This is a genomic window from Pirellulales bacterium, assembly GCA_036490175.1.
Taxonomy (GTDB): Bacteria; Planctomycetota; Planctomycetia; order Pirellulales; family JACPPG01; genus JACPPG01.
This window is the reverse complement of record DASXEJ010000393.1, coordinates 1-87,166: the sequence shown is the minus strand read 5'-3', so window position 1 is coordinate 87,166 and position 87,166 is coordinate 1. Positions and strand designations below refer to the sequence as shown.

Below are 87,166 nucleotides of genomic sequence, written 5' to 3'. Positions count from 1 at the left end.
CCTTGTCGTAGCAGCAGCGCGTGTATTCTGGGTTGGGGGCCACGGTGCCCCAGTGCTTGCCGTGTCGTCGGCAGGCAGCCGCCACGTGGTCGAGCGCTTCGAGCATCCGCGGATGCGAGAATTGGCCCAGAATGCCCATGGCCTGCGAGAGGTCGCTGGGTCCGACGAACAATAAATCGACGGCGTCATTGGCGGCGATCGCGTCAACCTCGTCAAGCGCTCCCAACGTTTCGATTTGCATGGCCAGGAACTGGTCGCGATTGGCGTCCGTGGCAAATTGTTGCTGCGACTTGTGGGTGTAGTCGGCGTCGCGCCCCGAAGTGTTCAGTCCGCGCAATCCGCGCGGCGCGAACTTGGCCCAGGTGACAAATTGCTCGGCATGGGCGGCCGACTTGATTTGGGCGGCCATCACGCCACCCGCGCCCGCCTCGAGATTCTGTGTGACCAGGGCATAGTCGGTCGGAGCCATGCGCACAAAACAATCGAAGTTGTTGGCCCGTGCGCAGGCGGCGGCCAGCTGCACCTCTTGATAGCTGAGACCGCAATGCTCCTGATCGAGCCAGAACCCGTGAAAGCCGCCGGCCAGGCCGAACATGTCGATGGTGACCGGATGGGTAAGTCGACCCAAAGCGAATACCCGCACCAGTTTGTCAGCGGCCAATAGCTCACGAAAGCGACTCATCGTCTGGTCCTCAACGTCGGGGGGGGCGGGAAGGCTGCTTTGGCCGCCAGCCATCGGCCCATGGTCAGGCCGAGAAAACGAGCGGACTTCGATGAGGCAAAGTCTGACAGTGGTTGACCTTAGCGTCAAGCGGCCAGGGCCCATTGGTGGATCCTCAGTCGCCGACCAGAAATATTTTGCATTTTTGGGCGAACCTCTTTCCCGATGAACTGTCCATGAGGCATGCGGCGGGCAATTGGTTCGCTAGCTGCCGGTCGGGCTCTTGTTCCGCATTGACTTTGGGACAGGAGCGTGACAGGCTTACTTAACTAGCCGTCGGTTTTTTCGATGATGACAGGCCGCCGAGGGCGGCAGTCCTTTTCGATCCCGCGGGCCAGTGAAACGAGCAGATTAGTCCGGCGTCGATTGTCGTCGCCGGAGAAAGTTTCGTTCTTTCCGTTCTCTCCAAAAGCGCCCAGCGCACGGAGCCTAAGATGCGTACCAACATCATTCGCAACACGCAGATCGCCATCCTCGCAAATTGCCAGGATTGGATCGTCGTCGCCGCGGCTGATGTGGTGCGCACCGTGACGCATGCGCAGCCCACATCAGGGCATCTCTCGCAGGTGCTAGTCGGTTTTACGCGGGCGCTTAAGCGCGCCATGAAACCGGCAGCAGCCGCCGCAGCCCACGCCGTGGAAACGACGTTGTATCTCGTCGTTTCCAGTATGCGTGGGCTGTCGAGGTGCTGGCATACGCTCAGCGTTATGCCGCACCTTGCGGTCGTTAGGGTCGGTTCTTAAATCCGCCACAAGCGAATCTAAGAACCTGACAGTCTGACGACGCCGGACGGCAGCCCGAGCCGCGCTGGGAAGGATCGTTTTTCGTTCCTTTCCGCACGATCCGGATGCGTTACCTGATCCTTTGCACCGTGCGTGTGCACGGTTTTTCACGGAGAGAGCCATGATCGTTCTGACCGAAGCAACACGAGAAAAGGTCCTGTTAGCAGCCCAGGTACGCTCCGCGCAGCGCGGCAACCGCGAGGCGTTCGGCCAGTTGGTCGAGCGTTTCGAGCGGGCCGTGTACGGCATCGCCTTGCGTCGCTTGCGGAATCACGCCGAGGCGCAGGAACTGACGCAGGAGGTGTTCGTGCAGGCCATGCGCAAGATCAGCCAATTGCGCGAGCCCGAATGCTTCGGCGGCTGGCTGCGCCAGATCACCACGCGGATGGCGATCAACCGGTCGCTACGCGGTGGACCTGTGATACCCACTGATCGTGAGACGCTGGAAGCAACTTGTATCGAGCGGTGCACGCCGTTGTCCGTGGCGCTCGATAACGAGCGAGCCGGCCAGGTTCGCGCCGGATTGCGGCGACTGCGCGATCTGGATCGCGAGACGTTAGAGGCGTTCTACGTTCAGGGCCAGTCGTTGGTCGAGATGAGCGATGCGTTCCATTCGCCGATCGGCACCATCAAGCGCCGATTGCACGTGGCCCGCAAGCGGCTCGCCCGTGAGTTGGAGGAGTTGGCACCGGCGTAAGCGCCCTGCCGCACGGCCGGCAATGCCGGCAAGCAAGCAGTCGCGGGCGTGATTCAAGCCCGGATCGTTCGGCCGCAACGCCGCGCGGTCCGGGCTATTTTTTTGTCAGCATCAGGCCAGCCACTGCCAGGGCCACCCAGCCCGCGATAAAGGCCGTGCCTCCTAGCGGCACAATTGCGCCCAGGATCTTAGGTCCGCCGAGCGCCAAGGCATACAGCAGGCCCGAAAAGACCAAGATGCCCGCCACGAAGCACGCGCCTGCCACGTTCAAGCAGACAGACGAACTGTGCAGTGCCAACAGGCCGACCAGCACCAGCGCCAGTGCGTGATACATCTGGTAACGCGCGGCTGTCTCGTAAACCTCCCCACGCCCAGACGCAGCCAGGCGGTCCTTGAGGCCGTGAGCGCCAAAGGCGCCGGTGCCTACCGCCAGCGCGCCAAAGATCGCGCCGAGTATGATCCAAGTACGAGGGGACACGCGCACGCTCCAGGCCAGGTTCACAGGGACTGCCCGGCCGGCATTCTAGCCGCGCGCCGCTCTTAGCGGGAGCCGCAGGAATTTCCGCACTCTGGAGGTCGAGCCCCCCGTTTACGGATTCGGTGGGTTCTGGCCGGTCAGATTAAACTCTTCCTCTTCTTGGATGATGATTCGCGGCGTGACCATCATCATCAAACTTTCGGATTGCCGGCCGATCGCGGTGTTTTGGAACAAGCGGTTGATGTACGGAATCTTGTTGAGGATAGGTACGCCGAATTCGTTGCGGCCTTCGCTCAACCGCTTTACGCCGCCCAGCAAGACGGTACCGCCGTCAGGCACGCTGACCGTGGTACTCACGCTGACGAAGGAGAACGTCGGCAACTGGACCGTCGTACCCTCGGTCACCGTGGTTGTCGCGTTGGATCGGCCGGTCGTGTTGTCGGTGGCACCTTGCGAGGCACTGTTCGATGTCGAACTGCTGGAGCCCGTGAAGGTAAATGTATTCACGGCCCCGATGCTGCTGAAGAACGGCACCAAGGTCAATCGCACGAAGCGCCGGTCCTCGGACACGACCGCCTGCACGGTTAGCATCGTTCCTTCCGAGAGCACCACGATCACCGGTTGCTGTGCCGCGGCGAAATCGCCCACGACGGGGATCACGCTGATCACGAACGGGCTTTGCGAAGTATCCGATACGAAAGCCTGCTGGCCATTGAAGAGCGTTACTTTCGGGGCCTGCAGCACGTTGCTGCGGCGGTCGCCTTGCGAAGCTTCGATGAAGAAATAGGCTTCGATGTCGCTGAGGATGGCGAAGCCCAGCGTGGCACCGGTGCCGGCCGAGTAAGAGCCGAACTGCGGAACCGCGGCCGTAAAGCTTCCCTGGCTCAGGTCGATATTCAAATTGTCTGTGAACTGATTCAGCCCGGCACCCTGCGTACCGACCGTAGCCGACGTGGCCTGTGTCAGCTGCGGATCGTAGCTCTGCAGTGCGGGGCCTTGGCCCAGCGTGCCCACGTTTGACGACCCGACCAAGGTGGCCGGGGCAAAATCTTGCAAGCTCATCTGGAAGTCGACGCCGATACGCTCAAAGAAGTTGTCGTTGAGCGTGATAAAGCGAACTTCGATCGTCACCTGCAAGTCGTGCAGACGACGCAATTGTGACAACAGTTGCGCGATCTCCTCGTGTACGTCCTGTTTCTGGCTGATCACCAGGCTCAAGTTGTTCTGGAATCGCGTGATCGTGCCGGGGCCGCCGTTGGCATCCCAACTCTCCGGTTGGATCGTCTGCACGATCAAATCGATCAGGCTGTCGAAATCCGGCTGCGCGCCGCCGCTCAATCCGCCGGGGCCTCCACCGCCAGGCTGGCCCACGCTGGCCATGGGCGCCCCCATGCTGGCCATCTGCGCCAACACGCGCGGATCCATGACGGCGTTCGTATTGGCCCCGCTGGCGCTGGCGACCGCCAAGGGCACGTCGCCCGAGTAGACGCCCCCCACCATGCCGGCGCGGGCATTGGCCTGGGCACTGTTGAGGGCCCCGGTCAAACCCATGTTGCCATCGGGCGTGAAGTTGGGGATCGGCACGATCAGATCGCCCACGTTGTAAGTGTCGGTATAGACCTCGCCGTCCCGCATTTCCTCGCTGGTGATATTCAGCACCTCGTTCTTAACGATGTAGCTGAGGTGCAGCGGTTCCAGGATCAGGTTCAACGCGCTCTTCAAAGAAATGGGCTCGGTCAGATCGATATTCACCGGCGTGTCGCTCGTCATTCCCTCGGCCGCCAGCCCGCGCGGATCCAAATGAATGTTCACGCCCGCCAGGGTCTTCAGATGGTCCATCACCTCGCTCAGCGGAGCATCATGGAATTTGAGCGAGACGGGGGTCTTCAGGCTCTTGTCGATTTCGATTTCTTTCTCGCTGCGATGCGACCGGCCTTCGAGCTTCTTACGGTACGGGCTCTGGCTCAGCTTGTTCCATTTGTCGACGTCGGTGAAGCGGATCGGATTCCGATCGTCGAACGGCGTGGCTGCCGCGTCGATTGAGTTCATCGCTTCGACGAAGCCGTCTTCTTTGTCGGCTTGAATTCCCTTGGTGTTCGCCAGGCGGCGCAGGAACCGTGCTTGCAATTGGAGCTGCTGGACGACTGCCTCGTGCGGCGCCATCTCCATGGCCCGCTTGGCCACGACCTCGGCCTCGGCATACCGCTGCTCGTCCACGAGTTTGTTGAACTGGTCGACCTCGTAGGCCAACTTCTCCTGCACTTCGACTTTGACCTTCTGTTCGCGATCGATTTCGTCCTTGACGGCCCTGTTGCGATCTTCCAGCTCGATCCGCGGACGATTGGTCTCGATGTATTGTTCGGCGTCGGCAATGCCGCGATCGGCGCTGCGCAGCAAACGGTCGCGTGTTTCCTGGTCCAGACCGGATTTTTCGACCATTACGCGGGCTTGTTGCAGGATTTCCAGCGACCGCTTCGGATCGCCGGTCTGCAACCGCTTGGCTTCACTGCGCTGCGCGGCAAGGTCGGCGATGACCTTGCGCGCCAGCACTTGCTGGTCGACCGTCGTTTTCTTCAAAAGCGAGCCGACCGATGGTTCGAGAGGAACCGGGACCTTCTCGGGCACGATCTGCACGCTGCTTTGCGCGGGAGGAGCAGTCTCTTCATCGCTGATTTCGGCCGGCACCTCGCCGCTGACGCGCTTGGCGCCCACACTGGTATCGTCAGGGATGCGGAACAGATCTTCGGTCGCGCCTGCACGAGAATCGGTGGCGGTAACGGGAATGTTTTGCGTCGTATCGCGCGAGGAATCGTAAATGGCCCGCTGCGCGGCACCGGCGGGACGAGCGGCCGCTACACCGGGCATGCCTGGCGCGCGTGCGCCGGCTGCGGGTTGCTGAATGGTCGCTCTGCTCGGTGAGGCGGCAAAATTGCTCTCCGCGGGGACATCTAGTCCCGCGGGAGAGACCGCATTGTCCTTGAATCGTCCGCTACGTCGTCGTGCCGCGGCCACGCGGCCGAGCAGATCGTCCGGCTTGGCATCGAATGGTCCGTAAGCGACCGGCAGGCGCGAAGCGTCGTTCGCCAGTCGCTCCGCATCGTCATACTCACGCCACAACAGCAGGGTCTCGGCTTGCGACATCAGCAGCTCGGCATGTTTACGGCGATAGCCCTCAGACTCTTTATTGGCGGCCAGTTTCGCCAGCTCGGCTGCTTTCTGAATCGTTGCCTCGACTTTCGCCGGGTTGTCTTCGTGCAGGTCGTAGGCCACGCCCAACGCCTTGGCCTGCGCCACCAGGCGCGCGGCCTGCGTCGCATCTCCCACGGCCATGGCCTTGCGAGATGCTAACAGCAACCTGTCGCTCTGGGCCCGGCTGGGGTCGCCCCCCACGGCATTCTGCACACCCACACTGACCGCATTCTCCAGCCCCGCGGCGATCTCCGCAGGCACCGATTCGACGGGGGGCATCGCCACTGGCGGCGTCGTGGCCGGCAGACGTGTGACCATCGCCGCTTGGGCCTCGGCACGATCGACCGCCTCGAACGGATTGGTTGCACCCGCGGGGGACCGCTCGCCCATCGGCGGAAACGCTTGCTCGTTGCGCTGCGATGCCTGACCGCGCGCATTGTTCAACCGGGCGCGGCTCGATTTCTGCTCGGCCTGCGACTGCGCCACGGGCAGCTGAGCGGAAGCGCCACTTTTTCGGTTCGCGCCGAGCGCCTGCTCTGCGGGCGGAATCTGCGACAGCGCATCGGAACGCTTGTGCGACGACCCTTCCTTTTGTCCGGGGGCGCGGTCCAGGGGACGAAGATGTTCCAGCTCGCGACGGGCCTTCTCGGGCGTGTCTCCAAAGTACAGCTTGCCGAATTGCACGTGCTGGGCGTCGGCCTTCGAGATCAGCGTCTCGGCCGTCTCCCAGTCTGCTTCGGCCATCGCCTTGCGTGCCCGTGCCAACAGCGAGGCCACCTCGCGTTTCGGATCAGCATTGCGTGCGCCGCTTTGGCCAACCGCCGCCATGCCGGTCCACGCCACGACAGTGGCCGGATGACCGCTGGCAGTTTGACACAAGGCACTGAACGAGAGGGCCGCTAGCAGCATGCCCACGACGAATTGAGGCGTCGCTTTCAACACGCTCTCCTTCACAGGGAGTCGCTTGACCATAGAGGCCCAAGACTGAAAGCCGCGGACTTGCGGACGCGACTGAGGGGTAGCCATCAAGGTGCGATTACACATTGGATTCATTTTGAACGCCGAATGATCGGGAACGGGGGCGGCTAAGTTGCTGCGCCGATTTACAACATCGCTGGTTAGCTAAGGCCGACCAGCACCTTGGCCGGTGCATAACCAGCGTAATCGTATGCTCGGACAATGAGCCACCGCGGTGAGCCGTGGCTCGCAGACTGACATGGAACTTGAACTCGGAAGAAGAGAGGCGGTTAAGTACCCGCAGGCCGGTTGGCGGTCAATATCACTTGAATCAAAACAGGCCGTAACGCGGAATTTCGCGGACCCCGCTAGCGCCGCATGCTAGCAAAGCAAGCTGATGGTCCGGGCAAGACAGAGCCACCAGGAAGAGTGGCGAAGAATGAGAGGGACGCGGATGACAGTCCCCGCCCCCGAGCCGCCCTGATATTGCTGCTGCGAAGCGACCGCGGGCGCCTGCAGTAAGCGACAGCACAAGCGGGCGCCGCATTAGCGGCCCGAAAGCACGCTGCAGATTACCACCCGGTGGCGCGACACGCTTTCAAGAGAAACTTGCATTACTACGGATTCCGCCGGCCCTTGCCCGCCGCTTCGGCGGCGCCGCGCAAGCCGCCGCCACCGGCGGCCTCGGTCTTCTTTTTCTTCTTCGGCTTGTCATCCGCTTCTTCCGCGGAATCCGTGGACTTAGCGGCGTCCTGCTGGTCTTTCAACTCTTTCAATCGGACCTTGGTGCTCTCATACGTATCTAAATCCGCTAACTCGCTCTTCACGGCCAGCCGACCGCCAGGTTCCATCACCAACAATTGACCAGGCCCCTTGGTTCGCGTTGCGTTGGGAATGGAATCTCCCCCGGTCATGTCCAATACCAGCGTGTCGGTCTTGAATGTGATCGGCTTGACGAGGTTGAATTCGATGGGGGTGTCTTCGGTCGGAAAATTGGCGACCTGACCGCGAATCAGCTCGGCCACGCGCGAAGCGTCGACAGCTTCCTTCGGATCCCACATCCGTACCAGCACTTCAATCTTCTGCTCGGCTAGTCCACTCGCTTTTTTCACGCCACCGGCTAGCAAGCTGAATCCGCGCGGAATCGCCACTTCTGGCGAAATCTCACTCCAAGCAGCATCTCTCGTGGGCCCCTTGGTCGACTGGCCATTCGCCAAGTACTGCTGCGCGACTTTGTAGTTGGGATTGGCCAGCACCAGTTTGACACGATACCTGTACGATTTACCCGGATGTACGGTGTAATCGAAGAAGCGGAACAGCTTATATTCGACTTTTGGACCCGTCTGCACACTTTCTGCCCGAGCGCCGCCCAGGCTACCCATAAGACCATTACGCCCCGCAGCTCCAGCCGCCACCGCGCGCAGACCAACACCCGCAGCGGGCGCCGCGCGGGCTCCGACAACGTTGGCCTGCCCCGCTCCTAGATTCTGCGCGCCTACTGGAATCTTGGGATGCGCCACGGACTTGTCATGTTCTTTTCCGTTGATGTAGGGGAGCGGCCGGCAGATCGCCGGATCTTCAAACACCGGATCGACGGGATCGGTGCCCGTTTGAGTAAACGTCGCTTCCAGATCAGCGGTGCGTTTGCGATCGATGACCACCCATTTCATCTTCGCATCGTCAACCGCGGCGCTATCGGGCAAAACCTCGGCCCGCTCAATTTCGAACGAATCGTATTGGGGAAAATCCAGCTGATCATTGGCATAGCGCACGTCACGAAAAGCGCTCCGATACTCCTTCAACTGATTGGCAAATGGTACCAACCCCGTGATGACGGCCCATTGCATGCCCTTGAGCGTGCTGCCACTGGGTGCCGCGGCTGCAGGGGCGCCGCCTAAGCCGGGAGCGCCAAGGCCGCCGGGCCGGGCCCCCGCTCCTAAGCCACCACGTCCCGCGTTGCGCTTTAGTTCCTCAAGCCCGCCGCCGGGTGGCGGTGCCGCAGCAGCGCGCGGGGCGACGGCGGCAGCGGCAGCAGGATCGTCGTTGGCAACACGAATAGGAATCGCGCCGTAGCCTGTGGCCACGTGTACGTCTTGCAGGGCCAGATACTTAGGCTCGGGGCGGCGTTTTTTGCTGTCCGAGATCGGCCGGTTCCACGACTCGCGCGTATCCCACCTCGCCGCGACCTCCTCGGCCTTGGGCAGATCTTTGACGACCGGCACGTCGGTCGCAGGATCGAATGTCGAGCTATCGACCTTGCTGCTGACGCGTTGCGCATCACCGTTGAGTTGCAGGGGTGTCTTGGGATACGGGCTCTGTTTCAGGGCGCCCACGAAAAACATCAGGAAGCCGAGAATGAAGACCCCGAAGACCGCCTTCTCCACGTGCGCCGAAAGCAGTTCGACGGCCTGCGCTTTGTCGATCTTCTTAATTTTGAATTTCATAATCTGCTCTCACTCCTGCGCCGCGCCCGATCCCGTTGAACCCCGACAAGTCATTGCCTAGACTCGATCACATCACAGAGGCAGCTGGACTATCGCAGGCCTCCCGCACCACCAGTCGTCGAGCCAATAAAGTTTCTTGGTGTTTTTACCCCGGCTGTGGGCACGCCGTTGGGGCGTTTGCCCGGATCGGCTGCTGTGCCGGTGCCTAGCTTGGTCTCATCCGGAGGATTATAGAGTTGCACCAAGCCGCAGACCTCGAACGTCACATCCTGGGGGTTGGGCTCGATGTCGTCGTTCTTTCCTCCGCCGGCGTTCTGCTGGGCCGGCTGTGGCCCCGCCCCGCCGCCTCCCATACCGCGTAGTCCACCACCGGCCGCCGGGCTGGCACCGGGGGTTCCCCCCGAGGATACAAGTGGATCGAACATGGTGCAGCGGACGACTTCGATGGGAATGGGAGCGTTGGCGCAATTCACCAGCAATTGGGGAATTTTCCGCTGGTCAATGACGACGCGCATGCGGACAAACATCAGCCGGAATTCCGCATACGGTTGCTCGGCTGCCGTCAAAGGCACGCCGGTATCGCCGATGTAGCGACCGTTCAGCAGTTCTTCGTCCGAGGCTTTTTCCTTTTCCTCCTGCGAAGCGTCGGCTGCAACCTCTGGCCCCGCTGTCCCGCCGGCACTTAAACTGGCTGCTCCCATTCCGGCGGCAGACGTGCCCCCGCCATCCGTTTTTTCGACAAAAACTCTGGGACTACCGGCCACCGCGTCGTTAATTGCCCACTGTGCGATCTCGAGCGTGTCGATGCGCTTGATGGGCACCGCGATAATGTCCAAAGCTCCCTCGTTGGTCTGCCGAATGACTTTGGCAAGATTCTCCAGCATCCACACATCTTCCTGCGCCAAGCGGATGCTCATAGTTGTGGGAGTCGCTGGATTGGCTTTGAAGTTGTAACGCTGCTCGAGCGCCGCTCGATGCGCCGGGTTCCACACAACCAACCCTTCCATCTCGATCGTGGGGCCGCTGGTCGCAGCCGCAGCCAGCGATCTGCCGGGTGCCGCATCCGCGGCAGGTTTTGCCTCGCCTTCGGTCGCAGGCTCTTCCTCCGAGGGTACCTCGACCGGCCGTCGATAGTCGGCCGTAAGAAAAACTTTGTCGACCAGCACCTTGGGAAAAACCAAATTCTTGTAAAGTCGACGAACAGTGTCCCCAATCGGCGAGTCGGGCTTGAGTCTCGCCATATCTTCGGCGACATCCGCGGGCCAGCTGAACAGCTTTTGCTGCTCGTCATAGCGCTGCTTCCACTCGGCGAGCACCTTCTGCTTCAGCTCATCATCACGGGCGGCAACCCCCGCGGAAAAGCTGCCGTTGGGAGGGCGCGATTCTTTGTCGACGCCCGATAGCGCACTATCAGACCCTTTGACAATTCCTTCGTTGCTTTTGGTCTCATTCGCAACGCTGTTCGTTCCCGACCACCAGCAGAGGAAACCTATTATCGCAGCAATCGAGCACAGCACCCAGAAGTGATGCTTCTTAAGCAGGCGAAGATAGACTTTGACCTGATCCATAGTGGCGTGCCTGGACTAAGGGTTCGGTGGCGCAACTGCCGGCGGCGCGGGGGCCGTCGCCGGGGCGGCCGGGGCTGTGCCCGCTGGGGCTGCGTCGGTCGCAGGTGGAGGTGTCGTCGTGCCGTCCGGCGTTTCGGCGGCTGGCGGCGGGTTCTCCGCGGGGGGCATGGGCTGGTCGCTCGGTTCCGTCGCGGCCGCAGGCGCCTCGACAGCAGGTACGGCGCCCTCGACGGGGGGAACGGCATCTGCCGGCGGTGTTTCAGCCGGAGTCGCATCGGCGGGTGCAGCCGGCGCGACGGCGGGCGGTGCGCCTTCCGCAGTAGCCGCGGCGCCTTCTTCGGCTCCGGCCGCAGGCTCTTCTTTCGGCGGCTCGTCGAGCCATACCAACTCAACAAGGAAATCGCACCGCGGTGCAGGGCGGCGCTTGATCGGGTTTACGGCCTGGCCACCCTTGGTGGGCGCAACAGCCTCGGCCGCGCCGTCTCCTGCCTCGTCTTCTTTGTCGACTGAGTAATCCCAGTCCACGCGGTAGTATTGCCCCTCGGAAGGAAGCACGACGGGGAAGGCAAAGCCTAGCTTCGTCATGTCGATCTCTTCCGGTCCGCCTGCGACACGGTCTGTTGCGGGGAGCGGAATCTTGCCGGCCTTGAGATTCTTGATCAGCGTTTTCTTGACATAATTCTCGCTGCTATTGATGGGATCGCGCTGATCGTTGTGAAAGTGGTGGCCCCGCAGCTGAATGATCCAGCCGGCACCGGTCGGTCCTGTCGATGAAGCGCTCGCATCGGCCGCCGCGGCAGGCGCCGGCTCGGGCGTGGCCGCAGGAGCACTGGGATCGTTGGGGTCGGCTGCCACTGGTTCTGCCGGCGGCGGTGCGTCGACCGGCACTCCATGATCGAAACTCTGTACCGAGGTATACCAAGGAGCGACATCGTCCATGTGCTGGGCTTGGATCGACACGATGTTCAGCGTCTTGCGCTTGGTAACGTCGGCAGCCGGCTCTCCTTCGTCGACGGGCAGGCAGAGGTTTATTGCCTTCCATACTTCCAGCCATCGCTCGCGGCGATCGACCGAAGGGATAAGGCTTTGCCCCACGTCGCCCGTCTTGGTGTACTTCTGTTTCGCTTCGTTAAAGCTCGAATCGAATCCCTTGGCTTTCTTGACGACGCCATCGGCCATGCTGACGGCTGACTCAAAATAGTCTTTCAGGCGTACGCTATTCCAGACGCGCCAGTAGCCGAGATAACTGAGCGTGCAGCCTAACAACAGCGCGGCCGCGGCACCCACGGCCCACGGCTTCTTGGCGCGAATCATACGATCCTTCATGATCTCGCGCGGCAGCAAATTGGTTTTGATCTTGGCTTCTTTGAGCCCTTGCAGTGCAAGGCCGTAACAGACGCCGAAGCTGAGCAAGTTCTCCTTGAATGCCGGAGCGTCGACGACCGTCGGCCCGGTAAGACCGCGAAAATCCTCGACGCGCGAAAACTCGAAGCCCAAGTTCTGCGCCAGGTAACGCTGCAAGCCGGGCAGCTTCATAGCATTGCCCAGGGCCATCACGCGGCCGATCTTGGCGCGGCGATCAATGTTCGAGAAGTAGCCGATCGAGCGCTGCACCTCGGTCAACAGATCGTTGAAGACGGGACGCATGGCCTGAAACAGGGCCTTTGGGTCCTCGGCCTTGGCCGCGTTGCGTTTCAAATGCTCGGCCGTGGCAAAGGTGAGCTTTAATTCCTTGGTGAGCGCCTTGGTGAAATGATTGCCGCCGATCGGCACGCTGCGCTGCCAGACGCGGAACCCGTTGGTTACCACCAGATCGGTCGAGTCGGTTCCTAGCGACAACAGCACGACCGACGGGGGCGGATTGTCGGGATCGTAGTCGGCCGGCGCCGGCATATCCTGCATCTGGTCGAAGGCGACGTAGTTGTATAGCGCGAGCGGCGTCAACTGCACGACGTCGACTTCAATGCCCGCGTCCGTGAATGGCTTCAGAGCGCGAAACACCTGATCACGCTTCATGGCGAACAGACCGACCTCGGTCTCGAGTGCGAATCCTTCTTCCTCGCTGCCGCCGACCATCTTCTGATAGTCCCAGACGACGTCTTCCAAAGCGAAGGGGATCTGCTGCCGCGCCTCGTACTTGACGATGTCCGGGATCTTCTTCGACTCGACCGGCGGCAGCTTGATGAACCGTGCCAGACCGTTTTGACCTGGCACCGATACCGCCACGCGATCACCACGCACGCTGTTGCGCGACAGAAACTGCGTCAGTGCCTCCTGCACCAAGGCGACCGGATCGGACTCCGGCTGACTGAGAATCTTGGGATACTCGACGTAGTCGAACGCATCGGCCACGACATGCGCCGCGTCTTCACCCGGACGACAACGCAACGCCTTCAGCGCACATTGGCCGATATCGATACCCCAAACGGCATCACTTCTGGCCATTCCTGTAATCCCTTGCTCTGATCCGCCCGGCGGTAAAATATGGCGAAACCGACAGCCCTCGACCTGAAAAAGGTCTCGATGTGACGCGCGGGACTGCCGAGCTCTATTCCAAGTCCAATTATTGACTTACATCTCCTAGTGTCAACAAGATTAAAGGCCGGAGCAAGAGTCGGCTGCGAATTTTGTAATTGCTCGCGTCGGGCCCAACGCGGGTGACGGGTCGGCCGCCACCCACCCCGCGCCGGAGATGGCTTCGGCGACTCGACTTCCGACGCTGCCCGGGCTATCGTGGATTTCCCCGCACGTGCCCCTACGGATCGCCATTTCGGCTCGTCCTCCATCGCTGTCCGCCATGAAATTTGAAGAAGCTTGCGTCCTCTTGCCCTGCCACAGCCTGGAGGACTTCCCCACGCACTACGAGGGGGCGGCGGCCGAGGGGTTGCTGGCCGCCTGGTCGGCTCTCTGGCACCCCCAGCTATTGGCCGCCTGTGGTCGGCTGCCGACCTGGTATCGGGCCGACGGGCCGCCCGACGCGCTGTCCGGCCGGCTGATCGTTATCCCCTCGACCAGCGAGCCCTTGTTGCTGGCCGGCTGGGCATCGCGAGCCACGAGCGAAGGCGCGCATGTCGTCCGCAAATTACAACGCCGTGACGAAATCGTGGCCGCCGCCTTGGCTGGCTTGGACGACCGACAGGAGAATCTCGATCCCGAACTGACCGCCGATTTTCTGGCCCTGGGCTACGGCTATCTGGCGGTGGAATTGCTCACGCGCCAAATGCGCTATATGAGCAACATCGACGAAGTCCATTTGCAGAACGAGGCCCTCGCCGCGGCCCGGGCTTGCCTGACAGGGGATGTCGAAGCCACGCGGCGGCACCTGCAGAACAGCTTCGAGGTGCTCGTCGAAGCGCGCGAGCGTTTTTATCCCGTCGACGCGTTTTTAGTCGATTTGACGCTGGTGGCTCCGACTACAGTCGGCGAGTCGCTGCGCCGACAATTCGCCAGCGACGTTCCGCAGAACTTGCTGATCGCGGGGGATACGCTGGCACACCTGGCGCACGCTGCGCCCGAAACGCTCGCCGCGCTGCGCATGGCGCTCGATCATGGGACGGTCACACTCGTTGGTGGCGAACGCGCCGAGCGTGAATTGCCGCTGCTGCCGATCGAAGAGACGCTCGACGAATTCCATACCGGTGCCAAGATCTTTGAGGACCTGCTCGGGCAAGCGCCGCGCGTCTATGGCAGGCGGCGGTTCGGACTCTCACCGTTGCTGCCGCAAATCCTCTCGCGACTGGGCTTTATTGGCGCCGTACACGCCACGCTCGACGATGGACGCTTTGCCACGGCCGCGCAAAGCAAAGTGCGTTGGGAGGGGCTCGACTATTCCGCCATCGACGCGCTGGTGCGATTGCCGCTGGATGCCAGCCGCGCCGACACCTTCTTGGGTTTGCCGCGCACACTGGGCGAGTCGATGGATCGGGATCACGTCGCCACGATCGTCTTCGCGCATTGGCCGTCGCAGGCCGACACTTTCTATGGCGACCTGAGACGAATGGCCGCCTATGGCGCGGTGCTCGGCAAGTTCGTCACGCTGAATGATTACTTCGTCAACACGACCAGCCCCGGCGAACTTATCAAGTTCAAAGCCGACGGCTACCGCGCACCTTATCTGCGCCAGGCCGTGGCACATCACGAATCGTCCCCCATTTCCGGACTGGCAGGCAAACACCTTCAGCAAGCCCGGCAATGCGCGACGAACACCCTGCACATGCTGGCCGACATGGTGGGTGCCCCGGCGGGCGAAACGCACGAGGGGCCAAGCGCGTCGAGCGACGCCCCTTTGGATGAACTCGAGCGGCGGCAAATTGCAGCGGGTCGACGGTTGGCCGGCGCGCTCGCCCCGCGCGGTACCGACGCCACGGGCCTCTTGCTGGTGAACCCGCAAAGCTATGCGCAGCGCAGCCTGGTCGATGTGACGGCCTTGTCCGCGCTGCCGGCCGTCGAAGGTGCCGTGGTCGCAGCACAGGAATCGGCCGGCCGACGATTCGTGGTTGCCGACACGCCTGGCATGGGATTCTGCTGGCTTGCCCCAGGCGGGTCTGCTGCCGCGACGAAAAAAGGGACGAAAACAATCGTTCAGGAGAATACGCTCGCCAACGAGTTCCTACGCGTCGAGATCAGCCCCGCCTCGGGCGGCGTGCAAGCGATCTACGACCTCGGCCAGCGGGGAAACCGCCTGGCAAGCCAGTTGGCATTTCGCACGCCCGGTCCGAAGCCCAAGCCGGGCGATATCTGGCGCGATCCTGACGATGGGGCAGAATATGCCGAGATGAAAGCCGACGGGATCGAGACAACGCACAATGGGATGGCACTAGGAGAAATCAAAAGTCACGGCCAACTCATCGATCGCCAGGGAAAGGCGCTGGCCCGCTTCGTGCAACGTTATCAACTGGCGCGGGGGGCGCGCGTGCTGGTCGTCGATACCGAGTTGGAACTCGATCAGCCGGTCATGGGCGATCCTTGGGAATCGTACTATGCGGTAAGATTCGCTTGGCCTGACGTCGCGGCAGAGCTTTATCGCGACGTCGGCGGGGCGCGGCAACTCACCGAGGCCAAGCGCTTGGAAGCGCCCAATTACCTCGAGATCGGCACGGCGCGCAGCCGTACGACGATCTTGACGGGCGCCCTGCCCTATCATCGTCGCTCGGGGCCACGCATGCTCGATACTCTGCTGGCGGTGGAGGGCGAGACACAGCGACATTTTCGTTACGGCGTGGGCTTGGATATTGCGCACCCATTGCAACAGGCGTTGGATCTGCTGCAACCGGTTGTGTGCGTGGCACCGGCAGCGCGTCCGGCGGGACCCCACACAACGAATTGGCTGTTCCATGTCGATGCGAAGAACGTCGTGGCCACGCACTGGTCGAAATTGAGCACCGCTGAACAGACCGGAGGGTTTCGCGTGCGACTACTCGAAACCGAAGGTCTTGCCGGGCGAGTCCAACTGCGCGCCCCGCGCGATGTGGCGAACGCACGACATCTTAATTTTCGGGGCGAGACACTGGCCGAGTTGCCCGTCGCCGGAGATTGTGTCACGATCGACGTCGCGGCGTTTGAGTGGGTGGAAATCGAAGCACGATTGCGCAGTTAGTTGAGACTGCATAATCACCTAGGACTGGATCGGGTCCCTTGCAGCATCATCGGCCATGATTGTGACCATCGACGGACCCGCCGGAGCGGGTAAAAGCAGCGCGGCTCGCTCGCTGGCGACACGGCTCGAGTTCCGTTTTCTCGATACCGGCGCGATGTACCGCGCCGTGGCACTGGCGGCCCTGCGCCATGGCCTGGATTGGGAAGACCCGGCCGCCCTGGCCGAACTTGCCCGCGGCCTGAACATCGACGTTCAAGAAAATCGCACGTTGCTCGACGGCCAGGACGTGACCGCCGAAATCCGCACCCAGGCTGTCACCTCGGCCACGTACTACGCGGCCAACAACCCTGCCGTGCGCGAGCACCTGGTCCAATTGCAACGTCGCGCCGCTGGGCAAGACAATGTAGTGACCGACGGCCGTGATCAGGGGACCGTCGTCTTTCCTCGGGCCGAGTGCAAGGTCTTTCTGACCGCCTCGGCCGAAGAGCGAGCCCGCCGCCGACAGCGCGACTTGGAAGCTCGCGGCGAAAAGCTAAGCTTGGAAGAAGTGCTCGCCGACCAGAACCAGCGCGACCAGCGCGACGAGGGACGCGATGTCGGCCCGCTGGTGGCGGCCGTCGACGCGATCGTGGTCAACACCGATGGTCTGGCGGCGGACGAAGTCGTCGATCGCTTGGAGGCGCTCGTGCGGGCCCGGATGCCCAAATAGGGGACCCGAGTTGGCACTTTCGTGGCGGCGCTCAACGATTCAATAAAGACGGGCCGAGGCAAGGCTTGCGAGACAAACACCATCATGGCCGATCGATCGCTCGCCAAGCGGCTGTTATATGACACGATACAGTTCAGCGCCCGGCTGTCGGCGGCCGCATTGTTTCATGTTCGTTGCAGCGGGCGCGAGTATGAGCCTCGCGAGGGAGGCGCGCTGGTCCTGGCGAATCATCAGAGTCTCTTCGACCCCCTGATCGTGGGCCTGACATTGAATCGGCGGATGAGTCCCTTGGCCCGCGACACATTATTCAGGTTCGCCCCGTTTGCTTGGCTGATCCGCTCGCTCGACGCGATCCCGCTCGACCGCGAAGGACCGGGGCTGGCCGGATTGAAAGAAATGCTGCGCCGCCTGAAAGCCGGGCAAATCGTTTTAATCTTCCCGGAGGGGACCCGCACGCCGGATGGCGAAGTCGCGACGCTTAAGCCTGGTTTCTCGGCGCTCGCGAAACGGGCCAAGGTCCCTCTGCTGCCGATGGGCATCGACGGCGCCTATCAGGCGTGGCCGCGCACCCAATTATTGCCCGGCCTGGCGACGATCCATGTGAATATCGGCGAGCCGATAATGCCCGCAGAGGCGCAGGCCGCCGAAGATCGAGAACTCGTCGCCGAAGTCGAACGGCGGATCCGCCGCTGCCATCGGCTGGCTCGACAGAGTCGCTTGCGTGCCATGGGCTGCTATTCGGCAGAGCCGGTCGGGCTTGGCGTGGCCGAGCATACGACGTCGGCCACGCATGTGGCGTGATAGCACCCAGCCGCCTGCCGATGTGGCAAATACCTGGCCCGACCGAGCGAATCGCCGCGCCAACCACCGATTGTGACTACCGCCCAAGACTGATATATTTGGCGGCTTGCCCTCAGAGTCGATTGTTTAGGTCCCTGCGCAGGGATCGCGGCCTGTGGGGATACCTCTAACACCGGCGGACAGGCGATCTCAGTCGACCGCGCGAGCGCGCTCTCCACGAGCCATCCAGCGCCAGCGGCAAGGTGAGTTTTCCACAGCCCGTGATGCCGGAGATAGTGACAAGTCGTACATGGTTAATCGCAACTTGATAAGGGGCCTCGACCTCAGCGAGGCAGAGTGGGAGCAGGAATTAGCAGCCGCGATGGAGGGCACCTCGGCCGATGAGTTGGCCAGCGGCGGCAGCGATATCACACTCAATCAAATTGTCAATGGACGCGTCATTCGCGTCGAAGGGGACCTGGTTCTCGTCGACGTCGGCTACAAGAGCGAAGGGACGATTCCGCTCAACGAGTGGGAAGCTGACGAAGCCCCGCCCGAGCCGGGCCAGAACGTCAAGGTGCTGATCGAAGAGATCGAAGACGGCAACATGGCCCGCGTCGATGGCGGCATGATCTTGCTGTCGAAGAGGAAGGCCGAAAAGATCGAAGCGTGGTTGAAGGTCATGGAGACCGTCCACGAAGGCGATATCGTCACCGGCGCCGTCACGCGCAAGATCAAGGGTGGCTTGCTGGTCGACATCGGCGTCAACGTATTTCTGCCGGCTAGCCAGGTCGACATTCGTCGTCCGCCGGATATCGGCGATTACATCGGTCGCACCATTCAGTGCGTGGTGCTGAAGATCGACGAAGCCCGTCGCAACATCGTGGTTAGCCGCCGTGCACTGATCGAGACCGAACGGGCCGAGAAGAAATCCAAGCTCTTGGCCGAGTTGGAGACCGGACAGATCCGCAAGGGTACCGTCAAGAACATCGCCGAATTCGGCGCGTTCGTCGACCTGGGCGGCATCGACGGCCTGCTACATATCACCGACATGAGCTGGGGCCGCATCGGTCACCCGTCGGAACTGGTGTCGATCGATCAGGAAATCGAAGTGCAGATTCTGCACATCGATCGCGAGCGCGAAAAGATCGGCCTGGGCCTGAAGCAGAAGTCGGCCAGCCCCTGGGAAAAGGTCGAAGAGAAATACCCCGTCGGCAGCCGCGTGAAGGGAACCGTAGTAAACGTGATGAGCTACGGTGCCTTCGTCAAGCTGGAAGAGGGGATCGAGGGCCTGGTTCACATCAGCGAGATGTCCTGGACCAAGCGAATCAGCCATCCCAACGAGTTGGTCCATATCGACGACGAAATCGAAGTCGTGGTGCTGGGCATCAACAAGGAGAAGCAGGAAATCTCGCTGGGTATGAAGCAGACTCAGCCCAATCCTTGGGACAAGGTCGCCGAGCGCTATCCGCCTGGGTCGCTGGTTACCGGCACGGTTCGCAACTTGACCAACTACGGCGCCTTCATCGAGATCGAGGAAGGTATCGACGGCTTGTTGCATGTCAGCGATATGTCGTGGACGCGCAAGATCAGCCACCCCAGCGAAGCGGTCGAGAAGGGGCAAAAGATCGAGTGCAAGGTCCTCTCGGTCGATCAGCAACGGCGGCGCATCGCACTGGGACTCAAGCAAATGTCCGAGGACCCCTGGGCCACGGACATTCCCAACAAGTACCAGCCCGGCCAGATCGTGACCGGCACCGTGACCAAGCTCACCAACTTTGGCGTGTTCGTCGGCTTGGAAAACGGACTGGAAGGCTTGCTGCACATCTCGGAGTTGGCGGACCACAAGGTGGAAAACCCCGAAGAGATCGTCAAGGTTGGCGAGCCGATCGAGGTCAAGATCCTGCGAGTCGATACCGACGAACGCAAGATCGGCCTGTCGCGCAAGCGCGTCGAATGGAACGAGGAAGACCGCGAGGGCGAAGAGGCAGGCGCTACCGTCGAAGCAGCGTCGGCCCCGGCTGTCGAGCTGAAGGGCGGAATCGGCGGCGACAGTGGACCGCTGATCAAGCCGCGCACCGCCGAGTAAGCTTCGTCCGAGTAGTCTGTATAGTCGTCACAACCGACACGCGGCGAAACGAGCTTGTCGTTTCGATCGCTGCGATCGGCTTCGTCGAGCATGAACCCACCACGGCCCTGCCGGTTACTACCGGCGGGGCCGTTTTGTTCCGTACGCTCCGAAGTGCTGGCACATCCGGCTCACCTTGTCCGTCGGCGGCGCGCCTGGAGAATTGCAGTAGAGACCGTCGATCTTCTGTGTGTTCCTTGCCGCGACCCTTACGCAGTAATTCCGATGGCGACATCCATGCCGAAGACACGCCGACGTTCCTCTGCCGCCGTCCAGTCTCCCCTGGAGACGTACCTGCGCGAGATCAACGAAACCGCACTCTTGTCCGCTGAACAAGAACGCGAGCTGGCCGTGGCCATCGGCCTGGGGGACACCGCCGCACGCGACCGCATGGTCCGCGCCAATTTGCGGTTGGTGGTGAACATCGCCCGCGGTTACACCGGCAAGGGCCTGGGGCTGCAAGATTTGATCGAGGAAGGCAACCTCGGCCTGTTGCGGGCCGTGGAAGGCTTCGATCCAGCAATGGGCACACGCTTCAGCACCTACGCCAGCTACTGGATCAAGCAGTCGATCAAGCGGGCCTTGATCAACACGGCCAAGACGATTCGCATCCCGGCCTACATGGTCGAGCTGCTTTCCAAGTGGCGCCGCGCGACGATTCGCCTGTCGGAAGAGTTGGGCCGCACGCCCACGCCCGAAGAGATCGGCCGCGTGCTCGGCTTGCCGCGCAAGAAGCTGCCGATCATCAAGAAGGCCATTCGCATCTACAGCTCGACCCCGCAGACCGATCAGTCGGAAGCGGGCTGGTCGTTGTCCGAGATGGTCATGGACGAACACAGTCGCAGCCCCGAAGACGAAATGGTCGAGGGTGACAGCCTGACGCACGTCATGGCGCAGCTCAAAACGATGGACCCTCGCGAGGCCACCGTCCTGCGACTGCGGTTTGGGCTGGAAGACAACGAGCCGCGCACGCTGAAGGAGATCGGCGAATCGCTGGGCCTGACGCGCGAGCGCGTCCGCCAAATCGAGACCGAAGCCCTCGGCAAGCTGGCCGCTGGACTGTCGGGCAACTAAGACCGCTGGGCGATAGATGCTTACCCGTCCATAGGGGTCGCCCCCTTGGCACCAGTGTTTCGCCCGGGTTCGTCGAGATCCGCTCTGGCGCAGGCGTTTTTCTTATTGTTGGCACGCCCCGTGCTGTCATTGCTGGCTGCAATGATGGACCGGCAATTCCCAGGGCGGAGCCCGCCTAGCGATTTCCCCTAGTGACCGGGGGTCCGTCGATGGCGCGCTATAGCTGGAAGGGCTTTCTGCGGCTCAGCTTGGTATCGGTTCCGGTGCAGGCGATCACGACCGAAGAGCGCGCGAGCGGCGGCATCGCCCTGCACCAACTGCACGACAAAGACCACAGCCGTATTCGGTACGTCAAAACCTGTCCCGTACACGGCGTCGTCTCCAATGACGAAATTGTGTCCGGCTACGAGGTGAGCAAGGACGAATACGTCGTGATCGAACCGGCCGAGCTGGACGTTTTGCGAACACCGGCCGAGAAGGCCATTACGCTCGACACGTTCGTGTCGCCGGAAACGATCGACCCAGTCTATTTTTCGGGCCGTCATTATTATCTGGTGCCCGATGGCGAAGCGGGCGTTAAGCCGTACGCAGTCTTGCATCGCGCCATGGCCAGCCAGGATAAGTGGGGCATCGGTCAGGCCGTAATTTTCGGCCGCGAGCACTTGGTGCTCGTGCGCGCGCAGGACGAACTGCTCAGCCTGAACGTGCTCAACTATGCCGACCAGGTGCGATCGTCGGAGGGGCTCGTCGAGGGCGACGCCCATGTCTCGGCGACAGAGTTGCATTTGGCTGAAACGCTCATCAAAGCTTCGCTCACCAAGAAATTCGACATTGCGAAGTATCGGGACGAGTACGTCCACAAGCTACGAACCTTGATCGAAGCCAAGGTCGAAGGACGCGAACTCGTCACGCCGCCGGGCGCGGAGGAACCCGTGGTCGTCAATTTGATGGACGCCCTGCGGGCAAGCGTCGCCAAGGCGCATCGTGGGGGGCAGGGCAAGCGCATGACTGCAAAGCCTCCTAAGAAAATGGCAGCCAGCCACCGTGCCCATGCGGTGCGACGGCGCAAGATCTCGTAATTGACCAAGGGGGGGCAAATGTCCGCGAACAACCCACAGGATCTGGGAAACGCGCCGGCGGCTCCTGGCTCGCGCCCGATCAGTCCGGTCGCCCGGCGCCCCGACACACATGCCTTACTCGATGCGGGCTGCGAGCACGAGGAAGCCGGCCGTTTGCAGGAGGCGATCCGCTGTTACCGTCGAGTGCTCAGGCACGACGGTCGATCGGCGGCCGGATTTTTCAACCTTGGCAATACGCTTTACCAGACAGGACGCCGCAGCGAGGCGATCGATTGCTTTCGTCAGGTCGTGCAAATCAACGTTGCCTGGCCCGAAGCTTGGAACAACCTGGGCGTCGTGTTGTGCGAATTGCAACAGTGCCACGAGGCAGAGTTCGCCCTTCAAAAATCACTGGCACTTGCTCCCTGGTTCGCCGACGCGTTCTACAATCTGGCTGATTGTTATGACGAGCGAGGACAGACCGATCAGGCCACGAAGTACTGGCAAGAGTATCTACAACGGGACGCAACCAGTTCCTGGGCACAGTATGCGCGGGCACGATTGTCTGGATAGCACGGCCACAGATTTCAACCGACCGAGGGCGCGGCAATGACCGTCGTCCCTCCGAGGTGCAGATGAGTCGCGCAGCCAAGAGTTCGACAACGAAAAAGTCCACGGCGAAGCCCCCGCGGTCGCGTGCTATGCAAACGCGGTCAGGCTCCCACATGGCGGCTCTCGCCGCGGCCGACGGCTTGCCTGCCACCCTGCGCCGGGGGCTACCCAAAAGTATCGTCCCCGAACTTGCGACGTTAGTCGCGGCTCCCCCCGTTGGGTCCGAGTGGCTGCACGAAATCAAACTCGATGGTTACCGCTTAATTTGCCGGCTGGACAGACAGGGGGCCCGGCTGCTGACGCGCCGGCAACTCGATTGGACCAGGCGCTTCCCACAACTTGCCGGGGCGGTAGAGTCCTTAGGGCTGGAGACCGCGATCTTCGACGGCGAAGTAGTAGTGCTCGACCCTGCCGGCGTCAGCAGCTTCCAGGACCTGCAAACGGCGCTCAGTAACGGCGCCACAAAGCGATTCGTTTATTACCTCTTCGATCTGCTCTATCTCGAAGGTTACGACTTGCGCGAACGACCCCTCATCGAGCGAAAGGAGCTTCTCGCGCAGGTACTCGCCGGCCAGGGACCTGCAAGTCCGTTGCGCCACAGTGAGCATCTGCTGGGAAATGGGCCCGAGTTCTTTCACCAATGTTGCCGGCGCGGTTTAGAAGGGATCGTTTCCAAACGGATCGATCGACCGTACCGCGAGGGGCGCGGTCGCGACTGGCTGAAGACCAAGTGCGTCCAACGAGAAGAGTTCGTCATTGGCGGCTTCACAGAGCCCGCCTCGTCGCGGCTGGGTCTCGGCGCAATTCTAGTCGGATATTTCGATCGTCCCGGCCATTTGCTCTACGCGGGGCGCGTAGGAACAGGGTTTTCTGCCAGCATGCTCGTATCCTTGCGAAACAAGCTGAAGCGGCTGGCGCGGCAAGACTCTCCCTTTGCCAACTTGACGCTTCGCGAGGCCGGTCGCGGCGTACATTGGGTCGACCCGCGGTTGGTGTGCCAGGTCGAATTCACGAACTGGACGCGAGCTCATGTGTTGCGGCATCCCTCATTTCAAGGCCTCCGCGAGGACCTGCCCGCCAAGGCCGTGGTGCGCGATGCACCGGTACCCCGCGGATTGGCCGAAGATGCACCTTCGCCACGAACTCGATTGCAAGGCGCGTCGTTGCCCCACCGTCGCGCAACGCGATCCATCAATGCGGTCGATGTTGAAAATCCCGCGGCCGCGCCAAGAACGGCTGCCGCGAGACGTGCGAAGAGCAGGTGAGCGAAGACCTTCGTCAGCGTACGGCCGGCGACTGTTGGGCATGGCGGGGTGTTGCTGTGGCCGTCGTTCCCGCGCTCAGTGACGCATTTCGACGGTAGGAATCTTTGCCAGCCGTAGCGCCTTGAGGTTGTGTTTCGAATCTCAAGCGTGGACAATCTTGTCGCCTGCCATTGGGGTGCGCGCGGCCGCTCTTGGGCGGTCTCGTTCTCGGACCATTTGTGCGACCTCACAGGCGAGCACGCCGCATCGGAAACTCAGATTATTGGAACCCCACGACACGAGGTCGCGCCCCGCATGTCTGTCGAACCACTGATTGCCGTCTTCGTCGATTTCGAGAACCTGGCCATCGGCGTCCGCGAGATGGGAGTCGGCGGTTTTCAGATTCAATTTGTCCTGAAAAGATTGCTGGAGAAGGGACGGATCGTCTACAAGCGCGCGTACTGTGATTGGAGTCACTACAAGGACGCCGTGCAGGAGTTTCATGGGCAAGGCGTCGAACTGATCGACATTCCTCAGCGGCGGATGAGCGGCAAGAACAGCGCCGACATTCGCATGGTCGTCGACGCCATCGACCTGTGCTACTCGAAAGACCATATCGACGTCTTCGCCCTGATCTCGGGCGATAGCGATTTTTCGCCCCTGGTCTCCAAGCTCAAGGAAAACAACAAGCGGGTCCTCGGCTGCGGCGTAAAGAGCTCGACCTCGGACCTGCTGATCGCGAACTGCGACGAGTTTATCTACTACGACGACCTGATCCGGGCGGCCAAAAAGACGCGCGCTCCCTCCCCCAAAAAAGGCAAGCCCGAGGAAGACAAGAAACAAGAGGCGGCCGAGCGCGTGCTGGAGGTGTTGCAGTCGGTCGAGCAAGATTACGATCCGTTGTGGGGCTCGCTGCTGAAGCAAACAATACGGCGCGTCTATCCCGGCTTTAGCGAGTCTTACTACGGCTACGGCAGCTTTTCGGACTTGCTCGAAGACATCAAGGCCAAGGGGCTGATCGAACTGGAGTACGACGAAAGCCGCGGCAACTACAAGGTTCGCCAACTCAAGCGGTAAACGTAGCGTCGGCTGTCGGTTACCGCTTTCGCCGGCACACGCGCCCCGCTCTTACACCGTGGTCAGTTCCGGCAGCGGGCCGGAGACTCGGTTACACTCGACGCGATTGCGCCCGTTGCGCTTGGCGCGATACAGGGCTTCGTCGGCGGAACGGATCAGCTCAAACGCTTCCGCCTCGGATCCCCGGTCCAAGACCGCGACGCCAATGCTGGCCGTGACATTGATCAGACCACTGGCGGTCTCTACGCTCAACCGCTCAACAGCCGCCCGCAAACGCTCGGCATGGCTCACGGCGTTGACCTGATTGCAACCCGGCAGGAGAATCAAAAACTCCTCGCCACCAATCCGACCGATGGGATCGTAGGGGCGCGTCGACTGCGTCAGCGCCTTCGCGGTCGCTGATAGGACTGCGTCGCCGACGAGATGGCCATGCGTATCATTGATGAGTTTGAAGTGATCCAAGTCGGCCACGATGGCCGCCAGCGAGGCCCCCTCGCGACGACTGCGGCTGACTTCGACTGCCAACATGTCGTGAATCGCGGCGCGATTCCAAAGCTTGGTCAGTGAATCGTGCAGCGCCAGCTCGCGCAACGCCTCGCGCGCCGAGATGAGCTGCTCTTGCAGGCAAAGAATGCGCTTGCCGGCTCGCAGCCGCACCTTCAATTCCGCCGGATCGAACGGCTTGGTGATGTAATCGTCGGCGCCGGCCGATAGTCCCTCGACGACATCCGCCGGATCGCGCTTGCCCGTCAATAGCAGGATGTATGTGTAGGGCTCTTGGTGCTGGGCACGAACTCTGCGGCATAGCTCGAGGCCATCGAGTCCTGGCATCAGCCAGTCAAACACCACCAGTTTCGGGCCATCAGGGCGCTGCACGATATCCAGTGCCTGATGCCCGTCATGGGCGACGATCACTTCATAGTCCCAACGTCGCAGCGTCGCTTCGAGCAGACGTCGCGACACCATTTCGTCTTCCGCTATGAGAACTTTCATACCGCGGCCTCCTTGGCCGTTTGGGCAAGTGCAAATGTGAGACGCTCGAATTCCTCTTTCAGCGATGCCACCGACTCGTCGGCATGGGTCATGTCGCCCGTTATGCCGATCGTCTCCAACCGCAGCGCGGCACGCGCACCGGCAGTCGCTCCCAGGCTTTGCATGGCGCCTTTGAGGGCGTGCGCCGATAGTTGCACGGCGCGAGCATCGCCGTGCTGTACGCCGGCCGCGACTTCGTCCAATAGCGTGGGAGCGCTATCGAGAAACAGTTCGATCATTTCCAGTAGTAATTCGGTGTCGTCTTCGACGCGGGCTCGCAGCGCGGCCAGATCTATGATCCCCGCCGTGTTAGCGGGCGTCACGACGCCGCGCGTTCGTCCCGAAGGAGCCGGGGCCTTCGCCGCTGGCACACGGCCGGTGGTGTCAGCCAACGGAGGTGTTACCGGCATCGGTTGTCCGCCGACCGGGATCAGCCGTTCGATCGTGGCGATCAAATCTTGAGGTCGAAACGGTTTGGTGACGTACTCATCCATGCCAGCCGCCAGGCACCGTTCGCGATCGGCCGTAATCGCTCGCGCGGTAAGCGCAATGATGGGGACGTGAATGCCGGATTTCTTCTCGCGTTCGCGGATCGCGGCCGTAGCCTGTAGCCCGTCCATGTCCGGCATTTGCACATCCATCAAGATGATGTCGAATCGCTCTGTGCGGGATGCTGCCAGGGCTTTGCGACCATTGTCGACGACTGTGACCACGTGCCCACGCTTTTCCAGGATGGCAACGCCCAACCGTTGATTCACCACGTTGTCTTCCGCCAACAAAATGCGCAGCTGCCGCGCCAAGCTGACCGCCTCGGCGGCGCCACTGCTGGTCGGGTCAACAGCACCGGCGGCGCTGTCGTCGCGCGGATTCAAGGCAGCCAGGATCCCCTCCAGCAGTTCCGCTTGCTTGATAGGTTTGACCAAGTACGAAGTTATGCCGGCCAGACGGCAACGTTCTGAATGGGACAAGTGCCCGGCCGAGGAGAGCATCATCAGCGTCGGCCCGGCGATGAGCGCGTCCTTTTTGATTTGCTCGGCGAGCACGAACCCGTCCATGTTGGGCATCTGGCCGTCGAGCAGCACCAGGCGATAAGGACTTTGCTGCGCGTGCGCCTGGCGGATTGCCGCTAGCGCGGCTTGGCCGTCGCTGACGAGCGTGGGACGCACGTGCCATTGTCGCAGCACCTCGTCGAGGATACGGCGATTCGTGGCGTTGTCGTCCACGACCAGCACGCGCAAATCTCGCAACGTTTCGCGCAAGTCCGCATCGCGCCGCGGTGGTGAGCTTTTTTGCATGCCGAACCGCGCCGTCACGTGAAATGCGCTGCCGCGGCCGATTTCGCTCTCTACCCAGATCCGACCACGCATCATTTCGGTCAACTTGGTAACGATGTTCAAGCCGAGCCCTGTACCGCCGTAGTTGCGCGTCGTCGAGGGATCGGCCTGTTCGAAAGCACGGAAAATCGAATCCGTCTTGTCTGCCGGTATGCCAATCCCCGTGTCACTCACGGTAATGTGCAAGCACACTTCGTCGGCACCCTGCGATTCGACTGCAGCTTGCAGGATCACCTCGCCGCGTTCGGTGAATTTGATGGCGTTTCCCACCAGGTTGACAATGATCTGGCGCAAGCGACCAGGGTCGCCGACCAAGTCCTCGGGAACGTTGGGGAGAATGTGGCAGGCCAGTTCCAGGCCCTTGTCGTGGGCACGCAGCGCCAGGGTCTTGATCGTGTCGCCAAGCGTGTCGTACACGTTGAAACCGACATTGTCCAAAGCGAACTTGCCGGCCTCGATCTTCGAGACATCGAGCACGTCGTTGATGAGCAGTAGTAAAGAGTTGGCGCACGACTGGGCCGTCTGCATGTACTCGCGCTGGCCGCGCGTCAGTGGGGTATCGAGCGCCAGTTCGGTCATGCCGATGATGCCATTGAGCGGGGTGCGAATCTCGTGGCTCATGTTGGCCAGAAACTCGCTTTTGGCGCGATTGGCTGATTCGGCCAGCTCCTTCGCTCGCTGCAACTCCGTTTCGCTCGCACGCAGTTCCGCGGTACGTTCCACCACGGTCTGCTCGATATTGGCATTAGTCACCTCTAGCTGCGCCGTACGCACGGCGATTTCCCAGATCTCGCGTTTGCCCTGCACACAGGCCAGGACAAGAAAAATGTCCTCGAAGACAACCCACCCCGCATGTTCGAGCCACCGCACCGAGGAAGCGGCCAGCGTGCCGTAGATCGATTCCGGCCAGTACAACCCTCTGAAAAAATGATCGGCCGCCACGACGACCGATGCCGTGATCAGCACGCGCCAATCACGATAAAATGCCAGAAACGCCAGCGAACCGAACACATGAAAGTGCGTCTCGATGCGTCCCCCCATGAGATGAATCAAGACCGCAGACGTTAGCATCTGCGCCACAGCGACGACGTGCCGCGTCAATGTCCGTCCCGGCTGCCAACAGATCAGGCATAAAGGAGCGCTGATGATCAAGCCCTCCAGCAGCACAGCCGCCCACACGTGGGGATGCGTATAGCTGTCCAAGCCGGACCATGCGCGTGGCGAAATCCAGGCTGCTGCGGCAATGCCGGCTAGCCATTGCACGATCAGCAACACGCCGAACATCCGATCGGTGCGCGCGTGGATAAAGTGCTCGTGCTGGCTGGCCAGCTCGCTGGCACGGTCCCGCGTCTGTGCGTCAAGGACCGACATATTTCGATTGATCATGGACATAGAGACTTTACCGATGGATCAAGGCTAGTAACGATGGGGCAGCCATAGACGGGCGCGTCACGGCACTCGGCCGTGCCGCTTCTCAACAGGCTGACTACCGCGCTGCGGCCGGCATTGTCACCCTGGTGTCCGCGCGCGGAGGTAATTCCGCCGGTAAACAGTAGCGTGCCGTCGGCGTCGTAGAGAACGGTGTGTCCGGAAGTCGTTGCGTGAAACCTTTTGGCTTCCGAGCCATCGAGATCATTGCTGACTTCGACACCCGGTATGGCCGCGGCAGATTGCCAAAGGTCGGTCTGCTCCCAGCCCTGTGACATGCCGGATGGTGTAAAGAACACGACCTGTGGATGAATGGTCCCGCCGGACTGCGCGACCACACGCTCAAGCTCGGCGATGCTGGCCCGCGTACACGGACAACGCGGGTGCGCAAACATGACCAGCGTCGGGCCGGCAGAGTTTCGCACGATTTCTGTGCCAGCAGGCCACTGGTTGGTGACCTCGGCGCTCCGGCCCGGTGTATTCTCATATTGCCCTAGAGCCATGAGTCCCGCGACGCAGGCCAGCGCCCACAGCGCGACAACGGCGGCACGCGTACCGTGGCGATAGACGTTCGGAGCACGTAACGACAGAACGCCCATCCACAAGCTCCGGCTAGTTCCACAACAAAGTCCGTTCCGCCAGTAAACGCACGACGCCCCCGGAGCCTGTGTACGATTCCGCCAACTATTCTTAGCTTGCCGGGCAGGTCGAATGGCGAATTCGAGGGGACTTCCGTCCGGCCACGGAAGGCACGCGCGGAAAATCACAAAAAAGCCGTATAACGCGGATTTTCGGGCCTGCCCTCTTCTGGCGCAGCCGCCATTTCAGCGGCGATCCGCTGCAGATTGCTGGGCCCAGTTGGCCGAGTGGCGTGCCTCCGGCTGACGGCAACGCAAGGAACGGTCCCTTGCCTTTCGAGGCCAAGGTCCCACAATGAAAGTAAGGTTTGGATCCCTTTTTGCCTGGTCCGTCGTGTCGACGATAAAGGAGTTTCCCATGAAGCGACTCGCCGCAATTGCTTTGATCTTGCTGGGAGTCGGCTTGTGCGCGAGCACGCCGGCCTCGGCTCGTCCCTATGGATGGTACGGATACGGCGGCTACCGACCGTATTATCGGAGCTATTACGCGCCGCGGCCCTATGTGGGCGCGTACCGTTACCCAGGCTATCGCGCGTTCTACCCCGGTGTCGGCGTGGGTGTGGGTCTGGGCTATCCAGGGTACGGATACGGATACTACGGCGGCACACCGGCCTATAGCTACGGCTATCCGGGCTATTACGGTTACCCGGGTGGCGGCTACGGCTATAACGGTTGGTAATCGCCGAACGATCCGTCGAATCCATTAGCGATCCGCGGACTACCACTTGGCAAGTCGGGACGATACCTGACAGCCACCGCGCCTGGCAACCACCGCGAGATCTAACAACCACGCCCTCGCCTCGCGCGAGGGCTTTTATTTGCGCGACTCGCCCATCGCCTGCATCGCGCTCGAATCTGTCAAATTTCGCGCTGCTGAACTTGTGCTAGGTGGAGCGCCGGTGCAAGCCTATTGGTTGGTCGCGGGCCGGTCGCGCGCATGATAGACTTAACCCCGTCGAGCACGGCGCCGGGCAAGCGTCGATCGCGTGCCGCGCGAACGCGTCACTTACTGTGTCGTGCTTCGATGTCGGGGTGGTTGGCCGACCGTGCGTTCCGTGAGGGCCGCCCGGACCACACCAAGCGGCATCAGCAAGTCTCCTCAGCATGTCATCTCAAGGAATCTCCGTCGTCATGATGTCACGCTCACCGTCTCGGTGTCGGCTGAACCTTGCTGTCTTGGTGGCCATCGCATTAATTTCGGCGCTTTCCCAGCGCGCTTCGGCGGGGGGCGGCCCTGAAAACGTCTTTCTGGTCGTCAACGAACGCAGTTGGGCATCGTTGATGATTGCCCATCATTTTGCGGAATTGAGGCAGATTCCGCCGATCAATACTCTGTATCTCGATTGGCCGTACTCGACGGATCTCGTCGACGTGAATGTGTTCCGCGAAAAGCTTTTATTGCCAACCATCAGCATCTTGCAGCAGCGCGGAATCGCACCGCAAATCGACTACATCGTTTATTCGAGCGACTTTCCCTGGTCGATCGATTTCCAGCGACTGTTGGGAGAAAAGAAGCCACCGTCACCGGCGGCTCCCATCGGTTCGCTCACCTCGCTGACTTTTTTCGCTGGCAATATCGCCACCGGCGAAGCCCACTTTCTCAATCGGAACGGCAACCATTACACGCGCCCCCAGAAGGCCGGAGTTCCGTCGCATGGATTTCGCGGTTGGTACGGTTTCGACAAGGACGGAAATCTGCTCGAGGGGAGCGGCGACACGTATTTGCTCAGCGCCATGCTGGGTGTCACGAGCAACGAAGGCATGGGCCCCGACGAAGTCGTGAACTATCTGCGCCGCAGCGCGGCCGCCGACGGTACCAAGCCAACAGGGACCATTTACTATTGCAAAACGGGCGACCAATATCGCTCGGGCTCCCGCGAGCCATTGTTTGCGGCGGCGGTCGCGGAGCTGAAAAAGCTCGACGTCCGCGCCGAGATCATTAACGGCAAGCTCCCCGTCGGCAAGAAAGACGTGGCCGGCCTGCTCACGGGAATACGCAACTTCGACTGGCCCGGGGCGCAAAGCACGATTGTCCCGGGGGCGTTTTGCGAGAACTTCACCAGTTATGGCGCCATCTTCAGTCGCAATTTGAACGACGGGCAGCAACTGTTGACCGATTTTCTTCGCGCAGGTGCGGCTGGCTCCAGCGGCACCGTCTATGAACCGACCGTGGTCGTCGAGAAATTTCCCTCCGCCTTCGCGCAAGTCCATTACGCGCGCGGCTGCACCTTGGCCGAGGCTTTCTACCAGTCGCTGACCTGCCCATACCAAACGCTCCTCGTGGGGGATCCGTTGTGTCGCCCGTGGGCGAACATTCCCACGATCACCGTCGAAGGCGTCGAGGAGGGAGATACACTGAAGGGGAAAGTCGCCATCCAAGCGAAAGGTAACAGCGCCGGCAAGCCGCTCGATCGCTACGAGGTCTTTATCGAAGGCACCCAGGTCACACGTTGCGCCGCCGACGGGAATCTGCAGCTTGACTCGACGAAATTCCCCGATGGCTGGTGCGAATTGCGCGTCGTTGGCATCGAGGCCGGACCGATCGAGACGCAGGGGCGTGTCATCTTCCCCGTCCGTTTCAACAACCACGGCCGCGAAATCGACTTCGCATGCTCGGCCCAAGACACTGCCCACTGGAAGACCCCGATCACGCTGACGGCCAATGCGCCGGGCGCCGCGAAAATCGTGATCTACGAGGGAATGCGCATCCTCGGCACGATCAATAGCGATCATGGCGAGGTCGAGGTCACACCCGAAAAGTTGGGCCTGGGGCCCGTGGTGTTTCGCGCGCGAGCGCAATTCAGCGAGGACCCTAAAGACGCCGTGCTAGCCAGGCCGATCAAGATGTCGATTGCGCCCACGGCGCCCCTGCCGCCCCGCGCGCTGCGCAACGGAACGAAGCTGGCCGAAGGCTTGCAGTTCAAAGCCGAAAACGGCCCCGTCAAGTTGGTGCAGCAAACCGACGACAAAAAATGGCTGGAAGACACCAAGGTCAAGGACAACGAACCCTTCCTGCTGAAGGCGATCTTTGAAGTGCCGAAAGACGGCGTCTATCAGTTCGAGGTAAAGCACCTGGCCACGCTAGGAATCACTGTCGACGGCAAAAGCCTGTACGAAGAAAAGCAAAAGGACCCCGTTTGGAACTACGTTCCCGTGGTTTTGAGCAAGGGACTTCACCTATTCGAGCTGAAAGGCATCGGCGGACAGCCGGCCGGACTGGAGATACGCTTTGGCGGTTCCGGCGTCATGAATCTTGACGGCAAGCAGTTCCGGCATCCGGCCGCGGGGAAATAGCCGTGCACGAAGAGTTCATGCAATTGGCGCTCGCCGAGGCGCGACGGGCTTTCGAGCAAGACGAAGTTCCCGTGGGCGCCGTGATTATCCACGAAGGGCGCGTCATCGCCGCGGCCCACAATCAGCGCGAGCAGCTGCAAGATCCCACGGCACATGCCGAGATGATCGCCATCACGCAAGCCGCGGCGGCGCGCGGCAGTTGGCGCTTGGACGACTGTCTGCTGTACGTCACTTTAGAGCCCTGCCCGATGTGCGCCGGAGCCATCGTGCAGGCCCGTCTGCCGTGGCTGATTTACGGCGCGACCGATCCCAAAGCCGGCGCGGTACACACCCTCTTCCAACTGGTCAGCGATCGTCGCCTGAATCACCGCGTCGAAACGGTTGGCGGCGTGCTGGCACAGGAATCGAGCGAGTTGCTCAGCGGATTCTTTCGCAACCAGCGCGCCCTGGGAAAGAAATAATCGGGCCGCGTCCCGCTAGTTGGCCGCCGCAGGCGGATTAGCGGCCGCAGCCGTCGAGATGCTGCCTGCCACGAGACGCGCGGTATCGGCGATGGGTTCTTTGATCGCGCTCGGAAATCTCCAGGCGATGATGACGCGCTGGCCGTCAACGTCTTTGCTGTAGACTTCAAACGTCCCTGGCAGTTCCGGACTGCCTGGTGCCCCAGACGCGTTTAGGAATGGTTGCGGTCCCTTAACCGTAATCCGCCTCCAATCGACCGTCTGCCCGGTCTGGAGAGGGCACTTCATATCTTCCCATTGCGGCTGTGCCGAGAACTTTGTCGCCAACTGCGACTGCACGGATTCCTCGAAGGGTTTGCCGTCAGCCCCAGGCTGGTCCGCCGGAGCAACCGCCAAGTAACAATAGAAGTACTGCGGCTGCCCAGTGGCTTCATCCATGCCGGTCATTTCGTAACAAACCCGCAGGCCCGGCAATTTCAGAAACGGGGGCTGCACGCGATCGGGACTTACCTTCCCCTGCCCGCGCGGATCGGCCGAATCCTCTGTGAACGCCTTGGAAGACGCATTGATAAAGGTCGGCAGCCGCAACAGGATGGGCGTGCCCGGGATCTCAAAGGGCGTCGGTGAAATAGCCGAAAAGATCATCCCCACTTTGAGGATTTCCGCTCCCTCCTTGACTCGTCTCTCGTATTCGCTCGTTCCACATCCGGCCGTGAGCGTGGCCAATACCGCAGAGACGGCCAAAACAGTCCGCTGTCGCGCGCTCGTTGACATGCCAGCCGTCCAAAAGTTGGTTTTCGAGGGGATATTGCGATTCTCGGCAGCCACGCACGACGTGTCAACGGGCCAGGCATCGTCGTACGTTGCCATCGGCTACCAACTTTTACCGTCGGCGCGCGTGCCGCACAGCGACACTTCCAATCCGAGCGCATCCGCCATCGCGGCCTTTGCGCAGAGGGCCCGGTCGGCCTCGTCGGCGCTGTTGGCATAGACAACGTGAATGTGATTGCTCTTATGCCGGGCCATCATTTGGTCGCGCGATACGCCGTAGGTGACGGCGTGCATGATCGGCCACTGCGGCGTCGTGGCCTGCCAGCGTCGCTCGGTTTCCTCTGCTGGCAATTCGACGACTCGCGCCCGTCCCAGGTCCATCTTCAAGCGATCGCGCGCGACGTAGACGCGCGACCAGACGATCTCGCCCGGCCGCGAAACGCCCTTCAACGTGCCACCCCCCATGCGGAAGTACATCGGCGGTTGTCGTTCGCTCGAAGCTCCGCTCCAGCCCCCGGTGAAATGCGCCGGCGGCGCCGCGCCGCTAATCAGGAAGACCCACACGTAGTCCGCAACAGTGCCAGACCGATCGATATCTCCCCAGCGAATGTCGTGCAGAGTGTTTTCTACCGGTTGGCCCATCGCTCGATGGATACGATACGTCATTAGGGCGTCCAAGCCTGCGCACTCGTCGACTTCATTGAAATGTGGCAGCGGCTGACCCTCGTAGAGCACGCGTGAGCCGTCGCGGCTGGTGACCGGCGGCCGGTCGGCGTTGTTCAGCGTCCCCTCGACCAGGTCGCTCGCTGGGAGCAGATCTTTCAGTCCCTGCTGGTATTGAATACCGATCGTATGGCACCCAAAGTCATCGGCGATGCGCACGGCCGCCACGTACATTTTGCACTGCTGATGGATTTGTTCGTCGGTCAATTCATCTTCGGCGCGGGTGCCGGTGACGAACTTCATGCCGCGATCTTCCATCCAGCGGCGCACAGCCGTCGCTTCGTCGTCGGACACCTGAGTTGATTCGTAGTACAGGGCCGATTGACTGAGTCGTTCCTTGTAGACCCCGGTCGGCTGCAGCAAATGGTCTGGCACGATGGCGTTGAACATGCCCATGCAACCTTCGTCGAACACGCCCATGATGGCTTTGTTGGCGAGCAGCTGTTCGGCCAGCGCTTTGCCGAGTCGCCGCTCGGCGCGAGGCGGCTTCACATCATCCCACGATACGACGTGTTCGGTCTTGTGCCGAAGTTCGCCTTTGCGAAGCCAACGGCGCAGCCCCGAGGTGAAGAACTCGTCCGTAAAATCTTCGCTCCACAGGGTCGAATAGGGGACGTCGGCCTTGGTCAGCGAGCCGTTCAGGTTCAACATGCCCACTAGCCCTGGCCACGTGCCCGACCAGTTAGCCACGGTGAGGATCGGCCCGCGGTGCGATGCCAGCCCGTGTAGAACATGATGAGAGTACTGCCACACGGCCTCGGCCACGATCAGCGGAGCTTTGGAATCAAGGCCGGCAAAGACGCACATGCCTTCTTTTTGCGAACTGATGAAGCCATGCCCTTGGTCCTCGCGATAGGGATGCGCGCGCACCAATTCGTGCCCGGCGTCAGCGAGCGCCTGACCCAGTTTCTGCTCCATGTCTAGTTGCGAAGCCCAGCAGTTCCGATTGGCGGCCGGGCGCAGATCGCCACTGGCCACCAGCAGAACCTGGTTCTTACCGATGCGGGCTGGGCGTGTCGTCGTGGGAAGCTCATAATCCATGGTGGTCGCTCAAAAGGAAGTGCCAATCGTGGGTCTGTCGCCTGCGAGATGGCTAGCGACAGCGCATCAAAGTTACAAAGAGCCGTGATCTAATCGCGCATCATAATCGAGTCTTAGATTGCCGGGTGCCATCCCCACGCACCGCGTGGGCTGCAAAAACAACCTTGGTAGCGATGACGCATCCATGCAAGTGTGTGCGTGGCACCCTCCCGAACGTTGCCAAGCAGCGTCAGACCACTAGGGTAAATCCGCCGGGGTCATCTTAATAGTGGGCGCCTGGCAATGAAAGTCGCAGCTTCGCTTACTCGCACCGCTTCAACACGTCGAGAAACTGCTGCTTAAGGACCGTTCCGCCCATTTCGGGGTACAGGTTTTTTACGACATTCACCGCTTGGGCGGCGTGCTGGCGGTCGCCAGTGCGCTCGTAAATCAGCGCTTCGTAAAGTTTCGCGCGCAGCCAGCGCTCGTTGCCCGACCGTGATTTGCGTTCGACATTTTGCCAGGCCGCCAGCGCCTGCGGATCGCCAGCATCCCACAGAGCCAGGGCCAGCGACTCCTGGATGCGTCCCTCGCGCGGGTTCGCTTCGGCGAGCTTTTTCAATTCACCGATGCCCTCTTCCTTGCGCCCGCTCGCACCCAGCGCGTGGGCGTGGGCCAGAGCCAGCGATCGACGATCCTCGTCGTTCGCGTCGGCCGACTGCTCGCCGATCATTTCCAAGATCTGCAACTCCAGGGTCGCCAGCTTCGTCCGCAAGGCGGGTTGGGCCGATTCACACAGTCGACCGAGCCCCTCGACGAGCGATCGCAACGCACCGGGATCGGCATGGCCCAGTGCCGCGGCGTGACGCTGCGCATCCGCCGTGCGCCCCTGTGCGGCGATGGCAAAGACCAATAACGCCTCGGCCGACGCTCTCCATTCGTCCGACGCTTCGCCGGCCTGCTCGATCGCCAGCGACAACAGTTGCTCGGCCTTGGCAAATCCGTTATCCGTGTACTCGAGCAATATCTTTGCCGCCGCCAGTACGGCCTGTTGCTGCTCGGCGTTCCAACCTGGCGGCGCCGACTTCTTGATACCACTGGTTGCTTCCACTTCGGCCACGGCCGCCAAGGCCGTGGCCGAAGTGGATTTGCCGGCCGACTGCTGTTCGGCCAATAGCGCCTGATACGAGCGGGCGAGTCCTGCCGCGGCCTCGGCCGCCGATTCGGAGCCTGGCCGCACGGCCTGATAGTCGTCGAGGGCACGTTGCCACGCGCGATCGCGCTCGTGTACGCGCGCCAACCACAGGTGAGCGCGATCGGCGGTCGTTGCCTTGGGCCAGGTGGCCAGATGTTCGGCGAGCATTTCCACATAACGCTCGATGACGCTAGGCGTCTTGCGAGCCTCTTTTCCTAAATCGTAAATGGCCAACAAATGCGCTTCGGCAGCCTTAGGCTGTGCCGGTGTTGCCAACGCCACCTGGCGAAACCGGTCGGCGGCAGCGGCGTAGTGTTGGCGCTGGTGCTCGATTGCCGCGGCGGCATAACCCAGCTCGAACGCCTTCGCCTCCTGACTCGACCCGCGTGCTTGCTTGATCGCGCGATCGTAGGCCGTAAGCGCATCGTCAGGCTGGCCCGCGCGATAGAAACCTTCGGCGGCGCGCGTCAACACCGCGACATCCGTGGTCGCCGGATTGGCGGCCACCTGCTCGGCAAAGAGACTCTCGGCACGCCGCCGCCAATACGGACCATGCCGCTGGTCGAGGTCGCGAACCGCTGCCGTGGCTTTTGCTTGCCAGGCAGCCGAGGAGGCCGCGTCGTTGGCGTCGGCAGCACGGCGCCATGCCGCCAAAAAGGCCTCCAGGACGGCATAGTCCAAGTCGGCCAGCGGCTGGCCGTTCCACATACGATTCTTTTCTGCCAGGCCTAGGGCTTGATCAAGATGATCTTCGGCCAGTTCCAGACGGATGCGCTCGGCTCGCGCCCGCATTTCATATCGCGCCGGCGGTGAATCTTCTTCGGCCAGGTCCAAGCGCCGCGCGGCCGCCTCTAGATGCCCCAGCAACCGATAACAAGCGGCGGCATCCAATCGGCTGGGCCAGGTGAGCGGATCAGCCGTGTCCCCCTGCGCCAGATTGCGAAACAGCTCGACGGCCTGGGTCAGCGAGTTGATCCGATCGGCGCTATCCGCCGGATAGCTTTCTCCTTGGCTGCGCAAGGCGCGCGCCAGTTGATATTGAATGTTCTTCTCCAGCGAACGTAACTCGACGCTGCTCAGTTCGGCCGCGTCAGATTTGCGCCCGGGTTGCTGGCGCCGCAATAGCTCGGCGGTTTTGGTCTCTGCTTTGCGCAGTTCTTCGATCGCTTCCCGTAAATGGTCCTGAGCCTTTGCTATGCGGCCGGGTTTGTCGCCGGCGAGTTCCGCCTCCTGCGCGAGCAACTCGCCCCAGGTCAGTTGTACAAGGCCGCGCTGCACACGCACCTGAACCAGGCGCGGATTCTGCGGATACTGCTTGGCGAATTGGTCGACCACCTTCATGGCCTGCTGCCAAATCGCATCGCGCTTCTCGGGCGCGGATTGCAAAGCCTCTTCGGTCAGGCAGCGCGAAAGTTCAATCGACAGTTCCGCGCGGCGCTCCTCGGGTAAGTCTTGGCGGGCCAGCCGGTCGCGGCAGAATTTCTCAGCCAGCGAGAATAGCTGCCGCTCACGTACGCCGTCCAGAAAGCGCGCATCGAGCGATTGCGCAGCCACCGGCCACGCGACAATCGACCCCACAATGCATAACGCCAGCCATGGCAGCAGCAGCGCTGCCGGACGAATGCAAGGTGCGATCTGTCTCGAAAGGTAAATGCGCATGTCGCCTGAAAATTCAGTCGCCTTCAGCCGGCGCGACCGGTTTTGCATCGATATCTTTAAGACGCTGCTGCGCATCGGCGGCCGGCCGTGAGTCTGGATAATCGCCCAGCACCTCGCGGTACAAGCGCGCCGCCCCGTCTGGCCGCTTTGCCTGTTCCAGCGCGTGCCCGGCTTCGCACAGCGCGGTCGCGGCCAGCGTCCGATCGTCGGCATACAGCAGCGGCACGTGCAGCAGGTTGAGCGCCGCATCCTCAGGCTGCTGGTGTTGCAGCAGTGCCCGCCCCAATACAAAGTAGGGGCCCGCCCGCACGGCATCGGGAAATTTCTCGATGTCGCGGCTCCATTGTTGTAGTTGCTTGGACGTGGCCGAAGTAAACGTGGCGCTCCACATCAAGGCCCGGGCCAGCGCCGCTACGCGGGCATTCTTGCTGTCGGCCAGCTTTTCCAGACGGGCGACGATCGCCGCGCGGTCGCCCGTCGACAGTAAATGGCTGGCACCAATCAGCGTGGCCGGTGGCAGGTCGCTCGCCAGCCATTCGCGGCTTTTCTTATCGAGCTCGGCCGTCGGCTGGCCCGGCAACCAGCGCAGCGGAATACAGGCGAAGTACAACATTGCCGGGTCATCTTTGGCGAGCGCTAAAAAGAGGTCCGCGGCGCGCCGATATTGGTCGACGTTCCGCAGGCACCAAATCATTTGGGCGACGATGCGGCGCTGCACCCAGCGGCGCGACTCGCCGCGCATGGACTCTTCGTACTTGGAGAGCGCCGCGGCATACTCGCGCCTGTCGAACAGCTCGTCCGCCGCCAGATGCACGGGGGTCCACTCGGTATCGACATCGACGACCTGGTCAGTGGGATAGCGCTTTTCGCCGCCAGGAGTTTTCAACACCAGCTCCCGGCCGTTGTAATCCAGAATCTGGCCCGGGATTTTCGCCCGTGCTTGCGAATTTCCCCCGGCGGCCAGATACACCGCGTCATCGGCCGCCACATTGCGGGCCGACCAGGCAATAAACGTCAGGGCCGCCAGGAACCACTTCCCCAATGGCGCCGTCCCCAGGCGATGCCCAGGCGCCAGTCGGCTACGAGTGCCAGCGGTCGCGCGCCAGAGGCAACCAGTCGTGCTACGGATTGAGCGCATTTTTGGAGACATCGACGTACGTGTACTTGCCGTTGTTTTCCCGCGCCAATCGCACCAGGAAGTTATCGCTATGGATCGGCGGGCCCAATCCAAACTCGATCGTGTTGATCGAGCACCGTCCATTGTTAGCACGTTGGATCCTCTCCATTTGCGAGGGCGACAGCTCAGGCTGGTCGGCGTCGGTGAGAAAGAAGATCACATCCGGTTGCATGTTGAGCGCCATCCACAGCGCCTCTTCGTGCCGCGTGCCGCCATCGGCCACGATATTGCGGACAAACTGCCGCGCGGTCGCCCGATTCGCCTCGTTGCCAAACACCAATCGGTCGGGATGGCCGGCCAGCGCGAACATGGTGGGCTTTTCGTTGTAGAAAATAATCTGGAACTGGTGCGTGTCTCCCAGACTTTCCAGGCTAGCCAGCAGGTTGGCCTTCGCCGAACTTAGCGGCGTGTTCTGTCCCGAGCCCCCCATGCTGCCCGAGCGATCGAAGACGTAGATAAACTTGTAGCCATCGGCCTCGATGCCATAGAGCTTCGTTCGCGCGCGACCGCCAGCAGGTCCGCCACGTCCTTTTCCCCCAGAGCCCGAACCTGAACCAGAGCCCGAGGTAAAGCCGCCGGCGCCCGTGGCTCCGGCGATGCCCTCTCCGACCGAACCCATTCCTCCGCCGCCTGCCGTCTTGGGTAGTGCTGCCAGGGCATCGACTGGGGGCGCGTCATCGAACAGTGCGCCGCCGGCACCTTGGTCAGAACCATTTCCCCAGGATGCTTCGGCCGCGGAGGAAACGTTAACCATCGCTCCTGGACCGCCGCCCGACGGTTCGTCGTCGAAATACTCGCCCGAGCCCTCCCCTGCGCCGCTGGATTCGAAAAGTGACAACCCCTCGCGCCCGAAGCCGCCAGGCAAGCCACGCGGGCGCACCTGCACCGTTACTGCCAAGACCACCAGCAGCGTGGCATGAAGGAGGAGAGAGACCAGCCACGAGGGCATACTGAGCCGCAGCCACAGCGGAGGCCGGCGCACGCGCGATCGGGCCAAGGGCGGGCTCGCGGCCATGCCGCACTCCGTAACGCTAAATCCAAACGAATCAAAGAATTACGAGCGAACACTCGATTCTAGGTCGCCGGCGAAGATGGGTCAACGCGAGGTGATCCGGCCTCCCCAAAGGGCGAGATTTCCGGCACTGGTCGCGGCAGATCTATTATCGGCAGAGGGCCCCCAGCGCCGTGGGATTTGCACCCGGGGACGTCTCGCCTATTCGGCCGGTGGGATCGATTCACCGCGGACCAGGTCTGCGAACGATTGACGCTCGCGGACTAGGTGGGCTTGTCCCGAGCGGATAAGGACTTCGGCGGCGATCGGCTTCGAGTTGTAATTCGAGCCCATCACGGCGCCGTACGCGCCGGCATTCTCGATAACGACCAGGTCTCCCACTTGCGCGGCCGGCAAACTGCGGGTGGCGACAAAGCCCCCTTCGGTCTGCGTGAAGATGTCCCCCGACTCGCACAGCGGACCACCGACGATCACTTCGACCGTGGGGCGCGTGCCGGAATGCTCGCCGCGCGGCACCACCGCCATCGGATGGTACGACCCGTACAAGATTGGCCGGGCCAGATTGTTGAAGCCCGCGTCGAGCAAATAGAACGTGTTGGCCCCCATCCGCTTGATGGCGCGAATCTCGGAGACCAGGTAGCCGCTCTCGGCGACCAGGTATCGGCCCGGCTCGATTTCCAGATGCACTGGATGGCCAAAGGCCGTTTCCAGTCGCTTGCGCGTCGCGTCCCATAATTGAAAATAGACGTCGACGTCGACGTACGATTCGCCCGACCGATACGGCACCGGCAAGCCGCCACCGGCGCTGATCGAATTGATCGATCGTCCGGCCGTCAGGGCCAGCTTTTCCATCGCCTCGCAAACTTGGGATAGATGCTCCAAATCGGTGCCCGAGCCAATGTGCAAATGCAGGCCCGTGATTTGCAAACCGTGGTGATCGGCGCGGCGCAGACAATCGTCGAGCTGCTCGTGCCAGATACCGTGCTTCGACTGCTCGCCGCCGGTGTTTGTCTTGCGGCTGTGGCCGTGGCCGAACCCCGGATTTACGCGCAACGTGATCGCGCTGCCCGGCGCACGCTCGCCCAATTGATCGATCATGTCGGGCGAGCCGCAATTCACGTGCAGCCCGAGGCCCGTGACCAGGTCGAGCGCTTCGCGATCGAAGATATCGGCGGTGTAGACGATCGGCGGGGGATCGCCGTGGGTCGCATAGCCCGCGGCCTGCGCGCGCTGCACCTCGCCGGCGCTCACCGCATCGACTAGCACGCCTTGACGACGTACCAAATCGAGAATGGCGAGATTCGAGTTTGCCTTCTGTGCGTAGCGGATCGTGTCGAAGACGCGCAGGTCTTCGATCCGCTCGCAGATCTTGGCGGCGTCGTAGGCGTACAGCGGCGTGCCGAACTTCGCCGCCAGATCGCCCACCGGCAGGCCGGCAATCTCGCTGCGGAGGGTGGGAAAAGCGTCGGCCGGGGCGGTTAACGTGCGAGACGAGGAAGTTGACATCCGCTGGGATCCGATTGTGCGGGGAAACGGTAGGGTTTGCCTGGACGGCACGCCGGCAGGAACATGAAATATACCAACCGCCGACCGGCAGGGACACCAAACTGTCCGCGCCGGTTCACGGTGCCTGTGAGTCTGCACCGCGCGGCCCAGCCCGGGTTAAGTCCCCCACCAGAAAAAGCCGATTGCTTTGCCAGCGAGCCGGGGGATAGACTTCTCAGTAAAGTTCGACTTAGACGCACAGCTTAACAGTGTCTCTTGGCGCTCCCGTGCGGGAGTGCCTTTTAATACTGCCTCGACCCAACCCGAAGTTCTTGAGGACGAACAGCCGATGGTGGAACGCACTAAATATCAGCAGAACATCATCAAGAACTTCTACCAGAATCAGGATGCGATTCTGACGCAGCGTCTGGGAGAGCAGATCACCGAGCTGTATCTGGCCGACGGCAAAGCCCGCCAGAAGCAGTGGACCAAGGTCGTGGCGACTTTGGAAAAGTTGAAGATCCCGACGACGCGCATCGACCATTTGGTCAAGACGGACAATCCGTCGTTGGTGGCCAAGTTGCTGGAAGAGATCCTGGCTAAGGGCTGAGGATCGTCGAGGCCGTCCCGCGCCATCACCGCGCGCCCTCGCCTTGCGCGCCACAGCAAATCGTTCAGGCGACAGGGACATGCACTCGATCGGCCTCTGGGGCCGTGGTTCGCGTGTTGACTGTCGGTGCGCTAAGCACCTGACTCGACGGCGCCTCGACGCTGGCCGCTACGACGACCAGCGATCGATCGACGACTTGCCGCGCGCGGCGACGCGGCAGGAATGGGTGCAACATCTGACCGACATAGCTGCCAGAAATCTCCTCGCGAATGCCGAATCGCTCGGGCTCGTGATCGGGACAGCGGTAGGTGCCGAAGATCACGTCCATCAATGGCGAGATGTTGGCGTAATTGCCGGCATTGCGATCGCGATCGTGATGCCAATGGTGCAGCTCCGGCGCGCCCAAGAGCACGCGCAAAGGCCCCAGCGGCAATCGCACGTTCGAGTGAATGTAAATCGCCCAAATACCACGAAACGCAATTAGCCCGGCCAAGGTCTCGAGCGGAAAGCCCAACACGAAGGCCGGCAGATTGATCAGCCCCAGCGTGTAGACCGTGTCGACCGGATGCTCGCGATGAGCGGCCAGCCAATCGAGATGCTGGGCACTATGATGGATCGAATGAAAGCGCCACAGAAAGCCGACGTTGTGCTGCAACCGATGTCCCCAATAGACGCACAGATCGCTGAGCAGAACCACTTCGATTGCTTGCAGCCACCAGGGCTGCCCCGCAACCGAGTCGCGAAAATGCGCAGGCACGACGCCGTCGAGCCAATCGCCCGCACGGCTCAATAGCCAGAACACGAGCCCGCCCCACAACAGGTACTGCCCGAGGAAGAAACACAGGTCGGTAAACCAGGCGGGACGAAAGAAACGCTGCGCAGGCCTGGCCGGAAACGCCCATTCCAGCGGACGGAAAATCAGACACAGAAACAAGAAGCTCAGGCCGCAAGAATAGAGCAGCGCCGGCACGCTCATGGCTGGGCCGAAGGATTAAAGGGATCATCGCTCGGCGGCGTGTCGGGCACAACTGCGTCCGGTTCCACGCTAAAGGGATCATCACCGCTGACTGCCTCTGGCGCCGCCGTACCCACGTCATCCCCAAAGGGGTCGACTGGGTTGTCCTGTTCAACAGGCGAGTCCTTACGTTCGAGTAACTCTTCTTTGAAAATCAAGCGTACTGATTTTGATCCTGGCAGCATGACGCGCTCATGTACCGCAAACGGGTCTTTTGGCGCGTTCCGAGGCGATTTCGCGCGCAACGATCTCGGCCGCTTGGCACGAGTCTGCTGCGCTGCCGGCACTATTGACGGAATAACGTCAGGCGGTGGCTCCGAGAAGGGATCAAGTGGCGCCCCTTTCGGCACAATCGGACTGGCGAAGTCGACCTTTGTTTCACTGAACACGACACCCGGCAACTTCGACCCGGGCAGAAGTGTTCGCGGCCCGGATGACGGGTTGTGCGGCTGGTCGGCCGCTACATTCGCCTCGGACACAAGGGGCGCGGATTCACTATCACTAAATACCGCCGTTGGCGGGATAATGTGCGTCTTGACTTTCGAACCTGGCAGCAGATCGCGACCTGATTCACGCGCACTTGAAAACAACCCACCCCCGGCGCGCTCGTAAACGTAGCCGCCCACCAGCACCAGGGAACTGAGAACAGCCACCGTCCTCAGAACCTTTTGTCCTGCCTTTTGCCCTGCCATAACGGCAATTATCTGGCAGCGCAACGCCGCCGTCAAATAGCCAGAGGACGATTACCTCGTGGCTACCTGACGTACTATCACGTGCCCGCTGGCGCTTCGGACTCTGCCGCGGGCTTCTTCTCTTCGTTGCGCTGCCGACGTCCGCCGCGACCACCACCCCCCTCAAAACGCCGTCCGCCACTGGCCTTGATAAAGACCAGCGCCTCGTCAGCGTCGACGAATCCATCTTTATTGCCGTCGAGAAAGCCGAACATCAGCCGGAAGCGTTCGGGCACTTCATCCTTGGTTAGTTTTCCATCATTGTTGCCGTCGAGCTGGCTAATTAGCTCCTTGGCCCGCTCTTCGATGGTCGCGGCCGGCTCCAGCCTGGGAACCGTTCCGTCGGCCAGTAGCTTCTCGCGATCGATGGGCACGGCTACGTCGAAGAATCCGATCATCATTTCCTCGAACGTCTGGTCGCCCCAATTCACCGTGGCCGAGGGATCAGGATTTGCCAGGTTGTTCTCCGAGTTGTCCCAATGGGCCACACAGTGCACACGCGTGCCTGGGGGCAGAGTCTTGGCTTCGGTCAACTCGTAGGTGGTTTGCCAATTGAAATCGTAACGCGGGATGTCCAGCAGCATTTCGCGCTTACCGTCCGGATAGATGGCCTCGTACGAAAACGCCTTGCCGCGGACATGCATGTGCGGCGAGTACGATAGAACCGTCAAATCGTGTTTGTAGGGCGCCATCAACGCCTCGCGGCTGTAATCCTCGGCATGCGGAGGAATGTTAATCCCGCGGTTGCCGGTCGACACAGTCTGCACCATGTGCGTCAACTCTTCCGGCTTGGCGAAGACAAAACCGATCTTTGATAGATCGGCATGCTCTTTACCCACGGGCGTGTAGTGCATTTGAAACACCAGTTTCGACCCAGCCGGAACATGCTTCGCCATGCCAGCGGGGAATGGCGTCGCGCGGTAGCCCGGCACATAGGCCGCTAAAAAACCCAGCCCGTTCTCGTCAATATTGCCGCGGTCTTTGCCGGGCGCCTGTACGAAGCACAGCACGTGGTGCACGACCTGCGCGCTGCCGGGCAGGATCTGGCTGGCCTTTACCCATTTGTCTTCGGTGAAGCCGGGATCGACGACAAAGTATTGATATTCCACGACACCATCGGCCGGCACCTTGTAGGCTTCATCCTGTATGTTGACCACCAGGTCGGGCGCCTGCGGCAGCGTCCACCCCTCGACAAACTGGCGCGGCTTCGGCAAGTCGGTCGGGTTTCCTTCCGGAGCGCCCGCGGCGACCCACTTGAGAATGGCGTCTTTTTCTTCCGTCGACAGGCTGATGTCGTTGCGGAAGTGCCCGAATTCGGGATTGGCGTGCCAAGGAGGCATCCGCCGCTCGCGCACCACTTCGGCAATCATGTCGGCCCAGCCGGCAACCTCGCTGTAGTCGGTCATCGCAAAGGGACCGATCTCGCCCTGCCGATGGCAGCTGACGCAATGTTCCTGAAAGATCCGCGCGATCTGGTTCGAGTAGGTGACGCTGCCGTCACCCGATACCTCGCGCTGGCGACCGATGAGGCAACCCACGGTATCGACATGCGACGTCGCGATGGCCTTGCCCGCCAACAACGCGTCGAGCGCGGCGACCAAATAGTCGTGCGTGGCCTTGTCACGCACAAAGCCGATGCCCGAGCGATCGTCGATGCGCCCCGAGTAGCGCACTACTTGATCCTTGTCGATCAGGAACACCTCGGGCGTGCGCGTTGCTCCGATGGCGTCGGCCACGGTATTGCCCGTGTCCTTCAGCAGCGGAAACTTGATACCGCTTGTGCGGGCGTAGGCCGAGATCTCGCTGAGCGAATCCTGGCGGTTGGAATCGATGCCAATGAATGTCACACCTTGTGCCGCGTACTTGTCGGCCAATTCCGCCAGCCGAGGGCCGTACCACTTGGCTAGCGGGCATTCGGTCCCCAAAAACGCAATCACGGTGGCTTGCTTGCCCGCGATGTCGTGCAGCGCGTGCTCGGCGCCGCGATAGTCTTGCAACTTGAAGTTCTCGACCATCCGGCCAAGAGGGGCGTGGTCTTCGGCCCGAACCAGCGGAGTGGCCAGTGCCACGACGAGCAAACATGCGGCCAGACGCTTCATGGATATCACCCTTGTCGATTATTGAAACAGGCACACCTCAGCAGGTGCGCGCACATATACCCGCACGCCATCGCCCTGGTTTCACACCGGCCACATGCCAGCGCCGCCAGTCCTCAACTCTAACGGGATGGGCAATGTGGGTCAAAGTCAGTCGCGGCCGTCTCATCGTCCACGCAGGATTGCCATCTTGCCCCATTCTGCGACAATCAACGGCCGATATTCAGGACCCCGCCGCGGCGATAAGTAATATGGTTGCCTCGGGGGGAAGGAAATGTCAGGCGACGCAGGAGGTACGTGCATGGCCAGACCAGTAACGTTGTTCACCGGACAGTGGGCCGATCTGCCGCTGGAGGACCTGGCACGCCAGGCCAGTGAGTTCGGCTACCAGGGGCTCGAACTAGCCTGCTGGGGAGACCATTTCGAGGTCGACAAGGCGCTCTCCGATCCGGGGTACTGCGCCGGGCGCCGCGACCTGCTGGAACGCTACGACCTGACCGTGCATGCTATCAGCACCCATCTGGTCGGCCAGGCCGTGCTGGATGTGATCGACGAGCGGCATAAGGCCATCCTGCCACCACACGTCTGGGGAGACGGCAAGCCGGCCGGCGTCAATGCCCGCGCCGCCGAGGAGCTGAAGCAGACAGCCCGCGCCGCGCAGAAACTGGGCGTTGACGTCGTGAATGGTTTCACCGGCTCCAGCATTTGGCCGCTTCTGTATTCCTTTCCGCCCGTTTCGCCCGAGATGATCGACGCGGGCTACGCGCTGTTTGCCGAGCGCTTCAATCCGATCCTCGACGTGTTTGCCGATTGCGGCGTGCGCTTTGCGCTGGAAGTTCATCCGACCGAGATCGCCTTCGATCTCTATACGGCCGAACGAGCCTTGGAGGCGATCGAGCGGCGTGATGAGTTCGGTTTCAATTTCGATCCCAGCCATCTGCTCTGGCAGGGAGTCGATCCGGTAGAGTTCATTAGGGCCTATCCGGATCGCATCTATCACGTCCACATCAAGGATGCGGTAGTGACGCTGAACGGGCGATCGGGCATCCTGGCCAGCCACCTGAACTTTGGCGACCCGCGGCGCGGCTGGGATTTTCGCTCGCCGGGGCGCGGTGGCGTCAACTTCGAAGAGATCATCCGCGCTCTCAACGTTGTCGGCTACGACGGGCCCTTGTCGGTTGAATGGGAAGACGTGGGCATGGACCGCGAGGCCGGTGCCCGCGAGGCGGCCGAGTTCGTCAAGCGGCTCGATTTCCCGCCCAGCCGCGTTGCCTTCGACGCGGCCTTTGCCGAGAAATAGTCGTGCTGGTGCCGTAGGCTATAGGTACGGCGGGCGCCGCTGCTACTGGTACTCAATGCCGCATCCGACAGCCTTTGTCTCTGGGATCGCTGGCGTACGTCCCCCAAGTACCGCGTCGAGGGCATCGCGCAGGTACGGCTTCCTAACCTCGTCAGCGGACATCCAATTGTCGTCGATTTTCCCCATGTAGGCGACTTTACGATTCGCGTCGAGCACAAAGACCTCAGGCGTTGTCCGTGCTCCATAGATCCTGCCCATTGCTTGCGAAGGATCCGATAGATAGGGAAAGTTGAATACTTTTCCTTCGGCCCTCGATTTCATTGCCGCGAGGTCGTCTTCCGGTCCCAAACTGACGCAGACGCTGACAAGCTGCACGCCCCGCTCCTGGTATTCCTTTTGTATCGCGATCAACCGATCTTCGTAGCTCGCCGCGACGGGACAATGATTGCACGTAAAGACGATGACAATCGCCTTGGCATCCTTGTAGTCGCTCAGATTGTGCTGCTTACCGTCAGTCCCCTCAATTCGCGACCACTGCGGCGCGGAACTACCCACACTGAGAACCTTATTGAGCATTTCGGCGAAAGCCATGTTAGCAGTCAACGACACCATTAAGGTCGCGATCGCTGCCTTGGTACGCATGGAACTGGCTCCCGTAAATGATTTGGATGCTCGGCAACGGGGCATTTTACCGTGAGGATGCCTAACCACTAGCATCCGCTAGGGTCCTAAGTTAGGAGGTCGGTCAGGCTGGCTTAGACAAAGGATCGCAATTCGCAACTCCGCGATTCCCTTTTTCGCTACGGCGCGCCACAATCGATACAGTTAGGAACATTTCTACGTACGCGGTGGTATACCGCGCGGTGGGCACGTATGTGGCGGCGCGCACACGCCACCAATTCACTTCTGGGGATTCTTTAGCGGAGGGGGTTGTGATGAAAGGTATTGCTTGCGCCCTCGGTATCGGCGCAGTGGTCGGCTACGCGGCGACGGTCGGGTCGGCAACCGACGAGACCAAGGGGGCCGGTCGCGCGCCGGCAGGCAGACCGTCGACGGTTTCCATCGCGGACGCCCCGGCGCCTGCGCGCGATATCCCCACGGATCCTCACGAACTGGCTGTGGCTTATGCCGAAATGTCGCTCAAGGTGGTGCAACTCGATTATCAGAAGATGACAGATTTGCAGAGCCGGGTGCGCGGCTCGATCTCGAACAGCCAACTCGATCGCGTGGAAGGATTGGTGCGCGCGGCCGAAGACAATTTGCGCCTGGCCAAGGCTGGCAACACTAGCCGCGGCGCCATGAACGTCGTCCGCGCCCGCGAAGCGGTCCGCACTGCCGAACAAGTCTGGAAGACAGCCCAGCAGGTCAAGGTAGCCGCCAACGCCATTAGCGATATCGAGCTGTCGCGCCTGCGGATGCTGGTCGAATTAGAGAAGCTGTCGCTGGCCCGGGCCGAAGCGGCTGCCGCCACCGATTCGCCGCTCGACGACCTGGCCTGGGAAAACGACCAGCTGCGCGACGAGATGTCTCGCCTCCGCTACCGGTTCGAGGCGCTCACGGCGCGGCGCTAGCGAAGAACGCATTGGGTGCCTCGAGAATAACCAGGCGCAACCGCAGGAAACAACCCAGCCAGGCATGGCCGGGCGTCGGACACGGATGCGATCGTTCGATTGAATTGCCGTGCGCCCAGCCCTATCATGACCAGAGAGAATCAAGCTTTTCCCTCTCTGACAGCACACGGCATGCGCTGGCCTATCCGCTATCAAATCCTGATTCCGTTCGCGGGCATGATGTTGGCGGCCGTGGTCAGCGTCAGCCTGCTCAACGCCTGGTGGGCAGCCGCCCGTTCGCAACGTCAGATCGAGGAGCAATTGCGTGGTGTGGCCCGCACATTGTTGACGTCAACATTTCCGCTGACGCAAAATGTGCTCGAGCAAATGCACGGGCTGTCGGGGGCCGACTTTTTGTTGGCGGACGCCGCCGGACATCCCCTGGTAACCAGTGGCCTGACAGGCGAAAACCTGCCCACGACCGATCTGGTAACCCAACGGTGGCAGGATCTGCGACTGGGCCCGGTGATAACGTTGGGCGACGAGCAATTCTTCCACGTCGCTGTGCATGCCGACCGCCGCGGCACCGGCAACGAGCCCGGCCTGTTGCACATTCTTTATCCGGCGCGCGTGCTGCGCGATGCGCGACGTCAGGCGTCGCTACCGCCGTTGGCCGTCGGAGCGGTGGCCCTGGTGCTGTGCGTGGGCCTGGCGACATGGATCGCCCGCAAGCTCAGCCAGCCGCTGGACAAGGTGCGAACGCAGCTTGGCCGCCTGGCCGAGGGAGATTTTCAACCGCTGGCGGTGCCAGCGCGCAATGACGAAGTGCGCGACGTCGCCACCAGCGTCAACGAACTGGCGAGACAACTCGACGAGCTGCGTCGCGCGATTGTGCGTGCCGAACGCCTATCGGTGCTGGGACGGCTCAGCGGCGGTCTGGCGCACCATTTACGTAACGACGTCACCGGCGCCCTGATGGCCGTGCAGATGCATCGTCGGCATTGCCATTCCTCGGATCAAGAAAGCTTGGACGTCGCGCTGCGGCAATTGAGCTTGATCGAAGAGCATCTGAAGCGATTTCTGGCGGCCGGCCAGCCCGAGCGGCCCCGCCGAACGTGCTTCGACGTGCGCGAAGTGATCGACGAATTATTGTCTTTGCTCGCGCCCACCGCGCGTCATCGCCGTGTCGAGCTGACGACCGACATGCCGGCGGAGCCAGTGGCGCTCGATGCAGATCGAGATCAACTACGCCAGGCACTGATGAACTTGATGCTCAACGCGCTCGAGGCCGTGAGCAAGGAGGGACAAGTCCGCGTCGAAATCGGCAAGGATGGGCCGCATGTGCAACTACGCGTGTGGGATAATGGGCCAGGCCTGGAAGCGGAAATTGCCCAGCGCCTGGGCGAAGCGTTTCAGACCACCAAGCCCGAAGGGGTCGGCCTGGGACTGGCCGTGGCCCGGCAAGTAGCCGAGGGGCATGGCGGGCGACTGCTATACAGCCGTGTCGCGGATAGGACGTGCATCGAACTTTTGCTGCCTGCCGGCAACGAGGTTCATGGCACCGAAAGCGCCGTGGCAGAAGAGGCGGCGATTGGCCTTCCTTCGCCGCGCTAGCAAATTGAGAAGTTGGCAACTAGTCATCAAGCGGACGTGCAAACCATGAGTCATGTACTGATTGTCGACGACGAAGAAAGCATCTGCTGGGCCCTGCGGCGGCTGATGACCGAAAGTGGTCATCGCGTTACCGTGGCCTCCTCGGCCGAAGACGCGTTTGAAAATGTTGCCCAAGAGCTGCCAGACGTCGTGATGCTCGACATTCGCCTGCCCGGCATGGACGGTCTGGAAGCGCTGGGGCGCTTGCAGCGACTCAGTCCGCAGACACCGATCATCATCATGACAGCCTTCGGCAATCTGACGACGGCCGTCGCGGCACTGTCGAACGGCGCCTTCGACTATATCGTAAAGCCGTTCGATCTCGACCAGGCGGCAACTGTCGTGGCCCGCGCTCTATCGCGTCCGGCGGAAATGGCACGTACCGCCGCGACGGTTGGCCCCGGCGCGGACGACGAACTCTTGGGTCGCAGCGCCGCCATGCAAGAAGTGTTCAAACGCATCGCGCTGGTGGCACCGACCGATGCCTCGGTGCTGATCACGGGCGAAAGTGGCACCGGCAAGGAATTGGTGGCCCGCGCGATCCATCGCCACTCGACGCGCACCGCGACGCCGATGGTGCCGGTCAATCTGGCAGCCCTCAGCCCTTCGCTGGTGGAAAGCGAATTGTTCGGCCATGCCCGCGGCGCCTTCACCGGCGCGGCGGCCGCCCGGCAAGGGTTGTTGGAACTGGCCGACGGAGGTACGGTGTTCTTCGACGAAGCCGGCGATATTCCGGCCAGCGTGCAGGTGAAGCTGTTGCGCGTGCTCGAGCAGCACGAAGTGACGCCCGTCGGCGAGACGCAGCCGCGCAGTAGTGCCTTTCGCGTGATTGCCGCCACGAACCGCGACCTGCGGAATGAGATACGCAGCGGCGCGTTCCGCGAGGATTTGTATTTCCGCCTGGCCGTCTTCGAGATTGCGTTGCCGCCGCTGCGCGAACGCGTCGAAGACATTCCGCAATTGGCTGAGCGTTTCCTGGCGGGCGCCCTGCCCGTCGGGGCCACCGCGCGGCTCACCACGGCCGCCATGCACGAGCTGTGTCGCCGCTCTTGGCCGGGCAACGTCCGCGAGCTCCGCAATGCCGTCGAACACGCCGTGATTGTCGCCCGTGGAGGCGCGATCGGGCCCGAGCATTTGCCGGCGCCGGTCATGTTCGCCGGCGAACGCAGCGAAGGGGGCGATATCGCCGGGCTGGTGCGCCGCTGGGCCGAGAATCAGTTTCGCGATTCGTCCGGGGCCGAGGATTTGTACGAGCGTCTGCTCGATCTGGTCGAACCGCCGCTGTTGGAAGTCGCGCTCCGCACCCACCACGGCCAGCGCGTCTCGGCGGCCCGTAGCCTAGGCCTGCACCGGGCCACCTTGCGTAAAAAGCTTGAGCACTTTGGCGTGCAGCCCGAGTAAGAGATATCGCCAGATCCGCTCGTGCCCGAAGCGGGCCATGCGCATTTGCCTGAATTGCGCGAACGACTTGACGCAACGAGATCGACCGCATTCCAAGTTACTTGAGGAGCCTTCACGGCGTGGCTGACACCTTTCACGATCATGATTCAGTCTTCGAGATGGCCACCAGCAACCTGCGTTTTGGCGCAGGAGCCACGGCCGAGATCGGCATGGATTTGGCCGATTTGGGGGCTCGCCGCGTGCTGCTGTTGACCGATGCACGGATGGCGAAGCTGCCGCCAGTGCATACGGTTTGTAAATCTCTGGAGCGCGCGCGCGTTCAATACGAGCTGTTCAATCGCGTGCGCGTCGAACCGACCGATGCATCATTCCAAGAGGCCATTGCGATCGCCACGGCCGGAGACTTCGATGCGTTTGTCGCCGTCGGCGGCGGCTCGACCATTGATACGGCCAAGGCGGCTAACCTTTACTCGTCTTACCCGGCAGAACTGCTCACGTACGTCAATGCGCCGATCGGCCGCGCGCGACCGATTCCGGGGCCGCTCAAGCCGCTGATCGCGGTCCCCACGACGGCCGGCACCGGCAGCGAGACGACCGGCGTAGCAATTTTCGATCTGCTGGCGACGCACGCTAAAACCGGCATCGCCGATCGGCGATTGAAGCCCACGCTGGGCATTGTCGACCCGGACAACACGCGCACGCAGCCGCCGTTGGTGGCGGCCTCATCGGGTTTAGACGTATTGTGCCACGCGCTCGAAAGCTACACAGCCATTCCCTTCGATACGCGGCCGCATCCCCAGCGTCCCAACCTGCGGCCAGCCTATCAGGGCGCCAACCCGGTCAGCGATATCTGGTCGCTGCGTGCCTTGGAGTTGACGGCGCGATACTTGCCGCAGGCATGCGCCCATCCGGACGACGACGATGCCCGCTGGAACATGCTATTGGCCAGCAGTTATGCCGGGATGGGTTTTGGCAACGCCGGCGTACACCTCTGCCACGGCATGTCGTATCCCGTTAGCGGCATGGTGCGCAGCTACCATCCGCCCGGTTACCCGGAAGATCATCCGCTCGTGCCACATGGCATTTCGGTCGTTCTGACGGCGCCGGCCGTATTTCGCTTTACCGGACCGGCCTCGCCCGAACGTCATTTGCATGCGGCGCACGTGCTGGGCGTGGATGTGTCGCGCGCGACGTTTGCCGACGCGGGTGAGGTGCTGGCCGCGCGATTGGTCGCCCTGATGCGCGACCTGGACTTGCCCAACGGTTTGAGTGCGCTTGGCTTTCAATTGGCCGACGCCCCGGCGCTGGCCAAGGGAGCAATCATGCAACATCGCGTGACCAAGCTCTCGCCGCGCCCGGCCAGCGAGGCCGATCTGGTGCGGCTGTTCGAGGAATCGATGACGCTGTGGTAGTGGGCCGCCCGGCGGCGAAGACCATCACAAACCCTATGCGACGGCCAGCGAACGAAACGTCGCTTCGTCGACGAATACGGCCTCGCGCGTCAATTGCAGCATCACGGCCGTTGTCGGCCAGTCCACGGCCGACAGTACTTGATCGAACGCGGCCGCCGGACAGGTTCCCTTCAGATCGATGAACTGCAACCGCTCGTCGCGATCGTAAAGCACACCGTCGACCTGCCAGGCTCTCTCGCCCGCTGGCGAGACCCACACAAACGAACCATCCGGCTCGATAAACATCCGCGGCAGCTGAGCGAGTGCCACGCTAGTTTCCTCGAAGCTGACGGAAAAACCCGTACCCTGCACTTGCGCCGGCACGTCCAAAGTGGAATAGCGCTGGCCGTTGATTTCGATCGACCCACCGGGCAGGGCTTCGGCCGGGCGGGCGTGCAGCGTAATTTGAAAGGTGTACATCTTGTGATGTCTGCGCGCCAGGGTAACCTACGCGTGATCGCTGGCCTGTGGTAGCAATTCTCCGTCGAGCCAGTCCAGATAGGCTCGGCTGCCGGCCACCACGGCGGTGGCCACGATCTCGGGCACCTTATAGGGATGAAGATCGCGGATCGTCCCTTCGACAAGCTCATATAAATCGCGGCGCGTCTTGGCGACGCACAGCCACTCTTCGGCCGATTGGATTTTGCCTTCCCAACGATAGGTGCTGGTGATCGGGCCGGTTAGCTGTACGCAAGCCGCCAGCCGCCGCTCAACGAGCGCCGTGGCAATGCGCGCGGCGGCATCTTTGGTTTCTGTCGTGGTGGCGACTTGCAAATAGTCGTGCATGCGGGCACCCCAAATTGCAAAGCGTTGCGTCGTATTCAGTCCAGCGCCGAGGAACGACTGGGGAAAGCGCCTATTCAGCGGCGCAGCCGACTGGGGTATTCTACCCTGCCGCGTGGATGGCGCCAGCAGCTTGGCGCGCCGCGTCGAGAACTCGCATATTAGCCAGACCGTTTTCGGCGGGATCCAACAGCCGGCCCGCTGCGACGCTCGCGCAGAAACATTCGAGCTGGCCCACGTACTGATTGTTGGTCGGGAAATCGATGAACTCGCTTTTGTCACCCTGTCGGAATATGAGTTGCGACTCCGGCTTGGGCAGGACCCCTTCGGGGAACTCGAGCGCTCCCTTGGTCCCCACGATCTCGATACGGTTGCGATACGAGGAACACTCGAAGCTACAATCCAACAGCGCAATCGTATCCTGCGGAAAGCGCAGCAGCATCGACATGGTCATATCGACGCCCGTCGAGTAGGGGCGCGAGCGGGCCACGACTTCGACCGGCTCGGCCCCCGTGAACAGCCTGGCCGCGTTGATGCCGTAGCAGCCCAGATCGTACATGGCCCCGCCGCCGCGGCGCGGGTCGAGCCGCCAGTCCTGCCGATCGATGTCGAACGAGAAGTCCATCTTTACCAGCCGTAACTCGCCCAGCAGGCCGTCGGCCAGCATCGTGCGGGCGTGCGCCACGCGGGCCTGATGGCGCCACATAAAGGCTTCCATCAGGATGACTTTATGCCGGGCACAACCGTCGACGATCGCTTGCGCCTCGGCCGCGTCGAGCGCGAGCGGCTTTTCGCACAGCACGTGCTTGCCCGCCGCAGCCGCGGCCAGCACCCAGGGGCGGTGCAACTCGTTGGGCAGCGGAATGTAGACGGCGTCGATCGCCGGGTCCGCGATCAACGCCTCGTAAGTGGCGTGTACCGTGGGAATCTGAAATTCGTCCGCCCAGCTTCGGGCCAGAGAGGCGTCGCGGCTGGCAATCGCCTGAAGCTGGGCATGCGGCGACTGCCGCAGAGCGGCGGCGATGGCGCGACGGACGATCCGCGCGCAACCCAGGATGCCGAATCGTAGCGGTGTGGTCATGCCCGGGAATTTAGCAGGAAAGAACGATGAGTGCGAAGCGCCTTAGGTTCAGCGTGCCGATTTGGTTCGCACCTGCCCGCTGCCCCCCGTGTTCAGTCAGCATCGATCGTTCAGCACGTGTTCAAAGAGGCCGGTGGGAGTCGAACCCACTTTGACCGGGTTGCAGCCGGTTGCCGGGCCGTCTGGCTCCAGCCTCAATCGTCCACCCTTTGACAGGTTGGACGTACGATTACATCGGTCGTCCGAGGGGTGTGGCTTAAACGCGTCGAATACATTTAGGTCCGGAAAAGTCGCTCGCAGCGTACGCAGCGTCAGAACACTAGCACATCGCGGTCGCGCGTCGCTCGATCGAAGGACGTCCGCGAGGATTTTAGAAGCACACCACGCGTTTGCAGAAGGCCTATGCTAGCGCGCTGCTCAGCGCAAGTAGCGGCCCATGCGCCCGCATCTTAAGCCAAGGCCTGTTCCAGGTCGCCGATCAGGTCGTTGACGTCTTCGACCCCCACCGAAAGGCGGACCAGGCCGTCGTCGATGCCCAGCGCCGCGCGTTTGTCGGCCGGGATCGTGGCGTGCGTCATCAGCGCCGGATGTTCGATCAGGCTCTCCACGCCTCCCAGGCTTTCGGCCAGCGTGAATATCTGACAGCGTTCCAAGAATCGCCGGGCTCGCGGTTCGCCCCCTTCGAGCACGGCCGATATCATGCCGCCGAAGCCGCGCATCTGGCGCTTGGCCAGCGCATGCTGCGGATGGCTGGGCAACCCTGGATAATGAATGCGTACGACGTCCGACCGATTGGCCAACCACTGGGCAATCGTTAGCGCGTTGTGGCAATGTCGTTCCATGCGCAAGGCCAAGGTCTTCAGTCCGCGCAGGGCCAGGAAGCTGTCGAACGGACTGGCAATCGCTCCCACGGCGTTCTGCAGGAAGCCCAGCCGTTCGGCCAGCGACGGATTTTCTCCGACGATGGCCGTGCCGCCGATCACGTCGGAATGGCCGTTGAGATACTTTGTCACCGAATGCACGACGATGTCGAAACCCAGCGATAAAGGCCTCTGCACATACGGAGTGGCGAACGTATTGTCAGCCACGCTCAGGATACGATGCTTGCGCGCCAGTGCCGCGATCGCTTCCAAATCCGCCAGCTTCAACAGCGGATTCGATGGCGTTTCGATCCAGATCATGCGGGTGTTCGGACGGATCGCGGCGCGGAAATCGTCCAGCTTCGTCGCGTCGACAAAGCTGAAGTCAAGATTGGCCGAGCGTCGTCGCACGCGCTCGAACAGCCGGAACGAGCCGCCATAAATGTCATCGCATACCAGCACGTGCGAGCCGTGGTCCAGCAGTTCCAACACCGTGGCCATCGCCGCCAGTCCGGACGCGAAAGCAAAAGCCTGGGTCCCATCTTCTAAATCGGCCACGCAGCGCTCGAAGGCAAACCGTGTGGGATTGTGGCTGCGACCGTAGTCAAAGCCTTTGTGCACTCCGGGCGACTGCTGGGCATAGGTGCTCGTGGCATAGATCGGTGTCATCACGGCGCCCGTCGTGGGATCGGGGGACTGGCCGGCATGAATCGCGCGTGTATTGAACGCCGCTCGGCAGGTTTCGGTGTCCACAATAAGCGCGGCATGCGGCGCGTCGCCCCGGCGTAGCACTAACGACGGCCAGGACGCCACAGACGTGAAAAACTCGCTCACAGTGCTCATCGCGATTTCCTTGTTTATGCGCCTGACTTTAAGGCGATTAAGGGTTCACCACGGAGGCACAGAGACACGGAGAAATGCAATGATGAATGCAAAATGATGAATGATGAATGAACAAGGGTCGGCCGTCTTTCAGTTCGTCTCAGTTCTTCATCATTTCGCAGTCATCATTTTGCATTGCATTTCTCCGTGTCTCCGCGTCTCCGTGGTTCAATTTCGTTCGTGCGAAGCGTTTACGCGGCGCGGCGTTCGCGCCGCAGATAGTTCAACATGTCGACGCGCGTGATCAAGCCGTGAAATTCGTTGTCGTCGGCCACTATTACGACTTTGCCTGCGTTCAGCATGGGCAGCAGCTCGTGCAAAGTCGCCTGCCGCGAGACCGTTTCCAGCCGCGTGGTCATGCAATCGCGACAGGGCCGGCGGAATGCTTCGATATCGGTTGACGCGGCCAGCAGCAGGTCGGATTCGTCGAGCAGACCGACGATTTGCTTGTGATCAATCACGGGCAATTGCGAGATGTCGTACATCCGCATGCGCGAATAGGCGATCGCCAGCGGCTCGTCGGGCGTGACGCTGACCACGGCGCCGTCGGCAAAACGGCGCGAAATCACGTCGCGCAGGTCCCCCAGGGGATGCGCCTTCGAGAACCCGTGGTCCGCCAACCAGAAGTCGTTGAACATTTTGGAGAGATACTTGTTGCCCGAATCGCACACGAAGGTCACCACGCGGCGCGGCTGACTTTGCTCGCGGCAGTAGCGCAATGCCGCGGCCACCAGTGTTCCTGACGAGGATCCGGCCAGGATGCCTTCGCGCCGCAATAGCTCGCGGGCCGTCAGCAGGCTTTCCGCGTCGTTGACCGTAAAGGCTTGTCGCACGCGCGACAGATCCGCGATCGGCGGGATGAAGTCTTCGCCAATGCCTTCGACCACCCAGGAACCGGCCTCGCCAATGCGGCCTGTTTGCAGAAATTCGGCCAACACCGAGCCGGCCGGATCGGCAAGCACCATGGCCACGTCGGGTGCGTGTTCGGCAAAGTAACGGCTCAGGCCGGTCAGCGTGCCCCCTGAACCGACGCCGCACACGACGGCATCAAGGTCGTGCCCGCATTGCTCCCAGATTTCGGGACCCGTCGTCGTTTCGTGCGCCAGCGGATTGGCGGGATTATTGAATTGGTTGATGTAGAAGGCGCCCGGCGTCTCGCGTGTAATGCGCTCGGCCAGGTCCTGATAATACTGTGGATGGCCCCTGCCCACGTCGCTGCGAGTCATGACAACCTCGGCCCCCAGGGCCCGCAGGTGAAAGACCTTCTCGCGGCTCATCTTATCGGGAATCACCAGCACCAGGCGGTATCCCTTGCGCGCGGCCACCAAGGCCAAGCCCAACCCCGTATTGCCGGCCGTGGCCTCGACGAGTGTCGACCCGGGGCCGATCTTTCCGTCTCGCTCGGCCGCTTCGATCATCGACCGGCCGATGCGATCCTTGATCGATCCGCCAGGATTGTGGCTTTCCAATTTGACGAACAGCTGGCAAGGCCCGACATCGAACGAGTGCAATTCGACGAGCGGCGTATTGCCAATCAATGACAGGACGTCGACCGGTGCAAGCGTCGTGGTCATGGGTCGTCCGCGGGGTTTGAGATCGTGAAAGGACAGCACGGCAGACTCGCGTGCTGTGGCGGGGCGGAACGGCCGGCAGATTCCGCTTCTCGGGCACGACTGTTCCAAGTCTTTTATCGAGCAGAGTCCCGTGGTGACATGAGTTCCCCCCGTGGCGAAGCCCAAGTCGACGCTGACCTGGCCATACTCGTTACCCCATCGGCGTTGTTTACAAAGTTGATTCCGGTGCTGTCAGTTTAAGCCGTGTTGGGAAAAAGACTTGCGTATATCTGTCCGGTTATCTACATTTCTGACAGCAATCGCCGGAAAAGCCGACCCGTCTTGCGGGAGGTATCACTCAACGAACGTCGCGTTATCTGACTGGGCAATCCAGAGGAGCGCGGTCGAGTTGCCGGCCGGTACAAGCTGCAGGCGGTTTACCGCCTTGCAGTTTGACTGGCCCCTCTATTTTGAAAGGAGTCTGCAATGTCCATGATGATGGTGGACCGTCCCATGTCGATGCCTGGGATGACGAGTGGCTCGTTGCCAATGTCCGGAATGCCCGCCATGGCCCCCGGCATGGCGATGGTGCCGCAGTGCAAAATGAAGATGGAGAAGTGCAGCGGCGGCATCAAGATGACCTGCTCGACCGATGACGAAGTGTCGTGCGGCACGCTGCAGAACATTTGCCGCATGCTTTCCAGTGGCATGTGCAGCTGCAGCTGCATGATGAATGGCATGGTCATGTGCCAGTGCAATTTCGCCATGTGCAATTGCAAATGCGAAATGACCAAGGACGGCGTGTGCGTCACCTGCACCTCGGGCGATAAGGCCTGCTGCGAGATGCTGCAAGCCTGCTGCGACTGCGTAAGCAGCTGCATGAAGGCCGGTTGCATGTGCTGCGTGTGCTTCGGCGGCATGCCTTGCTGCTGCTGCACCTGCTAATCAGCTGTTTGAGAATACTTCTCCCCTCAAGGGAGCTAGCCGAGTTCGCTGCAGACATGCGGCGAACTCGATTGGCGGACGGTCCAGTAGCGCCTGGATCGTCCGCTCTTTTTTTTGCCACCGCACAAGAATGCACGGAGCCTGACGATCTACGACCGCTCAGGCTTCGAGCAGCGCTGGCAGGCTGGGCAGCAGCTTGCGCAACGCTCTGGCCCGGTGACTGAGGCAAGCCTTCACCGCGTTACCAAGTTCGGCGAACGTACGGTGATACTCGACGATCTCGAACAAGGGATCGTAACCGAAGCCCGCCGATCCACGCGGCGCAAGCAGAATGAAACCCTGGCAGGTGTCTTCGGCTTCGGCGATCACCTGGCCCGCCGGATTGGCGAGCGTTGCGTGGCAGATGTAGTGTGCCGTGCGGCGTGCCGCTGGAATATCGGCCAGGTCGGCCAATAAGCGCACGTTATTCTTGTCGTCGGTCGCGTCGGGTCCAGAGAACCGCGCCGAATAGATTCCGGGTGCTCCGCCCAAGGCGTCGACGACTAGACCGCTATCCTCGCCCAATACCCACGCGTGCAGATGCCGCGCTTGCTGGGTGGCTTTTTTCTGCGCGTTCGCGGCGAAGCTGTCGCCATCTTCAACGACGGTCAACGGCTGCGGAAAGTCGGCCAGCGTGCGCACTTCGATTCCCAGCGGCGCGACCAGCTCGGCCAACTCGAGCCCTTTTTTTCGGTTGTGAGTTCCTAGCACAAGGGGCCAGCGCATGGCATTCTCGAAGCGACAGGTTATACAACGGCGCGAAGTCGCAGTGTGCCACGGCGCACGCTGTATCGTGTCGGAGCGGCGACGCTGCGCCGGCAGCCCGCATTGTACCGGTCGCACGTCGCGTCAGAAGCGGCTGGTCAATGTGGGGCGCTCGTACTGAGCACTGATCGACCGCTTGGGCACCTCGACCAGCATCGGTTGAATATCGAGCGGGATACCCGCTTCGAGCTTTGGATTCCCCAGCTGCGCGGCGACCTGGCCTGGCACGACTTTCTTATCGGCGCCGAAGGTTTCCATGATGGCGTGCGCCTCGGGATTGATTTCGATCTTACCGTCCGCGCGCGGCGTGCCTACCGAGTTGAAGCTGCCGATGGTGACGATGCTGGCGTAGCGATCGTGGAATTCGTACGCCTGATAGTTCTTTTGCCGTAGCGCCATCGTTAACTTGTGGGCTTTTTCAGCCGCTAGGGCCAACTGGCTGTCGAAGGGCTTGCCCTTCTTTTCGATCTCCTCGATTTGCTTCTGGTCGATCACGACGCGCCCCGTGAAGGTGGCCACCTTGACGGTATATTTTCCCGGGCAATCGAGCAGGCTGAATTTCACCGGTTGATTCATATCGAGCACCAACCGATCGATCCCCTTGGGAGCAAAATACTCGTCGGGCAAGAGCGGATTGGTCGTGATAAATGCCTGCCGCATCGGGCCGCGTCCTTTGCGCGCGCTGCTGTTCGGCAGCACGGCCTGCTGAATCATCCGCAGTTGACCCAACGTGCGGCTGTCTGGCTTGCCCTCCTTGGCGCGTTTTTCCAAGTCGAGGCAGTCCGGCTGCATGAGCTTGATCTTGTCCAAAGTTTTCTGCGCTGCGTTATCGTCGATGGAGGGGAAATCGCCAACGAGGACGGCAATTTCGGTCATCTCGTTGAGTCGATAGCGTACTCGTCGCGCCGCGGCGCCGGTCTGCTTGCCGTTTTTATCTGTCGTGTGGTCGAAATGCATTTCTTTCGTATAGGCCGCCAGCTTAAAGCGGCTGCGCAGCTCGTAGACAAGCTCCCGCGATTGTTCCTCGGCGTTCGGGCCCGAGAACGTCATGGCCATGATCATCCAGGGTCCGTTCCGCTCAGCGAGCGGGTACGACTTGTCCGGATCGGCCTCCAGCCGGTGAAACAGATCGAGCTTGTTCCACGGCGGCGCGGCCAGCACGGACGAACCGGCTGAAGCCAGCAGCAGCAGGCCGATGACCGCATGTCGCTTCTGCATAGCGTCTCCTAATCGGGCAGGCCTTGCGCCGCCACGGTCCCTCGCTGGGAACGTCGCGCGCAAACGTTCACGCGGCACGCGGCCGGTGCACGAACCTGCGCTAGGCAACGGAAACAGGGATTAGTGTCTCACGGCGTCACGACTGTCGCCGGTAAGGAAAGGTGGCGGAGTGTAACCAACTGCTCACACGGATTCCAGGCCGAAAACGCCCGGGTTTTACGCGAGTGCCATCGCCGCAAATCTTCAGCAGTTCGCCAGATTTCGCAAATGCATAGAAGCCTGGAGGTCTGGGACCCCTGCACCGAAAGGCCGGTTTTGACTCGATTGCTGAATTTGCGGGACCGAGATTAGTGCAGAGACACTACGTTCATTGGGAGCGCATCTTGTGATTCGCCTGTGGCAAAAGGTTGCTGTTGTTCTTGGCGTCGTCGCCAGCACGCAGCACGTTCTGCTAGCACAGCAATCGCAGCAGCGAGCAACTTCCAGCCGTGCGACGCGCGTCGCCATGCAGAGTCTCCCACCAGCCGGCGGCGGATACGAAGAGGTCGTGCCGCGTCCAGTGCAATCGGGCCAGGGAGTGAGCATCGCCGCCCCAGAAGGCGCTTCGCTGACGTTGGATCAGGCCAGCGAGCTCGCCGTACGCAACAATCCCATCCTGGTAAGAGCGCGCGCGCAGATCGATTCCAAGATGGGCATCGCCATCCAGGCAGGCATTCCGCCCAACCCGCGCTATGATACCAACAATCCGCAAGTCTTTGCCGGTGGCCAAAGCCAGTACAACGCGGGCTTCTGTCAGGAAGTGCCGGTCAAGGGAAAGTTGCGTCTAGATCGCGCGGCCGCGATGCAAGACGTCGAACAAGCGCGGATGGGTTACATCCGGCAACGGTTCGAGCTACTAACCGCGGTGCGACAGCAGTTTTATCATATGCTGGCGCAGGAACGCCGCGTCGCGGTGCTCGAACAATTGGTGCAGATCGCCTCGAAATCTCACTCCGCGGCGCAGCAACGAGAGAAGGCCGGGCAAGTTGCCGAGACCGACGTGCTGCTGCTCCTCACCGAGTTGCAACAAGCGCAGATCGCGCTAGAGAACTCGCGCACCATCCTGGCCGGTGCCCGGCGGGCGCTGGCTGCCACGATGGGGATTCCCGCCTTTCCGATTCAAGACGCCCTGGGAGATTTAACAGCCAATTTGCCGAAGTTCGACGAGGAACCGATGCGGCAGTTCATCGCCACGCGCAATGCTGCGGTGGTCGAAGCGCAATTGCAAATTGCCCAGAACCGGTTCCTCTATCAGCGGGCGCGCGTGGAACCATACCCGAATCCCTACGTGGGCCCGGCGATCGCTTTTGGCCCCAGTTCTGGCAGCAACGGCGGCAACGGGGCGCAGTTGTGGATCAACATGCAGATGAATATCCCGGTGTGGAATCTCAACCAGGGCAACATCCGCGCGGCCAACGCCAACATTCGCGATTCGGTGGCCTCGGTGGGCGTCTTGCAGAACGACCTGCTGCGGCAAGCGGCCGAAACGCTGGCCACATATCGCACAGCCCGCGATCGCTCGCTCCGCATCGGCGAGGAGATTCTGCCGACCGCCGAGCGGACCCAGAGGTTAGTGCGAAACGCCTACGACGTCGGCCAGATGGACGTGGCGCCCGTATTGCAAGCCCAGAGGGCCCTCACCCAGGTCAACTTGGACTACATCGAAACGCTGGAAACCGCCTGGATGAGTGCCGCTACCTTGGCTGGGCTTTTGCAAGTCGAGAGCTTCCCCTAACGGCATTGTAACGAAACGAGCGATTCGATCGGTCCCTTTGCCTGTATTCTGGGAAATGAGAACAAACCCTTGGGAATGCCCTCCACGTAGTACAGGGGGTGAGCTATGTGGGAAATAGAGGGCGCCCGGAACGCGCACAAAACTGTCCCAAGCATCGCCGAATGGCAGTTGCTTTCGTGGGACAAGTCGCGGTTGACACTCAACGGAAAATTCAACGATACTTCGATCTAGTTTCCCCTTCTCGTCGCACGTGGCGGCATGACTGCAAGAGTTTCGATTCGAAAAATCGTCCCCTGGGCCGTGGTCGGCATTCTATTGCTGGGCGCAGTGGGGGTGGCGTTTCGCGGCTTCGAGGAGTGGGAAAGCCCCGCGCAAACATTCGATCCGGAGCACGATCCAGGCGCGCTTGTGACGCTGGCCCCCGGTCAGACGGATACCGTGCAGTTCGCTCCGAATGCACTCACTAAGATGGGTTATCGTTTGGCCACAGTCGAGCCGGCTCCCCCGCCTCCGCCGCTAAAGCTACAGGGGCGCGTGGATCTGGATTCCGACTCCTCGGTGCGCATCAAGGCCCGTTTCGCCGGCGGCCGCGTGGTGGAAATTGGCAGATTCGAAGACGGCCCTTCTGATCAGCCAAAGCGCGCGCTGCGCTATGGAGATCATGTTCACAAGGATCAGGTTCTGGCCGTCGTCTGGAGCACCGAGGTCGGTGCGAAGAAGAGCGAGCTGGTCGACGCCTTGTCGAAACTGCACACGACCCAAGACATTCTCAAGCGACTCGAAAGTGCCGAGCAAGGCGCGATTGCCCAACGCGCCATCATCGACGCCAATCGCGATTACCAACAGGCGATGGTGGCGGTAGAGGACGCGCGGCGAACTTTGCTGTCGTGGGGGTTGTTAGAAAAAGATATCGACGTCGTCTATAGCGAGGCCAAGAAGCTGGAGAACCGCAAGCCCCAGGATGCGACCGACGGCGGGAAGGACACCAACGCCGACTTAGCGGTGGAGAAAAGCTGGGCGAATACTGAAGTACGTTCTCCCATCGACGGGCGAATCCTGGAGAAAAACTTCAGTTTAGGGCAACTCGTCGATCCCTCCGACGATTTGTTCAAGATCGCGGATACCAGCCATATCCGCATCCTGGCACGGGTTTACGAGGAGGACCTGCCGACCTTGCGGCACGTGCCGCCCGAGAAGCGTCGTTGGAAAATCGACCTGAAATCCGATCCGTTTGATGAGCCGGTGTCGGGGGCGTTTGAAATCGTGGGCGGTATCATCGATCCGGCCGATCATACAGGCACCATCATGGGTACGTTGGATAACAGTAGCGGCCGCATGAACCTGGGACAGTTCGTGACGGCGGCCATCGACCTCGACGCCGATCCGGCGATGGTCGCGGTGCCGACCAAATCCGTCATCGAAGATGGCAGCTTGGCGGCGATTTTCGTGCAAGACAACTCTCACCCTGACGAGTTCACGCGCCATCTGGTGGCTGTTACCAGTCGGATGCCCAGCAAAGTATGCATCCGTAGCGAGCCCAACGAGGCCGAACGGGCGGCCGGCGCCACGCCCCTCAAATTGGGCGAGCGCGTGCTGGCTTCGGGTGTGATCGAGCTGAACAACGAGCTGGCCCTGCTCAAGGCCGCGCAACCGCATGTCGAGGCGCGCGTGCGCCGCGCCAACGCGGCGGAAGGCGAGGCGACTACGGTGCCGTCGGCCAACTAATGCGTTACACCTTGGTAAGAAACCTTCGATTCTTCCCATCTGACCAGGACGGATCCTGCGTCGTCTGCCCGAGCTGCGTAGAAACATGCGGGGGAAAGTCGCCATATCGATTCATGCCTGAAATCGACCGCCGCTAGTTTGTCGCAGGACCTCAAAAGTCTCCCGCGACCGCGCATTCGACAAAGGTAGAACACGGGCGATGCGCCGAGCAATCATTCATGGTCGCGAAACTCGTCCAATGGGCTCTCCACAGCCCCGTCGTCGTACTGCTTCTCGCCGCGGCTTTGGTCGGGGTCGGCGGGTACGCGTTTACGCACGTCAATGTCGAGGCCTATCCTGACCCGGCCCCCGCGATCGTGGAAGTCGTCGCGCAATATCCCGGTGCGTCGAGCGAAGAGGTCGAGCGGCAGGTAACGATCCCGCTGGAAGTCGCCTTGGCCGGTATCCCCGGCCTGAAGTACACACGCGCGAAATCCATGTTCGGATTGTCGCATCTGCGCAACCAGTTCGAATACGGCGTCGACTACGAGTACGCGCGGCAGCAGGTCATCAATCGCTTGCAATCGGTCGACCTGCCGACGGGAGTGACGCCGCAGATCTCGCCGGCTTCCCCCATTGGCGAAATCGTGCGCTATACGCTTACCAGTCCCAAGGACAGCCACGGGCGGCCGATCTATACCCTCAACGATCTGAAATCACTGCAGGATTGGACGCTGCAGCGCGAGTTCCGTCGCGTGCCGCGGATCGCGGGCGTGGTCAGCTCGGGGGGCGAGGTGAAGCGCTACGAAATCCGGCCTGACCCCGACCGCTTAAAGGAATACGGCATCACGCTCGACCAGCTTCAGGAGGCCGTCGCGAACAGCAATGCCAACGTGGGAGGGGATTACGTTGTGCAGGGAGATGCGATTCAGGTCGTGCGCGGCATCGGCCTGATCGGCGGCGGCGAAGACCCGATGCTGGAAGCCATGCAAATGCCGACGCCCGAAGAGGCCGCCGCCTATCTGCGCGAAGAAGAGAACCGTCGCATCCAAGAAATTCGCCGCATCGTGATCGCCGCCACCAACAATGTGCCGATCCGCGTTGAGCACGTCGTCGAGGGGGGGCCCGTCAAGAGCGGCGGGGCGATGGGGGAGCGTGGTGTGGTCGTGGGGCACCAGACACGGCAGGGCCAACTGGCCATCACGACCCCGGTCTTGGATGAGCACGGCGAGGAAATACTCGACGCGCAGGGAAAGCGTCAATGGGTCGATTCTGCCGATGAGGTGCAAGGAATCATCCTGTTGCGCAAGGGAGAGCAATCCATTCCGGCGCTGGCCGACGTCGAAGCCAAGATCGACGAATTCAATAATACGCCCGGGCGGCTGCTGCCGGGCGTGCAAATCGAGGCGTTCTACGATCGTTCGCGTTTGATCAACGTGACGACCGAGACCGTGCGCGAGAACTTGCTGGTCGGCATGCTGCTGGTGTCGGTAATTCTGCTGATGTTTCTCAGTAACGTGCGGGCGGCCGTGATTGTGGCAATCAATATTCCGCTGGCGTTACTGTTTGCGTTTGCCGTGCTGTTCCTGCGCGGGAAGTCGGCCAATCTATTGTCGATCGGCGCGGTCGATTTCGGCATCATCGTCGATTCGTCGGTGATCATGGTCGAGAATATCTACCGCCGACTGAGTGCCGGCGAGAATGCGAACTTGCCACTTAAAGATCGCATCTTGCGCGCCTCGCGCGAGGTTGAGCGCAGCTTGTTCTTTTCCACGATCATCATGATCTGCGCCATGCTGCCGCTGTTCACGATGACCGGACCCGAGGGGCAAATCTTTGGCCCAATGGCGGATACCTATGCCTTTGCCTTGGGCGGGGCGTTGATTTTGGCTCTGACCGTATCGCCCGTGCTGTGCTCGATATTCTTCACGCGATTGAAGCCGGCTCGTGACAACGTCATGGTCCGTGCGCTAAAGGCATTCACACTAGCCGAGATGGATCTGCTGCTGCGGCATCGCTTTTTGACGATGGGGTTCTTCGGTTTCATCACGGCCGCCACGCTGTGTTACTTGCCATTCCTCGGCCGGGAGTTCATGCCCGAACTGGAAGAGGGCAACATGATCGTCCGCGGCACGTTCCCGGTGAACGTGTCGCTGGCCGAAGCCGTCGACAAGGCGCACCTGGCTCGCCAGATCATGACCAAATATCCCGAGGTGCGGCTCGCCACCTCGCAAATCGGCCGCCCCGACGATGGCACCGATCCGACGGGCTATTACAACGTGGAATGCTTCGTGCCGCTAATGCCGCCCGATGAATGGAAGGCGCCCGAGGGTCAATCGCGACCCCGCACGAAAGAAGAGCTGATCCGCGACATGAACCAAGAGTTGTCGCGCAATCTGATCGGCATCAATTGGGATTTTTCGCAGATGATCCGCGACAATGTCATGGAATCCCTGTCGGGGGTCAAAGGGGAGAATTCGGTCAAGATCATCGGACCGCAACTGGACGAGCTAGAGCGTCTGGCTGGCGAGTTCAACAATGTATTGGCAAACGTGCCCGGAGTTGTCGACCCCGGAGTCTTCCACATTCGTGGTCAATCGAACCTGGCGTTTCCTGTGGACCGCGAAAAGTGCGCCATGTGGGGCGTCAGCGTGGCCGACGTTGAAGACGTGATTCAAACCGCCGTGGGCGGTAAGCCTTTTACGAACATGATCGAAGGGGAGCGCTCGTTCGACGTCACGCTGCGCTGGCCCAAGGACCTGCGGCAAACCGAAGAGGAGATCCTGGATATTCCCGTGGATGTTGTCAAAAACAACATTCCCGGGGAAGCCGAGTCGGCCAGTTCGCAAACATTGTCGGCCTCTGGCACCAGCGTGCAACGACCGAACGTGACAGGCAGCAACTATAGCGCCACCGGTGGCAGCGTGAGCCGCGTACCGCGACGTCGCCTGAAGGACCTGGTAACCCCGGTTGACATTCACGGCGTGCCGGATCCTCATGGTGTTTTCGTTCGGCCTGGCGCCGCGATCATTTCCCGCGAGCAAGGCAGCCGCCTGATCGCCGTGAAATTTGGCGTCCGCGGCCGCGACCTGGCTAGCACCGTGGCCGAGGCACAAGCCAAAACGGCCACACTCCTCAAACCGCCCTATAGGGCAGTATGGAGTGGCGAGTTTCAACAGATGCAAGAAGCCGAGCATCGCATGGCGATCATCGTCGGCTTGGCCATGGTGCTGATCATGATCATGCTTTATCTGGCGTTTCGCTCCTTGCTCGACGCGATCGTCGTGCTGGCGAACGTCGCCGTGATGTCGATGGGCGGCGTGTGGACGTTGTGGCTCACGGGCTTGAACTTCAACGTCTCGGCCGCTGTCGGGTTCGTCTCCATCCTGGGCGTGGCGGTGATGAATGGATTGCTCCTCGTGTCCTCGTTCAACGCGCTGCGCGCCAGTGGTGTTCCACTGCACGCTGCAATACGGACCGGCTCGGAAAATCGCATTCGTCCTTTGACGATGACTGCTCTGACGGCCATCCTGGGCCTGTTGCCGGCAGCCGTGTCGACGAAGATTGGGGCGCAATCACAACGTCCCCTTGCCATCGTGGTCGTAGGTGGCATGGTCACGACGCTGCTGATGTTCAATTTGATTCCGGTACTCTACAGCTTCTACGGCAGCCGCGAGCCCGTCGAAGGGGCCGACCACCTGGCCGAGTAAACGCGGATAGCCAGCGTGCAGCGGTCGCGCGATTAACGGCGCTCGCCCACGAGCGAGTTGCTGAAGAGCAATCCTGCCACCAGCGCGATTCCTAGCAGGAACATATCGAAGGCGTCGGCTACTCCCAACATTGCCGTGTCCTGGCTCAACAGACATTCCAGGCTGCGCGCTCCCACCGAGCCAGGCACTAGCAGAGCAATGCCCGGAACGATCAGCAGCTCCGCAGCCCGGCGGCTGTAACGCGCATAAAGATTACCGACCACGCCGAGCATGGCGGCCGCCAGGAATGGGCCGGCCAGGTGGCCGATGTAGGCCGTCCCCAACCGCGTCCCCACCAACGCCAATGTCGAAGCACCGAGAATCAGCCACACATCGCTGAACCGCGCGCGGAATCGCAACGTCGAACCGACCGCCACGACCAATAGCGCCGGCAGAATGAACCATTCCTGCAGGTGTACTGCCTCGACGCTGTGGACTTTCGGCCACATCTCGGCGGCCGAGTAGCCGACAATCGATCCGAATGTCAGCGCCAGGAAGACCACTCCCACGCCCGCCAGGCGGCTGGCGCCGGCAGTGAGTTGGCCGTTGGCCAGCTCTTCGAGCGAGTCCACCAAAGCGATGCCCGGCAGCAACACGATCAATCCGGCGGCCAAGGGAATCCAGCCGCCATAGGCGCCTAAAATTTCATCGGCCGATCCGGCGATAAAGGCCGCGGCCGCAGCGGCCACCAGCTCGAAGGGGCGCCCGCTGCGCCCGAACCGAGCCATGATGGCCGCGATAAGTCCGACGGTCAGCCCGACGCACGTCGAAACGATCAGTTCAGTCCAACCCCCGCCAAAGAAAATGGAAAACGGCGCAGCGCTCAAGACATAGTACGAGGCCGTTGTCAGACTGCTGCGCGGCTTCTCTTCCTGCGCGATCTGGTCGAGGTGCGCCTTGGCGGCCAACGGCGCGAGCGATCCATCCACCAAACGATCGGCCACCGACATCAGACGCGACAACCGATCGAGCGCCACGGGCCCGGGGTTGATTCGCAGCACGAACGTGACAGGCCCTTGCTCACGATGAAACGACAGGAACTGCCCCGTCGGCACGACGAACACTTCCAGCGGGACGTGGAATCGTTCCGCGACGCGCACCAGAGTTCGCTCGACCTTATGTGCCGGTTGCCCCACCTGATGCAGCGCGCGACCGAGCGCCACCACGATCTGCGTTACCTCGTTCAGCTTGGCATCGGGTGAGAACGCTTCGGCGATCGCCGAATCGTAGAGGCTCGGCACGTCGATAGGTCGCCGTTTTTTCATCGATCGTTCAGAGGGTGACTGGGACGGCTTGGCCGAGGCCTACAAGTCTACAAGCGCGAATCCGTCTCGGGCGCCGGAACTGTCGGCAGAATCGGCACGCCGCACAGCAATGCGGGCCTTAGGTCCGTTCTGCGCCGCCGGAAATCAGTGCGGCCACATTGGCCAGAATGCGCGGCAGACGCAGGCCGCCGGGCGAGGCCAGGTACTTCGGTTCCCACTGCGGGCCAAACTTTTCCTTGTATTGCCGAAGTCCCTGGAAGTTGTAGAAGTGCTCGCCATGGCGAAACACGAGAGTCCCGACGCGATTCCATAGCGGAGCCAGCGGCCCCACGTCCAGGCCCGACAACGGCGCCATTCCCAGATTGAACCATTCGTAGCCGGCCGACCGACCCCACAGCATCAACTCGATGAATAAATAATCCATCACGCCAGCCGGAGCAGTCGGCCGATGGCGCATCAGGTCGGCCGACAGTTCATGTTTTTCAGCGCCGGGCAAGGCGTTGGCAAAGCCGACGATCCGCTGCTCGTGCCGCACGATCGCCAACGGAAAGCGCCGCAGATATTCCGGTTGAAAGAATCCCAGCGAGAACCCTTTCTCATGCGCATGCCGCGTCGACAGCCACTCGTGGGAAATCTCGGCCAGCTCCTGCATGATCCCGTCGGACGCGCCCGGCGGCACGACCTCGAACGTGCAGCCGGCGTTCTCGGCCTTGTGCAGCGCTTGCCGCAGCCAGCGGTGCTGACTCCCCTCGACGCCGAAGGTTGCCAGCGGCACGCGTGCCTCTTCCCCTAGCTTCAACAGCGACAGGCCAAGGTCCAGATACATGGGCAAGTAGCCGGCCGAAACCTGATAGAAGACGGGCCAACCGGCGTGCCGATCGCAGAGCTCATTGAACCGCCAAGCCAACTCATTGGCCTCGGCCAGCGGACCGACGGGATCTCCCAGCGATACCCAACTGGCTCCCTCGACCGAGTACATCAGCAGGGCCGACCGCTCGTTGTTGAACAGTAGCGACTTGTCCCCCAGCAACGACAAGTAGGCCGTAGTGCGCGGCGAAGCCTCGGCGATGCGCGCCGCCGCGGTCAGTTCGTCCTCGTCCGGCAAGTGCGTCTGCGGATCGGCTGGACGCAACAGCCGAGCCACGCCCGCCGCCAACAGCACCGCCGCCGCACCCACCGTAGCGCGCAGGGCGCCCGGCGCATCGTGTTCCAATGCGAATTGCCACCACAGCGAATGTGAGTACTCGACGTGCTTGTGCGAAAAGATCGCCAGCCAGGCGGTGCCCAACAGCACCAGCACGATCGAAGTGAGCCAGCCGGGCGTAAATGTCTCGTGCAAGAGCGAGGCACGGCGATCGAAGTATTTCCGCGACGGCACGAGCGCCACCAGCACGAGGGTGAGGATCACCGCCTCTTCGACATTGAATCCTCGCACCAGCGATACGACGATGCCCGCGGTCAACAGCGCCACGGCCAGATGGTAGGCCGCATCGAGCCTCTCCAGCAGCCCACGCGCCAAGAGCAGCAGGCCCATGCCGGCGATGCTGCCGACAAAGTGCGAAAATTCCATAACCGGCAGCGGAACGAAATCCGCAACCCAGTGCCAGCGGGAAACGCTGCGCGGCAGCGCGCCGTAGACGAGCATCACGGTGCCGCCGGCAAACGTCGTGCAGGCCAGCACGCGCGGCACGATGGCCGGCCCCCAGCGCCCGAACAACGCAGCAAAACGGGTTACCGATTGCCAGCGCTGGAATCCCTCGTGACCGGCCAATAGTCCGGCCGCCAGTCCCAGCGGCAAGAAGTAATAAACGGCGCGATACACGACCATCGAACCCATCAGGGCCGCGCGGTTTTCCGGTCCCAGGGTGATCATCAAGACGGCCTCGACAACGCCCAACCCGCCGGGCACATGGCTGGCGATGCCCGCCACCTGCGCCGTGAGAAAGATTCCCAGGAACTGCGGAAAGCTCGTGGCCAGTCCCGCGGGCAGTAGCATGTACAGCACGCCCGAGGCCGCAACAAGGTCGGCCGAGGCCACGAACATTTGCATCAACGTGAAACCGGGGGGCGGCAGAACCAGATCCCAACCGCGCACCGCGATCGGCCGGCGCCACAGCGCGCTCGTCGCCAAATAAAGCCCGACGAAGGCCAGCAAGCCGACGCCGATCGGAAAAACCGTGGGAAACGGCAGCTTCACCATCTCGGGCAGAGGCAACGGATCGAACACGAAGACCGCGCCGCCGAGCGTGCAGAATCCCAACACAAAGGTCAGCGTGCAGATGCCGATGATCTTGACAATCTCGATCGCCGACAACCCGAAGGCCGAATACAGCCGATACCGCATGGTGGTACCGCCGAGAATCGCGCCAAAGTTGTAGCTGGAGACGTAACTGACGAACGAGGCCAGCGCAATCCGCGCGTACGGCAACGAGCGATCGATGTAATGCACAGCCAGCCAGTCGTAACCGGTCAACAACGTGTAACTAGTAGCCGTTAGCGCGAGCGCGGCAAACAGCTGACTCCAAGAGAGCAACGACAAGCTTTGCTCGATATCGCGTAAACGATAATCGCGCAGCTCGCGATGCAGCACGTAGACGGCCGCCACGAATACGCACAGCACGGCCAACGATCCCGCCGCGCCCAATGCGCGCTGCCGCCACGAAGAGGACGCGTGCGGAGCCGAACGTAAATTGGACTTCATCCCCCCGCTCCCGCGCGATGCGGCGCGGCGTCCGTCGCTACGTTGCGGATCAGCAGCGGGCAGACCGCCAGCGCTCCGAACACTATCAGCATCTGGCCGGGTGAATAGGTCAGCCACACAAGCTCTGTCGAGTAGGGCAGATTACCGCGGAACAGCCCCACGGCGAGCAGCATATCACTAACAAAGAATAGTGCAGTCCCGACGGCCAAGGGGCGAAATTGACGATTCTGCGCTGCCAATCCGGTGGCCAGCCCTGCGGTCGACGCCAGTAATAGCGAGTACGGCAGCGCGGGCCAGACCAGATCGCGGGTTTTCTCGCTGGCCCCGACGTAGACGATCCCATACCAACCCAGCGTGGCAACCACCAGCCACGCCGCGAGGCAACCGTACTTCACCGCGCGATTGTTTAACTTGGCATGCGTTGCGGCATTCACGCAAGCCACGATATAGGCCACGTGGCCCAGGCCGAAACAGATCATGCCGCCCAGCACGGGGTCTCCTAAGGGCGCCATAAAATTCAGCAACTCGGCGTTGTAAAAATCGCCCCACGTGCCAAGCGTCATACCCAGCGCGATAAGTGCACTGAATCTGCCGGCATCGGAACCGCGCCACCAAGAAAAACCGACCCAGGCCGCGGCCACCAGCGCCAACGATGCGCCCATGCGTCCCCAGGTCGCTGGGAGCGTGGCGTGCCCTCCGCCGAGATTCCCCCACAGCATGGCAAGCGCCAAACACACGGCCCACGCCAACCACAACCCGCGTGCCAGGCGTGGCAACGGTGTGCGGTCGAGCGCATCCGCCCGGCCTGCCGAAGCGCCGGGCGCCTCGGCCGCGGACCGCGGGCGAGCTACGGGGTTGGTCACAATGAAAAACTCTCCAGAAGGATGCCTGTGTTTGTACTCGATGAGCGTCGCTTATCACACCCCCGCCCGGCTTTGGCCGGTCGCGCCGATCGCTGCGGTGGTCAGGCAAAAATGCCCGCATTCCGCTCGTGCAAGCGCCCGCTGACCGTAAGGCGGGGGACCGCCTGCCGGATGTGTTGCGCGCGGGCAGAGATCGTTAGGCGCGGGACTCCATCATGAGCAGCAGCAAGGCCATCGCGGCGCCTGCCGCGGCCGAGAGGACTGCCAGCGCCAGGGCCAGCTTCCAGGTGCCGGGCAAATCGGTCTCGCCCGAACGTGCCCGGCGCAGAAACGGCAAGTGCAACCAGGCGGACAGTAGATTAACGACCACTCCCAGCAAAATCAGCAGGATGCCGAACCACAGCGAGATATGCACGGGGGGAGGAGTGGCATGTCGCGCGGCCAGTTCTTCCAAGAACAAGCCGAATCGCGCCAGCACAAATCCGAAACCCATTAGCGCCAGTCCGGTGCGGATCCAGATCAAAAGCGTCGTTTCCATTCCCATTCGCAAACGGGAATCGACGCGATTGGGATCTTCCCCTGTAGCAGCGCCCAAATGGCCAGACCTCTTGCTCATGCCGGTTCCTCCCTGGCTTTCGACAGCGCTTTCTGATGGGTTTCTCGCCAAGCAGCCATCGGTTGATGCCACACAACGGCTTTGGCCCTGGTTTTCGCCCGCGGTTCATCCCGGGCGCGCTCGTTGGAACGATTCCAGGCCACGTGTGACCGTGACGACCTGTGGCGGGATGATGTTCAGCGATTTCGGCTGCCGGAGTATAACAACTGTCAGACGTTATCACTGCGAGACTCTTATCTACCGACGTTCTGCTGCTGCCCCGTGGCCGGCGAGCGTGTCGATACTTCAGGTACCAGCATACATGTCCACCGCAAAGCGGGACGCCGGAGACCCTACCGCAAAGTCTGGCAAAGGCACATCAACATCGAAGCCCGGGCAAGACACGGCCAGCACGCCTGCGCCCACGGCGCCGACTGGCGCAACGCGTGACGCGCCTGCGGGCGCCAGCACTGCGGCCGCACCGCCCGTTGTCGAGCATCGCTCGCCGATTCGTTTTGTGCTGCCAGCGCTCTTGATCGCCGCGGCGGCCGGCGGTGGCTACGCGTGGTATCGCTTCGAGTACTCCGTCGGCGACAGTTCGCACCTGGTCATTCAGGGGAACATCGACGTACGGCAAGTGAACCTGGCCTTCAAGGTGGACGGGCGGATCGCTTCGCTGGCCGTCGACGAGGGCGACACCGTCACCGCGGAACAAGTGATTGCGACACTCGACAAGAAGTATTTCGAGGATGACTTGCAGCGTGTTCAAGCACGCCGCGCTAGCGCCGCGGCCGCACTGGCCCGCTTGGAAAACGGCTCGCGTCCGGAGGAGATCTCGTCGGCCAAAGCCCAAGTGGCCGAACAACACGCCACGGTCGCCCGCGCCCAACAGGATTTCGATCGCGCCGAGCGGCTGGTGAATTCGGGCGCGGTGAGCCGCGAGACATTCGACCAGACAAAGTCCGCCTTGGCCGAGGCGCAAGCCCGGCTGAAGTACGCCGAAGAAACCGAACGCATGGCCGTGATCGGCCCGCGGCAAGAAGACATCGATGCAGGCAAAGCGCAATTGGCCGATGCCGAAGCGGCCGTCGTCCAATCCGAGCGCCGGCTGTCGGACAGCGAGCTGTTCGCACCCAGCGACGGAATCATCCTGACCCGAGCCCGCGAAAAAGGGGCCATCGTGGCGGCAGGCGAGACGGTGTTCACGCTGACGCTCGCCTCGCCGGTTTGGGTGCGCACGTATGTCAACGAGCGTGACCTCGGACGCATTCGGCCTGGCATGCTGGCCGAAGTGCGCACCGACACGGCGCCAGACAAGCCCTATCAGGGTCGGATCGGATTCATCTCGCCCACGGCCGAGTTCACTCCCAAGACAGTCGAGACGCGCGAGCTGCGGACGAATCTGGTCTATCGCTTGCGGGTGGTCGTCGATAATCCCAACAGCGGCCTGCGGCAGGGAATGCCGGTCAGCGTGACATTGAATCTCGACGGGCGGGAATGAGCCATGGCCGACGAACCATTGGCTCTGGTCGACGGTGTCTGTAAGCAATTTAGCGGCGGCGCACCGCCGGCGATCGCCGATCTTACGTTGCGCATCGAACCTGGCCAGGTCACCGGCCTGATCGGCCCCGATGGGGCCGGCAAGACCACGCTGTTGCGATTGCTGGCCGGATTGTTGTTGCCGACCAAGGGGCGCGTCCTGGTGCGCGGCTACGACACGGCCAAGAACCTGGCCCCCATCCGGCAATCGCTCAGTTACATGCCGCAACGTTTCGGGCTGTACGAGGATTTGACGGTTCAGGAAAACCTCGACCTGTACGCCGACTTGCGGGGCGTGACCGGCGCCGACCGCCGCCAGTCCTACGAGCGATTGCTCTCGTTCACCGCCCTGGGTCCATTCACCAAACGCCTGGCGGGCAAGCTTTCCGGCGGCATGAAGCAAAAGCTGGGGCTGGCTTGCTGCCTGATTCAGGCGCCGCAGTTGCTTTTGCTCGACGAGCCTAGCGTGGGGGTCGATCCGATCTCGCGGCGCGAGCTTTGGCAGATGGTGTACGACCTGGTGGACCAAGGCATCGGCGTCGTGTGGAGCACGGCCTATCTGGACGAAGCCGAACGCTGCGCCGAAGTGCTACTGATGAACGAAGGGAGGGCCGTCTACCAGGGACCTCCCAAGGAACTGACCACCAGCGTCACCGGGCGCACGTTTCTTGTGCAGGATCTCGGCACGCAGAGACGCAAGGCGCTAGCGCAAGTCATCAAGCAGTCCGATGTCGTCGACGGCGTGATCCAAGGGAGCAGTGTACGCGTGGTGATGGCCCACGATGGCGAGCTGCCTGACGTGGCCGCGCTGGGAGTCGCCTCGGCTAAAGTCGTGGCCACGCCGCCGCGCTTCGAAGACGCCTTTGTCGATCTGTTGGGGGGCGGGCCCAAGGGAGAGCCCGAGCCGGTGGTCGTTTCGAAAACGAATCACGGTTCGTCGACTCCGATCGTTGTCGAGGCGCAGTCGCTCACTAAGCGATTTGGCGACTTCACGGCCGCAGACCAAATCTCGTTTCGCATCGAGCGCGGCGAGATCTTCGGACTGCTGGGGCCGAACGGGGCCGGCAAATCGACCACGTTCAAAATGATGTGCGGCTTGCTGCGCCCCACTGCTGGAATTGCCCGCGTGGCTGGCTTCGATCTTTATCGGGCTGGCGGACTGGCGCGCCGGCGATTGGGCTACATGGCGCAAAAGTTCTCGTTGTACGGCGACCTGAGCGTGCGGCAGAACCTGCACTTTTTTGCCGGTGTCTACGGACTTGCCGGGCGAGACAGAACCGCCGCCACGGATCGGGTGATTCACTCTTTCGGCCTGGCCCCTTACCTGGAACAAAACGCAGGCGCCATTCCGCTGGGCTTCAAACAACGCCTGGCGCTGGCCTGTGCCCTGATGCACGATCCGGCCGTGTTGTTTCTCGATGAACCGACGTCCGGGGTCGATCCGTTGACGCGGCGCGAGTTTTGGGGGCACATCAACGCCATGGTCGAGCATGGCGTGACCGTGATGGTGACGACTCACTTTCTGGACGAGGCCGAATACTGCGATCGCATCGGCCTGGTGTACCAGGGGCACATCATCGCCGAAGGTTCGCCCGACGCGTTGAAAGAATCGGTTCATCGCCCCGACGGCGAGGAGCCCACGCTCGAAGATGCGTTCATCTTGCTCGTCGAGCAGTACGACCAGCGGCGGGAGGCCTCATGAAGAACGCCGTCACGGGCCCCGCGGCCTGGTTGCGACGTGTATCGGGACTGGTGCGCAAGGAGTCGCTGCAGATCCGACGGGATTGGAGCAGTTATCTGATCGCCGGGCTGCTGCCGCTGCTCTTGCTGTTCGTATTCGGCTACGGCGTGACGCTCGATCTGCGGCGCGTGCCGGTGGCCGTGGTGATCGAGCAATCAACGCCCGAGGTTGACAGCCTGTTGGCCTCGTTCCACAACTCTCCCTACTTCACCGTGATCCGCGCGCATCATCGGGCCGAGGTCGAAGACGACCTGGTGGCTGGCCGGATCAAGGGTGTAATCGTGCTGGCGGCCGATTTCAGCGACCGGCTGGGGCGCGGCGAATCGGCGCCGATCCAAGTCATCGTCGATGGGGCCGATCCCAACACGGCCGGTCTGGTGCTGAACTACGTCGAAGGCGTGTGGGCCAACTGGATCGGCCAAGAGGCCATCGCCGGCTCGGCCATGACGTCGCCGCGCAGAATGCCCGCCATCGTCGGGATCGAGGCGCGTTATTGGTTCAATCCCGACATACGAAGTCAGAACTTTCTGATCCCGGGATCGATCGCGATCATCATGACGCTGATCGGCACGCTGCTTACGGCGCTGGTCGTGGCCCGCGAGTGGGAACGCGGCACGATCGAGGCGCTGATGGCCACACCCGTCGGACGATCCGAATTTCTGATCGGCAAGTTGTTGCCCTATTTCTTGCTGGGCATGGGGGCCATGGTGCTGTCGGTGACGGCGGCGGTGTATATCTTTGGCGTGCCATTCCGCGGCTCGATCGGCGCGCTCTTGATCGTCTCGACCGCGTTTTTATCCGCGATGCTGCCGCTGGGCCTGTTGATCTCGACGCTTACCAAAAATCAGTTTGCCGCCAGCCAGGCCGCGCTGGTGATGGGCTTTTTGCCGGCCTTTGAGCTGTCTGGGTTTATTTTTGAGATCGACGCCATGCCCTGGCCGATCCGTTGGTTCACCTACCTGCTGCCGCCGCGCTACTTCGTGGCCAGCTTGCAGACATTATTTCTGGCCGGCGACGTGATGTCGGTGCTGGTGCCAGGCACGTTGGCGCTCGTGCTGATGAGCACTGTATTGCTCGCGCTGTTGGTGCGCATTACTCGTATGAGATTGGAATAGCCGCTATGTGGCATCGCATCAGCACGCTGATCGTGAAAGAATTTCTCGCCGTTTGGCGAGATCCGAAAAGCCGCGCGATCCTGATCGTGCCGCCGCTCATCGAGCTGTTGGTATTCTCCTTTGCGGCGACGCAAGAAGTGAAAGACGTGCGGATCGCGATCCTGAATCGCGATCTCGGCACCAGCGCCCGCGACCTGGTGGCGCTGTTCGAAGGCTCGCCAAACTTCTCTTCGATCCAGTTTTTGGATGACGAAAGTCAGATTGCCGGCGCCATCGACTCGCGCTTTGCGCTGATGGTGCTGTCGATTCAGTCGGACTTCTCGCGCGAGCTGGCCGCGGGCCGCCCGACAGACGTGCAGCTATTGCTCGACGGCCGGCGCTCGAACGCCGCGCAGATTGTGGAAGGCTATGCGACCGTGATCATTACCCGCTTCAACGAAGAACTGCTAGCGGCCCGCCGTGGGGCGGTACCGCCGATGACGGTGATCGCCAGCCGCTTGTGGTTCAATCCGAATCAGACCGTCACCTGGAACACGGTCCCCAGCCTGGTCGCGATACTGACCACCGTGATGGGGCTGCTGGTGACCGCGCTATCGGTCGCCCGCGAGCGCGAGCTCGGCACGTTCGAACAATTGCTGGTCTCGCCGCTGGGGCCGCTAGAGATCATCATCGGCAAGACGGTGCCGGCCCTGTTCTTGGGTATGGCCCAAGCCAGCGTGATGATTCTGGCCGGCGTGGTAGTATTTCGCGTCCCGTTCGAGGGATCGCTGTTGCTACTCTACGGCAGCATGGTGGTCTATCTGTTCGCCGTGATTGGGGTGGGGTTGTTCGTTTCGTCGGTGGCCAAGACCCAGCAGCAGGCCATCCTGGGAGCGTTTGTTTTCATGGTACCGGCCATGTCGCTATCGGGCTTCGCCAGCCCGGTCGAAAACATGCCCGACTGGCTGCAATACGCGACGCTGTGCAACCCGATCCGCTATTACGTGCTAATCGTCAAGGGAATATTCCTCAAAGACCTGCCGGCCTCGGTGGTCTTCGCCAACATCTGGCCGATGGCCCTGATTGGCATGGTCACATTGTCTAGCGCGGGCTGGTTATTTCGTCATCGCATGGAATGATCGCCGGTCCTGTATACAATGCTCTGCGCATCGGCCGGCACTGGTCGCCGCACGACTCTACGCCGAGGGTTGGGTAGAGCGCGGCGATACGGCGCCGCCAGGCGTTCTGTGCAGAAGCCAAGGAGCCACCGCCATGAGTTCGCAGCAGCGCGAAAGTACCGATCCGCATGCACCCGCGGGCGCTTCGCATGAAGGGGCGCACGCGCCTGCGGCCGTGGTCATGCCGCCGGCGGCGGTCGACCATGCGGCCCCCGCGGCGGCTCCGCACGGCAAGTCGCGGCGTCCGCTGTATCTGGCGATCGCCGGCGTCGTGCTGTTGCTGGGAGGTTACCGATTTGCGCCGCTGGTCGTCCGCGCCTTCAACACCGTCTCGACGGACGATGCCTACGTGAACGGCCACGTCACCACGGTTGCTGCCCGTGTGCCGGGCCAGGTCCTGGTGGTAAAAGTCGACGACAACAACCGAGTGCGCAAGGGAGACATTCTCGTGCAGCTCGATAAGGAGCCGTACGAAGTTCAGCTGGCGATCAAGAAAACTGCCTTGGAAAGCGCGCAGACCGACCTGGTAGCCACGCAGGATCGTTTGCGGGGCATCGCGGCGCAAGCGCGCAGCAACCGGTTCAAGCTCGAACACGCTATGGAGGACGTGAGGAACCAATTGGCGCTACTGAAGAGCAACGTCGCGCAGCTCGAAGCCGAAAAAGCCAGTCTCGTCTTGGCTGAGCAAGACTACGGCCGCGGCGAGGCCTTGGTCGGCAAGGGCGCCATCAGCCGGCAACAGTTCGACCAATACAAAGCCGCGCGCGACGTGGCCAGCAGCCGCGTGCAAAGCGCCGAGCAAACCATTCAACAGACACGCGCCAGCCTGGGCCTGCCGATCAATCGCGAGAATCCCCTGGACGCCCCGCCGAATCTGGATCAGACCTTTTCTACCGTGCGCCAGGCGCTGGCCGACTTGCTGGTGAGCGCAGCGCCCTTGGGCATTACGCCCACCACGTACAGTGCGTCCCCCAAGGAAGTCATCGACGAGTTCTACAAGCGCGATCCCGAGGGCAATGTGGATCGAATTTTTGCCAAGCTCGTGGAAGAGGCGGCCCCGATCAAGCAAGCGCAGTCCAAGGTTCACGAGGCCCAGGCGGCCCTCTCGCAAGCCGAGCTGAATCTGCGTTATTGCGACGTCTTTGCCGAAATCGACGGCGTCATCACCCGCCGCAACGTGAACCCGGGCAACCAGGTGCAGGCCGGCCAGGCGTTGATGGCCATTCGCTCGCTGACAGATATCTGGATCGACGCCAATTTCAAAGAGACGCAACTGGCCGAGCTGCGCATCGGCCAGCCGGTCGACGTCGAAGTGGACATGTATGGCAGCCGCCACCATTTCCGCGGGCGGATCACTGGCTTCACGATGGGAACCGGATCGACCCTGGCTCTGTTGCCACCGCAGAATGCGACGGGCAACTTTGTCAAAGTCGTGCAGCGATTGCCGGTGCGCATCGATCTGGAGGATTACGACGCAGAGAATCAAACCCTGTTCGTGGGTCTGTCGGTCATCCCCTACGTGTATTACAAGAAACCGGCCGAGGGCCCCAATGCCGGCAAACGGTTGCAAGAAGTCTTGCCCACCGAAAAGAGTTCTTGACCCCGGAAGCCGGACATGAGCACCACTGTCGCCGCCACGAGCATGGCCGGGCGCCCCGCGATCAATCCTTGGGTTGTGGCCGCGGCGGTGGTCGTGCCCACGTTCATGGAGGTGCTGGACACGACGATCGCCAATGTGGCGCTGCGATATATCGCCGGCGGCCTGTCGGCGGCGGTGATCGATAGCGAGTGGGTGATCACCAGCTACCTGGCGGCCAACGCGATCATCCTGCCGATCTCGGGATGGCTGGCCGCTCATTTCGGACGTCGCAATTACTTTTTGCTGTCGATCGCGGTCTTTACGATTGCCTCGGGCTTGTGCGGCATGGCCACCAGCCTGGAACAATTGATCCTGTTTCGCGTGATCCAGGGTTTGGCCGGCGGCGGCTTGCAGCCCTGCACGCAGGGGGTTCTGCTCGATACATTCCCGGCCGAGAAGCAGGGCGCGGCCATGACCGTATTCGCCATCGCGGGGCTAGTCGCGCCGATCCTGGGGCCGTCGCTCGGCGGCTGGATCACCGACCATTACTCGTGGCGATGGATCTTTTACATCAACGTGCCGATGGGGGCAGTGGCGTTTGTGGCCTCGTATTTCCTGCTAGAAGATCCCGAGTATCTCAAGCGCGAGCGGATCGAATTGCGCGCGCGGCCGCTCAATTTCGACGTCATTGGACTGATGCTGCTGGTCGTGGTGATGGTGTCTTGGGAAATCGGGCTCAGCAAGGGGCAGCAATGGGACTGGCTGGGCGATCCCTTTGGACGCGTGCAAACCTTGACCACGCTCTTCGTCCTTGCGCTAGCCGGGCTGATCTTTTGGGAATTGCGCATCCCGAATCCGGTCGTTAATCTGCGACCGCTGGGCGAGCGCAATTTTGCCGTCTCGTGCATTATTCTGTTCTGCGCCTTTGGCGTGCTGTATGCCGTCAGCACGTCGCTGCCCGGATTGTTGCAATCGCTGTTCGGCTACGACGCCACTAGCTCGGGCCTGGTGATGTCTCCGTCGGGTGTGGCCTCGGTGACGCTGCTCCCCATCGTGGGCATTTTGCTGGGGCGCGGAGTCGATGCGCGGTGGATGATCGTGGTGGGGCTGTTCGTGATGGGAGTCGGCTGTTATTGGATGGCGCAGATGAATTTGGGCATCAGCCCGTTGCAAGTGGTCTGGCCGCGCGTGGTAACGGTGGCCGGATTGTCGATGATCTTCGCGCCGCTCAATGTGGCGGCCTACATGTATACGCCCAAGGAGTTGCGCGGGGCGGCCGTCGGCCTGGCCAGCCTGCTGCGCAACGAAGGGGGGAGCGTCGGCACCTCGCTGGCGCAAACGATTCACGAACGCCGCGACCAGTTTCACACGCTACGGCTGGGTGAATCGATCGATCCCCTGAACCCGAACGTGAATTCTTACTTAGAGCAGATGCAGGGATTCTTCTACGGCCTAACCGGGGACGCCGCGACGGCGCAGGACATGGCGCTCGAGTCGCTCTCGGGTCTGCGCGAGCAGCAGTCGTCTTCGCTCGCCTACTTCGACGTCTTCTGGGTGGCCGCCGTACTGGCCGTGGTGCTGATGCTGCTGGTCGCGCTCATGAAGCGCTCGGTGGCTGAAAAGGGTGCGCATCTGGCCGCCGAGTGACGCTCGGCTTGGCAGGCAGCCTTTTCAAATCAAACCAGCCCGAGTAACGATCGCCGCCGAAATTGGCGCGGAACTCTTGTTTGGTAATCCAACCCTTCCACTCGTACTCGGCACCGTCGATGTTCGCCGTGCCGTGCAAAGCATTCACTGGCCCCGTGAAGGTCACGGTGTAGTCCATCGGCACACCTTGCCAAACGCCGTAAAAACGGCCGCGCCAGGCGTTGTTCAAAAGCGGAGTCACGATACAGGTCATTTCGCCGTCGAGCTTGCGATTCGTCGTTTTCCAAGGTCCGTGATACACGTACTCCTCCGCCCACGAAACGGCGGGAAACGCGGCAAGCACCGCGACGATAAGCAGGATTCTCATGGCAGACTTCCAGGCGAAGGCGACGCTAACGAAGGCCATGCATACGGCATGCCAGGGTCGCACAAAATGACGTTGTCGATGGCGGGTGATTCGTCCGATTTGCTTGGTATAAGCGTCCTGTGGCAATGGACTCGCAGCGCCGTGATGTCGATCTCCCGCTGGCATACAATAAAGCCTGCCGACTCGCGCCGAGTAGAGGTTTCGCTTGCCGATACGGTGTTCTCAAAATGCGATGTGATCAATGTGACTGCGACCTTCATGGCGAAAGCCCCTCGTACGACACGACGAGCGAACAAATCGGCACGACATCGGTGATGGGAGCATACACAAAGACTCGAGCAGTGTGGCTTTGCCCCAAGTGTGCTGCTCGCCGCCGCGGCACTAGAACGGCGTTCTGGCTTCTTGTTTTCGCCATTATTGCGGGAATTATTCTGATCGGCGTCATTGTTCCGAGATGAGCGCCCTCGGTCGACGCGAATTGAATCACTTTCTAGGGCCGCTCTCAGTCGCTGTAGCAACTCGCTTGTCGAACCCGCCTCGCCAGCCAGGTATTATATTTCCAATGTCTACCATCCCGCGCACCACCCGCCGCCGTTTTCAATTTTCCTTGGGGTCGACGTTTGTCCTGATGACTCTCGTCGCGATGTGGCTTGCATGGGAGTTGAGCTTTATTCGCCAGCGACAAGTCTGGATTCGCGATCACGAGAGTTGGTTGGTGGCAGGGCCTCGGACTGTGCCGGAGGCCAGCATCCCTTGGTGGCGCGGGCTACTAGGCGATGAGGCGGTCCCATCGATATTAGTTGGCGTAGAAACACCAGCCGAAGAACGCAACCATGTACAGAAGTTGTTTCCAGAGGCAGTGACATGGAGTGCGACGCCGGTGATGTCGGGAACGGGCTCCTACTTATCCTTTCCCGATCAAACGACGACTGATGGCCTTCCGACTGGAAACGAACAGAAGCCCTCGGACAAGACCGACTACGCGCCGCCGCTACCGCCGTTGCTAAAACAAAGTGGGTCTGAGGACGTATATATATTTCAAGCGCCGCCGGCAGCCGCCCCATGAGTGCTCGGCATGACGGTCGGTTGTCGCATTGGCATTCTTGTGCGTAAACAATTGCCCACGGAATTTCGCCCGCATACGTTGAGGGCCTGCCGGCCCGCACTATTCGTCAATCTCTGCGCAGCTTCCGCGCCGTCGTGTTGCTAGCACAACCGCAGCAATCGTTAAGGTAGGGCCAGTTTGGCGGTCCTGGCGAGGCGGGGCAGTTACTTCATGCAGCCTTTGCCGCGTTGCCGAATATTGCTGACAGATGCGCGTGTACCGGGTTTAGGGGCAATCCGGACACGGTCTCACCGCGTCCGCTGCTGAGGCGACCGCCCCTCTGTTGCCTCAGACGACCGCCACCTTGCCCGCCTTCGGTAGCCTCCACCATGTTCTCCGCCACCACGCACGGCCCGACGGCGCGCCGCCCGAGCCGCCTGGTCCAGACACGGACCCCGCCTCGGCGGACGCGGCGCGCGCGGCGACGTGCGCCGGGGTTGAGCCTGCTGTTGCTGTGCCTTTGTGTGGCGTGCGGTTGCACGAGTCTGCGCCAATGGTGCCGCAATGGTTGGAAAGTCGGGCCGAACTATGTGCGCCCGGCGGCCCCGGTCGCGCCTACTTGGGTCGATAGTGCCAACCCGCGCGTGATCAGCGAGCCGGCCGCCGACTGCGCCTGGTGGACCGTCTTCAACGATCCGGTGCTGAATGGTCTGGTCGATGCGGCCCGCGCGCAGAATCTCGACCTGCGCGCCGCGGGGACGCGCATCCTGGAAGCCCGGGCGCAGCGCGGCATCGCCGTCGGCAATTTGTTCCCCCAGAAGCAAACCGCGTTGGGCTCGTATACCCATGGCCAGATCTCGAAGAATCTGCAGCTGCCGTTTCCGCAGAACTTTAGCTTCTACACGAGCGGCTTCAACGCTTCTTGGGAGCTCGACGTGTGGGGCCGCTACCGGCGCATCATCGAAGGCTCGACGGCCGACGTAGATGCCGCCATCGAAGGCTACGGCGAGACGTTGGTGATGATGCTGTCGGACGTCGCCACGGCCTACGTGCAGATGCGCACCTTCGAGCAGCGGTTGGCATACGCCCGCAGGAACGTCGATATCCAGCGCGGTTCGACGCAGCTGGCCGAGCAGCGTTTCACTAACGGCGCCGCCACCGAATTGGATGTCCGCCAGGCGCGCTCGAACTTGGCACAGACCGAAGCCCTCATTCCTTCGCTCGTGGCCGGCCGGCGGCAGGCCGCCAATCAACTTTGCATATTGATGGGCATGCCGGTCACGGATCTGGCCGAAGGGCTGACCCCGGCTCCGATCCCCCGTGCGCCGGCGGAAGTCGCCATCGGCATTCCGGCCGATCTGCTGCGCCGCCGCCCCGATGTGCGGCGGGCCGAACGCGAGGTCGCCGCGCAGAGCGCGCAAATCGGCGTCGCCCAGGCGGATCTTTACCCGCGTCTGGCGCTGAACGGATTCTTGGGTTATGCGGCGGACAACTTCCGAGACATGTTCCGCGCCGACAGCTTCACGTCGTTCATTATTCCGTCGTTGCAATGGAATGTGTTGAACTACGGGCGGATCGTGAACAACATCACCACGCAAGACGCACGACTGCAGCGCGAAGCGCTCGAATATCAACAGGCCGCGCTGCGCGCCGGACGCGAGGTCGAAGACGCGCTGATCGGTTTCCTGCAGGCCCAACTGGCCGCGGTCAGCTATGGGCAGAGCGTGGTCGAAGCGCAGCGCGCCGTCGAGCTGGTGCTGCTGCAATTCGAAGGGGGCGTGACCGATTTCAATCGCGTGTTCAATGCGCAAACGACCCTGGTCCAACAGCAAGATCAGTTGGCCCAGGCGCAGGGGGATATTGCTCTGCGGCTGATCGATGTTTATCGGTCGCTGGGTGGCGGCTGGCGCTATTTCATGGGGGGCGAGATGCCGCAGGTGCAAGGACAAGACCCCACGCAGCCCGCCGCTCCGGCCGAAATCGTACCAGCCCCCGCGGCCGACGCGGACGAAAAGAAGAAATGATGAATGCGAAATGATGAATGATGAA

Annotated in this window: 62 protein-coding genes and 1 tRNA gene; 30 read left to right on the top strand and 33 right to left on the bottom strand. The window is 61.7% G+C overall.

Annotated features, from left to right (window positions below; all coding sequences use genetic code 11):
- The coding region (locus VGG64_30440; protein ID HEY1603959.1) for an aldolase/citrate lyase family protein at window positions 1-682 on the bottom strand (682 nt) is incomplete at its 3' end.
- A 473-nt stretch (window positions 683-1,155) separates the two neighbouring features.
- Between VGG64_30440 and VGG64_30435 the strand changes: the two genes are divergently transcribed.
- The gene (locus tag VGG64_30435) at window positions 1,156-1,464 is read left to right on the top strand and encodes a hypothetical protein (protein HEY1603958.1); all 309 of its coding nucleotides are present in this window, start codon (window positions 1,156-1,158) and stop codon (window positions 1,462-1,464) included.
- 160 nt (window positions 1,465-1,624) lie between these two features.
- On the top strand, window positions 1,625-2,200 hold the full coding sequence (locus VGG64_30430; GenBank protein ID HEY1603957.1) for a sigma-70 family RNA polymerase sigma factor: 576 nt from the start codon (window positions 1,625-1,627) through the stop codon (window positions 2,198-2,200).
- A 94-nt stretch (window positions 2,201-2,294) separates the two neighbouring features.
- Here VGG64_30430 and VGG64_30425 read toward each other — a convergent pair whose 3' ends face one another.
- From VGG64_30425 to pilM, 5 genes are all read right to left on the bottom strand, one after another.
- Window positions 2,295-2,678, bottom strand: a complete 384-nt coding sequence (locus VGG64_30425) for a DUF423 domain-containing protein (GenBank protein ID HEY1603956.1) — start codon at window positions 2,676-2,678, stop codon at window positions 2,295-2,297.
- A 111-nt stretch (window positions 2,679-2,789) separates the two neighbouring features.
- A complete protein-coding gene (locus tag VGG64_30420; protein HEY1603955.1) occupies window positions 2,790-6,806 on the bottom strand; it encodes a hypothetical protein in 4,017 nt (1,338 codons plus the stop codon).
- A 635-nt stretch (window positions 6,807-7,441) separates the two neighbouring features.
- Window positions 7,442-9,268: a hypothetical protein gene (locus tag VGG64_30415; protein HEY1603954.1), complete on the bottom strand. Its 1,827-nt coding sequence runs from the start codon at window positions 9,266-9,268 to the stop codon at window positions 7,442-7,444.
- An 89-nt stretch (window positions 9,269-9,357) separates the two neighbouring features.
- Window positions 9,358-10,836 (bottom strand): hypothetical protein, encoded by a 1,479-nt coding sequence (locus tag VGG64_30410; GenBank protein HEY1603953.1) that lies wholly within the window; start codon window positions 10,834-10,836, stop codon window positions 9,358-9,360.
- 15 nt (window positions 10,837-10,851) lie between these two features.
- On the bottom strand, window positions 10,852-13,281 hold the full coding sequence (gene pilM, locus VGG64_30405) for a type IV pilus assembly protein PilM (GenBank protein ID HEY1603952.1): 2,430 nt from the start codon (window positions 13,279-13,281) through the stop codon (window positions 10,852-10,854).
- A gap of 352 nt (window positions 13,282-13,633) precedes the next feature.
- On the opposite strand from pilM, the gene VGG64_30400 reads away from it, so the two are divergent.
- The 9 genes from VGG64_30400 to VGG64_30360 all read left to right on the top strand — a co-directional run bounded on the left by VGG64_30400 (window position 13,634) and on the right by VGG64_30360 (window position 25,114).
- Window positions 13,634-16,432 carry a hypothetical protein gene (locus tag VGG64_30400; GenBank protein HEY1603951.1) on the top strand — a complete coding sequence of 933 codons (2,799 nt, stop codon included), beginning with the start codon at window positions 13,634-13,636 and terminating at the stop codon, window positions 16,430-16,432.
- Window positions 16,433-16,487: 55 nt separating this feature from the next.
- A complete protein-coding gene (cmk, locus tag VGG64_30395; GenBank protein HEY1603950.1) occupies window positions 16,488-17,141 on the top strand; it encodes a (d)CMP kinase in 654 nt (217 codons plus the stop codon).
- Window positions 17,142-17,225: 84 nt separating this feature from the next.
- Window positions 17,226-17,942, top strand: a complete 717-nt coding sequence (locus tag VGG64_30390) for a lysophospholipid acyltransferase family protein (GenBank protein HEY1603949.1) — start codon at window positions 17,226-17,228, stop codon at window positions 17,940-17,942.
- A gap of 289 nt (window positions 17,943-18,231) precedes the next feature.
- Complete coding sequence (locus VGG64_30385; GenBank protein ID HEY1603948.1) at window positions 18,232-20,010, top strand: 30S ribosomal protein S1; 1,779 nt, start codon at window positions 18,232-18,234, stop codon at window positions 20,008-20,010.
- Window positions 20,011-20,274: 264 nt separating this feature from the next.
- Window positions 20,275-21,123 (top strand): RNA polymerase sigma factor RpoD/SigA, encoded by an 849-nt coding sequence (locus VGG64_30380; protein ID HEY1603947.1) that lies wholly within the window; start codon window positions 20,275-20,277, stop codon window positions 21,121-21,123.
- Between the two features lie 209 nt (window positions 21,124-21,332).
- Window positions 21,333-22,202 (top strand): Ku protein, encoded by an 870-nt coding sequence (locus tag VGG64_30375; protein HEY1603946.1) that lies wholly within the window; start codon window positions 21,333-21,335, stop codon window positions 22,200-22,202.
- Window positions 22,203-22,220: 18 nt separating this feature from the next.
- Window positions 22,221-22,754, top strand: a complete 534-nt coding sequence (locus VGG64_30370) for a tetratricopeptide repeat protein (protein ID HEY1603945.1) — start codon at window positions 22,221-22,223, stop codon at window positions 22,752-22,754.
- 152 nt (window positions 22,755-22,906) lie between these two features.
- Window positions 22,907-24,058, top strand: a complete 1,152-nt coding sequence (gene ligD, locus VGG64_30365; GenBank protein HEY1603944.1) for a non-homologous end-joining DNA ligase — start codon at window positions 22,907-22,909, stop codon at window positions 24,056-24,058.
- Window positions 24,059-24,352: 294 nt separating this feature from the next.
- Complete coding sequence (locus VGG64_30360) at window positions 24,353-25,114, top strand: NYN domain-containing protein (GenBank protein HEY1603943.1); 762 nt, start codon at window positions 24,353-24,355, stop codon at window positions 25,112-25,114.
- A gap of 51 nt (window positions 25,115-25,165) precedes the next feature.
- On the opposite strand, the gene VGG64_30355 is transcribed toward VGG64_30360, so the two are convergent.
- The 3 genes from VGG64_30355 to VGG64_30345 are packed head-to-tail and all read right to left on the bottom strand — an operon-like array spanning window position 25,166 to window position 29,507.
- A complete protein-coding gene (locus tag VGG64_30355; GenBank protein ID HEY1603942.1) occupies window positions 25,166-26,107 on the bottom strand; it encodes a diguanylate cyclase in 942 nt (313 codons plus the stop codon).
- A complete protein-coding gene (locus VGG64_30350; protein HEY1603941.1) occupies window positions 26,104-28,872 on the bottom strand; it encodes a response regulator in 2,769 nt (922 codons plus the stop codon). Before VGG64_30350 ends, VGG64_30355 begins: the two co-directional genes overlap by 4 nt.
- A complete protein-coding gene (locus tag VGG64_30345; protein ID HEY1603940.1) occupies window positions 28,863-29,507 on the bottom strand; it encodes a hypothetical protein in 645 nt (214 codons plus the stop codon). The genes VGG64_30350 and VGG64_30345 overlap by 10 nt, the downstream gene beginning before the upstream one ends.
- A gap of 397 nt (window positions 29,508-29,904) precedes the next feature.
- On the opposite strand from VGG64_30345, the gene VGG64_30340 reads away from it, so the two are divergent.
- The 3 genes from VGG64_30340 to tadA all read left to right on the top strand — a co-directional run bounded on the left by VGG64_30340 (window position 29,905) and on the right by tadA (window position 33,301).
- Window positions 29,905-30,225 (top strand): hypothetical protein, encoded by a 321-nt coding sequence (locus VGG64_30340; GenBank protein HEY1603939.1) that lies wholly within the window; start codon window positions 29,905-29,907, stop codon window positions 30,223-30,225.
- 500 nt (window positions 30,226-30,725) lie between these two features.
- Window positions 30,726-32,840, top strand: coding sequence for a hypothetical protein (locus tag VGG64_30335; GenBank protein HEY1603938.1), 2,115 nt, complete (start codon window positions 30,726-30,728; stop codon window positions 32,838-32,840).
- A 2-nt stretch (window positions 32,841-32,842) separates the two neighbouring features.
- Complete coding sequence (gene tadA, locus VGG64_30330; GenBank protein HEY1603937.1) at window positions 32,843-33,301, top strand: tRNA adenosine(34) deaminase TadA; 459 nt, start codon at window positions 32,843-32,845, stop codon at window positions 33,299-33,301.
- Window positions 33,302-33,316: 15 nt separating this feature from the next.
- Here the strand turns inward: tadA and VGG64_30325 are convergent, their stop codons facing one another.
- The 6 genes from VGG64_30325 to lysA form a co-directional block, all read right to left on the bottom strand.
- Window positions 33,317-34,171 (bottom strand): hypothetical protein, encoded by an 855-nt coding sequence (locus tag VGG64_30325; GenBank protein ID HEY1603936.1) that lies wholly within the window; start codon window positions 34,169-34,171, stop codon window positions 33,317-33,319.
- Window positions 34,172-34,174: 3 nt separating this feature from the next.
- The gene (locus VGG64_30320) at window positions 34,175-35,836 is read right to left on the bottom strand and encodes a fucose isomerase (protein ID HEY1603935.1); all 1,662 of its coding nucleotides are present in this window, start codon (window positions 35,834-35,836) and stop codon (window positions 34,175-34,177) included.
- 301 nt (window positions 35,837-36,137) lie between these two features.
- Window positions 36,138-38,588 carry a hypothetical protein gene (locus VGG64_30315; protein ID HEY1603934.1) on the bottom strand — a complete coding sequence of 817 codons (2,451 nt, stop codon included), beginning with the start codon at window positions 38,586-38,588 and terminating at the stop codon, window positions 36,138-36,140.
- A 94-nt stretch (window positions 38,589-38,682) separates the two neighbouring features.
- Entirely contained in the window at window positions 38,683-39,819 is a 1,137-nt protein-coding gene (locus VGG64_30310; GenBank protein HEY1603933.1) for a hypothetical protein, read from the bottom strand.
- A complete protein-coding gene (locus VGG64_30305; GenBank protein ID HEY1603932.1) occupies window positions 39,791-40,861 on the bottom strand; it encodes a VWA domain-containing protein in 1,071 nt (356 codons plus the stop codon). Before VGG64_30305 ends, VGG64_30310 begins: the two co-directional genes overlap by 29 nt.
- Window positions 40,862-41,059: 198 nt before the next feature.
- Complete coding sequence (gene lysA, locus VGG64_30300; protein ID HEY1603931.1) at window positions 41,060-42,364, bottom strand: diaminopimelate decarboxylase; 1,305 nt, start codon at window positions 42,362-42,364, stop codon at window positions 41,060-41,062.
- A 328-nt stretch (window positions 42,365-42,692) separates the two neighbouring features.
- On the opposite strand from lysA, the gene VGG64_30295 reads away from it, so the two are divergent.
- Complete coding sequence (locus tag VGG64_30295; protein HEY1603930.1) at window positions 42,693-42,953, top strand: hypothetical protein; 261 nt, start codon at window positions 42,693-42,695, stop codon at window positions 42,951-42,953.
- 64 nt (window positions 42,954-43,017) lie between these two features.
- Here the strand turns inward: VGG64_30295 and VGG64_30290 are convergent, their stop codons facing one another.
- The 3 genes from VGG64_30290 to VGG64_30280 all read right to left on the bottom strand — a co-directional run bounded on the left by VGG64_30290 (window position 43,018) and on the right by VGG64_30280 (window position 46,798).
- Entirely contained in the window at window positions 43,018-43,929 is a 912-nt protein-coding gene (locus VGG64_30290) for a sterol desaturase family protein (GenBank protein HEY1603929.1), read from the bottom strand.
- Entirely contained in the window at window positions 43,926-44,153 is a 228-nt protein-coding gene (locus VGG64_30285; GenBank protein HEY1603928.1) for a hypothetical protein, read from the bottom strand. Before VGG64_30285 ends, VGG64_30290 begins: the two co-directional genes overlap by 4 nt.
- A 584-nt stretch (window positions 44,154-44,737) precedes the next feature.
- Window positions 44,738-46,798, bottom strand: coding sequence for a redoxin domain-containing protein (locus VGG64_30280; GenBank protein HEY1603927.1), 2,061 nt, complete (start codon window positions 46,796-46,798; stop codon window positions 44,738-44,740).
- A 298-nt stretch (window positions 46,799-47,096) separates the two neighbouring features.
- Between VGG64_30280 and VGG64_30275 the strand changes: the two genes are divergently transcribed.
- Window positions 47,097-48,095, top strand: coding sequence for a sugar phosphate isomerase/epimerase (locus VGG64_30275; protein HEY1603926.1), 999 nt, complete (start codon window positions 47,097-47,099; stop codon window positions 48,093-48,095).
- Between the two features lie 42 nt (window positions 48,096-48,137).
- Here VGG64_30275 and VGG64_30270 read toward each other — a convergent pair whose 3' ends face one another.
- Window positions 48,138-48,737, bottom strand: a complete 600-nt coding sequence (locus VGG64_30270) for a thioredoxin family protein (protein ID HEY1603925.1) — start codon at window positions 48,735-48,737, stop codon at window positions 48,138-48,140.
- A 293-nt stretch (window positions 48,738-49,030) separates the two neighbouring features.
- Here VGG64_30270 and VGG64_30265 point away from each other — a divergent pair, with 293 nt between their 5' ends.
- The 4 genes from VGG64_30265 to VGG64_30250 all read left to right on the top strand — a co-directional run bounded on the left by VGG64_30265 (window position 49,031) and on the right by VGG64_30250 (window position 54,111).
- A complete protein-coding gene (locus tag VGG64_30265) occupies window positions 49,031-49,666 on the top strand; it encodes a hypothetical protein (GenBank protein HEY1603924.1) in 636 nt (211 codons plus the stop codon).
- Between the two features lie 171 nt (window positions 49,667-49,837).
- Window positions 49,838-51,259, top strand: coding sequence for a HAMP domain-containing sensor histidine kinase (locus VGG64_30260; protein HEY1603923.1), 1,422 nt, complete (start codon window positions 49,838-49,840; stop codon window positions 51,257-51,259).
- A 45-nt stretch (window positions 51,260-51,304) separates the two neighbouring features.
- A complete protein-coding gene (locus VGG64_30255) occupies window positions 51,305-52,699 on the top strand; it encodes a sigma-54 dependent transcriptional regulator (protein ID HEY1603922.1) in 1,395 nt (464 codons plus the stop codon).
- Between the two features lie 119 nt (window positions 52,700-52,818).
- Complete coding sequence (locus VGG64_30250) at window positions 52,819-54,111, top strand: hydroxyacid-oxoacid transhydrogenase (GenBank protein HEY1603921.1); 1,293 nt, start codon at window positions 52,819-52,821, stop codon at window positions 54,109-54,111.
- A gap of 33 nt (window positions 54,112-54,144) precedes the next feature.
- On the opposite strand, the gene VGG64_30245 is transcribed toward VGG64_30250, so the two are convergent.
- The 9 genes from VGG64_30245 to VGG64_30205 all read right to left on the bottom strand — a co-directional run bounded on the left by VGG64_30245 (window position 54,145) and on the right by VGG64_30205 (window position 62,276).
- Complete coding sequence (locus VGG64_30245; GenBank protein HEY1603920.1) at window positions 54,145-54,570, bottom strand: hypothetical protein; 426 nt, start codon at window positions 54,568-54,570, stop codon at window positions 54,145-54,147.
- 27 nt (window positions 54,571-54,597) lie between these two features.
- Entirely contained in the window at window positions 54,598-54,936 is a 339-nt protein-coding gene (gene cutA / locus VGG64_30240) for a divalent-cation tolerance protein CutA (protein ID HEY1603919.1), read from the bottom strand.
- Between the two features lie 100 nt (window positions 54,937-55,036).
- Window positions 55,037-56,014 carry a Gfo/Idh/MocA family oxidoreductase gene (locus tag VGG64_30235; GenBank protein ID HEY1603918.1) on the bottom strand — a complete coding sequence of 326 codons (978 nt, stop codon included), beginning with the start codon at window positions 56,012-56,014 and terminating at the stop codon, window positions 55,037-55,039.
- A gap of 125 nt (window positions 56,015-56,139) precedes the next feature.
- Window positions 56,140-56,210: transfer RNA gene (locus VGG64_30230), tRNA-Cys, on the bottom strand.
- A gap of 253 nt (window positions 56,211-56,463) precedes the next feature.
- Window positions 56,464-57,717 carry a cystathionine gamma-synthase gene (locus VGG64_30225; GenBank protein ID HEY1603917.1) on the bottom strand — a complete coding sequence of 418 codons (1,254 nt, stop codon included), beginning with the start codon at window positions 57,715-57,717 and terminating at the stop codon, window positions 56,464-56,466.
- Between the two features lie 230 nt (window positions 57,718-57,947).
- Entirely contained in the window at window positions 57,948-59,330 is a 1,383-nt protein-coding gene (locus VGG64_30220) for a pyridoxal-phosphate dependent enzyme (protein HEY1603916.1), read from the bottom strand.
- Between the two features lie 416 nt (window positions 59,331-59,746).
- Complete coding sequence (locus tag VGG64_30215) at window positions 59,747-60,121, bottom strand: hypothetical protein (protein ID HEY1603915.1); 375 nt, start codon at window positions 60,119-60,121, stop codon at window positions 59,747-59,749.
- A 292-nt stretch (window positions 60,122-60,413) separates the two neighbouring features.
- The gene (locus VGG64_30210; protein HEY1603914.1) at window positions 60,414-61,019 is read right to left on the bottom strand and encodes a non-canonical purine NTP pyrophosphatase; all 606 of its coding nucleotides are present in this window, start codon (window positions 61,017-61,019) and stop codon (window positions 60,414-60,416) included.
- A gap of 123 nt (window positions 61,020-61,142) precedes the next feature.
- Window positions 61,143-62,276, bottom strand: coding sequence for a hypothetical protein (locus tag VGG64_30205; protein ID HEY1603913.1), 1,134 nt, complete (start codon window positions 62,274-62,276; stop codon window positions 61,143-61,145).
- A gap of 385 nt (window positions 62,277-62,661) precedes the next feature.
- Between VGG64_30205 and VGG64_30200 the strand changes: the two genes are divergently transcribed.
- The 3 genes from VGG64_30200 to VGG64_30190 all read left to right on the top strand — a co-directional run bounded on the left by VGG64_30200 (window position 62,662) and on the right by VGG64_30190 (window position 69,464).
- A complete protein-coding gene (locus VGG64_30200; GenBank protein ID HEY1603912.1) occupies window positions 62,662-64,050 on the top strand; it encodes a TolC family protein in 1,389 nt (462 codons plus the stop codon).
- Window positions 64,051-64,308: 258 nt separating this feature from the next.
- A complete protein-coding gene (locus tag VGG64_30195; GenBank protein ID HEY1603911.1) occupies window positions 64,309-65,775 on the top strand; it encodes an efflux RND transporter periplasmic adaptor subunit in 1,467 nt (488 codons plus the stop codon).
- A 218-nt stretch (window positions 65,776-65,993) separates the two neighbouring features.
- Window positions 65,994-69,464, top strand: a complete 3,471-nt coding sequence (locus tag VGG64_30190; protein HEY1603910.1) for an efflux RND transporter permease subunit — start codon at window positions 65,994-65,996, stop codon at window positions 69,462-69,464.
- A 32-nt stretch (window positions 69,465-69,496) separates the two neighbouring features.
- On the opposite strand, the gene VGG64_30185 is transcribed toward VGG64_30190, so the two are convergent.
- The 4 genes from VGG64_30185 to VGG64_30170 all read right to left on the bottom strand — a co-directional run bounded on the left by VGG64_30185 (window position 69,497) and on the right by VGG64_30170 (window position 74,948).
- Window positions 69,497-70,768 carry a threonine/serine exporter family protein gene (locus VGG64_30185; protein ID HEY1603909.1) on the bottom strand — a complete coding sequence of 424 codons (1,272 nt, stop codon included), beginning with the start codon at window positions 70,766-70,768 and terminating at the stop codon, window positions 69,497-69,499.
- A 118-nt stretch (window positions 70,769-70,886) separates the two neighbouring features.
- A complete protein-coding gene (gene mprF / locus VGG64_30180) occupies window positions 70,887-73,469 on the bottom strand; it encodes a bifunctional lysylphosphatidylglycerol flippase/synthetase MprF (protein ID HEY1603908.1) in 2,583 nt (860 codons plus the stop codon).
- Window positions 73,466-74,332, bottom strand: a complete 867-nt coding sequence (locus VGG64_30175; GenBank protein HEY1603907.1) for a lysoplasmalogenase — start codon at window positions 74,330-74,332, stop codon at window positions 73,466-73,468. The genes mprF and VGG64_30175 overlap by 4 nt, the downstream gene beginning before the upstream one ends.
- Window positions 74,333-74,528: 196 nt before the next feature.
- Complete coding sequence (locus VGG64_30170; GenBank protein ID HEY1603906.1) at window positions 74,529-74,948, bottom strand: DUF202 domain-containing protein; 420 nt, start codon at window positions 74,946-74,948, stop codon at window positions 74,529-74,531.
- 301 nt (window positions 74,949-75,249) lie between these two features.
- Between VGG64_30170 and hlyD the strand changes: the two genes are divergently transcribed.
- From hlyD to VGG64_30140, 6 genes are all read left to right on the top strand, one after another.
- Window positions 75,250-76,428 carry a secretion protein HlyD gene (gene hlyD, locus VGG64_30165; GenBank protein HEY1603905.1) on the top strand — a complete coding sequence of 393 codons (1,179 nt, stop codon included), beginning with the start codon at window positions 75,250-75,252 and terminating at the stop codon, window positions 76,426-76,428.
- Between the two features lie 3 nt (window positions 76,429-76,431).
- A complete protein-coding gene (locus VGG64_30160) occupies window positions 76,432-78,168 on the top strand; it encodes an ATP-binding cassette domain-containing protein (GenBank protein HEY1603904.1) in 1,737 nt (578 codons plus the stop codon).
- Window positions 78,165-79,322, top strand: coding sequence for an ABC transporter permease (locus VGG64_30155; GenBank protein ID HEY1603903.1), 1,158 nt, complete (start codon window positions 78,165-78,167; stop codon window positions 79,320-79,322). The genes VGG64_30160 and VGG64_30155 overlap by 4 nt, the downstream gene beginning before the upstream one ends.
- Before the next feature lie 5 nt (window positions 79,323-79,327).
- Window positions 79,328-80,440: an ABC transporter permease gene (locus VGG64_30150; GenBank protein HEY1603902.1), complete on the top strand. Its 1,113-nt coding sequence runs from the start codon at window positions 79,328-79,330 to the stop codon at window positions 80,438-80,440.
- 133 nt (window positions 80,441-80,573) lie between these two features.
- Window positions 80,574-82,079, top strand: coding sequence for an HlyD family secretion protein (locus VGG64_30145; GenBank protein HEY1603901.1), 1,506 nt, complete (start codon window positions 80,574-80,576; stop codon window positions 82,077-82,079).
- A gap of 15 nt (window positions 82,080-82,094) precedes the next feature.
- The gene (locus VGG64_30140) at window positions 82,095-83,705 is read left to right on the top strand and encodes a DHA2 family efflux MFS transporter permease subunit (protein ID HEY1603900.1); all 1,611 of its coding nucleotides are present in this window, start codon (window positions 82,095-82,097) and stop codon (window positions 83,703-83,705) included.
- Here VGG64_30140 and VGG64_30135 read toward each other — a convergent pair.
- A complete protein-coding gene (locus VGG64_30135) occupies window positions 83,656-84,072 on the bottom strand; it encodes a hypothetical protein (protein ID HEY1603899.1) in 417 nt (138 codons plus the stop codon). The two genes, VGG64_30140 and VGG64_30135, sit on opposite strands and share 50 nt — an antisense overlap.
- Before the next feature lie 1,434 nt (window positions 84,073-85,506).
- Between VGG64_30135 and VGG64_30130 the strand changes: the two genes are divergently transcribed.
- The gene (locus tag VGG64_30130; GenBank protein HEY1603898.1) at window positions 85,507-87,141 is read left to right on the top strand and encodes a TolC family protein; all 1,635 of its coding nucleotides are present in this window, start codon (window positions 85,507-85,509) and stop codon (window positions 87,139-87,141) included.
- Window positions 87,142-87,166: the final 25 nt, after the last annotated feature.

What these genes read in the sequence shown, in the direction of transcription:
- VGG64_30435 (HEY1603958.1), top strand. Translation starts at nt 1,156, where the DNA reads ATGCGTACCAACATCATTCGCAACACGCAGATCGCCATCCTCGCAAAT.
- VGG64_30325 (HEY1603936.1), bottom strand. Translation starts at nt 34,171, where the DNA reads ATGGCAACGTACGACGATGCCTGGCCCGTTGACACGTCGTGCGTGGCT.
- lysA (HEY1603931.1), bottom strand. Translation starts at nt 42,364, where the DNA reads ATGTCAACTTCCTCGTCTCGCACGTTAACCGCCCCGGCCGACGCTTTT.
- VGG64_30150 (HEY1603902.1), top strand. Translation starts at nt 79,328, where the DNA reads ATGTGGCATCGCATCAGCACGCTGATCGTGAAAGAATTTCTCGCCGTT.
- VGG64_30245 (HEY1603920.1), bottom strand. Translation starts at nt 54,570, where the DNA reads ATGTACACCTTTCAAATTACGCTGCACGCCCGCCCGGCCGAAGCCCTG.
- VGG64_30360 (HEY1603943.1), top strand. Translation starts at nt 24,353, where the DNA reads ATGTCTGTCGAACCACTGATTGCCGTCTTCGTCGATTTCGAGAACCTG.
- VGG64_30385 (HEY1603948.1), top strand. Translation starts at nt 18,232, where the DNA reads ATGGTTAATCGCAACTTGATAAGGGGCCTCGACCTCAGCGAGGCAGAG.
- VGG64_30225 (HEY1603917.1), bottom strand. Translation starts at nt 57,717, where the DNA reads ATGAGCACTGTGAGCGAGTTTTTCACGTCTGTGGCGTCCTGGCCGTCG.
- VGG64_30305 (HEY1603932.1), bottom strand. Translation starts at nt 40,861, where the DNA reads ATGGCCGCGAGCCCGCCCTTGGCCCGATCGCGCGTGCGCCGGCCTCCG.
- VGG64_30170 (HEY1603906.1), bottom strand. Translation starts at nt 74,948, where the DNA reads ATGAGCAAGAGGTCTGGCCATTTGGGCGCTGCTACAGGGGAAGATCCC.
- VGG64_30185 (HEY1603909.1), bottom strand. Translation starts at nt 70,768, where the DNA reads ATGAAAAAACGGCGACCTATCGACGTGCCGAGCCTCTACGATTCGGCG.
- VGG64_30220 (HEY1603916.1), bottom strand. Translation starts at nt 59,330, where the DNA reads ATGACCACGACGCTTGCACCGGTCGACGTCCTGTCATTGATTGGCAAT.
- VGG64_30400 (HEY1603951.1), top strand. Translation starts at nt 13,634, where the DNA reads ATGAAATTTGAAGAAGCTTGCGTCCTCTTGCCCTGCCACAGCCTGGAG.
- VGG64_30135 (HEY1603899.1), bottom strand. Translation starts at nt 84,072, where the DNA reads ATGAGAATCCTGCTTATCGTCGCGGTGCTTGCCGCGTTTCCCGCCGTT.
- VGG64_30140 (HEY1603900.1), top strand. Translation starts at nt 82,095, where the DNA reads ATGAGCACCACTGTCGCCGCCACGAGCATGGCCGGGCGCCCCGCGATC.
- VGG64_30320 (HEY1603935.1), bottom strand. Translation starts at nt 35,836, where the DNA reads ATGGATTATGAGCTTCCCACGACGACACGCCCAGCCCGCATCGGTAAG.
- VGG64_30375 (HEY1603946.1), top strand. Translation starts at nt 21,333, where the DNA reads ATGGCGCGCTATAGCTGGAAGGGCTTTCTGCGGCTCAGCTTGGTATCG.
- VGG64_30430 (HEY1603957.1), top strand. Translation starts at nt 1,625, where the DNA reads ATGATCGTTCTGACCGAAGCAACACGAGAAAAGGTCCTGTTAGCAGCC.
- VGG64_30145 (HEY1603901.1), top strand. Translation starts at nt 80,574, where the DNA reads ATGAGTTCGCAGCAGCGCGAAAGTACCGATCCGCATGCACCCGCGGGC.
- VGG64_30155 (HEY1603903.1), top strand. Translation starts at nt 78,165, where the DNA reads ATGAAGAACGCCGTCACGGGCCCCGCGGCCTGGTTGCGACGTGTATCG.
- VGG64_30210 (HEY1603914.1), bottom strand. Translation starts at nt 61,019, where the DNA reads ATGCGCTGGCCCCTTGTGCTAGGAACTCACAACCGAAAAAAAGGGCTC.
- VGG64_30130 (HEY1603898.1), top strand. Translation starts at nt 85,507, where the DNA reads ATGTTCTCCGCCACCACGCACGGCCCGACGGCGCGCCGCCCGAGCCGC.
- VGG64_30290 (HEY1603929.1), bottom strand. Translation starts at nt 43,929, where the DNA reads ATGAGCGTGCCGGCGCTGCTCTATTCTTGCGGCCTGAGCTTCTTGTTT.
- VGG64_30380 (HEY1603947.1), top strand. Translation starts at nt 20,275, where the DNA reads ATGGCGACATCCATGCCGAAGACACGCCGACGTTCCTCTGCCGCCGTC.
- VGG64_30390 (HEY1603949.1), top strand. Translation starts at nt 17,226, where the DNA reads ATGGCCGATCGATCGCTCGCCAAGCGGCTGTTATATGACACGATACAG.
- VGG64_30410 (HEY1603953.1), bottom strand. Translation starts at nt 10,836, where the DNA reads ATGGATCAGGTCAAAGTCTATCTTCGCCTGCTTAAGAAGCATCACTTC.
- pilM (HEY1603952.1), bottom strand. Translation starts at nt 13,281, where the DNA reads ATGGCCAGAAGTGATGCCGTTTGGGGTATCGATATCGGCCAATGTGCG.
- VGG64_30285 (HEY1603928.1), bottom strand. Translation starts at nt 44,153, where the DNA reads ATGCTGCCAGGATCAAAATCAGTACGCTTGATTTTCAAAGAAGAGTTA.
- VGG64_30280 (HEY1603927.1), bottom strand. Translation starts at nt 46,798, where the DNA reads ATGAAGCGTCTGGCCGCATGTTTGCTCGTCGTGGCACTGGCCACTCCG.
- VGG64_30310 (HEY1603933.1), bottom strand. Translation starts at nt 39,819, where the DNA reads ATGTCTCCAAAAATGCGCTCAATCCGTAGCACGACTGGTTGCCTCTGG.
- VGG64_30255 (HEY1603922.1), top strand. Translation starts at nt 51,305, where the DNA reads ATGAGTCATGTACTGATTGTCGACGACGAAGAAAGCATCTGCTGGGCC.
- cmk (HEY1603950.1), top strand. Translation starts at nt 16,488, where the DNA reads ATGATTGTGACCATCGACGGACCCGCCGGAGCGGGTAAAAGCAGCGCG.
- VGG64_30265 (HEY1603924.1), top strand. Translation starts at nt 49,031, where the DNA reads ATGAAAGGTATTGCTTGCGCCCTCGGTATCGGCGCAGTGGTCGGCTAC.
- ligD (HEY1603944.1), top strand. Translation starts at nt 22,907, where the DNA reads ATGGCGGCTCTCGCCGCGGCCGACGGCTTGCCTGCCACCCTGCGCCGG.
- VGG64_30190 (HEY1603910.1), top strand. Translation starts at nt 65,994, where the DNA reads ATGGTCGCGAAACTCGTCCAATGGGCTCTCCACAGCCCCGTCGTCGTA.
- VGG64_30205 (HEY1603913.1), bottom strand. Translation starts at nt 62,276, where the DNA reads ATGCAGAAGCGACATGCGGTCATCGGCCTGCTGCTGCTGGCTTCAGCC.
- VGG64_30235 (HEY1603918.1), bottom strand. Translation starts at nt 56,014, where the DNA reads ATGACCACACCGCTACGATTCGGCATCCTGGGTTGCGCGCGGATCGTC.
- VGG64_30355 (HEY1603942.1), bottom strand. Translation starts at nt 26,107, where the DNA reads ATGAAAGTTCTCATAGCGGAAGACGAAATGGTGTCGCGACGTCTGCTC.
- hlyD (HEY1603905.1), top strand. Translation starts at nt 75,250, where the DNA reads ATGTCCACCGCAAAGCGGGACGCCGGAGACCCTACCGCAAAGTCTGGC.
- VGG64_30295 (HEY1603930.1), top strand. Translation starts at nt 42,693, where the DNA reads ATGGTGGAACGCACTAAATATCAGCAGAACATCATCAAGAACTTCTAC.
- VGG64_30340 (HEY1603939.1), top strand. Translation starts at nt 29,905, where the DNA reads ATGAAGCGACTCGCCGCAATTGCTTTGATCTTGCTGGGAGTCGGCTTG.
- mprF (HEY1603908.1), bottom strand. Translation starts at nt 73,469, where the DNA reads ATGAAGTCCAATTTACGTTCGGCTCCGCACGCGTCCTCTTCGTGGCGG.
- VGG64_30350 (HEY1603941.1), bottom strand. Translation starts at nt 28,872, where the DNA reads ATGTCCATGATCAATCGAAATATGTCGGTCCTTGACGCACAGACGCGG.
- VGG64_30415 (HEY1603954.1), bottom strand. Translation starts at nt 9,268, where the DNA reads ATGAAATTCAAAATTAAGAAGATCGACAAAGCGCAGGCCGTCGAACTG.
- VGG64_30160 (HEY1603904.1), top strand. Translation starts at nt 76,432, where the DNA reads ATGGCCGACGAACCATTGGCTCTGGTCGACGGTGTCTGTAAGCAATTT.
- VGG64_30345 (HEY1603940.1), bottom strand. Translation starts at nt 29,507, where the DNA reads ATGGGCGTTCTGTCGTTACGTGCTCCGAACGTCTATCGCCACGGTACG.
- VGG64_30270 (HEY1603925.1), bottom strand. Translation starts at nt 48,737, where the DNA reads ATGCGTACCAAGGCAGCGATCGCGACCTTAATGGTGTCGTTGACTGCT.
- VGG64_30275 (HEY1603926.1), top strand. Translation starts at nt 47,097, where the DNA reads ATGGCCAGACCAGTAACGTTGTTCACCGGACAGTGGGCCGATCTGCCG.
- VGG64_30370 (HEY1603945.1), top strand. Translation starts at nt 22,221, where the DNA reads ATGTCCGCGAACAACCCACAGGATCTGGGAAACGCGCCGGCGGCTCCT.
- VGG64_30195 (HEY1603911.1), top strand. Translation starts at nt 64,309, where the DNA reads ATGACTGCAAGAGTTTCGATTCGAAAAATCGTCCCCTGGGCCGTGGTC.
- VGG64_30260 (HEY1603923.1), top strand. Translation starts at nt 49,838, where the DNA reads ATGCGCTGGCCTATCCGCTATCAAATCCTGATTCCGTTCGCGGGCATG.
- cutA (HEY1603919.1), bottom strand. Translation starts at nt 54,936, where the DNA reads ATGCACGACTATTTGCAAGTCGCCACCACGACAGAAACCAAAGATGCC.